Origin of the sequence: Pantoea sp. Nvir (genome assembly GCF_009829915.1) — a bacterium.
In the GTDB taxonomy this organism is placed as follows: Bacteria; Pseudomonadota; Gammaproteobacteria; order Enterobacterales; family Enterobacteriaceae; genus Pantoea.
Window position 1 is genome coordinate 1 of the sequence record NZ_SZZW01000002.1, and the last position, 115,343, is coordinate 115,343.

Genomic DNA, 115,343 nt, shown 5'->3' on the forward strand with positions numbered 1-115,343 from the left:
CAAAGCCTGGAAACTTCACGTAGGCGCTGGGGAAAACTGGCATATGCTAGTTGAATGGACATTGAAGAAAGGAATTAACGGTCTTGAAAACCTTGCACTGATCCCTGGCATGACAGGCAGTGCGCCTTTGAAGGTAGGTTTTTATCTTTTCCCATTCTTCTGTTGTGTTAATTTGATGCACCTACTACTGCTCAGTATGCTAGTGTATAGTAATAAAGTATCAGACAATTCGACTAATAAGACGGTCAACACGAATACGGCGCATTCGGCGGATTAATTTACGCACCTTAACTGGATAATCGGCGATACTTTCCAGTTCACCAAAATTTTTCATCACTTGAGTATGGTTACGAATTAACATCAATTCTTTTTCGCGTTGCTCTGCTAGTTGTTGAAGTGGATCGTGGATTAAAACCGCATTCTCTAGATCAAGATACCAAGCGCGTAAATTAAGATTATTACCCGTAATGAGTGTCCATTCTTTGTCCACCCAGATACCTTTAAGGTGATAACTGTTGTCACCATCCTTCCATATGCGCACTGCCAACTGTTTATTATCTACATAATATTGCAGGCGACTGAGGAAACGGCGTAAATTTATTTCATACAAATAAGGAAGCGTGCCTATAACCTTAAAAGGTTTGTCTGGTGGAATATAGAAATCATTTGTAGTCTTATCTCCTACAATTATCTCCACTTCTTTGCCTTTACGTAAGAGATGGATAATTCTACGCACCAGGATAGCTGGTAAATTAAAATAAGGAGTACAGATCGTCAGTTTTTTTTCAGTGCACGGCATCAAATGAAAAATAGTTTTATTCAGTAGATTATGCTTGCCTAGGCCAACCAACGGTGTGACCGTAAGTTCTCCATTATGACCGTTGCCAACAAATTGATAATTAAACCTACGTAGTGTCTGCCGGAATTGACGAGTTACATTTTTAACCTGAGAAGCAGAAGAACGCTCTATCTGATCAAGACGATTCACAGCTTTTGACTGTTTGAAATTTATATTAATCCACTCATACATGGTATCAACTAGCTGTAAATTACGAATAAGCTGGTAGCGATCATAACGATATTTATCGTGTTGATGTAAATAAACATTATTGATATTAGCTCCGCTATATATAAGTGTATCGTCAATAATAAAACCTTTAAGGTGCAGTACACCGAGTACTTCGCGTGTGTTTACTGGAATGCCATAAACTGGAATATTGATATCCGTATGCTGCATTGCAATCTCGCAGTACCAGTCGGCATTAGTAATGCTGTGTGTCGCACCAATTCGTCCTCTTTGAGCCCTATGCCAGTCCACTAAAATGCTAATATCTAGTGTCGGGCGAATGCGCTTTGCCGTATACAGTGCATCCATTACCAGACGTCCGGCATCATCATTTTCCATATAAAGAGCGACGATGCATATACGATATCGTGCAGCTGCAATTTTTTTTAGAAGCGTACAACGAAATTCGGCTGGTGAGTACAGCGTGGACATATCTGCAACGGACTGTGCCAATTTCGGCAATTGTGCAAGATATTTTTGATGCTTATTGTGTTTAAATTTAGATAACATTTAGTACAATTTTTCTCTTTTAATATTTCAAGGTATTGGATCATTAAAGAATAAATTATCATAGTTAATGATGACATCAACTTAATTTAGTTGGGTCTTTTTACTTTTCTTTATTACGCTAATATTTTGAGAGTAAATTACGAGTAGATGATGTTTTCATCGAACTGAACTTCTACGCAAAATTTAGCTTATGCATTATGTGTACTACACTAGATGAATCACTACTCCTCTGATATATGGTGATATAGTTCAGCTGTTTCAGGTAGTCATTGTGTATATAGTAAAAATCATATTCACCAACAGTTACTGTTTTATGCGCCCTTCTTTGATTAGCCCATACTAGTGAAGCAAATTCGGCATCGGAAATCACATAACTTTATGCAGATGATTTTGCTGTCACTTGACTGACTGTCGTCATTCAATAAGCACACTAAAGATTTATTTGTTATAGATTTATTTGTTATAGAATTAGTAAAATCATGTAACAGTGGTTTATCTTCCAGTAGAGATAGCGCAGAAAAAGAATAATTACTTATCTTTTAACATTAATTAGTATAGAGGGGTTAAAGGTGTCATTGAAGTCAATGATTTCCATGACTACGAGAAGAAGAGTTGCAAGTAGCATACAAAATAGATTGTTTTATAAGTTTAATCATTTAATGTAAGTTTAGTCCTATAATGCATTAAGTAATTTTATCTTCGTATTTTCAATGTAGGAGGGAATAAATGTAAGATGAATTTAAAATGTAAGGTTATCTCTCTTCTAGATAAAAATAAGAAATGTTCCCGATCCTAATTTTAGGTAAAAATAAAGTATAGTATAATCCGTCATGTCAGAAGAAATTCATATTTACCTTTAGTCACCACCACAATTCATCAAGAAAATATCTGCTTTAAAGTAAGCAATAATGATTTTATTTTACCTTATATCAATATATTAAATACGTCAAGACAGTACGTACAAACTAAGATTACTTTAGTAATCCTTTAGAAATTTATCCGTCGTCAGTATCGGAAAGAGATGCTTAGTTACGGTAAAAATTATTGTCGTGCGCATTATTTGATTACCAATCAAAAACGATTTTTGAGTCTGGTTTATGCAGTGTGCGTCACGTTATAGTTTCGTGATACGATGGCTCACAGTGCATTATAAATCTCATCATATAGTAAATGGTACAGAATTAGTAAAATTATTTAACACAGAAAATCACGATGGCGTCTGCTTTTTTTAATTAAAAAACAATAGTATTGACATCAGCGATTGGTTATATTTTCTCAAATGCGACAGTTCTGTACTGGCACTAGAAAATCTTAGCACCACGTAAACCTTAAACAGTATTATACGCAGTTTTGTGCATTTCAAAGTAAATAGTCTACTAGTAAATAATATGGTAATATTAGCATCTCATGCAGTGGTAGAGATCTCTGAAAGAATTGATGATTATGTACAGACTACACTATGGTTATTACCTATAGCCATAAAAGGTATATCTTAAAAGTTAAGATGCCGGCAAAGAGAGTATTAGTGTTAAGTAGGAGCATGAAGGTCTCTATGACTGCGAACTTCTCTTCTAGAGAAGTTTGAATCAAATAGCAGTATAGGCCTAACCTATCAGCAAAATAGGTCAGAAGTACGCCAATAACTTATCATTTCATTTAGTTAAAATGAGTTGGGATATACTCTGTATATATTAGCATTGGTAATCTACGTTTGGCAAGTTCGGCTTAAAAGCCTTTTATTTTATTAACCGAGCACAGTATAAGACTAAAACCTTCGAAGAGTTTTCTTCAATAGGAATTCGACTACCCCCCCCTTGTTATGCTTATATAACATATATCCAGTTACCACTGTCTAGCAATTTTTGCTATACACCACCTTTATGGTACTTTTCAGATACTTATGATAAAATATCAATAAATATATAGTATCATCCCGTCATTATCTTAGTTTTTTTAAACCACGGGGAATACCATACTGATATTATGATCCAGCTAGTAGCTAGCTCCTTTTAATGGCACGTACCCTAATCATCATTCTTAAGTTCATCCTTAAGAATTAATAAGTTTTGCACGATGTTATATGTTTATAAAAACAAACAAAATCTCGAATATATCTACCTAGATCTAATGGAGATAAGTAGATACCTACTGCTTATTAAGCAGCTTACAAGATTTCAAACAAAAAGAAAACTTCATATGCAGCTTGCTGTCTAAATAATATCTATAGTACTTATAAATACTTACATCTTTACCAAGATAACTTTAACAGATCTAAAAATAAGATTGGATAACTAGTAAGTAGTTGGTAGTAAATAAATATCACTTATTTAGCAATGAGCTAAAAATTATTTAGTATCACGGGTAGATATGCCTTTTATTAAATGAAACTGCACTTAATACAACGGGTACGTAAGTAATATTCATTTACTTACTTGTAATTTGTCACATCCTCCTCTTAATGTACATACAGCAGTTAAATAGATTTAAATTTATTCCTATTCTGGATCACGTCAATCAGATACATCGCTATTTTTTATTGAGCAAAAAATGTAATTACTTATTATTAAATGATAATAAGTTAGATTAATTAATATAATTAGAAGATAGTATATAAATACTATTTACTGATATTTACAGTATACAATTAAGTAAAAACCTACTGGGTCCTAGCCTACATAGGATTCTCTATATAGTTTTTTCTTTTAAAAAAAGACATACCATCACGATCTAGATAAAATAATAAGATAGAGTCTAGATACAAAAAAAGTCCTGTTCCTCACTATATATATTCTTATTATTAACTAAATATATCCTATCCCCCGTCGATATATTAATGGAGCTGGCGGGAATCGAACCCGCGTCCGAAATCACTACATCCTCAGTACTACATGCTTATTCCAGTCTTTATATTTGTTCGCCAACAGCGGACGGACACGCCACTGACAAACTAGCCTGATTAATTTTAACGCTTCAACCCCAGGCAGGGCATCGGACGCGATCTCTTTTGATTCTGACCTCTCTTAATCCCCGTCCTAAGAGCAGAGGCTAGGGAGAGAGGGCTCTAAGCAGTTTATCAAGCTGCTAGTGCGTAGTTTTCTTCGTTTGCAACTATTTTTTACGGTTTTTTAGCGAGGCCTACCGTACCTCGGCATGCACTTTGGGTTTTGTAAATTTCGTCGAATCCATAATCAGCCCCCCTACACTCTTGTCTAGAGTAGCAAAAATTTTTAAAACAATCTAGCAATTAACGATTACAATTTTTTATGATACGTTCCTTATCAAGTTTCCACTCCCGTTCTTTAATATTAGCGCGTTTATCGTGCTCTTTCTTACCACGCGCAATGCCGATTTTTAGCTTACACCAAGCATTTTTCCAGTAGAGAGAAAGTGCAACTATGGTGTAACCCTCACGGTTAATGCGGCCGTAGAGCGAGCTCAGCTCTCTCTGATTAAGCAATAACTTGCGATTACGTGTCGGATCGTAAATGATATGTATGGAGGCCATAGCTAACGGATGAAAAGTAGATCCAAATAGATATGCTTCTCCATTACGTAAAAGAATATAACTGTCATTAATGTTAGCTTTACCAGCACGAATCGATTTGACTTCCCATCCTTGTAGCACTAATCCCGCTTCAAATTCTTCTTCAATGAAATATTCATAACGGGCGCGTTTGTTGAGCGTAGCAGTAAAAGAACTGGGTTTATGTACTCTTTTATTTGTCATAGTAATAAGAATTACACATCATTAAAGTAACTATTGCACCCATTTTCCAGGACGAGTACTAAAAGGTTGTCATCTTAGCACACAGTAATACACATAAGGTAGAAACGTTTTTTAGTCGTTGAAAATGCTAAAATCATAAATCATAATTGTTCTATGATGGAAAAGGAGCTACTACAGCTTTGATTAGCCGTTATAATCTGGTGCGGTTCAGCTCGCAGATACTGTACCAACTAATCAATAATATGGATTACTATTCACAGGGTTTGCCGTATTGTACAAATAGATGTGTACTGCAGTTAACTAAAAGGTAAATAACTGCATCCGTAGAGATATCTAAAGCAGGCATAAGTATAAAAATTCTAGTATGCGCAACAAACTTACTAATAACCAGCACATCCACATACAACTAGTCGACGGCTCTTTCCGTAAACTCAATCGTAGATGGCAGTTCATCTTGTCGGACAATAATAACTATAAGTTTTAATGAAGTGTTGAATTTGAGTGCATGAATATGCTAGTAAAAATAGCATTTGATGGTATTTTAAAAAAAATTAGCTCTAGTCTGCTTAAAACATTTACTCAACGTGCCAAAGAGGTTTCAAGTGCCTAAGATTGCAGTTGAAGTGGTTTTTGCGTTGCCGAAAAAGCAGTATCGGGAAGTAGTGATGTTGGAAGCTCATAGCACCGTCGAGCAAGCTATTCAAGCTTCGAACATACTTGATCTTTGCCGATATATCAATCTCAATTGTAATAAAGTTGGCATCTTCAGCCAACTAGTGAGGCTAGATCATAAGCTGCAGGAGGGCGATCGAGTGGAAATATATCGTCCGTTGACTGCTGATCCAAACGAGCTACGTCGGCAACGTGCTAAGCGTGCAACAATAAGAAAGGATGGTACCTAAAAAGAATATACAGAATATAAAAGACTACCTTACTTCTTTAGGTGTTAGGTGATTCATCAATTTTTATATAATCTTGATTGTGAATTTTACTTAACAGGCCGTTACTGTCGAAGGTTAGCGTTAGAGTCTGCTGTTTAACACTTTTATGACCTGGTTCTCGACGGAACACATAATACCACACGTTGCCACCAAATGGGTCGCGCATCATTGGCATCCCGAGCACATAGGCGACCTGCTGCTCTGTCATACCATTATGGATTTTAGCTACCTCATCAGCAATCAAATAGTTACCTTGGTTAATATCTATATGGTAACCCACTCGTTCAAGGAACGAGCATCCAGTGGTTATCATTAATAACAAAATTGCTGTGGCGTTCAATATGTTACGACGCATCTTTGCATTCCTTTTTTGGAATAAAACGTCCTTTCTTAATTTTTTTTGTAAGATTGAGTTTCAAACTCTGCGCCTATACCATTTTTTCAGGATAACAGATCCAGAAAAAAATTAAAGGCTCATAACCATAGTGGAAAATTCCTTTATGAAGGAGATTGTAAGAAACTTCATTATTACTCTCTAGCAGAACCGCCTACTACCTCCAAAAACTCGTATACTTTTCTAGCTTCCTTTTATAAGTTTAGCCATCGTATCATAGGGTTTTTTACTAAAAATATAACGGGTACAACTAGCTATTTGCGGTCACTGTGTTACATAAATTCCCTGCGTCTATTCATCTAGCTAATAAACAAAGGAAGCTAATAACAGCAGCTGTAACTGTTAAGAGCACTAATACCAAGTTTTATTTTTAATAAGTAAAACTCTAATAGGTAAAGCAATACACGAAAATTTTACCACTTATGACTGAATCCTTTTCTTATCAGGTAATTTACTTACTCATTAATGCAACATTAAAACAAGCATGTGACATTGAAAATGAATAATGCATAATGATTGCCCAAGCTCTAAAAGTGCTGTCTGATGGTGCTTTATCACTAGCGTCTGTAGGCTCTCTTTATTATTTTCCTACTGAAATAATAACTAATTTGTTTTTGCCAAAAATTGCTGATATATATCTGTAAGTCTTTCTATCGCGATATGGTCGCTTATGAACTCACTAATTCGATATAGTTTGTTCCAGACTCCGTTCATTAAGGCGAACAAGATTGAGACAGTCAACTTAATGACTCAGTTCATCGTGTGTTTCACTGAGGTAGATTTTACCCCTTTTTAGCATATGTAGTACGCTGTTTATCATTTAGTCCAGTATTACGATATATAATATTCTTACCATTTGACATGTATTTTACAGCATTCTATGCTATTTGATGTTTCGCTGTTACAAACTAATATATCCCCTATTGCTTCTTAAAAAGAGCGTGCTTTTGAATTAGTAGCTAATCGAAACACGTATCTACTACAGCGATATTATGGTGATATTGATTAATTAAACCGCATAACTGACCTTTGATGTTAGTAACTTATCGTAGCAAATATGCATTTGTATTATTATTGTATAATAAAACCAATTTTCTTCCAGCAGCAGTATTCTAAAAATTTTAGCTTAAAATAAGTATAGCGATCAGTACGGTGAGTGCCATGAATGCAGTATCATCTTGACTTCATCGCGATTGCCGAGGCATAGCCTATATGTTAATAGTGTCTATAACAATAGATTCATCGGCACCGATTTTACAGTTTTTCTCTGACATGCTGCGTTGAACATCACAGTAAATCCAATGAACATTAAAAAAATCACTGATCGCTAGTATAGAGTCACCTACCTAAAAAAAAGTACATGTTACTTCATGTAGTATGAATGCATGTTTACCTGATAAAGAGGGCATATTAAAATAATTTTTTCGACCACCCTAATTTAGAATTTAGAGTATTAAAATAAATGTATTTTTTTGGATGAACTAAGTTAAGGTATTTGTTACTGCGACGAATTAATACATTTTCCTCTTCCTGAATAGGAAGGATAATTTGACTGTCGCAATTAACCTCTAAATTACTGCACCCCGAAGAAAACCTTAACAGAATAGTACTGCTGCTATTGATCACTAGCGGACGTGCTGAGAGTGTATGTGGAAACATGGGAACTATTGCGATGGCGTCAAGTGATGGTGTTAGAATAGGACCACCAGCCGATAAAGAATAAGCTGTGGAGCCAGTTGGAGTAGAGATAATAAGCCCATCAGAACGTTGCGAAAAAGCAAAAATCTCATCTATGTATACTTCGAATTCAATCATATGTGCTACTTTACCAGGATGTAATACTACCTCGTTGATGGCAAGACCAGTGCGAGACTTACATGCTTTTTTATAGACTTGCGCTTCCAGTAAAAAACGGCTTTCAATGAAATAATGTCCTTGCAGAACATCATTGAGTTGCTGCTGCGCATTGTCTGGATCAAGATCAGTGAGAAAACCTAGATTGCCGCGGTTAATACCGATCACTTTAATATCATAATGTGCTAGTACACGCGCTGCTCCTAGCATGTTACCATCGCCACCAACCACTACGGCAAGGTCGGCCTGTTGTCCAATTTCTTCCAGTGTGCCGGTTTGCACATCGTGGAGGTTGAGTTTTTCAGCTATCTGTTTTTCAAGAATAACTTGATAACCACTGGATGTTAGCCAGCGCCAGAGTATCTCATGTGTAGTGAGAGTAGTAGTAGAGCCACGCGGATGGCCTATAATACCAATACAGTTGAAATGTTTGTTCATTGTGATGGATGTTTCCTCGTAAGCGAAACCAAAAGGGGAATATTATTAGTTCTCTTGAAACCTTTAAACTGATCCCCATAATAAGCGGACTAACGAGATGAATGTGCAATAAAACGCGGAGAAATTCATGAGCACTCAAGAACACAATACCCTGAACGAGCGAGTCTCAGACGAAATTCAACAGGAACATCATCAATATCAGGAAACGGAGACAACGGCTGAGGTGGACCCGCGTGATGAGCATATTATTCAACTGGAAGCTGAGCTAAAACAATCTCAGTCGGATATGCGTGATGCCCAACTACGCGCACAGGCGGAAATCGAAAATATTCGTCGTCGAACTGAAATGGATATTGAAAAGGCGCATAAATTTGCTTTAGAAAGGTTCTCTAATGAATTACTGCCAGTGATTGATAGTCTTGAGCGTGCTTTAGAAGTCTCAGATAAAGAAAATTCAGCTTTGGTGTCGATGGTTGAAGGGATTGAACTTACCCTTAAATCGTTGCTCGATGCTGTACGTAAATTCGGCGTCGAGGTTGTTGGAGAAACTAACGTACCGTTTAATCCGAAAATTCATCAGGCAATGTCCGTCATAGAATCGGGTGAAAATGAGCCAAATCATGTGATGATGGTAATGCAACGCGGTTATACTTTGAATGGGCGCTTGCTACGCCCGGCTATGGTTGTAGTCTCAAAGGCTAAAAGTTAAATTTCTCTTAACAAGAGAAAATCAGATAGCAGTGCATGACGCTGCTATCTGATTTTCTGCTCATTAACTCATTAATTGAGGTATCCAATTAATTGGAATTTGTCCAGACTTAATAAGTAGTGCATTAGCATGCGCGAAATGTCCACAGCCAAAAAAACCACGATGTGCTGAGAGAGGCGACGGATGAGTTGCTTTCAATATGTGATGACGCTTAAAATCTATAATACTACCTTTCTTTTGAGCACGAGATCCCCATAGCAAAAATATAATTCCTTCTCGATGCTTATTGATAGCAGCGAGAACTTCATCGGTGAAATTATCCCAACCAAAGTGTGCATGAGAATTCGCTTTACCTGCTTCAACGGTCAGAACTGTATTTAGTAGTAACACACCTTGTCTCGTCCAGCTTTCTAGAAAACCATGCTGCGGTCGTTTAAAATTGGGAAATTCCTGTTCCAGCTCTTTGTACACATTTTGTAAGGAAGGTGGAATGGGCACTCCTGGCAAAACAGAGAATGCTAAGCCATGTGCTTGATTTGGGCCGTGATAGGGGTCTTGTCCAAGTATTACGACCTTGATTTCGCCTAATTCAGTCAGGCGAAATGCATTAAAGACATCCTTTTGCTGTGGATACACCACCATGCCAGTAGCTCGTGCATTAGCCACGAGCTTTAGCAATTTAATGAAGTAGGGTTTTTCTTTTTCTTCAGCCAGCACATCGTGCCAAGTCAGTTTATCCGTCATAGTTTTCTCCCTTTAAGTTAGTCCCGTTAAATTAACGGTTCGCCGCGCTGGATCGAAAACATTATACACCTTAGTATTTGGGATTTTGTGGAGGGTGTTAACAAGTTTTTTACAGAGTAAAAAATTAATTAGCTTAATAAGACAATTTTATATAAACCTAAATTATTTATTATTAGTTGTCACATCAATCCTTGAATAACTTGCCAATATTTTTAGTGTTACTGCAAAATTTTTCCGTTAAGATTTTACGTAGATATTATATATTTTGTGTATCTGTAGTGCTCTTTATACGCATTACTAAATTTAGTGCATCAATAAGTAGCAACTTTATTAATTACGTTTAATTTCACTATTTTCCCTTCCAGAAAGTTGGCACTGATGCCGATTCTATAGCTATGTAACTATTAAATAAGTACAGATATATGTGCTTAAATACATACATAGGCAGCATGTGATATAAGGAGCTTTATCGACTATGCCAGAAACTTATTTTTAGCTCAACACATGTGAAGTTAGCTAATATTTCTTCTAGTATTTTATTTTGATAACGGCTGATAAGACTTCCAATACTACTAAATAATTTAGTGGCCGTTCGTAACAATCTTTTATTACTTTACTTTATTTTCCAGTTAGCGTAATTGGTAAGAGTGTAAGTTACTTATGAATACTGTTAATTACTAGTTCATGAGTAGTCATCAGAAGCTAAAATACACAGCGTTTAGATTTTTTATATGTGGCGATGATAATAACAGTAATTCCCGTCATTGAGATTACTCCTAGGCTAACGCAACCTACATTGCTCCTATTGGTATAACGAGCAGGATGACATAGAGTTCTATTTGATAAAATACGTTCGTAGTATTCTTAGGTTACCCTAAGTTAGGCACTAACTATATCTATATTATAAACACAATATCTACCCACACTAGTCACTAGTAATGATAGCAATGCGCATGCATATCGATGTAGACGATCACTAATATACTCCCGTCAAGAAAAAAAATTGCTCTCACCACTAAGTTAGCTCAGTAGATCAAGTACTGTTTGGCGTTTCTTCTAGTATATTTTACCTCTTTATATAAGATGGTGGTATTAATATCGTTGGCTGTGCCTCAGAAAGACTACCAGGATAGTCGCGAATAAAATGCAGTCCGCGGCTTTCCTTGCGTGCCTGCGCGCATCGCACCATCAGTCCTGCTACTTGAGTTAAATTTCGCTGTTCTAGCAGGTTATTTGAGATACGAGATGTGGAGTAGTAATCATCGATCTTCTGCTGTAGCAGATTGATACTGCATAATGCGCGCTCCAGTTGCTGCGTGGTCCGCACAATACCGACACAGTCCCACATAAGAGGTCGTAATTCGTGCCAATTTTCCTGGATCAATGTGCACTGATCTGCATCCTCAAAGCAGCCTTCATTCCATATTGGTAATGCGTTAACTGCTTTTATGTATGGCAATACTTGGATCAGATCTTCGGAAGCTGACCAACCGTAAACTATGCACTCCAACAGCGAATTTGATGCCATGCGGTTAGCACCATGTAACCCAGTGTAGCTTACTTCACCGATTGCATAGAGCCCGTCGACGTCTGTACGTCCGTGCGTATCTACCATTACCCCACCACAAGTATAGTGTGCTGCCGGCACGATGGGAATGCGATCTCGTGTCAGATCAAAACCAAAAAATAGTAGCTTTTCATAGATGGTTGGGAAGTGGGTATGCACTAATGCCGGTGGTTGATGGCTGATATCTAGATAAAGGTAATCAATATTAAGTCGCTTCATCTCATGATCAATGACACGTGCCACAATATCCCGTGGAGCCAGTTCGGCGCGTACATCAAATTCATGCATAAAACGTGTGCCGTCTGGCCGTAATAGCCATGCACCTTCACCACGTAAGGCCTCTGTCAAAAGAAAGTTGCGTGCGTTAGGATGAAATAGTGAGGTAGGATGAAACTGATTAAACTCTAAATTAGCTACGCGACAGCCGACACGCCAAGCCATGGCAATTCCATCACCTGATGCAACGTCTGGGTTAGTAGTGTACTGATATACTTTTGCTGCCCCGCCAGTTGCTAACACTACCGCGCGGGCACTGCAGGTTTCCACCCGTTTAAGATTTTCGTTCCAGATCCAAGCACCAGTCACACGTCGTGGGCCGCTTAAGCCTAAGCTATCAGACAGAATTAAATCAATCGCATTCACATGCTCAATTATATGAATACCCGCATTATTCAAAGCTTGGTTAACCAGAGTAGTCTCGATGGCGCGACCTGTGGCATCAGCGCTGTGTAAAATGCGCCGGTGGCTATGGCCGCTTTCGCGTGTCAGATGATAGCACAGATTCTCTTTATTTCTTGGGTCTCGGTCAAAAGCGACGCCACGGTCGATAAGCCATTGCACGCAGTGACGTGCATTACTGGCTACAAAAGAGACTACATCATACTCGCATAACCCTGCACCGACTTTCAGTGTATCGTTCACATGTGATTCAACATTATCAGTTTCATCGAATACAGCAGCAATACCTCCTTGTGCATAGAAGGTAGACCCTTCATGAACTTGAGTTTTGCTCAGTACAATAACGTCATGATGCGTTGCTAACCGCAAAGCCAGTGATAGACCCGCCGCACCGCTGCCAATAATTAAAACATCACACTGATAATCTGGGGAGATAAAAGATGTCATAATTTCATTTATTAAATAAAGTATAGGGTGGAAGGAGAATAAATTTTTAAGGAAGACCTGTGAAGGATTTTAATGATCATCTATTGAGGTTCAGAGAAAGAAAAAGTGGTGAAATGTAAATAAAACTGTGAATAATTCTCGATTAGCAAATCTAGTTTTTTTGTATAAAAAATTGGTTTTAAATAATTTTAAAGTTGAATTAACTTCTTTATAGGGTACTGTACCCGCGATTCTGCGGTAATAACTCCAGCATGGATTACACTGTTATTGAAAATGGAAAACAAACTATAGTTTTGTGATCTGTTCTAATCAGGACGTGAAGTAAGTTTTTTCTGCACTATCAGACTCCAGGTGCGTTGTTCGCTCAAAATCATAAAGACGTGCTGGCAGCTCCTTTACTAATTTTTTAAAAAATTTAGGGAGACATTTACCTCGGATGGGTGAGCAGTTAACGGATCAGATTCTCGTAGAACGAGTGCAGAAAGGAAATAAGAATTCATTTAATTTACTGGTAATTCGTTACCAGAATAAAGTAGCAAATTTGGTTGCTCGTTATGTCCCTTCGAGAGATGTCCCTGATGTTGTTCAAGAATCCTTTCTTAAAGCATATCGAGCGCTGGAATTTTTCCGAGGCGACAGCTCATTCTACACTTGGCTTTACCGTATAGTAGTAAATACTGCAAAAAATTATTTAGTCGCTCAAGGACGTCGTCCACCACCTAGTGATGTAGATACGATTGATGCGGAAAAGTTAGATGGTGCAAATGCGCTAAAAGAAATTTCGAACCCTGAGAACTTAATATTGTCAGATGAGTTGAAGCAAATTGTCTTTCATAGCATTGAGACACTTCCTGAAGATTTACGCATAGCGGTTATACTCAGGGAGTTGGACGGACTAAGTTACGAAGAGATTGCTGCTATTATGGGTTGCCCGGTCGGTACAGTGCGTTCGCGTATATTCCGTGCACGGGAAGCTATTGATCATAAAGTTCAATCTTTTATACAACTTCAATAATAGTAGAGGCTACTAAGTGATAAAGGCGACTATTCGAAGGGTACTAAGGAATGCAGAAAGAAAAATTATCCGCTTAATGGATGCTGAAGTGTTCGACGATACCCTTTTGTTAGCTATCTTTCATGATACGGAACTCTTACAACGCTGGAGGATCTATCATCTTACTCGCGACACTATTAACACCATTAGTGGTGATGTATAGTCAAGTTGCTTGATTTGATATCTCTACACGCATCGCAGCAGCACTCGATTAGCAATCAGAGATTAGTAGTATTACCATGTTTGCTCCCAATGTTCAGTACGAACACGACAGTATTGAAAAATGCCTTTTTAGTGTCAACCTCATTGGTTAACTCCACTGGCTCTGCTTGGCATTACTGAATGTATGTTCCTAATAATAATTTTTCGCGTGCATTACAACCGCCCGAGTGGCGGTTCCGCTAAGCGATCTGATTCGGTGGTGTTTAATAATGCGTTAACAATGATGAATAAAGTCTCACAGGCTAGTTTAGATGCATTATCCGATTTATCGGAAGCCAATAGTGAGCTTCAGCAGCAGATACATAAAGCTATTGCTGTACCGCAATACTGCAGACTTATGAACTGTAGCGTCTCTGTATTCCAGTCCCCTACAATTCGAAAATAATTCAACGCATCCAACAAAAACAGACATTCTCAAAATTAATCATTAGATATTAAATAGCAATTATGAAGCACTTTTGATAAACTGATAAATCGCTGCTAATTGAATAGGTGTAATGATTAAGCCTGTTAATATCAATAGTTTATCATCGGTCACTTCATATAATCCCCTTATAATTCTAGTATACAAAAACTATGTATTTATGCTTTTGCATGATAAAATTTTTAAACTAACATAGTGAAAAAATACTGTGAAGTGAATTTTTCTTGCCATATTAACTAGTTACATTGTGGGTATGTGTTTATTTAAGGTCACAACTGATGATAAAAGAGTGGGCCACAGTAGTGGCATGGCATAATGGCATTGCTACAGTACATATGGGAGCGAAAACTGCTTGTAACGGTTGCTCGGCGTACCACGCTTGTGGTGGCTATACTCTTAACAATCTGGGGTCTAAAGACACGCACGCCGTGACAATCGTTAGTTCAATGCCTCTGAAACCTGGTCAGCGTATTGAGCTAGGAACTAAAGAGAACAGTTTGATAGGAGCAACGCTGTTGGTCTATGTTATGCCGCTGTTAGGGCTGCTCCTACTAGCCGGTCTTTCACAGTCGCTGTTTCACAGCGATATGGCAGCGGTATACGGTGCATTGCTCGGTGGCAGTGGTGGCTTTATAATTGCTAAAAGTATATCCCTGAAAGTAGGTAATCTCGCAGCTTTCCAACCGATTATTCTGAGGGTTGTTTTTCCATCTGATGTTCTACGAGTGGAAAAGGAAAACTAATCTTTTGCCAGCGCACGACACAAGTGGCCTTTTACAGTTTGTAACTTATCAAAATTATTGTGGTTCTGCAACTTTCCGTTCTTTATATACGTTATATACGTGACTTTAAGAGTGTACAATGAGCTATTGATAATAATCTTTATAGGATCGCAGTTTAAAAAACGATCTTGAAAAATTTTCTTGTGCTCAGGTTTTTAATTATTTTCTAAGTGAAGATTATTCATATAAATGAACCATATAAGAAATTTCTCTATCATTGCCCATATAGATCATGGCAAATCGACGCTCTCAGATCGTTTGATCCAAATTTGTGGAGGCGTGCCCGATCGCGAGATGTCGGCACAGATGCTCGATTCTATGGACCTAGAACGCGAACGCGGGATTACCATTAAGGCACAGAGCGTTACGTTGGCTTACAAAGCGCAAGATGGCAAAACTTACCAGCTTAATTTTATTGACACTCCAGGGCACGTCGACTTCTCATATGAAGTATCCCGTTCTCTAGCAGCTTGCGAAGGCGCCCTGCTTGTGATAGATGCGGGACAAGGTGTAGAAGCGCAGACCTTAGCAACCTGCTATACCGCGATTGAGATGGATCTAGAAGTTGTACCAATACTCAATAAAATTGATCTACCAGCCGCAGATCCTGAGCGTGTGGCTCGGGAGATTGAAGATATCATAGGCATTAGCGCTACTGATGCAGTGCGTTGCTCAGCGAAAACTGGCATAGGTGTACACGACGTGCTGGAACGTTTAGTACGTGATATTCCGCATCCGAAGGGAAAACCAGACGCACCGCTGCAGGCACTGATAATTGATTCCTGGTTTGATAACTACGTGGGAGTAGTATTGCTGATTCGTGTAAAAAATGGTACCTTGCAAAAAGGAGATAAAATCAAAGTAATGAGCACTGGTCAGGTCTACCATGTTGATCGTTTAGGTATTTTTGCTCTGATGCAGGTTGACTGCGCTAAACTATACTGCGGCGAGGTAGGCTGGTTGGTATGTGCTATTAAAGATATTCTCGGAGCACCGGTGGGAGATACTTTGACCTTAGTGCGCAATCCGGCTAAGAAAGCTCTACCAGGCTTCAAAAAAGTAAAGCCGCAAGTTTATGCCGGACTCTTCCCAGTCAGCTCTGATGATTATGAAGCCTTCCGTGACGCACTTGCTAAGCTAAGTCTCAATGACGCTTCGCTTTTTTACGAGCCTGAAAGCTCTACTGTACTCGGCTTTGGCTTCCGCTGTGGTTTCCTTGGCTTACTACATATGGAAATTATACAGGAACGTCTGGAACGTGAATATGATCTCGAGCTGATCAAAACGGCACCGAACGTGGTGTATGAAGTGGCGACTACTGGTGGCGAAATTATTTATGTCGACAGCCCATCAAAACTGCCGGTAACACATAATATTAAAGCGTTACGTGAACCCATCGCCGAATGTCATATACTTGTGCCACAGGAGTACCTCGGCAATGTTATTACGCTTTGTGTCGAGAAACGTGGTGTTCAGACTGGTATAGTCTACCACGGTAAACAGGTGACTCTGACTTATAATATTCCAATGGCGGAAGTGGTCCTTGATTTTTTTGATCGACTGAAATCAACATCACACGGCTATGCCTCTCTTGATTACAATTTCAAATGTTTTCAAAGTGCTGATATGGTGCGTATTGACGTGCTAATCAATTCAGAACGCGTCGACGCACTTGCTTTGGTCACTCATCGCGACCATTCTCAGTATCGTAGCCGCTGCCTAGTAGAAAAAATGAAAGATTTGATCCCACGTCAACAGTTCGATATTGCAATTCAAGCGGTTATTGGCAACCACGTTATTGCTCGATCAACCGTCAAACAACTGCGTAAAAATGTACTCGCTAAATGTTACGGTGGTGACGTCAGCCGTAAGAAAAAATTATTAAAGAAGCAGAAGGCAGGAAAGAAGCGCATGAAGCAAGTAGGTAGCGTTGAACTGCCGCAGGAGGCCTTCCTTGCCATTCTGCATGTCGGTAAGGACAGCAAATAAGGAGTACCAATGGTTAATATGTTTGCCCTCTTTTTAGGGATAACCACACTGGCTACTGGCGTTATCTGGTGTGTCGATCGCTTTAATATCTTTAATAGTAAAAAAGGTTCAAGTAAAGCCAGTGGTCAGATAGGTTGGTGGTTAGAGACCGTTGCATCGTTTTTCCCAGTGCTATCCATAGTGTTTATCGTGCGCTCATTTCTCTATGAGCCTTTTCAGATACCGTCAGGATCTATGATGCCGACTTTGCTCATTGGCGACTTTATTTTAGTGGATAAATTCTCTTACGGGATTAAAAATCCTATTACACAAACAAAGTTAATCTCAACTGGTTATCCTCAGCGCGGGGATGTTGCTGTTTTCAAATATCCCAAGGATCCGAGCCTCGATTATATTAAGCGGATTATTGGTCTGCCTGGCGATAAAATAGTCTACAATCCTTATAACAAGATGCTAACCGTTACTCCAAATGGCGCTACAGTTCAAGGAGGCGCCGGTGTAGCACTGCCAATTATCTATACTCACATTGAGCCAAGCAGCTTTATTCAGATATTCAGTAGCTCTGATAAAAATAGTTTTTATAAAGTAACACAAGGCGAAAATAAGCAAGGTGGACTGCGTCTTGACATCCGTAGAGAGACAATAGGTAATGTAACACACGAAATTTTATTGGTGGACAAAGCACAGAGCCAGGCCAGCGCGTATTATCAGCAGCCTGGACAGCAGCAGGCTAGTTGGATCGTACCACAGGGGCAATATTTTATGATGGGCGATAACCGTGATAACAGTTATGACAGCCGATATTGGGGTTTTGTATCAGAGCGTAATTTAGTCGGCAAGGCGGTCGCTATTTGGATGAGCCTTGACAAGCAGGAAGATCAGTGGCTGGCAAGGATTCGCCTTGGTCGTATCGGCGCTATTCACTGATGCATCAAATTCAAATTAAACAGCTGGCTCTCCGTATAGGAAAGGGCCACTGCATACGAAGCAGAGTACCTCAAAGGCTATATCTTTATTTTGTATGAAGAATTACAAGGGTACAAAAAATTGGAATCGCATGAATACCACCCTGATCAATAAACTTCAGTATAAACTACGTTATACTTTCATTCATCCAGAACTCTTACAACAAGTATTAACGCATCGTAGTTCTAGTAGTAATCACAATGAGCGCCTTGAATTTCTAGGAGATTCTATCCTTAGTTATGTAATTGCCAATTCGCTTTATCATCGGTTTCCTTGCGTAGATGAAGGAGATATGAGCCGCATGCGAGCAACTTTAGTACGCGGCGATACACTGGCAGAAATGGCGCGCGAGTTTGATCTAGGGAAATGTCTACGTTTAGGTCCGGGTGAATTGAAAAACGGAGGATTTCGCCGAGAATCTATTCTAGCCGACACAATAGAAGCATTGATTGGCGGCATCTTCCTTGACAGCAATATTCAGACGGTAGAAAAATTGATACTTAATTGGTATCAGACTCGCCTCGATCAAATTAGACCGGGTGACAAACAAAAAGATCCAAAAACCCGCTTACAGGAGTATTTACAGGGGCGTCATCTTCCTCTACCCTCCTATCTGGTAGTACAAGTACGCGGTGAAGCTCATGATCAAGAATTCACCATTCACTGTCAAGTGAGTGGCATGGTTGATCCGGTAGTAGGCATAGGTTCCAGCCGCCGCAAAGCAGAACAAGCTGCCGCAGAGCAGGCATTAATTCATTTAAGTCCTGAATAGATAGTAACATTACGGCTCTTGGACAGGCACTAAATAAATTAGGATTCAAATGAGCAAGCAGAGTCTTTACTGCGGTTTTGTCGCAATTGTTGGCCGACCCAACGTCGGAAAGTCTACCTTACTGAACCGGCTGCTAGGACAGAAGGTATCTATAACTTCGCATAAGCCGCAAACTACTCGTCACTGTATTCTTGGTATCCATACCGAAAACAAGTATCAGGTAGTCTATATTGATACACCAGGTATGCATATGAAAGAGAAGAGAGCCATTAATCGCCTGATGAACCGTGCTGCCAATAGCTCTATAGGCAATGTCGATTTAGTGCTCTTAATTGTGGAAGGTACAGTCTGGACTCCGAATGAAGATATGGTTATTCACAAGCTGCGTGAGAACAAAGAAGTACCTGTTCTACTAGTTATCAATAAGGTTGATAATATTCCAGATAAAAGCATCCTGCTGCCGCACTTGTATTTTCTAAGCCAGCGGATGGATTTTTTAGATATTGTACCGATTTCTGCAGAAAATGGGAGAAACGTCGATACAATTGCAGGAATTGTGCGTAAACATTTACCGAAGGCGGATCATCACTTTACTGAAGATTACGTTAGCGACCGCTCGAAGCGTTTTATGGCGTCAGAGATCATACGCGAGAAACTAATACGTTTCCTTGGTGCTGAACTGCCATATTCTGTAACGGTTGAAATCGAACAATTTGTGACTGATAAGCTTGGTCGCTACAATATTAACGGTGTTATATTTGTGGAGAGTGAAGGTCAAAAGAAAATTGTAATTGGCAGTAAAGGTAATAAAATTAAGACGATGGGTATAGAAGCGCGCAAAAACATGGAAGAAATATTTAAATCTAAGGTGCATCTTGAGCTATGGGTCAAAGTGAAATACAGCCAGGCTAATAATGAACATGCGTTGCGTAGTTTTAGTTATATAGAGAATGTGTGATCAATGTATAGAGGGATGGTAACTATCTTTCTATTGCGTAGCCGATTCTTTTTTGGACTTGTGTGACTTCTGATATCCTAAACCATGGTAGTAAAGTTAGAACTTTTAGTGCAGTTAGAACAACAATCTGCTTTTCTGCGTTCATTTTGTCAATGACCTGCTGTAGCTCATGCTAAAGGAATAGAAATGTCTTTTTTTCAAAACTCTTTTTAATTATTTCAACTACCTGCAAATGTTAGGTTCGGCTAATAATTCTTCTGAATGGGTGCGGCACTGTTTAGAGCTAGTGTTATGGGAAAATTTAATCTATGATGCTGAATTTATTAAGTTCATTGATAGTAGTGTGCATATCATCGACAACATGACTTACCAGATATCGCGAATAAAATATCATTAGCTGGGTAGCTTGAATCAGCACCTTTTAAGTAGCCGTTAATATTGCATTTTCTGTGCGAACGTAGTGTACTTGGTGCTGATACTCCGTATGCGGTAAAGCGCTTTACCTGTATTCATCTTGAATCCCTATTTAGATGTTAAAGTGTTAAACAAATATTTATCTTTTTCCTAGTTTGCGATGAATAGTAAACTAAGTGCGCCTGGTAAATAGCGCTGTGCCTGGTGTATAGATATAAAGTACATTCTGATTTTAAGATAAGATATTATCTAATTTTAACTTGAGGAGATTCATGGCGGAATTATTGTTAGGGGTTAATATTGATCATATCGCCACGGTACGTAATGCGCGCGGTACTCAATATCCCGATCCGGTACAGGCGGCCTTTATAGCAGAGCAGGCGGGTGCTGATACTATCACTGTACATCTGCGCGAGGATCGCCGTCATATTACTGCTCGTGACATACGTATTATGCATGAGACTCTTCAAACACGGATGAACTTGGAGATGGCAGTTACTGAAGAAATGGTTGGTATTGCCTGCGATATTAAGCCTGACTTTGTCTGTCTAGTACCTGAAAAGCGCGAGGAAGTAACGACTGAAGGTGGTCTAGATGTAGCGGGTCAGCAAGATAAAATAAAAGCTGTAGTTAAGGAGCTGAGCGACGTGGGTATTCAGGTATCGTTGTTTATTGACCCTGATTATTATCAGATTGAGGCAGCATTCGCCAGTGGCGCACCATACATTGAAATTCATACCGGCGCTTATGCCAATGTACAAAAAGGGTTTGCACGCAATACCGAGTTAGCACGTATTAGTAAAGCGGTGGCCTTTGCCGTTAGCTTAAAACTCAAGGTTAACGCTGGACATGGTCTTACTTATCATAATGTAAAACCTATTGCCATGCTGCCGGAGATACACGAGTTGAATATTGGCCATAGTATTATCAGTCGTGCACTCTTTAGCGGTCTTGCTAATGCGATCAAAGATATGAAGTTGCTCATTCGGGAAGTGCGTTGTTAATGGCTATTCTAGGGCTAGGTACTGACCTCGTTGAAATCAAGCGTATCACAGGTATAATAGAGCGTTCTGGCGATTGTTTGGCGCGTCGCGTGCTGAGTGAAACCGAATGGCAGCAATATCAGTGTCATCAATGGCCTGTACGTTTTTTGGCTAAACGTTTTGCTGTTAAGGAAGCAGCGGCGAAGGCCTTTGGTACTGGGATTCGCGGCGGGCTAGCGTTTAATCAATTTGAAGTATATGGAAAAGCGTTGGGCAAACCTGAGCTGCGCTTTTTCCAGCATGCCCGAGAAGTAGCAGAAAAACTAGGTGTTAGGCAAGCACATGTCACCATGGCAGATGAACGTTACTATGCCTATGCAACGGTCCTTCTTGAAAGCTAATATTTTTTAGTAAATGAAATTGTTGCTATTGCAACACGTAATCTAGTGAGATATTAGATTAATAATAATGTGGCTCTTTGTAGATTAAAAAATTATCGTAGTGGTGAACGTATTGAATACAGCGGCTTATTTAATCTTATAAATTGTCATGACAAGTGTTGTCGATTAAGTGCCTACAATCTCGGTTAATACACTCACTACAATCAATAGTACTACGCGAATGGTTGTCCCTGAAGTATATAGATGATAAATAGAGGGAGGCGCTATGCGTGTATTTTGTTTTCTCTTATTACAATGATGCTAAATAAAGCTCTTAGTAGCAGTGGACCTATTAGGTGTGTGAGGTCGGTGCACCACAGTACTTCGCACTAATAATGAAGTATTAGGACGCTCTTTATTCGCTTCCATAAAAGATTTTTTTGATAGCTAAAGCTTACGGATTTACAGCGATGAGAACGTGAATGTGCTCTTACTAAAACAATGTTACTGTAATATGTAAAGATAGAAATTAAATACAATATTCAAATCACCTTGATTATGACCGCCCTTTAAAATAGCAGTTATTAAATAATAAAGCGGTGTCTGATCACTACTAATTAGTAGGAGTAAGTGTGGCGAATACAATGAATCCAGAAATTGGATTAACGAACGGAAATCAGGAGCGCGTGGTTTTTTTTGACTTAGATGGTACATTACACCAGCAGAACATGTTTGGAATGTTCATTCGTTATTTGCTATGGCGCCAACCTATTAATTTATTTCTTGTAACACCTTTGCTACCGATAGTCTGTCTAGGTTTGTTAATTAAAGGTCGCGCGGCATGTTGGCCAATGAGCCTACTGCTTTGGTCCATTACCTTTGGTCATTCGGAGAACACACTCTTACGACGTGAAATAGCGTTTGTACAATGGTTTCGTAAGCGTATTGTTGTGTTTCCGGCGGTACATCAGCGTCTGATAAAGTACCTGAGCAGTAATGATACCGCCGTATGGCTGATTACCGGTTCACCGCAATCGCTAGTGGAGCAAGTATATTACGATTCAAATTTCTTGCCTTGTGTCAATCTAATCGCTAGTCAGATGCGGCGTGGTTTTGGCGGACGTGTTTTAACCATGCGCTGTCTCGGTTATGAAAAGGTGGCACAACTGAAAAAGAAGATAGGTACGCCACTGCAACTTTACAGCGGATACAGCGACAGCAAGCAGGATAACCCGATGCTTTTGCACTGTCAGTATCGCTGGCGTATTACGCCGCGTGGTGAGTTCCAGCTACTGGATAAAGTTTAAATTTTGTAAATCACAGCTCACCGGGATAGCTGTAAATTTTCTTTCGCTGTTGTCGGAAGTATGAATCTGCATGAATCAATATCAAGACGAATACTGGATACGCTATGCACTACGGCTAGCGCATCGCGCATGGAAACAAGGTGAAGTGCCAGTCGGGGCAGTGCTTGTGCAGGGTATTCAAGTAATCGGTGAAGGTTGGAACCAGTCTATTAGTCAGCATGACCCAACCGCACATGCTGAAATTATAGCACTGCGTCAAGGAGGGAGGTTTCTAGAAAATTACCGTCTGCTTGATACCACTCTTTACGTTACTCTAGAGCCTTGCTTTATGTGTGCTGGCGCTATGGTACATGGCCGTATTACACGACTAGTTTATGGTGCCAGTGATGAGAAAACTACTGCATCAAGGTCGCTGATTGATGTACTTAGCCATTTCGGTACGAATCATCAGGTAGTAGTAGCATCTGGTGTACTAGAGGAAGCATGTGCGATGATGCTGAGAGACTTTTTCCGCATACGTCGCAAGCAAAAAAAAACGCTGTGGCAAGCACGTCACGGTAGTAATTTGTGTGGTTACCCACGCTGCTAACACTTCACGCTCATATATGGACTTAATTACATTCTCCATCTATATCCACAGGATACCTACTATATATAGATAATATATATAGATAATATATATAGATAATAGGAATTACTATATTTATAGATTAGTCGTTCTATGCCAATGAACGAGCAGGAGACGATTATCATAGGGACTATATCCTTCCATGTCACTTGCTCCTATTTATGTTACGTCGATGGTGTACTGTGGTAACCGTACTAAACTAGCACGAAAGTAAGTGTTAAATAAGCTTATTGCTAATGTTATTGGAACCTGAGTCTACCGTCGACTTTCATAGGCTAAGGGGCAAAGTTAACTCAGATAAATTGGGATATTATTATATTTATATTAAGCCCCCTTTAATAAGGAAAGAAAAGATAGTCTAATCAATTAGACTGCAACTGATTTTTGTAGATCACTCTAATCCTTCGGAAGGTCTTTTTAATCAGTTCATATATAGCTGTTCAGCCAATGGGTAAAAAGTTTTACTATTGCTTAATTCATAACTATGGTATTTGATGGTACAATAATTTAAAAGGGGGCTGATTGGTACGAATATACAGCACTATTAGGGATTTTATATTATATAAAATATTTTCCTTAGAGGTAGAATAGATATTGTTTTGAACGGTAACCAGAAGGAACTTCTCGCATCTTAGTTACTAAGATCAACTTATATATACATCAAAATTCAGCATTTAGCTCAATCACGAGATGAAAAGATATACGCTAATAATTTTATCAGGCGTAGTATGTCTTTATAATATTATTATTTTTTCTTATGGTTATCCCTCTTTTAGAGGATGGATCAGCGTTCTAATAAGAGATTAGATAATGGAAATTATGCGTGGTTCGCCTGCACTATCGGCATTTCGTATGAACAAACTGATGAACCGCTTTAAGGATGCTAAGCTACCAGTACGTAAGATTTACGCTGAATATGTCCATTTTGCCGATATTAGGGCACCGCTGAACTCTGATGAAGAAGCTCGCTTACAGCGCCTACTGAAATACGGTCCTGCTCTCACCAAACATATTCCACGAGGCTTTCTTTTACTCGTTACGCCACGTCCCGGCACTATTTCTCCCTGGTCCTCTAAGGCAACTAATATTGCACACAACTGTGATTTGCAGAAGGTGTATCGTTTGGAGCGTGGTTTGGCGTTCTATGTGCAGATGCCGCAACTGAATGAAACACAGTGGCAGATGCTGGCGTCGCTGTTGCATGATCGCATGATAGAAGTAGTTTTTAGCGATCTTATGCACGCTGAAGTGCTGTTTTCCACACATCATGCACCGCAGCCTATGAGAAGCATTAATCTACTTAGCGGTGGAATTCACGCACTTAAGGAAGCTAGCTGTACGATGTCCTTAGCTTTGACAGAGGATGAAATAAACTATCTATTGGATTTTTTTCAAAATCTGGGACGTAATCCGAACGATATTGAACTATACATGTTTGCGCAGGCTAACTCCGAACACTGCCGTCATAAAATTTTTAACGCCGATTGGATTATCAATGGAAAAAAGCAGCCAAAGTCGCTGTTTAAAATGATCAAGAATACTTTCGAGTGTACGTTAGATTATGTGATGTCAGCGTATAAAGATAATACTGCAGTCATGGAAGGTTCAGCGGTAGGTCGCTTCTTCGCTAATGCGCAAAAAGGCGAATATGAATATTATCAGGAAGCGACGCATATTTTAATGAAAGTTGAAACTCATAACCATCCAACCGCTATTTCTCCTTGGCCGGGCGCAGCGACTGGATGTGGTGGAGAAATTCGTGATGAAGGAGCAACAGGGCGCGGTGCACAGCCAAAAGCTGGTTTGGTCGGCTTTTCGGTATCGAATCTACGTATTCCAGGGTTTGAACAGCCTTGGGAAGAGGACTTCGGTAGACCGGAACACCTCTTTAGTGCGCTGGATATAATGATTGAAGGACCACTAGGCAGCGCGTCATTTAATAACGAGTTTGGTAGACCATTGTTGAATGGGTATTTCCGTACCTATGAAGAGCATGTCAATAGTCATAACGGCTTTGAGTTACGAGGCTACCATAAACCAATTATGCTTGCAGGCGGCATCGGTAGTATCCGTACCAATCATGTGCAGAAAGGAGAAATTAGCATCGGAGCTAAGTTAATTGTATTAGGTGGTCCGGCGATGAGTATCGGTTTAGGCGGTAGTACAGCCTCTTCCGTGGTATCAGGCCAGTCAGATACTGATATCGACTTCGCTTCTGTACAGCGCGATAATCCGGAAATGGAACGTCGCTGTCAGGAAGTGATCAACCGCTGTTGGCAAATGGGAGAAGAAAACCCAATTTTGTTTATCCATGATGTAGGTGCTGGTGGTCTTTCTAACGCTATACCTGAGTTAGTAAGGGACGGTGGCAGGGGTGGTCGGTTTAACCTACGCGATATTCTCATTGATGATCCAGGCATGAGCCCGCTAGCAATATGGTGTAACGAGTCTCAGGAACGCTATGTACTGGCAATTGCACCAGAGAAACTAGCGCAGTTTGACAGTTTCTGTCAGCGTGAGCGTGCGCCTTATTCAATTGTCGGCGAAGCTATTGCAGAGCAGCATCTGAGCCTATACGACAGCTACTTTAATAATAATCCTATCGATATACCGCTAGACATGTTGCTAGATAAAACGCCGAAGATGACGCGTAATGTAATGATGCAACATGCAAAAGGTAAGGCGCTGTTGTGTGACGACATTACTCTCATAGATGCAGTCAACCGCGTGCTGCATCTTCCAAGTGTGGCGGAAAAAACTTTTCTAATAACTATCGGCGACCGTACCGTAACCGGTATGGTAGCGCGTGACCAGATGGTTGGTCCGTGGCAAATTCCGGTTGCGAACTGTGCAGTGACTACTGCCAGTTTCGATAGCTATTATGGTGAAGCTTTTGCGATAGGAGAACGTGCACCTGTTGCACTGCTCGATTTTGCTGCCTCTAGTCGCTTGGCTGTAGGTGAAGCGCTAACTAACTTGGCAGCAACGCAAATCGGAGATCTCAAGCGCGTCAAACTCTCAGCTAATTGGATGGCTGCTGCAGGTCATCCAGGCGAAGACTCTGGTCTTTACGAGGCGGTAAAAGCTGTAGGTGAGGAACTTTGTCCTGCTCTAGGAATCACTATACCCGTAGGTAAGGATTCTATGTCTATGAAAACGCAATGGAAGCATGGAGTTAAGCAGAGAGAAATGATAGCGCCTCTATCACTGGTTATCACTGCTTTCACGCGTGTAGAAGACGTACGCCGTACGGTAACACCTCAGCTGAAGCCCAATAACAAGAATTTGTTGTTGCTAATCGATCTTGGAGAAGGAGCCAATGCATTAGGAGCGACGGCATTCTCGCAAATCTATCGACAGCTAGGCGATAAGCCAGCTGATGTTCGTGATACACAGCAGTTAGCGAGTTTCTTCAAAGCTATTCAGACACTGGTCTTACAGAGAAAACTACTGGCTTATCACGATCGTTCTGATGGTGGACTGTTAGTAACGTTGGCAGAAATGGCGTTTGCCGGCCACTGCGGCATTGACGTAGATATTGCTAAGCTGGGCAACGATGTGTTGGCCATACTTTTTACCGAAGAGCTGGGCGCTGTAATCCAGATTAAAATAGAAGATCTATACATCGTTGAGAACATCCTAGCAGATTATGGTTTGGCAAGTTGCTGTCATGTGCTAGGTCGCGCACAGATTGGAAACTGTTTCGTGATCCGCACTGGAGATAACACGATCTACAGTGAAAGCTGTACGATACTACGTACTTGGTGGGGGGAAACAAGTTGGCAGATGCAGCGCTTACGCGATAACCCTATTTACGCTGATCAGGAGCATGAATTTCGTAAAGATTATAATGATCCAGGATTAAACGTGCACTTGACTTTTAATCCTACAGAAGATGTGGCTGCACCGATGATCGCTACTGGTGTACGTCCGCGTGTGGCGGTATTACGAGAGCAGGGTGTCAACTCACATGTTGAAATGGCAGCAGCATTTCATCGCGCTGGATTCACATCTGTCGATGTTCATATGAGTGATCTTCTAGTGGGACGCCATAGCTTGAGTGAGTTCCAGGTACTAGTGGCGTGCGGTGGTTTCTCTTATGGTGACGTCCTGGGAGCGGGTGAGGGCTGGGCAAAATCTATTCTGTTCAATAATAGAATACGCCACGAATTTGAAAGTTTCTTTCATAATTCACAAACGTTAGCGCTTGGTGTTTGTAATGGTTGTCAGATGATGTCAAATTTAAACGAGTTAATCCCTGGTAGTGATCTCTGGCCACGGTTTGTGCGCAACCAATCTGAACGCTTTGAAGCACGTTTTAGCTTGGTCGAGGTAGCATCTAGCCCATCTCTATTATTGGATGGAATGAGCGGTTCGCATATACCGATCGCAGTTTCGCACGGCGAAGGTTTTGTCGAGGTACGTAATAGCGAGCACCTGAGTGCATTAGAGGTCACAAATCTAGTGGCACTACGCTTTATTGATAACTACGGCAAAGTTACGGAAACTTACCCTGCTAATCCAAACGGTTCACCTAACGGGATTACTGCAGTCACGAACGAAAGCGGATGTGTCACTATCATGATGCCACATCCGGAACGTGTTTTCCGCACTGTAAGCAACTCTTGGCATCCGTCGGATTGGGGCGAGGATAGTCCATGGATGCGTATTTTTCGTAACGCGCGCAAACAACTAGGATAGTGACACATCTCTTTTAATATCAAAAAAAAGACAGAAAGGTTTTTTTCTGATTGTTGAGTAACGTACCCATTATCATAGTTTATCTTTTTTATAAAGAAAGATACTTGGCTGACTCATAATTGAGTACTTGACTCAATATGAGTCCACTGAATGGGTGGTATACTTTCTTTTATTTTCTAGTGAGGAACATGCACCAGAATGTAGTGGTGGTATAGTTAGTATTGTGTACTAGGCGATGATGAAATAATCAATTTCACTCTGCCAAAATTGGAATAGGGTTACCGTTATTCATTCATAATGAATACTGTTTTTTTACGCTTAGGTTATATCTTATCTTCTTGTATTACAGGTACAGGTCGTAGTGTCCAAAATGAGGACATTCCATGGCTGGTAAGTGTTAATATATTTATCTTAATTCTAAAATTAATAAGAATTACCTCTCGATCAGCTTATTTTTAAATAAGCTTTGCTTGGTAGTAGCTATACTACTAGTAAGATATGGATCAACAAAGTCGCTATAAGCGTAATTCAGTGAATGAAATATACGGTATTTAAAATCTAGTTTTGCTTAAAATGATCTATTAATGATCTAATTATGCAGTGTTAAAAAACAATATGTACTTAAGTACTCAGGAAGATGAATAGATGCTTTTTGTAAGCAGACGGATTTTGTCAAATGATTAAAGGTAACGCATTTGTAGATAGGAAGTAGATACTTAAAGTATTAAATCCAATGTTATATAAAACAGATTAATGCAATCTCCTTATGCCTTCTGCTTTAAAGAAGGCATGAGTTGTTTTTAAATACCATTTTATCAGATGGCAAATTTATTAGGCTAGGCGTATAAAACATATACCAAAAATGGGGCGTATTAATATGGTAGATAGATTGTATCTTGATGTGAACTATGATGTGCTATTCATCAATTACTGAAGATTTTTTTTGATGACAGCTTTGAGGGATTGGCATATTCTCAGTCAAATCTTTACCGCGGGTTGAATAGTGTAATATTTAAAAAATCGTAATGTACACATTAAATGAATATATTAGTAAGCATTCATCTTTCAAGTTATGTAGTTCTCTTCTTGTCTTCAACAGATTTCCACTAATAATGGTGTGTTAACTTTACCTACAATAGAATTGTAGGCTGTTACTGTTACATCGCTAAAACTAGCCAAAATAGTATGTTCTAGGAACAGAGCTGTATATTAGTGACAGTTGTTTTTTTAATTTTAAAACATTTGTATTTCATGGTGCTGTAATAAGCAGCATCTCCCACAGCGTAGACTTTTATGATGATTTCTAAGCTTATTCTAGTGATAAAGAGCATTATGAATGTCATATGGTAACAATGAATTATGCAATCAACACAAGAATTTCCTATCAGGAATAGAGTATCTTTTAACTACATTCCGCTCACTATTGAACATCGCTGCTTGTAAATAACTAGAAAATTTCTCTGGCCAATTAAATTTTGGCCTTTTAAAAAGGTACTTTACAAACTGTATAGTACCATAAAGAAATCGTGGTGACACTGCAATCTAAAAAAATATAACAATCCTTTACCAGTGCCTTATCATTTGCGTGTAGTTTAGAACTGGTGCTACCGGCACTTAGCAAAACGGTTTAAACTATGATTTTTTTTATTCTAGTAAGCAGCATAGTTCACACTACTGTCCATAAAGTGAGCTAAATTAGGAGATGCCAAATGTTGAAGAGTGCAATGAATATTGCAGACTATGATGCCGAGTTGTGGCAAGCAATGCAGCAAGAAAAAGTCCGTCAGGAAGAACATATTGAACTCATCGCTTCAGAAAACTACACTAGTCCACGTGTAATGCAGGCTCAAGGCTCGCAGTTCACCAACAAATATGCAGAAGGATATCCAGGAAAACGCTACTACGGCGGTTGTGAATATGTTGATGTTATTGAACAACTTGCGATTGATCGAGCTAAAAAGTTGTTCGGTGCAGATTACGCTAATGTACAGCCACACTCTGGTTCTCAAGCCAACTTTGCTGTCTATATGGCACTGTTACAGCCAGGAGAAACCATCCTAGGAATGAATTTATCTCATGGTGGTCATCTAACTCATGGGTCACCGGTAAACCTCTCTGGTAAACTCTATAACGTTGTGCCTTATGGCATCGATAAGAGCGGTAAAATTAATTATAATGAATTAGAGAAATTGGCGAAAAAGTATCAGCCTAAAATGATTGTAGGCGGCTTTTCAGCTTATTCTGGCATTTGTGATTGGCAAAAAATGCGTAAAATAGCCGACAGTGTCGGTTCTTATTTATTTGTCGACATGGCGCATATAGCTGGGCTAGTAGCTGCTGACGTTTACCCAAGCCCAGTGCCACATGCACACATCGTTACTTCAACAACACATAAAACTCTGGCCGGTCCTCGTGGAGGATTGATTTTGGCGAAAGGAGGTAACGAAGATTTTTACAAGAAAATAAATGCTGCTGTCTTCCCCGGCGGACAGGGCGGTCCGTTGATGCATGTGATAGCAGGCAAAGCTGTGGCATTCAAAGAGGCCATGGAACCGGAGTTCACGGTATACCAGCAGCAGGTTGCTAAAAACTCTAAAGCGATGGTTAAAGTGTTAATTGAACGAGGTTATAGTATTGTGTCAGGCAGCACTAATAATCACTTATTTCTAATTGATTTGATCAATAAAAAACTGACTGGTAAGGAAGCAGATGCCGCGCTAGGTCGCGCTAATATCACCGTTAACAAAAACAGCGTTCCGAATGATCCAAAAAGTCCTTTTGTGACTTCCGGTATCCGTATTGGCACACCCGCGGTTACCCGTCGTGGCTTTAAAGAGGCGGAAGTATGCGAGCTAGCTAGCTGGATTGCAGATGTACTGGATAATGTCAATGACACAGTAACCATCGAGCGTACTAAGCAGAAAGTGTTAAAAATTTGTGCTCGTCTGCCAGTTTACGCATAAGCGGTAATTTTTTTCTAAATTATAATAGAATGATTTAATTGTTCTTTTTTATTGCCGTATTTCCAAGTACATTGGCACGCAATAACGTTAAGGGACGTATATTGCTGGAGGGGAAATGGCAATTAGCTCAGCGAAGTGGCTCGGTATCAGCTATTTTACTTACTTTTTTTGTTACGGTATCTACTTACCTTTTTGGGGTTTTTGGTTAAAAAGTACCGGCCTTGATGCTGAAAAAATCGGCCTACTTCTCGGTTGCGGCATGGTAGCACGTTTTGCAGGCAGTTTGTTGATTGCGTCTCGGATGCAACACCCAACACAATTGATAATTGTTTTGCGGTGGTTGGCATTGATGACTTGTTTATTTGCCGGAGGTTATTGGATTGGGCAACAGTGGCTATGGCTGCTATTAGTAATGGTAGGCTTTAACCTCTTCTTCTCACCATTAGTTCCGCTCAGCGATGCGTTAGCTGCTATCTGGAATCAGCAAATTGGTCTAAAATATGGTCCAGTACGGCTATGGGGATCTTTGGCATTCGTGATCAGTTCGGTGTTGACCGGGCTATTGGTGAATTATTGGTCATCACAAGCGATTCTGACTCTACTATCTGTAGGCGTAATAGTCATGCTGGTTGGTATGTTATTATCGCCACTTATTAAACCACAGGATGAGGTAAAACAAGTCACAACGACGTACGGTGCTTGGCAGGTTTGGCCTAGGCTTTTGCGCGAAAAGAACGTATGGCACTTTATGCTGTGTATCATGATGATGCAAGGTGCTCACGCTGCTTATTACGGATTTAGCGCTATTTGGTGGCAGCAGAGCGGTTACTCTGCTTCAGTGGTGGGCTATCTATGGTCTCTTGGGGTAGTGGCGGAGGTATTAATTTTTGCTTCAAGTGATCGTTTATTCCAATATTGGAGCGCCCGAGATCTATTATTACTCTCTGGGATTTGCGCTCTAGCGCGCTGGGTAGTTCTAGGAGCTACAACTGTACTGCCTTGGCTGATTGTCGCACAGATTTTACATTGCGGCAGTTTCACGGTCTGCCATTTAGCGGCAATGCGCTTTATTTCCGCTCACAGCAGTACGGATGTGATCCAACTACAGTCGCTGTATTCAGCGCTAGGCATGGGTGGTGGACTAGCGCTAATGACCATAGTCTGCGGAGTCCTTTATACGTATTTGCAGGGACACCTTTTCTGGGCTATGGCCTTAGTGGTATTACCCGCACTTTTTTTACGCCCGCGCACCTTTTAGCCTTAACAGCGTCAAAATTCACAATGCTGCTAATACTAGTAATTTTCATACTTATTCGTTTTTGTCACCATTCAATCAATGAATGGTAACGATTAATGAATAAAGCAGTACGGGGGGTGGATTGACAGATTATTAGTATTATTTAGTCGCCTCGTTAAGAGTCACCATAGATATTTAAGATATCTGTCGGTAGCAGAGAGATATTGTGTCTTAATACAGATATTTTTTAATTATAAATAATTTTTTTTAAAAACAGTCAGTGAATATTTCCTGATCTTATTATCTTTGCATGTATTTTAACAGTTAAAATAGATTAGTGATCTTTGTGGTGAAATGCAACTTTCTCGTCTAGGCTGAATAACAATATTCAGATGTTATTTTTTCTGAAAAATATTGGTTATTCAAGGTTGTCTATTGTGAGGAGAACCATTATGCATCAAACTCGGGTTGATAATAGTACAACAGAAACCATAGCGGAAACGTACGCTGGATTAGCGGTGAGACGTATTTCTTGGAGTGCGATCTTTGCAGGCGTAATTAGTGTGCTCATTGTACATATTTTACTTACCTTGCTTGGTACCGCGATTGGGGCGGCCACAGTTGATCCGCAGCAAGAACAAAATCCACTACAACATCTTGGCACCGGAGCTCTGATCTGGACCGGACTAAGTATGTTAATTTCTATGGCAGTGGGTAGCTATTTAGCGGGATGTTTAGCACAGCGGCAAGGTGCTCTACATGGTTTACTCATGTTCGGAGTCAGCACTTTGTTAACTATCTGGTTGACAGTTTCTTTGGCGAGTAATTTAATCGGAGGCGCATTTAATATTATTGGTACAGGTTTCCAAGCAATCGGTAGTAGTATTTCTACAGCTGTACCAATGGTGACTAATTATGCAAAACAAAAGTTGTACGACAATAATATAAATCTTGATAACCTGCAACATGAATTGACTACCATGCTACATCAAACAGGTACATCGGAATTACAGCAAGAAAATGTACAGCAGAGTATAGGTAATGAAAAAAATAATAAGGAAAATAACTCAAAAAACGCTGATAACGATATTACGAGTTGGGTGCGTGGAGTACTGAATCTTCATTCCGATACTTTGCAGGTAGTGAATCGCGATGCACTAAAAAACATTATTAAAGCGCATACTAGTAAAAGCGATCAGGAAGTAGAAAAGATCGTCAATCAAACTGAACAGAGCTATCAGCAAGCGGTACAGCAGTATCGACAGCTGAAACAGCAGGCAGAGCAAAAAGCGCGTGAAGCAGCACAACAGGCAGCGGAGGTAACTGCAAAGGCAAGTTGGTATATCTTCTTTATGCTGTTGATTGAAGCAGTGTTAGCGGCGGTCATGGGACGTATTGGTCTTCGTACTCAATATTGTGTTAGTTTCTTGAGTCACGAACGACGCTAAAAAATGAGAAAGTCGATACAAGATATCTAAAATGATGAAAAAGCTAAGATGCGCGTGAGAGGTGAATATAAAACAAAGGTATTTTTATACCATGGAAGGAAGCTCGGATCAAATGATAAGGAGTGATTTGAGCGGTTTTATGCTTGATTCTTTTCTGCGGCATCTTAGCATTTATTTATTTAAGTACGTATCCTTGTCCTTCTGTCCTTTTCTCATAATTAGAGTTTAAGTCTCTCACTTAGCTCATCGCGTATGCTGAAAAGCATCGATTTGACTACACGCGGGTTGCCTGCTACGATGTTACCGGAACTTATAAAATCATGACCACCGGTAAAATCTGTCACAAGACCACCTGCTTCACGTACTAGTAGTTCACCAGCAGTAAAATTCCATGGCTTTAAGGCAATTTCAAAATAACCATCTGTGCGACCTGCGGCAACATATGCTAGATCTAGCGCGGCTGATCCACTATATCGAAAATCCGCATATTGCATAAATAATTTAGCTAACGCATTTATATAAGCCGGAGCGTGCTGCTTAGATTTACATGGAAACCCCGTTGACAGGATGGCGCCTACTAAATTACGTGTAGTACTTCCGCGCAGACGGTAACCGTTAAGTTGTGTGCCTTGGCCTCTAACCGCGGTAAAAAGTTCATTACGCATCGGATCGTAAACGACTGCTACTGTAGTGTGTCCTTTAGTGCGAACTGCAATAGAAACGGAGAAATGCGGGAGACGTTTGATAAAATTAATAGTCCCATCCAGTGGGTCTATTATCCATTGAATGTCCTTATCCTCTCCTGCTATTTTGCCACTTTCTTTAGAAAAGATAGAGTGTTGTGGGTAAGATTTTTGAATTACTTCAATAATCAGCCGCTCTGAATCTCGGTCAATATTGTTAATGCTTTTTTGGCTGGTTTCAACCGAGCCTGGAATTTCATAATTTCTGGCAATGAAGTTTCCTGCCTTGCGTGCAGCGCGCACGGCAATGTTGAGCATGGGATGCATGGTCTATCTCTTACAAATATTAAAGAACGCTAAAAAACGGCGCGCAGTGTAGCAGTGCATGCTTTAAATGTCTCGACTTATGTTAGCATAAGACCCATCTTTCTCTCACTAATGCTAATGTATGCTACAGAACATTCGGATCGTGCTAGTGGAAACCTCTCATACCGGTAACATAGGTGCGGTAGCTCGTGCTATGAAAACTATGGGTTTAAGTAAATTTTATCTAGTTAATCCATTGGTAAAACCTGATTCAAGGGCAATGTCGCTAGCGGCAGGGGCTAGTGACATACTCAATGATGTAAACATCGTTCAGTCTTTTAACGATGCTATTGAGGACTGTAGTCTAGTAATCGGTACTAGCAACCGTTCACGTTCGCTACCTTGGCCAAGTTTAGACGCACGCGAATGTGGTGTGAAAAGTGTAGAAGAATGTCAAAACGGGCGAATTGCTCTGGTATTTGGCCGTGAACGGATAGGTCTGACCAATAAAGAGTTACAACAGTGTCACTATCAAGTCGCAATTCAAGCTAATTCAGAGTACAGCTCGCTTAATCTGGCAATGGCTGTACAAATCATTGCCTACGAAGTTCGTATGGCGTGGTTAAAAGAGCAGAAAAAAGCACAGTGCTCTGTGCCGGTTCATGTCAAATCGTCTTACCCATCGGTAAAAGATTTGGAACTCTTCTATCAGCACCTGGAGCAAATCCTTCTTCATAGCGGTTTTATTCGTAAAGGTAATCCAGGAAAAGTGATGAGCAAGCTGCGCCGCCTCTATGCACGAGCTCGTCCGGAACGTGATGAGCTGAATATTCTGCGTGGGATGCTTGCCTCATTTGAGGATACTAAATAAGTAATTGAGTAGAATACTCAACTAATAGTTGAATAACATATTCAGCAATAGAGGATTTCAGTTATCTGTTATTTTGTTATTAACTCTTTGATAATAGGACTCTATTAAATTAAGAGAAGTATCATGTTATGAGACTGACATTAAACGGATGTTACGCCGTTACTGCTATGTTGCACATTGCCTTGTATTCTCATGAAGGACCTGTTTCGCTGGCTGCTATTTCCGAGCATCAACATCTCTTTCGCTTTCCTGTGTAGATCAGTTAGTTAAGCAGTTACGTAAGCATGGATTGGTGATTAAAGTACGTAGCCATGGTGGGGTCTACCTGTTAAGCGAAAAGTCTGGTTCCGTTGCGGTGAATGAAGTTATTACCACAGTCAATGAATCAGTTGATGATACTAAATGCCGGGGTGAAAAAGGATGCCAATCTGGGACACTTTTCCTAACACATGTTTTGTGGTGTGATTTCACCGTGTGTATTAGCGAGGTTTTAAACAACATTACAGTCGCTGAATTAGTGAATAATCAGCAGATCCTGTATGTAGCCTACCGTTAAAAATCCCAGAAAAATGATCATTTTTAAAACAAGCACTTTCAGAAAATTCACGTTAACATTAGTGCTTACTAATCCTAGACTCGGCTCTGATATTAACACATTCAGGATCGAATCTATATGACTTATATTTTTATTTCATAGAGCTTTAGCATAATGAAACTACCTATTTACCTTGATTATGCAGCAACAACGCCAGTCGATTCGCGTGTAGCTAATAAAATGATGCAGTTCCTGACATTAGACGGTACCTTTGGTAATCCTGCTTCACGTTCGCACCGTTTTGGCTGGCAAGCAGAAGAAGCGGTCGATATCGCACGCAATCAAGTGGCTCAATTGGTTAATGCCGATCCACGTGAAATTATCTTCACTTCCGGCACTACTGAATCTGATAACCTCGCTCTAAAAGGAACTGCGTACGCAAAGCGAAAATACGGCAACCATATTATCACTAGCCAGACTGAACATAAAGCAGTACTTGATAGCTGTAAACAACTAGAAAAAGAAGGTTTTATAGTTACTTATCTAGCACCATCGGCTAATGGTGTTATTACGCTGGATACCGTCCATGACGCGTTGTGTAACGACACAATACTTGTATCTCTAATGCATGTTAATAATGAAATTGGTGTGATTCAGGATATATCTGGTATCGGTGAACTTTGTCGCGTGCGTGATATTTTATTCCACGTCGATGCTGCACAAAGCATCGGTAAATTGTCAATCGATCTAAGCAAACTAAAGATCGATCTGATGTCTTTTTCCGCTCATAAGATCTACGGCCCGAAAGGGATCGGCGCGCTTTATGTACGCCGTAATCCAAAAGTACAAATTGATGCTCAGATACATGGCGGCGGTCACGAGAGATGCATGCGAGCCGGTACTTTACCAGTGCATCAAATTGTCGGTATGGGTGAAGCTTTCCGTATTGCTAAAGAAGTGAGCAAAAAAGAGGCAGCATGGTTAGCAATGCTACGTGCAAAGCTATGGCACGGGCTAAGTGCGCTGGATGGAGTACAGATTAACGGTGACCTTACCCGAAGTGTGCCCAATATTCTCAATGTTAGTTTTGCTGGAACTGACGGAGAAGAGCTTCTAATGGCATTAAAAGATCTGGCACTCTCCTCTGGTTCGGCGTGCACTTCTGCGAGTGTGGAACCCTCTTACGTATTGCGTGCTATTGGGTTAGATGACACAGTGGCGCATAGTTCACTACGTTTTTCATTGGGCCGTTTTACCACTGAAGAAGAGATTGAATACGCTATTGCGCTAGTAAGAAAGATGGTGACCAAGCTTCGTATGTCTGTGTCTGATTCATGTTAATCCCTACACTATATTAAATAGGTAAAAAAATAAAAAAAAGATGCACATCACTCATCTAATAAAAAACAACCTTTTTAAAACTATTATCTTAACTAGTAATTAATATGCTGCACACGTCCATCTGGAGCGCGGTGTTACACTTTTATGCGTTTTATCATGGTGATGCGCAACTGTGCATTCATAGCAATAAGCATCTGATGATTTACAACGATGGCATTCATTGTCTTCTCTGTACCGCGTGCTTGGTATGTGCTGCGCGCGTTTATGGTGGAACAAGTGAAGTGTCCATCCTAGTCTGCGGTTTTTAGGGCTAGAAAATTGTCTGCATACTGCTATCAACTTTGCTATTCACCCTGCTAAAAGATAAGTTTGGAAGATATTCGATAATATATATGTGAAGTATCTATAATCAATATGACATTTATCAGTCATAAGGATGGTACTCCAAGTCATTGATGTACAGGTGGTGAAACGTTTTAAAGCTGGAGTATATGAACCGTCTCTAAGACTACATCGTGGTCATATTCTATGTGGCTGCCACGGACCATGGTAAGGTTTAGTGGTTAATAGAAACAAAATCACATGGTACATTATATGTCATCTTTGCAAAAGTTGGCGTGAATCTGAAAGAGACGGTAGTAAAGTGTGCTGCAGATTAAGCGTAAACGTAATAGCCACAGCAATGATTATAGAGTTGAAAGGATCCGGAGTCGTGAACATCACACTTTATGACAGTTCATGAAGAGAATATAGAGTAGAATTATCTACTTCTCAAGAAGCAAAAGGTGCGGTGAGTGACTCTATCAAATCCAGATAATATGCACATTGCTTGTAAAACCGAAGGGAACAATACACCTGACCTACAAAGGTTTTTACCTAAAAATTTATAAACAGCCACTCTTCTCTTAGTCGTGAAGATAGGAACGGATATCCCAAGATAATGCAATTATGCTATTGCTCAGAAGTTGGTAGCATTTCTATATTAATATATGATTTATACATATTATACAAACAAGTATAATGAGTCAATTATACAGTTGAGGAACATCATGTAACAAAAACAGCGAGGGTATGCTATCTGTCATACACTTGAGGTAATGCTATAAAAGTATAGATTTTTACTTTATTTTTTAGACGTGCAGTCTTGAGTAATATGGTATAGTGCTTTACCATGCCAGACTAAATCTAGCTTGACAAGCCTGAATTGTAGTGGACTATAGCTAAGACTGTGACTACAGTCAGCGCGCTAAAGTAAATCATAAACTGCAACAAGTCATTTAGTGGATTATCCGTTTAACAGTGAATACCGCGCGGTCTGAGTGTCGTACTATTAGTGTACTTGGAACATTTGCTAATAGCTAAGAGGGGGGGCTAGTCAATGGCTACTAGCGATAAAAACTATACCAACATCGCTAAAATTAGGCGACGAATTTATCACCATATCGCTTATAGTGTTAGCGATGTACATTAAGATAATGTATTAAGTTTTATGGTGATGTTGCTATATGGCATGAATAGATCATGTTTAATCTGAATGCGTTTCCAAGAGTATTTTTTATTGGTTTTTAAATTGTACTTCAATTGTACTTTATTAGTAAAGTACACGGTGACAAGAGCAGTATATAGCTCGGGATTTATAGATAACGATACCCGTCATTTCTATAGTAATGGATAAAACAGGTAAGTTGATTATACCTCCTTGTATTCGTAAATGTTAATAATAAACATATTTACCGTATTTGCTTAGTTGCAACACCCTGACAAATATTAATAATTTATAATTATCCATATAATGGGGCAATAGAACATAAGCAAATACTTGTCTATATCCACATAACTGGCGCGTTTTTACCAGAAGCATGTTCCCAGTTTTTTTGAATACTAGAAACAGAGGTCAAGATGGCAATCGAATATACCTTTTCCATCATTAAACCAAACGCTGTTGCTAAAAATTTAATTGGTGCCATCTATGGCCGTTTTGAGAGCGCAGGTTTTCAAATCATTGGTACTAAAATGCTTCAAATGAACAAGACTCAGGCTGAAGGTTTCTACGCTGAGCACCAAGGTAAGCCATTCTTCAATGTCTTAATTGAGTTCATGACATCCGGTCCCGTTGTCGCATCTGTGTTAGCAGGGAAAAACTGCGTTCAGCGTTATCGTGACTTGATGGGCGCAACTAATCCAGCAAATGCACTAGCTGGTACTTTGCGCGCTGATTACTCTGACAGCTACACCGAAAATGCTACTCACGGCTCTGATTCTGCTGAGTCTGCCTCTCGTGAAATTGCCTATTTCTTCAGTAAAAATGAGATATGCCCACGTACACGCTGACGACTGCTACAGGGTGTCCTTTATAAATTTTCGTAAAATATTGTTTTCTAACATTTCATTACAGCTATTAGACAATGTCGCATCTTCGGTAGTCTTAGCTCAAAGCTTAGAAAATGTTTTCTTCTCCGTCCTTAAATTAGCGGTCTAAGGTGTAATAACAAAACCAGAGAAAATTATGTTCGAACAGATGGTGAGACCATTGTCCACTTTTCCCGTGTTAGATACCCAAATAAGTAAAAAAATTAATCTACTGGATCTTACCCGTCAGCAGATGCGTAAATTCTTTATCTCCATGGGAGAAAAACAGTTTCGTGCAGATCAGGTGATGAAGTGGATATACCGTCACTTCTGCCGTGATTTCAAGAAGATGACCAATCTTAATAAAGTATTACGCGATAAATTGTGCCAATATTCTGAAATTAGTGTACCGGAAATAGTGGAAGAGATGCATTCTAGAGACGGCACCATCAAGTGGATGATCCGTGTCGGCGATCAGTCAGTAGAGACGGTTTATATTCCTGAGGACGATCGTGCTACGATTTGCGTCTCGTCACAAGTCGGTTGTGCTTTGGAGTGTAAATTTTGCTCAACGGGACAGCAAGGCTTTAATCGTAATTTACGCGTCTCTGAGATCATTGGACAAGTATGGTGTGCAGCAAAAATTATTCGTGACACTAAAGTATTGGATCAGCGTCCCATCACTAATGTGGTAATGATGGGTATGGGAGAACCGTTGCTTAATCTAAACAACGTTGTAGCAGCTATGGAAATCATGTTAGATGAGTTTGGTTTCGGGTTCTCAAAACGCCGCGTCACGCTTTCCACATCAGGAGTTGTACCAGCTCTAGATAAGCTGGGCGATATGATCGACGTTGTGCTAGCGATTTCGCTACATGCACCGAATGATAAACTACGCACTGATATCATGCCGATTAATAAGAAATACAATATCCAAACGTGCCTTGTTGCAGTGAAACGCTATTTGGCTAAATCAAATGCCAATAAAGGTCGGGTCACAATTGAATATGTGATGCTGGATAACGTTAACGACAGCACCGAGGATGCCCATGAGCTAGCAGCTCTACTGAAGAATACTCCAAGCAAAATTAATTTGATTCCATGGAATCCTTTCCCGGGAGCACCTTATGGACGTAGCTCCAATAGTCGTGTAGACCGCTTTGCTAAGATATTGATAGAATATGGTTTTACCACTATTGTACGTAAAACTCGTGGTGATGATATTGATGCGGCCTGCGGTCAGCTCATTGGCGATGTTGTTAATATTACCAAACGTAATATGCGTAAAAAATGGTGAGCGAACTCATGTCGCATACAGATTGTGCATCTTCATCTCTCAAGAGAGAAATAATGTTAAAAGATGATCAGACAACTCACTGAGTTAGAGTGTCGTAATCAAGTGTGTCCATTATTCCCTACATTTAGGTATGAATAAATGCACGAAGAGTATCAACCGTTGAAGAACGTGATGGATATATCGTGGGCGAGACTCTCAAATCTTATGTTTAGTGGGGAATTATCTAGATCATTGTTATATTCAGGTAGATGACACACTAGACGAGTCAGTGAAACTGAGTCGAGTGCTTAATTACGAATCCCGTGAAGAAAGTGCATAGCTTGATACAGCGCAAAAAATCACATTTGTACAATTCGGAGCATAATTTTGGTTTTTAATAGAGCTTTATATTTATAGAAAATTTCTATCTGCTAAGGCTCGTCGTTTAAAGTTAAAATATGTTTTGTGCGGGAAAGGAAAATCTGCTGATGCCATATGTTATGACTACTGATAGTTGGTGCGAAATTTCCATAATCGATACAATACTAGCGTTATTTAGCTAATGAATATTGAAATTACTCAAGACAATTCTGTAGTAAATTCCACAGGCGAGCGTCTGCGTTTGGCTCGTGAGAAAATGGGACTGACGCAGCAAAATGTAGCTGAGCGCCTGTGTTTGAAAATTTCGACCATACGAGATATAGAAGAAAACAAATCACCTGCTGATCTAGCTGCAACTTTTTTGCGTGGATATATTCGTTCTTATGCGCGTCTTGTTCACATTTCTGAAGAGGAACTGCTACCTATGATGGCGAAACAACCAGCACGCACCGTGAAAATCGAGCCTATGCAGAATCTCTCATTTGGGAAGTGTAATAAAAAACGTGAAGGCTGGCTGATGATTTTCACTTGGCTGTTGCTATTAATGGTAGTTAGCCTAACTTGCGTGTGGTGGTGGCAAAATCACAAAGCTTCCCAAGCCGATCTGGTATCCATGGTCGATCAAAGCAGCAGTAGTAGAAAAAACAGTCAGTCAATCCCGCTTACTCTCGATGGTAGTGGCAATAGTACTAGAGATAACATAGCAAAGTCTTTAAAGCAGAATAAAATAAAAGATGTAGTGGTGCCAACTGCAACATCAGCGACTAACATTATCGCCCCGTCTATCAATCAAGCTCTAGTTGACAATGCGGCAAATACGCCATTAACCGGTCACCAACTGCTCACTAATGCTCACACTATCATTGATACAGATATCGATTATAATCACGTTGTGATGGGTTTTAAAGCCGATTGCTGGGTAGAGGTTATTGATGCCACCAGTAAGAAACTATTTAGCGGAATGCAACGTAATGGTGATAGACTCAATCTTTCTGGAATTGCACCTTATCGCCTGATAATTGGTGTACCCTCAGCAGTACAGATTCAATATCAGAAAAAAATGGTTAATTTAAGTCGTTTTGTTCAGAAAAAACAGGTTGCTCGCCTGACACTAGGTGTGCAATGAGCTGTGTAGTGACTCAGAGTAATTGTGGAGAAAGAAAATGTATAATAAAGCACCTATCGTCCGTCGTAAATCATCCCGAATTTATGTCGGTAAGGTGCCTATCGGTGACGGAGCACCTATCTCCGTTCAGTCCATGACCAATACCCGTACAACAGATGTAGACGCTACTGTTAATCAAATCAAAGAGCTTGACCGCGTCGGCGTCGATATTGTTCGTGTCTCTGTACCAACGTTGGATGCAGCTGAAGCTTTGAAGCTAATTAAGCAGCGCGTGAATGTGCCACTAGTCGCGGACATTCACTTTGATTATCGTATCGCGCTGAAGGTTGCCGAGTATGGTGTGGATTGCTTACGTATTAATCCAGGCAATATTGGCAAAAACGAACGTATTCGCCAGGTAGTAGATTGTGCGCGTGATAAAAATATTCCAATACGTATTGGCATTAATGCCGGTTCGCTAGAAAGAGATCTTCAGAAAAAATATGGCGAGCCGACGCCACAAGCTCTGCTAGAATCAGCGATGCGCCATATCGATCATCTTGATCGCCTTAATTTTAACTCATTCAAGGTGAGTGTGAAAGCTTCAGATATTTTTCTTGCTATCGAATCTTACCGCCTAATGGCTAAGCAGATTGATCAGCCACTGCATGTTGGTATTACTGAAGCGGGAAGCATGCGTGCCGGTGCGGTCAAATCGGCAATTGGTATTGGCCTGCTACTTTCAGAAGGCATCGGCGATACGTTACGTATTTCACTGGCGGCTCATCCCATAGAAGAGGTAAAGGTTGGATTTGATATTCTGAGGTCCATGCGTATCCGTTCACGAGGCATTAATTTTATCGCTTGTCCAACTTGCTCACGTCAGGAATTTGATGTGATTGATACAGTGAACATACTTGAGCAGCGTCTTGAAGATATCAAGACGTCGATGGACGTATCCATTATAGGTTGTGTTGTTAACGGCCCAGGTGAAGCCATGATGGCGACGCTGGGAGTAACTGGTGGCAATAAGAAAAGTGGTTTTTATGAAGACGGTATGCGTCAGCATATTCGTCTCGATAACAAGGATATGATCAACCAGCTAGAGGCACTCATTCGGGCTAAAGTAGCTATGCTAGATAAGAGCCGTTGTATAGAAATTCAGAAACTAGGAAAATAATTTCCGTTTTACATCGAGCAGATTTTTTAATGAACCGGTGCGGTTTTATCATAAAAACTTTATAATTTAAAAAGAAAATTTATTTATAATAAGAAAGAGATTGTAATTTGGCGACGCATATTCAAGCGGTACGCGGTATGAACGACTACCTACCAACGGATACATCTGTTTGGCAACAGATTGAAGACACTCTCAAGCAGGTATTAGCCAGCTATGGTTACAGAGAAATCCGCATACCGATCGTGGAGAAGACTTCATTGTTTAAACGCGCCATCGGCGAGGTGACCGATGTGGTTGAAAAGGAGATGTACACCTTTGATAGCCGCAAAGGTGAAAGCTTAACACTGCGTCCGGAAGGCACATCAGGATGTGTGAGAGCCGGTATACAACATGGACTCCTCTATAATCAAGAACAGCGTCTGTGGTATACTGGACCGATGTTTCGATATGAACGTCCGCAGAAGGGACGTTATCGCCAGTTCCATCAGATAGGTGCTGAAGTTTTTGGCCTGAAGGGCCCTGACGTTGATGCTGAGCTCATTATGCTGACTGCGAGATGGTGGAAAGCATTAGGTATCGCTGATTTCGTTCGGCTGGAACTCAACTCCATCGGTTCTCTGAAAGCGCGAGCAAATTACCGGGAAGCCTTGGTAGCGTTTCTTGAGCAGCACAAAGAGATGCTCGACAAAGATTGCAAGCGCCGTATGTACAGTAACCCAATGCGAGTGCTGGACAGTAAAAATCCTGACGTGCAGGTGCTTCTTAACTACATACCGCAGTTAATAGATCATCTTGATGATGAATCACGTGAACATTTCCAGGGACTATGTTCCCTATTGGATGATGCTGGAATCACTTATACTGTGAACCAGCGTTTAGTACGCGGCTTAGACTACTATAATCGCACTGTCTTTGAATGGGTCACTGAAAGCCTTGGTGCGCATGCTACAGTGTGCGGCGGTGGCCGTTATGATGGTCTGGTCGAGCAGTTAGGAGGTTGCGCTACGCCAGCTGTAGGATTTGCCGTAGGCATGGAGCGTCTGATATTGTTAGTTCAGGCAGTGAATCCTGCATTTAAAGCTATGCAAATTATTGATGCGTATGTCATTGCTTCAGGGCAAGACGTTCAATCAGCAGCCATGCAGTTGGCAGAAAAACTGCGTAATGAAATGCCAGAAATAAAATTAATGACTAATTTTGGCGGTGGGCACTTTAAGAAACAGTTCATTCGTGCTAACAAGTGGGGGGCTCGTGCCGTGCTGGTTGTTGGTGAAGACGAAGTTAAATCAGGTCATGTAGTTATTAAAGATCTACATAGTGGTGACCAGCAAACGCTGGTGCAAACGGAGGCTGTTGCCGCGTTGCGCACACTATTACAATAAGAAATGGGGACGGCATTAACTAGAAAAAAAGGAGAGAGAGTATGGGGGACTTTATAATAATGAAAAACAATGTATAAGGTACATTACTTTTTTACCAATAACAGTAAAATTCTAGCAGTAAGTGTGATTATTGGCATTGCTACGGCATTTGGTTCGTGCCACTATTGGCATAGCCATAAAGAAGGGTTGTTAAAAATAGTTTCATCACAGTATCAGAAATTAACTGCTGATATGAAAGCTAACCCGCTTACAACGCTAAATGCCGCAGTAAAATTTGCCAGTGAAAATAGCAATACCTATGGTATGCTAGCAGCGCTAGAAGCAGCGAAACAATATGTAGAAGCTAATCAACTTGAAAAAGCAACTTCCTTGCTGGGGAATAGCCTGAAAAATACCACAGATCCTAATTTGCAGGCGATTATTAGTGTGCGTTTGGCGCGTATTCAACAACAACAAAAGCAGTCAGACACAGTTCTTAGAACACTGGATACTATCAAGGGTGATGGTTGGGAAGCCATTGTGGAAGATATTCGTGGCGAAGCGCTATTAAGTAAAGGCGATACGCAAGGGGCTCGCGATGCATGGAGTAAAGGAATCAAGTCAGATGACTATCCAATGCTGAGACGAACAATGCAAATGAAAATAAATAACTTAAGATAAGTTAACAAGGGATAGTGTATGGAGTTACGCAACTATTTAGTGCTACCACTAATTTTGACCACATTACTCAGCGGTTGTTCGCTATTTAATTATGAAGAAGATGTAATAAAAATGTCCCCCTTACCAAAGGTGGAAAACCAGGTTCATCTTCAAAAGGTGTGGAAGTCTTCAGTCGGTAAAGGTGTTGGAGATTTTTATTCTAAATTACATCCGGCATGGCTAGGCAATTCCGTATTTGCGGCTGATCGGTTCGGCATAGTGAAATCACTGGATACGTTCAGCGGGAAAGAAAAATGGAGAATCGATCTTTCTGAGAAAACCGGTTTTTTCTCAAAAAATATTTCCGCTCTACTCTCTGGTGGCATTACGGTCGCAGGTGATCATATTTATATTAGCAGTGAGCGCGGTCGGGTTTTCTCTCTAAATAGTAGTGATGGTAGCATTGTATGGCAAACACAGTTAAATAGTGAGGCGCTGTCGTGTCCAGTAGTTAGCGACGGTTTTGTACTAATTCATACCAGTAATGGCGCACTACATGGGTTAGATCAGAACACTGGCAAAGAAAAGTGGGATTTGAATCTTGATGTTCCTTTAACTCTATCTCTACGTGGTGAATCCACGCCAGCAACAGCTTTTGGTGGTGCGATTGTTGGTGGTGATAATGGCCGAGTCACCGCAGTGATGATAAAGCGGGGGCAAATAATCTGGCAGCAGTTAGTTTCCTTACCCGGTGGAACCACTGAAATTGATCGTCTAAACGATATCGACTCAACACCGGTGATTGTCGGTAATGTTGTCTATGCATTAGGTTACAAGAATGTCATGACAGCTCTAGATCTACGTTCTGGAGAAATTCTGTGGAAGCGTAAAATTGGCGGTGTAAGAGATATAGTCGTTGATCATGGTAACATTTATCTAGTAGATAAAGAGGATCGCGTTATAGCTCTTACTGCTGACGGGGGTGCTACTATCTGGTCTCAGAACGCTCTAATGTATCGTGCTTTGACGTCGCCAATATTGTTCAACGGTTGGTTGATTGTTGGTGACAGTGAAGGCTATTTACATGGGATCAATACTATAGACGGTCACTTTATAACGCAGAAAAAATTGGGTAGTAAAGGCTTTCAGAGTGACTTTGTTGTTGCCGACGATAAGCTAATAATTCAATCTAAAGACGGAGATATTTACGCGCTTAAAAAGCATTTATAATTTGGTATTTACGGTCAATCTTTTGACTTAAAGTTTCTTTAAAAGTCATGCAAAATTCAGTTTTGGTTAGTAGGATATTTTTGTGGTTTCCCCACCCGAATTCAATGGTTAAAATTGTTATGATAAGGCTATTAGGGAGGTTATTTTTTATTGAGGTACTGCTAATATGATACCTGTGGTCGTGCTAGTTGGGCGTCCTAATGTGGGAAAATCCACGCTGTTTAACTGTTTAACTCGTACCCGTGATGCGCTGGTAGCTAACTCTCCTGGATTGACTCGTGATCGTAAATATGGTTACGCTAAAGTAGAAGGGCATGAATTTATTGTTATTGATACCGGCGGTATCAGTAACGCTAAAGAGGAGAGTGTCGAATCAAGGACTATTAAACAATCGCTGTTGGCTATTGATGAAGCCGATGTAGTGCTTTTTATATTAGACGCGCGCGTGGGCCTGATGCCAGAGGATCAGCAGATTGCCTGCCATATCCGTTCACGTCAGAAACCGACCTTCCTGGTAGCAAATAAAACCGATATACTCGATTCTCATTCCATGATCACTGATTTTTATTCACTAGGCCTTGGTGATATATATTCTATCGCTGCTTCTCACGGTCGCGGTATTACCAGCTTCCTGGAGACCGTTTTGTTACCGTGGATGAATAAATTAAATCCGCACAAACTGATTAAAAAGGGTACAAAGCAATCTTATCGGATGGTTCTTGAGGTAGATAAAAATGGTGAACTCCCGGAAGATGAAGCAGAATTTGACGCTACTATTTTACCAATCAAACTGGCTATCGTCGGACGTCCTAATGTGGGAAAATCTACGCTAATCAACCGTATTCTTGGCGAAGATCGCGTGGTAGTTTACGAGATGCCAGGTACTACACGTGACAGCATTTACATTCCAATGGAATGTGACGGCCGCGAATATATTGTTATTGACACCGCTGGTGTACGTAGACGTGGTAAAATTACCGATACAATTGAGAAATTTTCGGTTATTAAAACTTTACAAGCAATTAAAGACGCTAATGTTGTCATGCTAGTCATTGATGCACGGCAAGGAATTTCCGATCAGGATCTGTCGTTACTTAGTTTTATACTTAACAGTGGTCGTTCGCTAGTTATTGTGGTGAACAAATGTGATGGCCTGACACAAGCGATTAAGGAGAAGGTCAAGAAAACGCTGGACTATCGTTTGGGATTCATGAATTTTGCATATATCCATTTTATCTCTGCTTTGTATGGTAACGGTGTTAGCGGTCTTTTTAAATCTGCAAATGTAGCTTATGATTGTTCAATTAAACGGGTTAATACCTCGATGCTTACGCGCATTATGCATATGGCGACTGAAAATTACCAGCCGCCGATCATTCGCGGTCGCCGCGTGAAGATGAAATATGCCCATGCTGGCGGTTATAATCCCCCTGTCGTAGTTATTCATGGTAATCAGGTGCAGGATCTGCCGGATTCCTACAAGCGTTATCTAATAAACTATTATCGTCGTTCTCTTAACTTGATGGGTACGCCAATCCGGATTTTTTTTAAAGAGAGCGATAACCCGTTTGCTGATAGGCGTAATCTGTTAACGCCAACACAGAAGCGTAAGCGTAAGCGCTTTATCTTGCATTTGAAGAAAAATAAACGTTGTTATTAATATCTCAAGGGATAAGAAGATTTCTTTTTATGTGGTCCTGTACCAGAGTAGACTACTCTAGAGTTTTTATGAATTCGGAATGTTTCTCCTGACTGAACTCTTTAATCGTGCCCAACACGGTCTTCTTAGTGGGCGGTGTTGGGCACGATTAATCGCCTAATATTTTTTAAAAGGGTGATGCTAGGACGTGGGATTGGTATATCTCGTTTGGTGATGTGCCATGCTTGGCAATTGCTAACGCAGAAGATGTTTTGTAGTAGCGATAATAACTTTCAGCATTTTACTGTATGGAGAGAGGGTGAATGGAATCAAATATTTCACAATTTATTATTGATACTACTTCGCTCCATGATAAATATCACACCATCTTTGGGTGAATTAATCATTCCAACATTATGCACAATAGAGGATAATACTTTTGTGTATTTAACTTTCTTAAAATATTTAAGACCTCGCAACGAGGGATTCTGATAGCGTAGCATGTCAGCGCCATTTGAGCAAGTGATGATATCTACTTGGCTAGGCAAATGGAATAGACATGGTTTCGTTAATAAGTTAATAGTCGCTGCTTAGCTCATAAGGTGTAATAATGATAGATACTGACCGCTTCTTAGTCGTATGGAGCCCGAAGGGTAACCATACGGTTCTTATTAAAGAAGCAGAACACGTTACAGCATATAATAAAGGTTATTAAGGGAATTCACGTCTCCTCCACTTAATTATATATAATTATATATATCACATCTTCTATAAGCTACCGCCACGTGGTGTTCACACGTCAGTCTATAAAATATAATTATAGATCTAGAGAAGTATAACCTAGATAAAATGTCAAATTAGACAATAAATTCATCGAAGTAACATATTCTATAGAGTAGAATTAACATTCTTTTAAAATTAATTGTGGAGGTTACCGATTATAGCATGTACAATACTACAGCAATATTTTATCTGCTCTTACTTACCCCAGCTTGAGATATTGCCATGCTAAAAATCACTAAAGAAGCCCTTACTTTTGACGATGTTTTGCTTGTTCCTGCGTATTCTATTGTTCTACCTAACACGGCAGAACTCAGCACTCAGCTGACAAAAAACATTCGTCTAAATATTCCTATTCTCTCAGCCGCAATGGATACTGTGACGGAAGCAAGTCTAGCCATTGCACTTGCGCAGGAAGGCGGTTTGGGTTTTATTCATAAGAATATGTCTATTGAACGTCAAGCCGAAGAAGTATGCAGAGTGAAAAAGCATGAAAGCGGTGTAGTAATTGGACCGCAAACCGTATTGCCCACCACGACACTAACGGAAGTCAAAGTGCTAACTGAGCGTAACGGATTTGCTGGTTATCCTGTAGTTAATGAAAAGAATAAATTGATCGGCATAATTACTGGTCGAGATGTGCGCTTTGTCACTGACCTTACACAGCCGGTAACAGCAGTTATGACACCTAAAGAGCGTCTAGTAACGGTAAAAGAGGGTGAATCACGTGACGTTGTACTGCAAAAAATGCATGAAAAACGCGTTGAGAAAGCACTAGTAGTAGACGACAGTTTCCATTTACTAGGTATGATCACTGTTAAGGATTTCCAGAAAGCCGAACGTAAACCCAATGCTTGCAAAGATACACAGGGTCGTCTACGCGTCGGCGCTGCAGTTGGTATAGGTACAGGATACAAAGCGCGTATTAAAGTACTGATAGCTGCAGGTGTAGACGTTCTACTGATTGACTCCTCGCATGGACATTCAGAAAGGGTACTACAGTGTATTCGCGAAATCCGCGAAAAGTATCCTGATCTTGATATCATCGGAGGTAACGTTGCAACCGGCGCGGGCGCACAGGCTTTAGTAAAAGCGGGCGTGAGCGCTGTGAAAGTCGGTATTGGCCCTGGGTCTATCTGCACTACCCGTATCGTGACAGGCGTAGGTATTCCACAGCTTACTGCTATATCCGATTCTGTTGAAGTGCTAGAAGGAACTGGAATTTCAGTTATCGCCGATGGTGGCATCCGTTTCTCCGGAGATATTGCTAAAGCTCTTGCTGCTGGTGCGTCAGCTGTGATGGTTGGTTCTATGCTAGCTGGTACGGAAGAGTCTCCTGGCGAAATCGAACTTTATCAGGGTCGCGCTTTTAAAGCGTATCGCGGTATGGGCTCGTTGGGCGCAATGTCTAAAGGTTCTTCTGATCGTTATTTTCAAAACAATAACACTACTGAAAAACTGGTACCGGAAGGTATTGAAGGGCGTGTGGCTTATAAAGGCCGTCTGAAAGAGATCATTTATCAACAAATGGGCGGATTGCGCTCATGTATGGGTTTAACCGGTTGCGCGACTATTGACGACTTGCGCACTAAAACAGAGTTTATACGTATCAGTGGTGCGAGTATTAATGAAAGTCATGTACATGATGTGATTATTACTAAAGAGCCCCCAAACTACCGGATGGGATCCTAAATTTTGTAATATTTATCTTCCTGTTTAATCTAAGGCGCTATTAGTGTTAGCATTGAGTTGTTGCTTGTCTTGGGAAAACCTCAATGAAAACGGAAAATGTCCATAAGCATAGAATTCTGATTCTCGATTTTGGTTCTCAATATACGCAATTAGTTGCGAGACGTATACGTGAGTTCGGTGTGTACTGCGAACTATGGGTATGGAATGTTACTGAAGAACAGATCCGCCATTTTAATCCGAAAGGCATCATTCTTTCCGGTGGACCTCAAAGCACCACTGAACTCAATAGCCCACGCGCGCCAGAATATGTTTTTAATGCAGGCGTGCCAGTACTTGGCATATGCTACGGTATGCAGACCATGGCAATACAGCTAGGTGGTAAAGTAGAATACTCTAATGAACGTGAGTTCGGCTATGCGCAGGTAGAAGTAAAAATACAGAGCGCATTAATTCGTGATATCGAAGACTCTATCAGCGCTATGGGTAACCCATTGCTCGATGTGTGGATGAGCCACAGTGATAAAGTGATTTCTATGCCTTCCAATTTTATCACCGTTGCTAGTACCAAAAATTGTCCTTTTGCTATTTTCTCTAATGAAGAGAAACGTTTTTACGGTGTTCAATTCCATCCGGAAGTGACACACACAAAGCAGGGGCTACGAATGTTAGAGCGTTTTGTGCTCGATATCTGTGAATGTAAAACGCTATGGAAGCCAGTAAGAATTATTGAGGACGTAGTTGCTCGTATTGCTGAGCACGTAGGAAACGATAGAGTAATTCTTGGCCTCTCTGGTGGAGTCGATTCTTCTGTTACTGCAATGTTACTGCATCGTGCGATTGGCGACCGACTGACCTGCGTGTTTATCGATAACGGTTTATTACGCTTAAACGAAGCTGAGCAGGTAATAGGGATGTTTGGTGATGACTTCGGTCTTAACGTTGTTCATGTTACTGCTGAGACGCGTTTTTTCGACGCGCTATTAGGTGAACATGATCCCGAAGCTAAGCGCAAAATCATTGGTCGTGTCTTTGTTGAAGTCTTTGAAGAAGAAGCCAGCAAGCTTACCAATGTAAAATGGTTGGCACAGGGTACTATCTATCCAGACGTGATCGAATCCGCTGCATCTGCTACTGTTACCCACAACAAAACACATGTCATTAAATCGCACCACAATGTAGGGGGATTACCGAAAGATATGAAGCTAGGTGTGGTTGAGCCACTGAGGGAACTGTTCAAGGATGAAGTACGTAAGATTGGTTTAGAACTTGACCTGCCATACGATATGCTCTACCGTCATCCATTTCCAGGCCCTGGTCTTGGTGTACGAGTGTTGGGCGAAGTGAAGAAAGAGTACTGTGACCTATTGCGCCGAGCCGATGCAATTTTTATTGAAGAGCTACTTAGAGCGGATCTCTATGACAAAGTAAGCCAGGCATTCACCATTTTTTTACCGGTACGTTCAGTCGGTATAATGGGCGACACTCGTAAATATGAGTGGGTTGTTTCATTGCGTGCGGTAGAAACTGTTGATTTTATGACTGCGCATTGGGCCTATCTACCATATGATTTCCTCGGACATGTATCTAATCGCATTATCAATGAAGTTAACGGAATCTCCCGCGTAGTATATGATATTAGCGGCAAACCACCAGCAACAATTGAGTGGGAATAATAATTTTTTTTTTGCACTCTGGTGATGAGCGGATGGACATCTATTGACAATTTAATTGTAGGAGTGTCTAACAATAGCCCTTCTTTATATCAGATAGCAGACTTTAAAAAATAACAGAGCAAGATTGTTCTAGATATAGCCTATCAGGAAAAGCCTAACGTATTACATTCCAGTAGTAATCAGCAGCACTGATTAGATTTTGGTGTATTATCTTTATTAATAAGATTTAAAACTAAGATAGGGTAAAGATCTATGCAATTAAATAAAACAATAAACCTAATCAGTAAGCATTCTGGTCAACAAATGAATTTTGTACACTTTCTATCAGCGCAACTAATCATTGCTAAATGCTAAACGAGTAGATTATATTAGCTTTCTATCATTTTTACCATAAAATTAAGGAATAATATTCCCACTAATCCTTGTGAAGCATGATTAGTGTGTTGTGAAGGGCCAAAAAGCATAAATACTAGAAAAACTGCAGATTCAAATTATCGGGCTCAGCTTGAATATGAGTTATGCGCGCACAGGGAGGTCGTCTTCTCGAAGTATACGATTCTACAGAAGTTAGAATAGTAAGCGGTCACGTTAAACCCTTAGTTGAGCTCGAAAAATCTTTCATCATCAGTTCACGTTAACTGCGGAAGTAGAACTCTGACTTGTCAAGCTTCTTCTAGCATCAGCTTCCAGCCAGTGACTTCTCTCCAGTATACTTGCTCATTTTCAAGGTCACTCTGTACTAGATTATTCTTATTGAAATATCCAGCTGGGAAAGTCAATGTCCAGTGTCCGTTATCAGTAGTCAGCTTCAGTGAATCAGGGCGTGTAGTGGCTTGACGTTGGTTATTGAGCAGAGTACCTAGACGTAGTAGGAACAGAAGAGGCAAGATCTGTTTTTTCTTGTATAGGGTAAAGTGTGGCAGCTCATCGAGCTTGATAGTTTTACGATGGAAGCGCACTAATGCCGCTAGCAACATTTGCTGCTCTTGATTAAAGCCTGGCATGCTGGTGTTTTGTAAAATATAAGCGGAATGACGCTGTATTCCACTATGGTTAATAGTTAGTCCTACTTCATGTAGTATTGTTGCCCACTTCAGAAGAGATGACAACTGCAGGCTTGACAATTTAGGATTCTGATGGCGCCACTGTAGATAAAGTTTCTCCGTGGTTTCTAGCACGCGGCGTGCCTGATCAATATCGATTGCATAATGGGTTGCTAGGCTTTGAGCCGTGCGATTGCGAATATCCTGATGCTGGAATCGGCCCCCTATCTCGTATAGCACTCCTTCACGTAACGCACTATCCGACAGGCGCAGCTCATGGATTACTAGTGCGTCGAATACACCGCATATAATTGCCAGACCTGGTACAAACACAGATTTACGTTCTTCGGATAAGCCAGGTAAGCTCAGCGAGCTAAAGGATTTATATTTTATCACCTTGCTATAGAGCAGCTCTAACCTCTCAGGAGTAATCCTTTTCTCTTTCTCGCCCATCGACACTAGCACTTCGCATACCGTTTTTATGGTGGCTGAAGCACCAAGCGCATATCGCCAACCGTGCAGACGATACTGCCATGCAAGTTTTTCCAGATTTTGTGTTGCTGCTAGGCGTGCGCGCCGGAAATTGTTACAGCTGATCTCTCCATTGGGAAAATAGAGCTGTGAGAAACTGAAACATCCCATGCAAAAGCTTGCAACCAGCTGTGGTTCGAAATTTTCACCAATTACTAATTCTGTTGAACCACCGCCGATGTCTATTACCAGCTTGCGGCCCTTTTCTGATTGCGTATGCTCTACTCCCATAAAAATTAGTCGTGCCTCTTCACAGCCGGAAATAACCTTAATAGAGTAGGGGATGATTTCTGCCGCGCGTTGCAAAAATTCTTCTACATTGATAGCTTGACGTAACGTATGGGTGCCAACGATTGTCACATTACTACTGCTAATACCCTGCAAACGTTCAGCAAATAGCGCCAAGCATTTCAGACCACGTTCCATTGCTTCTTTACTGAGAAAATTTTTGTTATCTAGACCATCCGCTAGATGTACTCGCTGTTTCAGACGGCTAAGCACCTGCATAGAGCCGTTAACAACACGAGCGATGACCATATGAAAGCTATTTGAACCGAGATCTATTACTGCAAATTCTTGCGGTTTCGGTCTATTTTTATGAAAAATTAGCATAGCCTACTCAGGCTGTTCCAGTTTCTGGATATAATCGTAAATTGCCAATTGAGAACGAACCTTATGACTATTGCCGCGTACGACATAGCGATTCCCCAACTCTTTATCAACAATACGTGCCTTCACAGTATCTCTAAAGAGAATTGTGATAATGTTCATAATACGTTGTTTTATGCGCTCATCGAGAATTAACACGGCCACCTCTATACGATAATCAATATTACGTGTCATCCAATCAGCAGATGAAAGAAAGACTTTTCTATCACCGCTATTTTCAAAAATATAGACGCGATCGTGCTCAAGATAGCGATCAACAATACTGATCACACGTATATTTTCACTAATTCCTGGTACCTCAGGAATTAGTGAACACATACTGCGCACTAGAAGATTAACTTTTACACCAGCGCTAGATGCGATGTAGAGTCTGTCAACCAAATCTTTATCCACTAGGTTATTCATTTTCAGTATAATACCAGACGGCAGACCCTGTTGTGCATTGGAAATTTCGGCATCGACTAGCTGATAAAGCAGCTGGCGCGAATTTTGCGGTGACACCATCAAATATTTAAAGTTTACCGGCCGATAAGGATTTTCAATAAAGTTAAATACCCTACGGACTTCGTCAGTAATGCGCGAGTCAGCGGTTAGTAAAGAATAATCAGTATAGAGGCATGCGGTTTTTTCGTTAAAATTGCCAGTACCAATATGAGCATAACGGACTACTTCATCTCCTTCTAGGCGCGAAATAAGGAACAACTTAGCATGAATTTTTAAGCCTGGTGCAGAGAAAATAACGTGTACACCTGCTTCTATCAATCGTTTAGCCCAAAGAATATTAGCTTCTTCGTCAAAACGTGCCTGAAGTTCCACCACCACGGTGACTTTTTTGCCATTATATGCAGCGTGCATCATCGCATCCATAATGCACGAATCTTTTGCCACGCGGTAGATATTGATTTTAATCGCTAGCACACTAGGGTCGAACGAGGCCTGATGCAGTATCTCAAGCACATGCTTAAAGGTGTGATAAGGGTAATATAGAAGGATATCGCGATCGCGAATGGCTTCGAATCCGTTGCGAAAGCTATCAAAGCCAATGTGGGGAATTTGTGGCAGGGAATGGTCAATGAGATTGCTTTTACTGACATATGGAAAGTTGATAAAATCTTTAAAATTATGGTAGCGACCGCCCGGTACAATTGAGTCGTAGTTTGAGATGGTAAGCTTATTGCACAGCAATGCCACCATGGTGTCTGGCATATCTCGCTGATAGACGAAACGTACCGGCTCAGAGGTCAGGCGCTGTTTCAAGCTAGAGGACATCAGCTCTAAAAGACTCGATTCTATCTCTGTTACCAGATCGTACTCTGCATCGCGTGTCATCTTCATTGAATAGGCGTTTAATACATCGTAATCAAAGAATCCTTTAAAAACATCATTAAGACAATAACGTAATATGTTATCTAGTATAATCATAGTATTTCGCCTTCTAGGCGATTCAGAAGGCAAATTCACGAAACGTGGAACTTTATCAATTGGGATTTCCAGCAGAGCATAGCGTGTATCGTCGGCCTGAATGATTTCTACCACAAGATACGTATAATCATCTTTTAGAAATTCAGCAAGATCCGTATCATGATTGATAAGAATCGGTGTGATGTGGTGGCGTAGATCGCGCTTGAAATAATGGCGTAGCCACACTTGTTGATTAGGTGAAAGCTGACATTCATTGATCAAAAATATCTGGTTACGCGCCAGCTCTAACAGCAACTCGTTATAGAGTCCATTAAACTCCTGCTCGGATTTTACCACGCGCTGCTGTATCTTTGTGAGCAGATAGTTTGATTCGCTAAGTGAACCCTTCTTTTCACTAATTAGTATGCGTCGCTTCAGATCAGCAAAACTAACTTTATAGAATTCGTCAAGATTATTGGAGTAAATACCTAAAAACCGCATCCGCTCAATTAGCGGATTACTTTTATCCGCTGCCTCTTGCAAAACACGCTCGTTAAAAGATAACCAGCTTAATTCTTTTTCTATATACGGCTTTTTCCTTGACACATTCTGACTCCATATCGTGATCCTGTTTACAGAAACTAGAGAACTAGTTGCCGACATAATTAGGTAAGGATATGGCAAGCGTGTTCCACTTTAATATTTAAATAGTTATCCGATCATTATCTGTAGTTAACAGCCAAGTTTAAAATCGTTATTCTTAAGAAGCACTAGGCCTAAATTATATTACCGTTAACTTGAATAATGTTCTGCTATTTATTGCCTGTTTTATTTAGCATGATCTAATCTAGTCCAACTGAGCAGCAATGGCGGGTTTAGGTTGACATTATTATCATTGCCATACCAATTACTTTTTACTATCTCTCCCAGGATATTCACTCTACTTTAGTGTACCCTAATCATAAGATAATGTGCGTTATTTTTATTCATCAGGAAGTATATAAGTACGCTGATTTTCCCACAAGATTTCCTCTACCTTGCCTTACTAAGGAGTACTAGTAGAATTGAATGAAACATACCACCTGTTTCTTCATCTAGAAACAGGTGCACTGAATATTATATAACTATCCATGTGTAGGTAACATGAACTAATCGTAAAGTCACTTCAGGCAAGTCCTATACTTTCTTTGGGGTTCGCCTGACAAAAAAAAGTCCTAGACCTGTTACTTACGCGCGTAACCCTGTGGTGGCAGTAGCTTATTATCCAACCAGGCTTTACCTTCACGCATTGTTAAACGTCCTTCGATGAACCAGCTGAGTACTAACGGATATATCGCATGCTCCTGATGTTTTACGCGTACAGCGATTGCTTTTTCGTCATCACTAGGAAATATAGGGACTTTGGCTTGGAATACGATAGGACCTTCATCCAATTTATTTGTTACGAAATGCACGGAAGTACCGTGTTCAGTATCACCGTTTTTCAGTGCTTGACGATGAGTATGTAGACCGGGATATTTTGGTAAAAGAGAAGGATGAATATTTAATAAACGATCCTGATAGTGAGAGACGAAGGCGCTGCTTAGAATGAGCATATAGCCAGCCAACACTACTAAATCCGGAGTGTACGCTTCAATCATCTTAATTAATTGTAGATCAAAAGATTCCCGATCAGAAAAATCGCTGACCGATAGCACATGCGTTGGTACACCAGCCGCGCGTGCGCGTGACAACCCGTAAGCATTGGCTTTGTTACTAAAAACCGCAGAGACACTGCCTTTAATCCGTCTACTTTCACAAGCTTCTAAAATAGATTGTAGGTTACTTCCGTTACCAGAAATCAGTATAACCATCTTCTTCATTTTTCAATGACCACGCATTCTTCCGTATATGAAGTTTTAATCACGCCAATTTTCCAAGCTTTCTCGCCTGCAGCTTGCATTAGATCGATTGCTTTATTAACTTCGGTAGCTTTCAACGCGATTATCATACCTACACCACAGTTAAACGTACGGTACATTTCATGACGGCTAATGTTACCTATTTTTTGCAACCAGCTAAATACAGCAGGCCATTCCCAACTTTGCTCGTTAATTATCGCTTGTGTGTTATCTGGTAGCACTCGCGGAATGTTCTCCCAGAATCCACCACCTGTTAGATGTACGATCGCATGTACTTCGACGTGCTCAATCAGGTTAAGAATATTTTTCACGTAGATGCGAGTTGGTTCCAGTAGATGATCCACTAGAGTCTTTCCATCTAGCAGATTGATCATTGGATTAGTCTGGCTTTTTTGAAGGATTTTGCGAACTAGTGAATAACCGTTAGAGTGTGGCCCACTAGAACCTAGTGCAATCAGTGCGTCTCCGTCCTGCACTTTAGAACCGTCAATAATTTTGGATTTCTCAACTACTCCTACACAGAAACCGGCTATGTCGTAATCATGACCATGATATATTCCTGGCATTTCGGCAGTTTCACCGCCTACCAACGCACAGTTAGATTGCAAACAACCTGCAGCAATACCAGTAATGACAGACGATGCAGTCTCAACGTCCAGCTTACCAGTAGCATAATAGTCAAGGAAAAATAGTGGCTGCGCACCTTGAACTACTAAATCGTTGACACACATGGCGACCAAATCGACACCAATAGAGTTATGGCTTTTGAGATCCATTGCCAAACGCAGCTTAGTTCCTACACCATCAGTGACTAAGACTAGCACCGGCTCACGATATTTTGTCGGCAGTTCACACATGGCGCCGAAATCACCCAATTTACCCATCACTTCCGGGAGTCGTGTCTTTTGTGCTATTTCTTTAATACGGTTAACCAGAGCATTACTAGCATCAATATCTACACCGGCATCTTTATAGCTGAGAAAATTCTTGTCGGTCACTGCCGAATCCTCACTTGATTGCAGTTAATGGTTAATAACAAGTGCAGCAATTTAACAGCTTAGTCAAGCGGTTGCGCGTCCTATTACAAATGACAAATTACAATTTAAAAATCTTTATTAATCCAGGGACCGGGATTTTATCTTTTACTTTAAGCAAAAAATATAGCATGTTTGTAAAAAGGTGTATAATTCCGCGATTTTTTAGATAAACTTTTTCTTGGATAACACCAATGAAGATCGTGGAAGTCAAACACCCGCTAGTTAGACATAAAATAGGTTTGATGCGTAAGCATAATATTAGTGCACAATGTTTCCGTGAGTTGGCCTCAGAAGTCGGTAGCCTACTCACTTATGAAGCTACCGCTGACCTGAAAACAGAACGCATAACCATCGAAGGCTGGAGCGGCTCGGTGGAAATTGATAAAATTAAAGGTAAAAAAATCACTGTAGTGCCAATTTTACGCGCTGGTTTATGCATGATGGAGGGAGTACTCGAACATGTGCCAAATGCGCGTATCAGTGTAGTGGGAGTTTACCGAGCCGAGAATACTTTAAAGCCGGTACCGTACTTCCAGAAACTAGTTTCAAACATCAAAGAAAGCTTAGCTCTTGTAGTAGACCCGATGTTGGCAACGGGAGGATCCATGGTTACCACTATTGATTTACTGAAAAAAGCGGGCTGCACTAGAATTAAGGTATTAGTTTTGGTTGCCGCCCCTGAGGGAATTGCTGTACTGGAAAAGGCTCATTCGGATGTAGAGCTCTACACTGCATCAGTCGATCGTGGAATCAATGAAAAAGGTTATATTATTCCAGGTTTTGGAGATGCTGGAGACAAAATGTTTGGTACTAAATAATCGAAGAAGCTGGCTGAAGATTCATATTGTTTAGAGAACAACACTCTATTTTTCAAAGAGTAAAAACACTATTTTTCTGTAAAAGTCAATTACTCTGTGCTTCTTTCAATTCCAAATTTATCTTTATCTCACCTGGTAGGACAGTTGTTAACATCGTATTATAAGCTAAAGATAGCTTTATCCTTTTCAATATATTTTTGAACTATGCTTTGATAAAAATGACAATTAATGAATTAAAGTGATGTTATTAAAGGCGATGATAGTTATGAAAGGTTATCGAACTAGCAATAGCTGGCGTAGTCGCAAAAAAATAGTTGGTTCTTTTTTCCATTAGTATGTAATAACATTACTATTACCAGACTAATAGTGGCATTAGTAATAAGTTGGTCGCAAAAGTTTTTCAGTACAGTTCTGTTTTGTAAACTCTCCTTTCCTCCTCTTAATACCAATTAAAGAAAAAACAGACAGTATAGCATATGCGTTATTGTGCTTACTATATCAAGTATTCAAAAAAAGCAAAAAATCGGTTGGTGGTGTTTAAGGACATCTTAGTCCAAGGTATGAGCCACTTTATGATGCTATCCACATATCCAATATCAACTTGTCACTCAAATCAAAATAAAGGTTTTGTATAATAAAATGATCATTATCATATTTACTTAGTTGCCTAGTTTTTTTATACTGGAGTAGCTGGGAACTCCATATTGGTATCTTAATAGTAAGTTTTGATAAGATAAGGGCCGTAGCTCCTAAATCTTATATAAGCAAGGACTCCGTATAATCGTCGTAAGGTACAAATTATAGTAGATGGCTATTGTTTCATCTGTTCTCTTTGAGGTTCTTCTGAATATATTGGCGCAATTGTAATTGTCACTTTACCCTACCAGGTGATAAAACTTTTGCCAGCTTCTGGCCGGGGGAAAGAACATCACTTATTTCTGCTATCAAAGACTCCCTTAGTCAGGAACGTAGTAGCTATCTCTATTTCTTGTCACGAGAAGAAGGTCGTGGTCGAGGTTATCTGTTACGCGCGGCCTGCACTGAGTATCGGCACACGGTGAAGCGTCAGGCTATGTGACCTTTGATAAAGGTACTTTGATAAACGTAAAGTAGTTTGTGCCTGGTGTACTTGATGGTATGGAAAATCTTGCATTAGTTTTTATCGATAATATTGAATGCATCTCCGGAGAAACAGCATGGGAGATGATGATTTTCGACCTCTACAATCTAATGTTGGAAGCGGGTAAAACACGATTATTAATCACCAGTAATCGCCACCGCAACAACTTAATCTTAATTTGCCAGATTTAGCGTCGCGTCTTGATTGGGGTCAAATCTATCATATCTGCAGCCACTAACAGACGAAGATAAGCTACGGGTATTACAGTTGTTGCGGGCGTGTATGAGGTGAGTTTAATGACCTGAGGATGTAGGGCGTTTTCTGCTGAATCGTCTTGATCGAGAAATGCGCACTCTGTTTGAGACCTTGCCTCTCCTTAATAAGGCCTCTATTAGCGCGCAGTGCAAATTAACTATTCCCTTTGTTAAGAATATTCTCGGTCTTTAGAATTTTTCTAGTTCTTAAGCTTAACGCCGTACTGTATGTTTTTAATATCGCATAATTTTACAGTACTTAATGAAGTACGAATTATGATAACTACTGTCCCCATATAGGAAGTATTTATCTTTTAGTACTTAGTAATATTGAAAATTTTTCAACATTTTTCGTAGATGTAGATGGGCAATACTCTCGTTATACTTTTGAAAAATTTTCTGCATCTTTCGTAGTTGGTCGATGCGTTCGTCATAACGAAATTGCTTTAAGCTGTCAACGTTTACCATTGTGCTAGCGTTGCTCAATAAAGCAATTGCCTCCTCTAAATTGCCTTTCAGTGCCAATATTTCAGCGTGCGCCGAAAGTTGTTCATCATTTAACTCCTCCATACCCAATGCTTGCGATAGCATATCCCAGCCCTTTAAATCATTTGGATACAACCAAGTGTAGTGGTTAAGGATACGGCAGGCCTTAGCAGGTTGCTTAGCTGCAAGATAAGCACGAGTTAAATTAAGTTGTAGAGTAGGACTATTTTTCGATGCACCCAAATCTTTTATCATCTTAATCGCCTTCTCCGGCTGTTTCAAGCCGAGATATATATCAGTCATGCTATCGAGAAGCCAAACGCTGTCTGGTTTCTTCATCAGTAAAGGCTCAATAACCTTCTTCGCGTTTGCGAAATCATTCTTCTGTAAAAGTTGTATGGCCCTGCCGTATTGTGCAGCCTGTTGTTCACGGCTATTGCCATGTTCATATTTCTCCAGAACCTCTTCGATTAATTGATGGGAGTTGGTGTTAGGAGCAATAATTAGTATACGTACTTTTGCCATATAGTAATCCTGCGAGGACTGCACTACTACTGCACGCATCTGATTAGCGCGGTTGCGCATGTCCGCTAAGCGATTATCTGGTAGAGGATGAGTAAGTAGAATTTCTAATGGTTTCGAAGAGAAAAGACTTTTATCAACTAACTTCTGTAAAAAATCTGGCATGGCCTGAGGATCAAAACCGGCACGTTGCAATACTTGAATGCCGATGCGGTCAGCCTCTTTTTCATTACTCTGCGTAAAACTGAGCGTTTCTTGCTGCGTGCTTGCTAACGCTCCAGTCAACGCCGCCATACCCATTTGCGGATTAGCCATTGCGAGTAAAATCGAACCTAGTGTGCTGGCCCAAGTGAGAGGAGCTTTGTGCTTTTGCTCCTCAATTGCGCGCGCTAGATGACGTTGGGTGACATGAGAAATTTCGTGTGCCATTACCGATGCCAGCTGGCTTTCATTATCAGTAAAACGGAATAGTGAGCTATGTAGTATTACGTTGCCACCGAATAAGGTGAATGCGTTAAGATCATCGCTCATGACTAAAAAGAAATGGAAGGGTGTTTTTACTGAGTATGCATGCGTCACCAATCGCTGACCAAGAGAATTAATATACTGAACCAGCAAGGGATCATGGATAAGTGGTGCACTAAAACGCATTTTTCTAACGTAATAATCTCCCATCTGTATTTCCTCTTTGATAGAGAGAGTTGCACCCGCTGTAGTGCCTATGTCAGGCAAGGAGTCGCTGATGTCGTCAGCCCATGAGGCAGAATGAGGTATTAGCAAAAGTGTGGGAATTAATGTAGCAAGTAGCGTTTTTTTCAACTTGTTTAACATGCCTAGATCCTGTAGAAAAACCCTGAGGCTGGGGAATAAATTTTGTTTTCAAAGTATAAAAGGTATAAAATTTGTTATACTGATATGATATCAAGGTCAAGAGAAATAAAACATCAGTACTATCATAAATACTCCCCACTAGTATTTTACAGCAGAACATTAAATATTGATTAAAGGATAATTTTTATTTAATAAAAAACTTATTTATTTAACAGAGTCTACTTGAATAATTACGTATTTTATAATAGCTAAGAAAAGCTTAGTTGCTTAACTCATAATTTAGTATCTAGGTAAGTTCATAGATATGTTAATTAATTTTAACAAAATGAATATCGAATATTTTTCTTTTTTAGATAAAAAATACAAAAAAAACTTAACAAAAATATCTAAATCAATAAATAGTTTATTTAAAACGATTTTTAATCTAGAAAATATAAATGAATAGTATGCCATATATAATAATTATTATCATATAATTTATTTAAAAAATACTTTGTATTAATTCTTAAAATTTTTATTAATCTCATGCTGCACCAAGTGTTTATGATAGTGATCAGTTACCTATTATAGGTAAATTAATAATTATATATCATCTAGATAACTATTTGTCTGACTTAATTTTAAGTAAATCCCCATTATAATTAATGGTGGTTTCGATATTTCATTAAAGAGTAAAAAATAATTTTTAAAATTTAAATAGACCGTGCCTTTTTAAGGCAAACTGTTTTAAAAGCCATGGTAAAATTTACTACTTCAATATGACATTATTTAAATTTGTTCAATGTTCCTAGCCTAAGCAATTTTTTAAAAAAAGCGTAGTCTATGCATATACCAATTTAAGATTGGATAGGCAATTTTTCATAATTTATATAGTATCTATAGTATTTCAAGATTAACTAGAGCGTCACTCCTACTGTTTAATATATTCTAGCGAGACTCGCAATATAGCATGCTACTTCTTTTGTTAGAAGTTCAAAAAAAGAAAATTTAAGGCTACAAAGGATCGATCGTACCATCACACCTTATGTCACTAGTGCAAATTATCCCCAAAGATAAAAAATATTGTAAAATATTTCAGGATGGACTCATCTTTTACTGACAGTTACGTTATGCTGACTTAGCTGCTCTTCAAAATATGGCAGCATTTCATGCTGCTTAATATAGTTGTTCTGTCTATTATGAATAGATTATCCCTAATGCCTCTTAGCTACCATACTACGACAACTAAAATTTTACAAACTGGCATTTCCTCCAAAGCATGCAAAACATTATATGGGCAGCAGGTAATTCATTACAATACTGTTATGATTAGAAATTTTAAAGTCCTTGAAAACCTTCTCAATTATCCCATTCTGGTCTACTAAAAAACTGATACGGTAGATGCCGTTATAACGCTTTCCCATAAAAGATTTTTCCCCCCAGACACCAAATGCGGTGCAGACTTGATGATCTTCATCAGAGAGAAGTGTAAAGTTCAGCGACTCTTTTTCAGAGAAACGTAACAATTTTTCTGGTTTGTCAGTACTTATGCCTAGTACATATACATTGGCTTTCTTCAATTTATCCATATTGTCGCGCAGACCACAGGCCTGAGTAGTACAGCCAGGCGTCATGGCTTTCGGGTAGAAATATACCAGGACACGCTGTCCACGGAAGTCGGTTAAATTTACACGTTCACCATACTGGTTGAGCAAGCTAAATTTCGGTGCCGCATCACTGGCTTTCAGTGGATTCATAAGACTGCACTCCATTTTGTGCTGTAAGCAACGCCTCATGTTGAACAGTGCTAGGAGGAAAGTTGCTCAAAAGGTATTTCACTAAAAAAGCCTGTAATACAGAACTATAAATCAGCAGTATAGTAAAGAACGCCCTGTCTGCAGCTTAAAGTTAGCCTGTAGTAGACAGAATCGTTATTATCCATACCTTAAAATTTAACATGTCTTTAGTATTAAATGCGTGTTACTTAGTATCTAAGTATCTGAGTAAAATAAGATGGGATTAGCTAATGAGTTTTAGTGATAATTCGTTTCGTGACAATGAGCATCTCTGATATCTCTCTAGTTTAGCCCTTTTAACATCAGTGTGAATTTGATAGTTGAGCGCAATAGCGACAGATTGTACTTTCCTATTTATTTTCTAATAACTATGAAGTACACATAACAAAACTCTGAAAAACACAGGAGTAGTATAGCGTACTTGCTTTTCAGCAGAAGTAAAACATACCATGGAGCACTTTTTTGTCAAGGGGATCGCCAATGTTTACGGGAAGTATTGTTGCACTAGTTACGCCAATGGATGATAAAGGTAATATCTGCCGTACGAGTCTAAAAAAACTAATTGATTATCATATTACTAGCGGCACCGCAGCAATTGTCTCTGTCGGTACCACCGGTGAATCTGCTACCCTGAGCCATGAAGAGCATAGCTACGTAGTGATGCTAACTCTCGAAATGGCGGACGGACGTATTCCAGTGATTGCTGGAACTGGCGCAAATGCCACCGCAGAAGGTATCTCTCTCACTAAACGTTTTGAAAATAGCGGTGTAGTTGGCTGTCTAACCGTAACGCCTTACTACAATCGACCGACGCAGGAAGGATTATACCTGCATTTTAAAGCTATTGCGGAAAGCACGGATTTGCCGCAAATGTTGTACAATGTTCCTTTACGTACCGGGTGTGACATGTTGCCGGAAACAGTCGCGCGCCTTGCTGAAATCAAAAATATCATCGGCATTAAAGAGGCAACCGGTAATTTATTACGAGTTAGTCAAATTCAGGCACTAGTCGACGAAGTATTCATTATAGTAAGTGGTGACGACGCCAGTGCGCTCGCACTCATGCAACTAGGTGGCAAAGGAGTAATTTCTGTAACGGCCAATATTGCAGCTCGTGAAATGGCAAAGCTTTGTACATTAGTGCAGCAGGGAAGCATTTCCGAGGCACGTCGCCTGAATCAGCGTCTCATGCATTTGCATCAAATGCTTTTCTGTGAACCTAATCCCATACCGGTTAAATGGGCTGCGAAACGGCTAGGATTAATCGCGAGCAGCACGTTACGTCTGCCGATGACGCAACTAAGTTCGGCAGCCATACTGAAAGTTGAGCAGGCGTTAATCAAATCGGGGTTACTATAATTTATGAGGGGTTAATGAGTCATTCTGTAAAACGTTCAACCATTGCAAATATTTTGTTGTTATCTACTGTAATACAGTTGATAGCTTGTTCAAGCAAGCATCTCTATAAGATTGAGATTAATGATAATGAATCTTATTTACAGAGTAGTAGACTACGCAATCTGAATACTCCTTCTGGTATGATACTGCCGGTAGAACATGATGATTACGACGTACCATATGCAACCACTAGCGGCAAGATCGGTATACAGCTTGATATTAGTCCACCGGTTCAACCGTTAGTAATCATAAAAGACAGCAAGGTGCAATCGAATGGCAATGCTGGTAGGATAATATTAGGAAATGAATGCAGTTTAATGTGGGCTGATGTGACGCAACTCTTTCACTCTTATAACTTTCCAATTTTAGATCTCAATAATAAGGAGCAGAGACTGACTACCGATTGGATATCATGGTGGAATTATCACCAAAAAAATAATAAATATAATGGACGCTATCAAGTCAGCATGCAATTACTAGGTGATCAGCGGGCACTGGCAGTGCGTCTAATTGAGTTGCAGCAGAATGGCAAAGTTATAACTTCACCGGTGTTAATTGCACGTTATACTATTCAAATATTGAATGAGATCAGTGCTGGTCTAGATAAAGTTGATATTGCTAATAGAAATATGGCTGAAGGTCGCACTCCAGGACACATCGATGTACAAAACAGGATGGACAAAGCTAACTTACCTATACTTGTCCTACGCGCGCCTTTTAATATCGTCTGGAAACGTTTACCCCAAGCTATGAAGCTTATTGGTATGGAAGTAACCAAAAGCAACTTTTCGCATGGCATTATGCATATTACCTATAAATCACCTGGAAGTAGTGTGTGGAAGGATTTTGGTACGAAGAATCCTCACTTATTAAATGGCAATTATAAAATTCATATCAGCGATCTAGATAATCGGAGTAGCTTACAATTTGTTGATTCTAAAAACCATGTGATTACATCTGCGCAGAACTCTGCGTTGGGAGCCGTGTTCCAAGTAGTACTTAATAAATAAATTTCTTTACGACTCGCTAGAGATTCTCCAGCATTTTTTCCCTCTGGCTGTAATAACATATGGTAAACTAAATGATTTTTATTGCAGTAATCTTGCTGCAATAAAATATCCGAAATTTTTAATTCTGGAGTTAACAAAAATGCGAAAGCGAGCTGAGTTGTATCGCGGTAAAGCGAAAACTGTATATAGCACCGATGATCCGGATCTACTGGTACTTGAATTCCGTAACGACACGTCAGTACACAATGGAGCCCGAATTGAGCAGTTTGAACGCAAAGGAATGGTGAACAATCATTTCAACTATTTTTTTATGACTAAACTACAGGAAGCAGGTATCCCGACTCATATTGAAGAACTGCTCTCCAAAAAAGAAGTATTAGTGAAAAAATTGGAGATGGTGCCGATAGAGTGTGTAGTGCGTAACCGAGCAGCAGGATCCCTAGTAAAACGTCTAGGTATAAAAGAAGGTATAATCCTCAATCCTCCGCTGTTCGATTTATTCCTTAAAAAGGATGTACAACATGATCCGATGGTGAATGAATCTTACTGTGAAACTTTCGGCTGGGTTAGCAAAGAGAATCTGATGCGTATGCAGGAGCTGACTTACAAAGCCAATAATGTAATGAGTAAAATCTTTGATAATGCGGGGTTAATCTTAGTAGATTTCAAGCTTGAGTTCGGTTTATTTAAAAACGTAGTTATGTTGGGCGACGAGTTCTCTCCAGACGGTGCTCGTCTGTGGGACAAGCAGACGATGAATAAGATGGATAAAGATCGTTTCCGTCAGGGACTTGGGGGCTTGATTGAAGCTTATGAAGAAGTGGCATATCGCGTAGGTATTAAATTTTGCTGAGTGTCTTTTTTGGAAAACAAACACGAATTCTAATAGTTAACTCTATAGAATAGAAAATCAAGAAACGTTCAAAGGCTAACTGAACGCAGAGGATAATAGATCAGTCAGCCGCTAGGAATATATGCTGATATTACTGATTAGATGCTGCAAACAATCGTTCCCTCTCTATTATTAGAATAGCCAGCGATAATTCGTACTCTATATTAAAATTTAGAGTGGCTCGTTTGTAAATGTCTATAAGTGTATTTGCTGTTGTTGCCGTTTATTTGTGTTACACGTTCACTAGCAGCTTACGTCTTACTTTGTCGTTGTAGGTGCTAAATGTGCCAAACTTTAAGTTAACTTAACTTTCTGTATCTCTGATACCTAACGCCGCTACTGACCATTACAGCATGGATCTGTATGTTAAGTATTTTAGATCAGATACGGTTTATTGTCTGGGTGTCATCTGGCAAAGATATGATGATATTATAGATTACTATTTTTTGTTAGAGAGTCGTCTTTCTCATCCTCCTCCTTATTGTTAAGATCATGGTACAATGGCAGATGAGGTTTATTTTCTCTGTATTTTTTATGGTTGATTTGTTTTAGGGATCTGTAACCATTCATTATTACACCAACTGGTAACAGAACTATGATAATCCACCAGTGATCTTTAATAAATTCTATCTTTCTGCTCCTATTAATCGTTTTTAGGCGATTAGCTGCTCCATAATGCGCTGATATATGCAACTTAGTGTTTGCAAATCAGTTGCTTTTACGCACTCATTTATTTTATGAATGGTAGCATTAACTGGCCCCAACTCAACTACCTGTGCTCCCATGAGTGCAATAAAACGCCCGTCAGAAGTGCCTCCTGTAGTCAGGAGCTGTGGCTTAACTGTATGATTATAGTATGATACCGCTTGCATTGTGGCGTCAACTAGTTTACCATGCGCAGTTAGGAACGGTTGGCCTGAGACGGTATACTTTAGAGTATACCGCAGTTGATAACTATCTAATAAGGCCATTACACGATCCTTGATTATCTGAGTAGTCAATTCGGTACTGAAGCGGAAATTGAATTGCACGAAACATTCACCTGGGATAACGTTGTGACTGCCGGTACCGGCTTGCATATTGGCAATCTGCATACTCGTCGGTGGAAAAAACTCATTACCGTGATCCCATTCTGTGAAAATGAGCTTATTGAGCGCCGGTATGGCGCTATGCACCGGATTTTCCGCCAGATGTGGATAGGCGACATGGCCCTGTACACCATGAATGTTAAGATTAATCGTCATGGATCCACGGCGACCATTTTTCACTACATCACCCAGTACTTCAGTGCTGGATGGTTCGCCGATTAGGCAATAGTCAATACGCTCATTGCGTGCCATGAGACGTTCTACCACTCTGACTGTTCCATTTTGCGCACTTGCCTCTTCATCAGAGGTGATTAAAAAAGCTAGACGACCTTTGTGCATAGGGTGTACAGCCACAAATCGCTCTGCCGCTACCACCATTGCCGCGAGTGATCCTTTCATATCTGCCGCACCGCGACCAAACAACATACTATCACGAATAGTCGGTTCGAAAGGTGGATTAATCCAGAGGCGTAGATTGCCTGGTGGCACTACGTCAGTATGACCGGCAAATGCTAGAGTTTCTCCCTGACCACGCGTCGCCCAGAAGTTTAGAGTATCGCTTATTTGCATTAGTTCTACGCTAAAACCAATCTCTTTCAAACGATCAATTAATAGCGCCTGACAACCTGCATCATCTGGGCTCAGCGAGCGTCGCCGAATAAGCTGCTGTGCCAGTTTAATAACCGGACAGAACATATATAATGACTTCTCCTAAATACACACGCAGCTGATGCTTGTGGTAAGCGTGCCACAAGCATCAGAAGAAATTTAGCGCTTCCTCTAAATCAGCAATAGCGTCAACCGTAGCTTCTAGCGGCCTATGCTAAATGTTCTCATAGGGAGGCTAGTCGATAAACTAGAAAGCAGTACATTGTCTAACTTGCTAGTACAAGACTCATAGAATGAATAGTTAGATATTTGCTGCATTTTTTATGGTGTCTAAATTTTTTATATCTTACATAGACTACTATTCTAGTAACAAAGTTCCCTCTACTTATAAAAAGTAGAACAGTCTATCATCAATAGCCAACAAGGTCATTAGATATGGGTACCAATACTACCTGGTAGATTCAATCTCTTTTTTTGACTAGGTCTATTCCCTGATAATCATGATATTTTCCCATCAATACGCTATGTAAGTAAATATCTGTGTATTACACTAACCATGCTCTTAACATTCTTACATATGGAAATTAAAAATGGAATTGACTAGCGTTTATAGTGCAAGAATACTTAAAATCCTAACACTTTTACCGGAAAAGACTTTTTATTTCTGATGAAAATCGATTTTTGTAGCGGTATTTACTTAGAATGATCTGCATAATATACATTATAATAATTCTAATTATCTTCACGATCTTGCCGTTCACCAATTAATTAATAATTATAAATATGCTGTAATGCTTAGAAATATTAAATCTTTTAGGATGGTAGTGAAAACATACAGCTTCTTTCGCTATTTAAAATTAATTGATATTTTGCAGAAGAATGAGGACACCATACAAAAGTTTTTGTATACGATAATGGGATTTATATGATATTCATTTTTTAGCACCGCTAAAATGTATTCAGATTCTAACTAACTTTTAGAGTTACTTTAAAAAAGTAAATTCTACCTTTCCAACACCACTATCGATTTGTCAGAGCTGGTTATTACTATTAAAAGTTTAAAATTATATTGGTGCTTTGCTTGTTCTACGTTTCAATAGTGTACAAGTATTCGGTAGAGAAAAATAAAATAGGATAGTAGGTGAAATCACTTAATGTTGGATTAACAATATTTAGCAGAATTTCCTATGCCTTCGTCAAAATCCTAAGGTATGGGCATAATCCACTGCTAAGTTCTCGGTTTGAGAATTAGAGTGGTCTCAGACTATATAGCACGGCTCTGCTTGTAATACCCAACGCACTTTTCTATTTTTGCAGGCTTACTAGCTTTCCCATAGGTGGTTTTTATGCAATAAAATGGTTTATTACAAAAGACTTTGCGTCTTTGCCTGTATATTTTGGTTCGTTTAAGCATACTAGGTGGTGTATTGGCACTGTCATAATTTTCCATGCCATTTTACCTGTAATTTACAGGCAGCCTAATTAGGGTAACTATCTAATCTCTCTCATGGCGATGGCGTGTGTAGTCTTTTGTAATCTTTTTGCTCGCCATGATTAATGGTTAGGATAAAAATGCTATGAAATCTACTAAAAAAACCGCAGCTGAAATTAGTGTTGCGAAAAGACGCTGGCTAGATTCACATGACACTGGCTACCAAAAAGCAATGAATAATCGTCATGTTCAGATGATAGCTATTGGTGGCGCAATCGGCACTGGTCTCTTTCTTGGAGCAGGAGGACGTCTACAGGCGGCAGGACCAGCCTTGGCACTTATCTATTTGATTTGTGGTATTTTCTCTTTTTTTATTCTACGTGCTTTGGGAGAATTAGTACTACACCGCCCATCGAGCGGTAGTTTCGTTTCTTATGCTCGTGAGTTCTTGGGAGAAAAAGCAGCATACGTAGCTGGATGGATGTATTTTGTAAACTGGGCGATGACTGGTATCGTCGATATCACCGCTGTAGCCCTCTATATGCACTATTGGGGCGTGTTCAGTGATATACCGCAGTGGGTCTTCGCGCTAGGAGCACTAGCGGTTATAGGTACCATGAACATGATCGGTGTAAGGTGGTTTGCAGAGATGGAATTTTGGTTTGCGCTGATTAAAGTACTAGCTATCATTGTTTTCTTAATAGTTGGTGTAGTGTTTCTTATCACTGGCAAATCACTTGATGGAAATGCTACCGGCTTCTACTTAATTACTGACAACGGCGGGTTCTTTCCGCATGGCCTACTTCCCGCACTAGTTCTGGTACAGGGTGTAGTATTTGCTTTTGCCTCTATCGAACTTGTAGGAATCGCTGCGGGTGAGTGTAAAGATCCGACAACTATGCTACCGAAAGCAATTAATAGTGTAATCTGGCGTATCGGTCTCTTTTATGTTGGTTCTGTAATCTTGCTAGTATTACTTCTACCGTGGAACGCCTATCAAGCGGAACAGAGCCCGTTTGTGACTTTCTTTTCAAAGCTAGAGGTGCCTTACGTTGGCAGTATTATGAATATTGTGGTGTTGAGCGCGGCGCTTTCTAGCCTTAACTCCGGTCTCTACTCTACCGGTCGTATTCTGCGCTCTATGGCAATGGGTGGTTCTGCTCCGAAATTCATGTTAAAAATGAACAACCAGCAAGTACCATACGCAGGTATTCTTGTTACTATCGCAGTCTATGTAGTAGGAGTAGTACTGAACTATTACGTGCCTTTACAGGTATTTGAGATCGTATTGAACGTCGCATCGCTGGGAATTATCGCTTCCTGGTGCTTTATCGTAATTTGTCAAATACGGCTACGTAAAGCAATTAAAGAGGGCAAAGTAGATGACGTTAGCTTCAAGCTTCCAGGTGCACCGGTCACTTCTTGGTTGACACTGCTATTTTTGCTGAGTGTTCTGGTGCTGATGGCGTTAGATTACCCGAACGGTACCTACACAATTTCTGCCATTCCTGTTCTTGCAGTACTGCTAGTATTGGGATGGTTCGGTGTGCATAGACGCGTACATGCTATTGAGCAGAAAGAGAGTGATAATTTATATGATAATAAATCTCGGGAAGTGGTAGACGAAGCCGCGCGTTCAGAAAGTCCGTGCCCATGAATGAAAGAAGATTATATCCTCATACTTACTTACGAGGTGTTAGAAATATGGACTGATAAATTTAATTGAAGTAGAAGTGGTATTAATAATAAAAACAGTAATTTCTCTGGATTGTTAGAACCTGCTTTCCCTTTTTAAGGCTTTTCATTAAACTTTTATCGGAAAGTAGTAATACTTTTTAGTGAATCTACTAATTATCATTCAGTATATACAGTTAGTGTAAATTCACACTTCGTATTGGACAGAGAAGAACAAAGAACAAAATACACTTGCCGCGATCGTGATCTTTATACGCAGTTCAGTACATATGAGTTCGGTAGTGTGTGCTCATATATAGAACTTTAATGAGATAAATCAAAAGAGAAGAGTGCCTTTCCCCGCCCAACCAACCAGGAAGGCACTGAATTCTACTATGATTTAAGTAACGACCTTGCTTGATTTACAATGTTTTCGATTGTGAATCCAAAGGCAGAAAAAAGTGTTCCCGCTGGTGCGGATTCACCAAAGGTGTTCATGCCTACGATCTTTCCATCTATGCCGACATATTTAAACCAATAGTCAGAAATACCTGCTTCCACCGCTACACGCACGCGCACTGTTGAAGGGAGCACAGATTCACGGTAGGCAATATCCTGCTTGTCGAATACATCGGTACTCGGTAGTGATACTACACGTACTTTGTATCCATCGAAGCTCAGCTTTGATGCGGCTCCTAAAGTGATTTCTACTTCTGATCCGGTGGCGATGAGGATTATATCTGGCGTACTATTGCTGTCCCTTAGCACGTAGCCACCGCGCGCGATGTTCAATAACTGTTCAGGAGTGCGTTTTTGTTGCGGTAGGTTTTGACGAGATAGAATCAACGCAGTTGGACCGTCATGCCGCTCAATTGCCGCTTTCCAGGCTACAGCAGTCTCGACCTGATCGCAAGGACGCCAAGTGCTAAAATTTGGTGTTAGACGTAAACTTGCGAGTTGTTCTACCGGCTGGTGTGTAGGGCCATCCTCACCTAGACCAATAGAATCATGGGTATAGATCATAATCTGACGTAACTTCATCAATGCAGCCATACGCACAGCGTTACGCGCATACTCTACAAAAATCAGAAAAGTCGCTGTGTAGGGCAAGAAACCACCATGGTTACAAATACCGTTAGCGATAGCCGTCATACCGAACTCACGCACCCCGTAGTGTATATAGTTGCCCGCTAGATGATCTTTTATTGACTTAGAGCCGGACCATATAGTAAGGTTGCTCGGTGCAAGATCTGCTGAACCTCCTAGCAATTCGGGCAGAAGCGACCCAAAATATTCTATCGTATTTTGTGACGCCTTACGGCTGGCAATATTTTGCGGATTATTTTGTAGTTTAGTAATAATTTTGTAAGTGTCACTCTCCCAAGTTACCGGAACTTCTCCTTTAATACGACGTTCGAATTCATTTGCCAGATCCGGATATACTTTCTTATAAGATGCTAGTTTCTCATTCCATGAGTGCTCACGTTCAATGCCTACTGCTGTGGCGTCCCACTGATTATAGATCTCTTGTGGAATCTTGAACGGCGGTGAGTGCCAACTTAATTCTTCACGCGCCAGCGCCACTTCTTCATCACCTAACGCTGCGCCGTGAGATTCTTCAGTACCAGCTTTATTGGGCGATCCAAACCCGATAACGGTACGACAGATAATAAGTGATGGTTTATCTGTAACGCTTTGTGCTTCTTCGATTGCTCGGCTGATTGCCTTACTGTTATGTCCATCAATCTCACCTAAAACATGCCAGTTATAAGCTTCAAAACGCCTATAGGTGTCTTCGGTAAACCATCCTTTTATTTCACCGTCAATTGATATACCGTTATAGTCATAAAAGCCGATTAGTTTGCCAAGACCTAGCGTACCTGCTAAAGAACAGACCTCATGAGAAATACCCTCCATAAGACAACCATCGCCCATAAAAACGTAAGTGAAATGATTGACGATATCATACCCCCCTGGACGATTGAACTGTGCACCCAATGTGCGTTCGGCGATGGCTAAACCTACAGCATTGGCAAGTCCTTGTCCTAGAGGGCCGGTAGTCGTTTCTACGCCCGGGGTACATCCTATCTCGGGATGACCTGGAGTTTTCGAGTGAAATTGCCGAAAATTTTTCAACTCTTCCATGGGTAGATTATAGCCAGTGAGGTGTAATAGGCTATAAAGAAGCATCGAACCATGGCCATTTGAGAGGATGAAGCGATCGCGATCAAACCACTCCGGGTTCGTGGGATTGTGTTTTAGGTAATCGCGCCATAGCACTTCAGCGATATCCGCCATACCCATCGGCATGCCTGGGTGACCAGAATTTGCTTTTTGTATTGCATCCATACTTAACGCGCGAATCGCGTTTGCCAATTCTCTGCGTGATAACATGAGGCTCTTCCTTTATTTTGTACAGCAGTGCGGACAGGCTATGTCGCACAATGAAATTAAACAAGTAAAAACTATAAGCTCGACATTAGCATGTGCTCAAGTTTCTGCTGATCGACAGCGAACTGGCGAATTCCTTCGGAAAGTTTTTCTACTGCCATCGGATCTTGATTATGCTCCCAGCGAAATGCGGCTTCAGAGAGTGGTGCAGGTTGGTAGAAGCCTTCAGTAGAAGGTTTAAGATTACGTTCGATTGGTTCACTTCTACTCTGTAGTTGTTCTAGAAGATGAGGGGAGATAGTCAAACGGTCACAACCTGATAATGCTAGAATCTGCTCAACTTTACGGAAGCTGGCACCCATAATGATTGTGTTGTAACGGTGCTTTTTGTAGTAATGGTAGATACGGTGCACTGATTTTATACCTGGATCTTCATCTGCTACATAGGGTTCAAGAAGCAATTTGCGGTTATTATACCAGTCATATATACGTCCAACAAAGGGCGAAATTAGGAATACGCCTGCTTCTGCACAGGCACGAGCTTGAGCAAAGGAGAAGAGTAAAGTCATATTACAGTGAATGTCATTCTTTTCTAACTCTTCGGCTGCTTTTATTCCTTCCCAGGTCGAGGCAAGCTTGATGAGGATACGTGAACGATCGATACCATGTTCTTCATATAGACGAACTAGTTTTTCTGCTTTAGTTACACACATTCCACGATCGAAAGAAAAGCGTGCATCTACTTCAGTGGAAACACGGCCCGGTATGTTTTTTAAAATCTCTATACCGAGATTAATAGCCACTTTATCGCTAGCGTTGATGATTTTCGTTTTTTTGTTGCCGCCTTGTTTTTTTGCATAATCGATGGCATCTTTAATGAGATGTTGATAGCTTTCAAGACAGGCTGCATTTAAAATTAAAGAGGGATTAGTAGTGGCGTCTTCAGGACGATATTTGCGAACAGATTCAATATCGCCGCTGTCTGCGACAACTGTCGTAAACTGTTTTAATGCTTCTAGCTGGTTCATCTTTTAACTCCTTGATAAGCAGTTATTTTAATGCTAAAAATTTTGTTATGCAACACAGTATCTTAGGCATTTGCTGATGAAAAGACTCTAGATATTCTTATGAGTTAAACTCATCAGGGTCCTTCATGGTGAATGTAACATGATGTTAAATAGAGGAATATATACCAAAATATCAGCGGTCAGCTCTTGAGAGAAAGTAGCGCATCACAGATAATTAGCAGAATAGGCAGGTTCTTTGAGATTACTCGTGCATTACGCACTATTATTTCGAAATGCGAAAATCTTTTTATCATGACAAATCCAATTTTCTTTTTATTGAAATTTTATAATGTAGGTGTACACATTATTCTTTAGGACTTAAAATAGTGAGTTACTGCAATTGTAAACCCAAGGATGCGGTGCGGTTGAAAGTATAGAGTTACTCATAGACCTTAGATGGTTGTATCTGAAAGCCAATCACGTACTGGTAAAAATTCACGAGTTAGCACAGCTTCCGGTGAGTTTGGATCTGGATGATAATTGTATTCCCAGCGCACTATAGGTGGTATCGACATAAGAATGGATTCTGTGCGTCCACCAGTCTGCAAGCCAAACAAAGTACCGCGATCCCATACCAAATTAAATTCTACATAGCGACCACGCCGGTAAAGTTGAAATTGACGTTCGCGATTGCTCCATGATAGTTCTTTTCTACGTTCAACTATCGGTATATAACCATCAAGAAAACCGTTGCCCACTGCCTGCATAAAGCGGAAGCTAGTTTGGAAATCAGGTACATTGAGATCATCAAAAAATAAGCCACCAATGCCACGCTGCTCATCGCGGTGTTTAAGATAAAAGTATTCGTCGCACCATTTCTTATAACGCGGATAAATCTCCTCACCAAACGGCTGGCAGAGATTAAAAGCAGTCTGATGCCAATGTACCGCATCTTTCTTAAAGCCGTAATAAGGTGTCAGATCAAAGCCACCTCCAAACCACCATACTGGTTCAGCACCTGGCTTTTTTGCGACAAAAAAGCGCATGTTCGCATGGCTAGTCGGTACGTAAGGGTTACGAGGATGGATTACCAAAGATACGCCCATCGCCTCGAAGCATCGTCCCGCTAGCTCAGGTCGGTGTGCCGTTGCTGAAACAGGCATGTGGTCTCCATGCACGTGCGAAAAATTAATACCTGCTTGCTCAAATACTACACCGTTTCGTAGAACTCGGCTGAGACCACCGCCCCCTAAACGTTGCCAGCTATCTTCGACAAAGTGTACGCTACCGTCAATAGCTTCTAGTTGTTTACAAATCTTCTCTTGTAAGTGTAGCAGACAGACTTTAACGCAGGAAACATCAAGCATTACATTAAACTCATTATAAAATTTTAAAGAGGGCATAACTGAGTATCACGGCGATGATTTTGATCAAAATAATGGGTATCATTGATTTTGTCCACCGTGTTTCATTAAACAGTTAAAATATCATGCTAAATTTTGACACTGTAACTACTACTACTGTATTGGGGGGGAATAAATAAAAGAAAGCTATTAATATGAATTAATACTAACAAAGTTACACCATGCTAGTAACGATCCTGACGTGTTAATTACACAGACTGAACCGATTGATAGTGAGAAGCCTTTTAACATTACAAAAGGCTCACCTATCACTGTCAACAGGCAGTGGAAAAGTGAATATGTTATCTTTAATTGCCATTAACATATATCTAGAAGCGTAATTATATTGGAGTAGATACTTAACATGGTTGAATAAATTAAAGGAACTTTATGAAATCGGTCAAGCATCATCTTTTATAAACCGTACTGTCTCACACAGATGCAAGTTACAGAAACTGCATAGTTTATTCTACGACCGCAAGTTATTGTGATGAACTGTAGTTTTTTAGTCTCGTTAAAGTGTAAACCATTCAGGATCACTTATATCATTTTCGAATTTGAAATCATCGAACAATATATAAAACATCTACTGCTCTTTGTAAAGTTATAAATAAACTGTTTAAACGGCTTGTTTTCTCAGGATACCTAATGACTAAAAGAACGATGGGGAATATCGTTGGCAGCATCATCTTGTCACTTAATATTGTGTGTACGACTAGTGCTACCGAACTGCTAAATAGCTCATACGATGTGTCGCGTGAACTATTTATTGCCTTGAATGCGCCATTTCAAAAAGAGTGGAATGCCAGCCATCCAGATGACAAACTTTCCATCAGAATGTCACATTCTGGCTCCTCAAAACAGGCTTTGGCGATCCTGCAAGGGCTACGTGCTGATGTGGTTACTTATGACCAGATGACTGATGTTCAGGTGCTACATGATAAAGGAAACTTTATTTCAGCTGACTGGAAGAGGCGTTTGCCTAATAACAGCTCACCCTTCTATTCCACCATGGCGTTTCTGGTACGTAAGGGCAATCCAAAACACATCTACGACTGGGCCGATTTAGAATGCGATGGTGTAAAACTGGTTTTCCCTAATCCGAAAACCTCCGGTAATGGCCGTTACACTTGGTTAGCGGCTTGGGGAGCAACCAGTAAAGCTAACGGTAGTGACGATGCGAAAACTCGTGCCTTTATGACAAAGATCCTAAAGAATGTTGAGGTATTCGATACTGGGGGACGTGGCTCCACTACAACATTTGCCGAGCGCGGACTGGGCGATGTTCTAATTAGTTTTGAATCTGAAATGAATAACATTCGCAATCAATACGGCAAAGAGGCTTATGAAGTAGTGGTGCCAAAAATTGATATTCTTGCAGAATTCCCTGTGGCTTGGGTAGATAAAAATATCGAGCGTAACAATACTGTTGAGGCAGCGAAATCCTATCTTAACTATCTCTACACACCACTGGCACAGCACATCATTACTGATTTCTATTATCGTGTGAGTAATCCACAGATGATGAGCAAGCAGAAAGATCGTTTTCCGGAAACGCAGTTGTTCCGCGTAGAAGAACTCTTTGGGGACTGGGATAGTGTGATGAAAACGCACTTTGCCAGCGGAGGTGAATTGGATCAACTGTTATTAGCGGGGCATTGATAATGTTTAAGTTCAGTCAGAAACGCGTACTGCCTGGATTTGGGCTTAGCTTAGGCACTAGTCTGCTATTTGCCTGTTTAATTCTTCTGCTACCGATTAGCGCTCTACTAATGCAGTTATCGCAGATGACACTAGTACAATATTGGAAAGTTATTAGCAACACACAACTGGTGGCTGCCTATAAGGTCACGCTTTTATCTGCAGGTGTTGCATCACTGTTTAATGCAGTATTCGGCATGATTATAGCGTGGATGCTTGCGCGTTATCGTTTTCCCGGCCGTAAATTGCTTGATGGACTTGTAGATCTGCCATTCGCCTTACCTACGGCGGTGGCAGGTTTAACGCTAGCAAATCTGTTTTCGATAAACGGTTGGTACGGTCAGTGGCTCTATAATGCGTTCGGTATTAAAGTTTCCTATACCTGGCTTGGCATCGCTATCGCTATGGCTTTTACTAGCATACCTTTTGTCGTACGTACAGTTCAACCAGTCCTGGAAGATCTTGGTCCTGAGTATGAAGAGGCAGCGAACACACTGGGAGCAACACCATGGCAAAGCTTCCACCGTGTAGTATTACCAGAAGTAGCGCCTGCACTATTAGCAGGAACGGCTCTTTCCTTTACCCGTAGCATTGGCGAGTTTGGTGCGGTGATCTTTATTGCAGGTAATATCGCGTGGAAAACCGAGGTGATCTCACTGATGATTTTCGTGCGGTTACAGGAATTTGATTATCCGGCTGCCAGCGCCATTGCATCAATAATCCTCGCTACCTCGCTAGTATTATTGTTTATGATTAATAAGTTTCAAACCCGTTTCGGCCGTCGATTGGGAAGTTACTAATGTTCTATTTTTCAAAGGTTAATGTTGCTTATCAACAGAGCAACTGGAGTAAATGGCTTCTGATTACACTCGGTCTGCTAGTGTCATTGTTACTACTAGTGGTGCCGATGACCTCTATTTTTTACGAAGCTCTAAAATATGGGCTTAATATCACATTCCAGAACCTTGCTGACAGAGACATGTTACATGCCATATGGCTGACGGTACTAATGGCACTGCTCACTGTTCCTATCAATTTGATATTCGGCACCCTACTAGCTTGGCTAGTGACACATTTTAACTTTCCTGGGCGCTCTCTGTTGCTAACGTTGTTCGATATTCCATTCGCGGTGTCCCCGATCGTGGCTGGTCTAATGTATCTGCTCTTCTGGGGAGTGAACGGTCCAGCGGGTAGCTGGCTTGATAAATACAACATTCAAGTAATATTTGCTTGGCCTGGTATGGTACTAGCGACTGTGTTCGTTACCTGTCCCTTTATGGTGCGAGAGCTAGTACCCGTAATGTTAAGTCAGGGCAACTATGAAGATGAAGCTGCAGCGCTGCTTGGCGCATCTGGTTGGCAAATGTTCCGTCTTGTGACGTTACCCAATATTCGCTGGGCAATACTTTACGGTGTGATACTGACTAATATGCGCACTCTTGGTGAGTTTGGTGCAGTGTCGGTAGTATCGGGATCGATTCGTGGTGAAACTTATACTGTACCGCTTCAAGTTGAATTATTACATCAGGATTACAATACGGTGGGAGCTTTTACTGCGGCTGCGATTTTGACGCTGATGGCAATTGTGATGCTTTTTCTGAAAAGCGTATTGCAGTGGCGTTTAGAGAAATAGCATCACATCTGTAATAGGAGGTAAATTATGAGTATTGAGATTGAACAGATTAACAAAGCTTTTGACCGCACACCGGTGTTAAATAATATTTCTTTAAATATTCCTTCTGGAAAGATGATGGCATTGCTCGGACCGTCCGGTTCTGGGAAAACGACGCTCTTACGCATTATTGCTGGATTGGAATACCAAAATAGCGGTCAGATTCGCTTTCATAATAAAGATGTCAGTATGCTGCATGCTCGCGATCGTCAGGTAGGCTTTGTATTCCAGCACTATGCGCTGTTTCGTCATATGACGGTATTTAACAATATCGCCTTTAGCTTAACAGTAATGCCTCGCCGAGATCGTCCATCCGCTGCTGAAATCAAAAAACGCGTTACTTACCTATTGGGGATAGTGCAGCTAGAAAATATTGCGAACCGCTTTCCGTCTTCGTTGTCCGGTGGTCAGAAACAACGAGTAGCGCTGGCGCGCGCACTGGCAGTAGAGCCACAGATTTTGCTACTTGATGAGCCATTCGGTGCATTGGACGCGCAGGTACGTAAAGAGCTACGTCGATGGCTTCGTCAACTACATGAAGAGCTGCAGTTTACCAGTGTGTTTGTAACTCATGACCAAGAAGAGGCGATGGAAGTTGCTGATCAAGTGGTAGTTATGAACCAAGGCAACATTGAACAGATCGGTACACCGGATGAAGTATGGCGTGATCCTGCTACTCGTTTTGTACTAGAATTCCTCGGAGAAGTAAACCGTTTTAAAGGAGAAATTCATGGATCGCAATTTCATGTAGGGGCACACCACTGGCCGTTGAGCTACACTCCAGTACATCAGGGTACAGTCGATCTTTTCCTTCGTCCGTGGGAAGTGGATGTGTCACTTCAAAGTAACCTAGAAACACCTTTATTAGTGCAGATTCTAGAAGTGAGTCCGCGTGGCCATTTTTGGCAGTTAGTGGTCCAGCCGCAAGGATGGCAGAGTAACCCCTTCTTGTTAGTATTCAACAATGAAGAAATTAAACCAGCACGAGGCAAATATCTCTTCGTAGGATTACAGCAGGCGCGCCTATACCAAGGTAAGATGCCTCTAAGCGCTGTTTCTTTTGAGGGGAGCGATTGATACATACCTTTCATACATGTACAGTAGTAGGTGAAACTTTATCTCCTTCCTTCCCCTTGTTACTTACTTTTGTTCGCCGGGAAATACACTTGAATACTTTGTAAAATATTATCGGTAATATGGTAATAACTAAATTCCATTGTCTGATTTCCATAAATAGCAGGAAATCTACTTCAAGTCAGAAAACAAAATCCGGTCAAGTCCGTTAAAGATCGTGCAATTTGGTCGATAAGCTATATAGTCGTCTGACTAACGACCAGAGACAATACTGATATTGCCAGAGCGATAAGAGCCGTACTGAAATTTTATATATCGTGTTTGCTGATGTTTTAAGAACATAAGTCAAGGAGGTAGTAGGATGATATGGTGCCCTTGCGTGTACGGGATTGGTCTGTTAAGGTGAGGAGAACGAGTCATGGAAGGGAAGGTGCGTATAGTGAACGTTTTTTGAATCTCAGCCTCAGATTGTTTAAGGAATTTCCACCTAATTTATCTGTGATTAGTGCGACAAACTGCTTCTTACTTATATGATTTTTTTGGCATCATTTGAAGTTTAATCTACAAGGAATACTTCAAACCTACCATTTCCTACGGTGGATCAGAGCACAATATAGATAATAAGTAAAGAAATTATTTCTGAATATAATAAAGAGATATTCCTATGTGTAATTCACAAGTACCACGCTTTTTACAAAAAGCGTTAAACTCAGATAATATTAACTAGCATTAAAATTAAAGGGTATCTTCTAGATAACATACCTTTATTAGATTGCTAAGTGAAAGATTGATCAATATGAGGGATTAGACGTAGTTTAATAGAGTCTCCTTATTAAAAATAAAACACTGGTCTACTGTTAAAAATTTTTTAAAAAGAACTGAATAATCTTCTAGATTACTGAGTTATTTACTGGTTCACAATATTATCTCACCAGATTATATAGATATTGGGAGGAGTGCTTAACAATTTTATTTTTGTCGATAATCTAGTAATAGAAACTTCCCAATTCTGAAGTGTCCACGGAAGTTTTTAAATTAGTATTTCATAGAGCAAAGTTCAAGATATCATTATGCCTTAGAATAGAGAAATCTTAGTTAAAGACCACTTTATGAAAATACACATACCGTATTATATATCTTATCTTAAGCAGATATTAATATTTATAGGTTAATTTAGGTACTAAAGATTATCGCTGCTAGGTAGAATTTAACGGAAATGACACATTAAGCTGTGCAAGTTTATTTTATCATTTCTAACAGTGATCTCATATGTTTCAATTCGACTCAATTGCTTTATTCAGTGGTAGTAATAATAGAATGTACTATAAATTATGATCCGCAGCATAGACCTTGCTCTCTAAGTTGATGTAATATACATCTCACAGTAAACAACAAACAACGCCGGGTTAAGTAGTTGCATTGCTGGAAAGAGATTTGCTCTTATGTACAGTGTTTCTACTGCATGGTTGTCTCCTCTAAGCATTAATAATAAAAATAATGCTACATTCTACTTATAGTGCTCAGTAAGAGCACAGGTATACTAGATTTCATTCTTTTGTATGCATTAAATTACCTCTGCCTACTCCTCTATAGGGATATTATTTAAGCTAGTATTTAGTGCAAATACATGCTATCCACGCAGTTTTCACCTGAAATTTCAGATAGACACGCACGCCTAACAGTCTGCTCATCTGGCATAACGAAGTTATAATACTAACGTAACCATGCATACATGGTCTGTGGTTTCCTTGGTGAAGAACGATTTAGTTTTCAGCTTATATATACCTTATTCATTTAATTCTATGATATATGAGTGTCTGTATAAAAGAAGTCACTCTCGGTAGCTTCTCTCTTAACTAAAACTTTACTTCTTGATGCGGATCACGGTGGTTTCGCCAAGAGTAACCTGACCAGAAAATTTAATCAATTCTTTGATTTCATCCATGTTAGAGATTACTACAGGTGTCAAAGTTGATTTTGCTTTTTCTTCGAGAAACGGTAGATTAAACTCAATTACAACGTCTCCTCTTTTGACCTTTTGTCCCTCTTCAGCGATGCGTTTAAAACCTATGCCTTTGAGTTCAACCGTATCAATACCGAAGTGTACAAACAATTCGATACCATTGTCAGACTCGATTGAAAACGCATGGTTAGTTTCGAAAATTCTGCCGATGATACCATCAACCGGTGCAACCATTTTGCTGCCAGTTGGCTTAATAGCGATGCCGTCGCCAACGATCTTCTCAGCAAACACAACATCTGGTACCTCTTCAATGCCTACGATGTTACCTGACAGAGGTGCAACGATATTAATCGTTCCAGATGTGCTTTCTGATTTTTTACCAAAAAGCTTGTCAAGCAAACCCATCTTCTTCTCCTAAACAGTATTATTGGGCTATCGTGTCGTAGATTAGAAAATTGTTTTCTCTTTAATGAATTTATTCACCAAGTTCATTAAATCTTCCGCTGTAGCTTGAGACAGAGCCTGTTCTACTAAAGATTTCGCGTCTTCGAAATTTACATTGCGAATGATTTTTTTAATTATTGGAATTGAAATTGTACTCATACTGAATTCATCCAATCCCATACCTAGTAACAATAGTGTAGCACGTTCATCACCGGCTAACTCACCGCACATGCCAGTCCACTTTCCTTCATTATGAGATGCGTCGATAACATACTTAATTAACCTAAGAACTGATGGTGTCATTGGATTATAGAGATGAGAAATAAAATTATTACCACGATCTACAGCAAGAGTATACTGCGTTAGGTCATTTGTCCCAATACTGAAGAAATCCACTTCTTTTGCTAGGTCTTGAGCCATTACGACCGAGGCAGGTGTTTCTACCATAATGCCGACTTCGATGGTTTCGTCAAAAGCTTTGTCTTCTTCACGTAGTTGCATTTTCATGATTTCCAACTCGGCTTTTAGGGTGCGTACCTCTTCCACAGAGATAATCATCGGAAACATGATGCGCAGTTTGGCAAAGGCGGAAGTACGTAAAATTGCGCGCAGTTGAGCATGCAGGAGATCTTTACGATCTAGGGCAATACGAATAGCGCGCCAGCCTAGAAAGGGGTTCTCTTCCTTTGGTAAATTCATATAGGGTAGGCATTTGTCACCACCAATATCCATAGTACGGACAGTCACTGCCTGAGATCCTATTGCCTCAGCCACAGCTTTATAAGCCTGGAACTGTTCTTGCTCAGTCGGCAGAGAATCACGGTACATAAACAGGAACTCGGTACGGTAAAGACCAATGCCTTCCGCTCCGTTATTCTTAGCGCTTGTAATTTCATGCACGGTTCCAATATTTGCACAAACTTTAACTTGATGTCCATCCAACGTGATCGCCGGTAGATATTTGAAATTAGCGAGCTCATGTTTTTCATTCAAATATTCTTCCAGAATCACTTTTAACTCTTCTTGCTCACTATCTGACGGATTAACGTAGATTTTATTATTAATGCCATCCAGAATTAGGAAGTCGCCATTTTCTACTGTTGTTGTAATGTTGCCGACACCAACAATGGACGGTAGCTCCAGCGAGCGTGCCATAATTGCAGTGTGTGAAGTGCTGCTACCAAGATCAGTGATAAAGCCCCGCACTTTTTTTAGGTTCAGCTGAGCGATCTCCGATGTTGTTAAATCTTTAGCAACTATGATAGATTCTTCCTGAATATCGCTTAGGTCAATAATATGTAGCCCTAAAATGTTTTGCAACAGACGTTTACCTATATCGCGTACGTCAGAAGAGCGTTCTTTAAGATATTCGTCTTCCAACTGTTCTAGAGCTTTTACTTGACTATCAATCACATAATAAACGGCAGTGTCCGCCGTAGTGTGTTTTTTTTTGATTAAATCGACAATCTCTTGTTCTAGTTCTTCGTCTTCTAACAAGATAATATAGCCATCTAAAATCTTTAATTTTTCTTCGTCAAATGTCTCTCTTGACTTTACTTTAATAGCCTCTAGCTGTTGTACTGTCTGAGCACGAGCATTAAGAAATCGTTTTACTTCCTGATCGACCTGCTCATTAGAAATCTTTTTGTAGTTGATTACAATTTCATCCTCAGTCAACAGCAGGGTCTTGCCACAAGCAATACCTGGTGATGCTACAATGCCGGAGATCATAATGTTACCTTTTAATCAAGATGACTCTTTGACCTGATGTGTTACTATTAACGCGGACACACCGGTTGCGATCAAAATTTTTGCACTTAATATTGGCAAACAAGTCGGTGTACTGCAAAAGTGAAATGTATTACTCCAGTACAGCCATTAATTTAACAAGATGCTTGATAGCATGTTGTTCATCTTCTCCCTCTGCAGAGAGGGTTACAATTGTGCCATGAGTTAAGCCCAATTTCTGCAGCTTAAAAAGACTTTTAGCATTGGCAGACTGGCCGTTAGAAGTTATGGTGATTTCTGACTGAAATGTTTTCGCCTCTTTAACAAACTGCGCGGCAGGACGAGTATGGAGACCGTTAGGAGCGGTGATGATAACTTCCTGTTGGAACATTTTATTTCCCCAACATTATTAGGTTTGATGTTATGGACTTAAATTCTAGTCTTACGCTAAAACTTTAGCTTGTAATAGGTATATGGGTAGCATAACACTTACTAATAAATGTGATTTAATGAGTACATCATTACAATAAATAGGCAAAATTCATATCTCTAGCTTTAGAAGCTGCTCATAATGCTGCAATTAGCTAAATTGCCAAATACGTAAAATTAATTTAATTTGATTTATTCCAAACCTGGCTTGATTCCAAGTGTTAAAAAATCTAGCGACTTTAACTACTGGAGAGAAATGATCAACATTCATTGAAACGGTACTGAAAATAAGATATGTTACACAAAATAGCACCAAGATAGGTGCTATTTTAAGTTTTCTAGCAGCAAATATTACTGTTGTGTTTCTTTTTTGGTGAAAAGGTCGGCAAACAGAGCTGTACTAAGGTAGCGTTCGCCAGAAGATGGTAGAATCACCACGATATTCTTATTGGCAAAGGTATCGTCTTCCCTTAGCTTCAGCGCTGCCGAAACGGCTGCACCAGAAGATATACCTGCTAGAATACCTTCCTCTTCCATTAACTTACGTGCGGTGCTGATGGCGTCTTCGTCGGTGATGGAGACCACACGATCTACTAAATTCAGGTCTAGGTTGCCGGGAATAAATCCAGCACCGATCCCTTGAATCTTGTGCGGACCCGGTTTTATTTCTTTGCCTGCAAGTACTTGAGCAATGACCGAAGAAGCAGTAGGCTCCACTGCTACAGTAATAAGATCTTTCTTTCCTTTTGTATGCTTAATGTAGCGCGAAACACCAGTTAACGTACCTCCAGTACCAACGCCTGCAATAAAAACATCCACCGTACCGTCAGTATCTTCCCAGATTTCCGGACCGGTAGTTTTCTCATGAATTTCGGGGTTGGCCGGATTATTAAACTGATTAAGCAGCACATACTTGTTTGGATCGCTATCAACAATTTCTTCAGCTTTAGCAATGGCGCCTTTCATTCCTTTAGGCCCTTCGGTTAGTACTAGATCTGCGCCTAGGGCTTTTAGTAACTTACGACGCTCAACTGACATGGTTTGCGGCATGGTTAGCGTCAGCTTATAGCCACGTGCGGCAGCAACATATGCCAGTGCAATGCCAGTATTACCGCTGGTCGGTTCGACTAATTCAACACCGCATTTTAAAATGTGGCGCTTTTCTGCGTCCCAAATCATATTAGCACCGATACGGCATTTAACACTAAAGCTCGGATTGCGGGACTCAACCTTTACTAAAATATAGCCTTTACCAATACGGTTCAGCCGAACTAGCGGTGTATGACCAATTGTCAAAGAGTTATCTTCATAGATTCTATTCATATCCCTTCCTTAACTATATGAAATATTAGAAACTCTTAAAGCATACCCTTTCTATCTACACGTGGAAGGAAAGAAAAAGTATATTTATATATCTCTATGCAATATGCTGCGCCGGAAACTGCATCAGCAGTTTTGTTAAAAATTAACTTAGCTTAAATGGGAGTCAATTAGCTAATATAGTAATTGGACCATCTAACTATCAGGTCACCACATACACCATCATCTCTATATAAGAGATCCTTGCCAAGTAAAAAACATGAATCATGTGTTAAGTAAAATTAATAGTGCACCAAATACTACTGTTAGACCTTTAATGCCCAAGCAGTACCAATGAGTATTGGTCGTAAGCTGATTTTTATAGTGATTGAAGTGAAAATGTAAGCATAAGACAGTACTGCGATTTTAGGTGCTAAACAGGCACCGTGGCGCTAGTAAGAAGAACCATCTGTTTAAAACTAGAAACAAAAAGAACAAAATAGCAAAAAACCAACTTTGTATTACAGAAACCTGTAACATACTATAATCTATAGTATGTTACTTATAGTATATATTTCAATATGTTCAGCTAGCTTTTTTTCTGGTAGGCAATTATATTCGTTAGTCTCTAGTCATCATTACTCGAAGCTGTGTAGCCGGTAGTTTAAAGAGTGATTTGTCATTAAAACAACTACTACATGAGTTGCATGTTCCAATGAACAAGGCAATAAGGAAATAAGGAAATAAGGAAATAAGGAAATAAGGAAATAAGGAAATAAAGAGTTAGATAAATATGATATGTCATGTGTACCAACAGAATAACACTGAATGTTTAGGGAGGAAGATAACCAGCTTCCAGTTTTCTTTAGTAAAATGCACACCATTATAAATTGAGAAAATGTGCTATAGATGAGATGAAATCAACAACAAACTTGGAGAAATTATTTTTTTTCTATCGAAAAACTTTGCCCATACTTGCGCTTGTTTAGTAGATAGATCAAGATAGTTAGAAAATAAAATTTTCCATAGTGGAAATTTGTTAGAACAATTAGATGATGTAATTATGCAGAATTTACGTCTTATACTAATTATTATTGGAGCGGTAGCTATTATAGCAGTTCTTCTTCATGGGTTATGGACCCGCCGTAAAGAGCGCACGATAGCGATGTATTATGATCTCCCATATAAACGGTTTAACCAGCACAATGATGAAGAAACTGTTCTCGATAACAGAGAGAATACGAACGAGCTGTACGTAAACTACAAAAGAGCGCCTCAAGAACCGCGATTTAGTGGTTTCTACGACGATCTAGAAGAGGAAGATAATGTACCTGTATTGAGCGTAGCATCAGAAACACCGTGTCAGCAGCCTATTAATAATAAATCTACTCATCACGAGTATAAGTCTGCAGAATGTACAGGTCTGTTGAAAGAAACTGTGGTGGTAATTCATGTAGCCGCTCATACCGACAGCATGTTGAACGGTAAAGAACTGTTACAGAGTATTCTTCAAGCTGGCTTCCAATATGGTGAAATGAATATTTTTCATCGTCATCTTAGCCTAACGGGTAGTGGCCCTGTGTTATTTAGCTTAGCTAATATGGTAAAACCTGGCTCGTTTAATCTGAATGAGATGTCCGATTTTGCTACTCCAGGTGTTTCTATTTTTATGAGAGTGCCTTCCTATGGCGATATGAATCAGAAATTCAAACTAATGCTGCAATCTGCACAACGTATTGCGGCCGATGTGGGCGGTTTAGTGCTTGACGATAAGCGTTGCATAATGACACCGCAGAAGCTAGAAATTTATAAGAACTATATTAGTAAGGCCATTGATGCTAGAAAATAATCAGAGACATTAATCCTTAATTACAATCCCCACTCTTGCCTGTCCAGTTTTTTATTTGATGGGGCATTATGAAATCTATTCAGAAACATATTATAGAATTGCGTAACATGTTACGACATCATGAATATCTTTATCATGTTATGGACAATCCTAAAATTCCCGACTCTAAATATGACCTCCTAATGAGTGAACTCCGAGCGTTAGAAGAGAAGTACCCAAATTTTGTCACTCTAGATTCACCGACCCAGCGTGTTGGTGCTACGCCTCTGAGGTCGTTTGAACAAGTACACCATGAAGTACCTATGCTCTCTCTGGAGAATACTTTTAATGAAGCTGGTTTTTTTGCTTTTAACAAACGCGTGCAGGAGCGCGTAAAAAATAAAGACAATGTTAATTATTGTTGTGAACTAAAATTAGATGGTCTAGCAGTCAGCCTACTTTATGAACACGGTCTTTTAACACGCGCCGCCACACGCGGCGACGGTACTACAGGTGAAAATATTACTGCTAATGTTCGTACTATTCGCGCAATTCCGTTATGCCTAAAAGGCAATAATTATCCAACTCGACTTGAGGTACGTGGCGAAGTTTTTATGACGCAGTGCGGTTTCGAAAAATTGAATTCTGAAGCTTATCGCACTAACGGTAAAGTATTTGCTAACCTGCGTAACGCCGCTGCTGGATCGCTACGCCAGCTTGATCCCCGTATTACTGCAAAACGTCCGCTGAATTTTTTCTGTTACGGTTTTGGCTTGATGGAGGGGGGGGAATTACCGAGTAGCCACTATGTGTGTCTGCAGCAGTTCAAGGAATGGGGATTACCAGTAAGCAGTCATATTCGCTTGGTGCATACCACCGAAGAGGTACTAAACTTTTACCGACATGTAGAAAAAGCACGCCCTAAGCTAGGATTTGGTATCGACGGCATAGTGATTAAGGTCGACTTGCGGAAATTGCAAAAGTGCCTTGGTTTTGTGTCATGTGCGCCACGTTGGGCAGTGGCGTTTAAGTTTCCGGCACAAGAGCAGATAACGGTCGTGCGCGATGTAGAATTTCAGGTAGGGAGAACTGGTGCTATTACGCCAGTAGCTCGTTTAGAGCCGGTTCAAATTTCAGGTATTACAGTCAGCAATGCCACTCTGCATAACGCTAACGAAATCAAGCGCCTTGGATTGTGTATTGGAGATACAGTTGTGGTCCGACGCGCTGGTGATGTCATCCCTCAGGTGCTAAATGTTATAATTTCGGCTCGCCCAAAGAATGCGCGTGTAGTTACCTTACCGACACACTGTCCGGTATGCGGTTCCGATATTGAACGCATTGATAGCGAAGTAGTATTGCGTTGTACCGGTGGACTTATCTGTAGAGCACAGAAAAAAAAAGCTCTGAAGCACTTTGTTTCGCGTCGGACCATGAATATTGATGGATTGGGAGATAAAATCATTGACCAGCTAGTGGAGAAAGAGTACGTCAGAACGCCTGCCGATCTATTCCGTCTTACACTTGCAAAGTTGCTCGAATTGGATCGCATGGGACTGAAGTCAGCACAAAACGTAGTAAATTCACTTGAAAAAGCTAAGTCCACTACTCTAGCACGTTTCCTATATGCACTTGGTATTCGTAAAGTAGGCGCGGTTACTGCTGATAACCTAGCAAACCACTTTGGTGATTTACAAAAAGTTATGGATGCAGATCTTGATGATCTAATTGCAGTTAAAGATGTTGGTATCATTGTTTCAATGCATGTACGTAATTTCATGAAAGAAGAGAGTAACCGTGAGATTATTCGCCAAATGGTCGAAGAATGCGGCGTATATTGGCAGCAGATCAAAGCAATAAATATAGAGGAAATCAATAATTCCTTTGTTGGTAAAACTATAGTACTGACCGGTACGTTAACGAAACTGACACGTGATGAAGCCAAAGAACGCCTCATTGCGCTAGGAGCAAAAATTAGCGTAAACCTCTCAAAAAAGACTTCTTTAGTAATTGCTGGTAAGGCAGCTGGATCTACACTGGAGAAGGCACAAAAGCTGGGTATTGAAGTTATCGACGAAGCTAAAATGCTCCTCTTATTGGGAGCATAACATGCGGATGGGGGTAAGTCGTATTTGGTTAAAAGTATTAATATGGTAATAAAATTTGGTAAATGTAAAAATTGGATGATTATTTATCTGTCAGATCCTCTATCTGTTATATGTACTAATTTACGATTAAAGGGGAAATTCCCTTCCACCTGATTCTCGGCGCACCGACACTTATGACATTACCCATCACAATATCGATTATCTTAAAGGGTTTAGTAAAATTCCTTAAATCAAGCTCGCTTCTGCCTACAGGATTGTGTTATGTTTTCGAGATTTAATCATTGCCTTTTTCACATCCTGTGTTTGTTTTTTCATATAGCTGATGATAGTACTGAGCGATAAAAGAACAGACCATTAACTGAATTTGATGGAAAATCATCAGCGGTAGTAAAACAATTCCGACTACGTTGGCCGGAAACAAAATGTTTGCTAGCGGCACACCGTTCGCTAAGCTTTTTTTTGATCCACAAAAAAGCACGACAATCTCGTCAGCACGGCCAAATCCTAAAAAGCGAGAAACGCAAATATTAATTGCTAATACCATAGCGAGTAATATAAAACAGCCTGCTACAATCCATAGCAGTGTGTTAGTGCTAACTTGATGCCAGATACCATTGGCCACTGCTTCGCTGAAGACAGAGTAAACCACTAGTAGAATTGACATCTGGTCAATTCTACTAATTAGACTGTGATTTTTCTCTACCCATATGGCAATCCAGCGACGAGCAAGGTGACCTATTAAAAAAGGCACTAGCAGTTGAAGCAAAATTTTACCGAATTGTTCAAATACATTGATAGACATACTATTGTGCATGTCCATTACAATATTCACTAAAAGTGGGGAAATAAAGATACTTAGCAAACTGGATGCAGAGGCGCTACAGACCGCTGCCGCTACGTTGCCACCTGCCAAAGAGGTAAAAGCAATGGCAGACTGTACGGTTGCAGGCAAAATACATAGGTAGATAAACCCAGCATAAATCTCAGCACTGATATTTACCGGATGCCACCAGACAAGTAACAGCCCCAAAATCGGGAAAAGTAAAAAGGTACTCAACATAATCCACAAATGGAGACGCCAATGACTACTGCCCGCGATGATTTTTTCGTATGATAATTTCGCGCCGTGCATGAAAAAAAGTAGAGCAATAGCAGCTATAGTGAGGTATTCAAAAATGTTAACAACAATACCTTTTGCAGGTAAAAATGTAGCCAGCACAATAACACTAACAAGCTTAACCACCATCGGATCGAATCTTATAAATCTCATTCTAATATCCGTTTAAAATAAAATTATGAGATTATTTGAACCTATTTTTTTAGTTAAGTCAAAGAGACTATACTGATATCTGCTTCACCTTAATTAAAGGTGAAGTATTCATGATTACAGCTATGCATTTACCTTCCTCAATCCGTTTTTTCCTATTCCTGTTATGTATAACTGGAACAGTTAGTTGGTTTCAAGCTACTGCATTTTTGATTCTGATAATGTATACATTGATATCTAAGCTTATTTCTTACAATTAGCTGATGAAATTCTGTCGTTTTGCATACTAAAAAAGTATTCAGTACGAACGTAATTAAGTATCTTAATCTAGTGGGTCGTGCAGGATTCGAACCTGCGACCAATTGATTAAAAGTCAACTGCTCTACCAACTGAGCTAACGACCCAAACTGGTGGGCTATTCTGTTACTAACCGCGGAACATTTTAATTATTAAGATGTTTGTGGGTGATGACGGTCTCGAACCGCCGACCCCCTCCTTGTAAGGGAGATGCTCTACCAACTGAGCTAATCACCCCCGCTGTCTAGCCTTGTTATTATAGAGATAATATAAAGGGAGTCAACGCTTTTTAGAACTAAAATATGTGTTCAATATAAAATTCAGTAACACTAGCATCTTGGATGAAAGATGCTAGTGTTACTGAATAAACGTGCGGCTTCAAGCCGCACGTTTATTCAAATGTGGATGCGTAATATTGAATATAATATGTACACTGTTTTTTCGTCCAGCCCGTTTTTCATTACTTAGATAGATAATACTTGCATAAAAAAATATATTAAGGCACTGCTGAATGAAAATTAAAACTCGCTTCGCACCCAGCCCTACGGGCTATTTGCATGTTGGCGGTGCACGTACCGCGTTGTATTCTTGGCTCTATGCGCGCCATAAACAAGGCACATTTGTTCTGCGTATCGAAGATACTGATCCGGAACGTTCTACGTCGGAGGCCATTGAAGCAATTATGGATGGCATGAATTGGCTCAATCTAGACTGGGACGAGGGTCCATACTATCAATCTAAACGTTTAGAACGCTACAATTCAGTCATTGAGACAATGCTAGATGTAGGTACTGCTTATAGGTGTTACTGTTCTAAACAGCGTTTGGAAAATTTGCGTGCAACTCAAATGGCCAAAGGTGAAAAACCGCGCTACGACGGGAATTGTCACGATAGCCATGCGCATCATACAACAGATGAGCCTCATGTAGTACGCTTTCGTAATCCGTGTAAAGGCTCAGTCATCTTTAATGATCAGATCCGTGGTTCGATTGAGTTCAGTAATCAAGAGTTAGATGATCTTATTATTCGTCGGACTGATGGTTCGCCGACTTATAACTTTTGCGTTATCGTTGACGACTGGGATATGGGTATCACCCATGTTATTCGTGGTGAAGATCATATTAACAACACGCCGCGCCAGATTAATCTCCTTAAGGCGATTGGTGCACAGGTGATACCGGTCTACGCGCACGTTCCGATGATTTTAGCAGACGATGGGAAAAAGCTATCCAAACGTCATGGAGCGGTGGGCATCATGCAATATCGCGACGAAGGCTACCTTCCGGAAGCATTACTTAATTATTTGGTACGTCTGGGGTGGTCCCATGGTAATCAGGAGATTTTCTCAATTCTAGATATGAAGAATTTGTTTACTTTAGACGCCGTTAACAAGTCTGCTAGTACCTTTAATACTGAAAAATTACTATGGTTGAATCATCACTATATTAACAACCTGCCGTCAAAATATGTAGCGACTCATCTGCAATGGCATATTAAACAGCAAAATATCGACACACATACTGGACCGGAATTGGCAAAATTAGTTAAGTTGTTAGGAAAACGCTGCAAGACTTTGAAAGAAATGGCTTATTCTTCTCGTTATTTTTATGAAGAGTTTAATGAATACGATGCAGATGCGTCGAAAAAACACTTGCGTCCGATTTCGCGTAAGTCACTGGAATTAGTGCGTGACAAGTTAGCCACCCTTATCAGCTGGACAGCGGAAAATATTCATTATGTGATTCAAAGCACGGCGGATGAGCTAAATGTTGGGATTGGCAAAGTCGGAATGCCTTTGCGCGTTGCTGTCACTGGCACGGGTAAGTCTCCTGGATTGGATGTTACCATCGAAGTAATCGGGCGTAGTCGAAGTGTGGCACGCATTGATAAAGCTCTGGCATTTATCGCTAAGGGTGAAACGCACGTCTAATAGAAAAAACAGAGGTATTAACTCTGGAATTTATAACAAAGATTTCATCAAGTACATCTTTTGGGTAAACGTTAAACAGACCTCTAAAATAACTAGCCAACGATTATATCCGATCAATAGCACTTTTTATCTTTGATATTGACACATACATAGTATGGTTTTATATTATACTGCTAATAGTGTCCTATTAGCAGCTTTCAGGCTGGGGTTATAGCTCAGTTGGGAGAGCGCTTGCATGGCATGCAAGAGGTCAGCGGTTCGATCCCGCTTAGCTCCATCATTTTACAAATTTAAATTTCCTGAGTGCATTACAAAATTAATGAATTATTTTTTTTATTTTGAGTGAAAATAGGAGGGTCTAAGAACACTTCTCTTCTTCATTTTGAATGGTTGATAAGTTTTGATGGTAAATTACTATGTAATTTTATAAATACAAGAACATATACAAAATTAAAAATTGTGCTTGTGCTCAACGTTTAGCAAGATATTCTATGTATATGTGTTATTAGATAATGTGTAGTGTCTGTAGGATAAAGCTGTGTATAACAGTTTACGCCTGAATTATTGAGATAATTTTATTTATCACGATCTATATATTCATAGATATATTACTTATAATCAGATAATCAGTTCGGGGAACTGAGGTTAGAATGGCCTTGCTTATTTTTTAGCGAGTTATTTTTACTAAAAAATTATAGCAATTGCTATAATTTATAGCAAAATATATTATTAGTGCATTTTTATTTATCGCGATCAGACTATAAGCTGGCATGGTTAACGCGAGTTCAGACAGACGGGTGAAGCATTATGTTTGAGGGTTATACCGCTGAGCGTGCTGCTCGTGGAACTAGAAAAATTAAGCTTGCGTTGTTAGGTCCGGCTTTTATCGCTGCTATCGGCTATATAGATCCGGGGAACTTCGCCACTAATATTCAGGCCGGTTCTGCTTACGGTTATAAATTGTTGTGGGTCGTAATCTGGGCTAATGTTATGGCTATGGTCATTCAGCTTATGTCAGCTAAACTTGGCATTGCGACCGGAAAAAACCTTGCTGAACATATTCGCGATCGCTTCCCACGTCCAGCAGTCTGGTTTTACTGGGTCCAGGCGGAAATCATCGCTATGGCTACTGATCTAGCGGAATTTATCGGCGCTGCACTTGGTTTTAAGCTATTATTCAATGTTTCTTTATTGCAGGGCGCTATCTTGACGGGTGTTGCAACCTTCCTTATTTTGATGCTGCAATGCCGTGGTCAAAAACCACTAGAGTTAGTGATAGGCAGTCTGTTGCTTTTCGTGGCAGCAGCTTACGTTGTAGAGTTATTCTTTTTGCGACCGAAGGTGGACGAGTTAGTGGTTGGTATGGCGATACCTACACTTCCGACATCAGATGCAGTGTTTCTTGCGGCCGGAGTGATGGGCGCAACTATTATGCCGCATGTCATCTATTTGCATTCAGCATTGACGCAGGTAGGTTCTGGCGCCAGCAAAAGTGAGCGCTATTCATCAACCAAACTTGATGTAGCGATTGCTATGACGATTGCAGGTCTTGTTAATTTGATAATGATGGCGACTGCCGCCGCAGCATTTCATTTTAGCGGACACAGCACTATTGTTGAGCTTGATCAGGCCTACTTGATGTTAGCCCCGTTACTTGGTCATGCAGTGGCGGTGTTCAGTTTGAGCCTAGTGGCTGCAGGACTCTCTTCTACAGTAGTAGGAACTCTAGCGGGTCAGGTAGTAATGCAGGGCTTCATTAGCTTCTATATTCCAATCTGGGTGCGCCGAGTTGTTACCATGTTGCCTTCGTTTATAGTTATCATAGCTGGCTGGGATCCGACACGCATTTTACTGATGAGCCAAGTAGTACTTAGCTTTGGCATTACGCTAGCTCTAGTACCGCTGCTGTCGTTTACATGCAACCCCGAGATTATGGGTAAGATGGTTAATTCGCGCTTTATGCAAAACATCGGTCGCGCCATTGTGGGACTAGTTATAGCACTCAATGCTTATCTGCTGGTTGGTGAAGCATTCATGCTATAAATAATGTTCTGTTCTACTCAAGTTGGTGGGGTTTTTATAGTGATGATAGTAGCAGCGCTACGTTTATATTTTGTTATCGGAAAGATACGTAAATTGCAAAATTATCATATCTTTACTTTTTATTCTAGTTTCTAGTGATTTAAAAATTCTTCAGGGCATTTTACAAACAGCTAATCGTTTATTGTCCTTCTACAAGCAGTCAAAATGTAACAGATACCCTAAATCGTAATGGATTAGGTAGTATATAGGAAACATTTTCCGTGTTGTCTTTAATATTGAGCGTCATAATGGTATTTGTAGACTGATTTTAGTTATGGTGTTTGTCCAGATGTAAAGAAAATATATACTTTTGCTCGGTGAGAGTCATATTTTTGTTATTCTATAATTACTTAGAGAGTTTGAAAAAAGGGAGATGGTGCAATTTTATGTAGAAGAAAGAAACGTTGTTGTTTAAATTGATCATGTTGTTGCTATCTTGATATAGGGATAGTCCTACCGGTTATCTAATACTTGTGTTGACCATGGTAAAAATAGCGGTAAGGCTTCTTGGCAAACCTCTTATTAATATGCTAAATTCGTTTTATGCAAGAACAGTGCATCGCTTTGCCTGATGGATGAATACTTGATAAGCAAAAAATAAGAGTATATCCGTAATTATGGCACAGCGTACAGTAAGGGAAAGAATCAGGATCTGACTCTAGGGGACTGTTGCACTGGTGAAGCAGATTATCCTCATTACCAGCGAACTACTACATAGTTGTTGATCATTTAATTTACACACACATGCACAAAAGAGCATTTCTCCCAGCATGTGTTCAACTGGAATGATGATGATTGCACTATGTTGCACTAAACATACAAGTCATACTAGTCGCATAGCGATGACGAAAGAAGAGCGCTTGCTATAGTTATTTCGAAAAGAAATGCTTGTTTTAGCATGATTTAACGAAAAAAGTCAGATGGTTACCGCTATTTAAGCAACTTTTACACAGGTTAGTTCTTTGCATACTGTCTTTGATGCTTACCTTTTATTGTTGCGAGCGTTGTTGTTTTACCATCAGACTTTTATATTGTCCTGCATCTTAGATGACCCTAAGCGGAGCAACAAAAGAATGACAAACTACGCCCTGGTCGGAGATGTCGGTGGCACCAATGCGCGACTCGCCCTATGTGAGGTAGAAACCGGCAGTATCTCCCACACTAAAACATTTTTAACTTCAGATTATGATAGCCTTGAAGCTGTCATCCGTTACTATCTTGGTGAGCAAAAGTCAGAAGTCAAAGACGGCTGCATCGCTATTGCTTCTCCTATAACAGAAGATTGGGTCGACATGACTAACCATGAATGGGCATTTTCTACTAGAAAAATGAAAACTACCATGGGATTCAATCATCTTGAAATAATTAACGATTTTACTGCAGTTTCCATGGCGATTCCAATGCTGAAAACCGAGAATGTTATTCAATTTGGCGGTAGTGAGCCTATGAAAGATAAACCCATCGCTATTTATGGAGCAGGCACAGGACTAGGTGTTAGCCATCTAATTCATGTGGACAAGCGTTGGATTAGTTTACCTGGTGAGGGAGGGCACATAGATTTCGCTGCTACTAGCAACGAAGAGAATTCGATACTAGAAGTACTACGCGCTGAAATGGGTCACGTCTCAGCAGAACGCGTACTCTCGGGCGCTGGATTAGTGAACATCTATCGAGCTATTGTAAAAACAGACAAACGCGTACCAGAAAACCTTAAGCCTAAAGATGTCTCTGAGAGAGCGCTAGCCGAGAGCTGCATTGACTGCCGTCGTGCACTATCGCTCTTTTGCGTGATGATGGGACGTTTCGGCGGCAACCTGGCACTGAATCTTGGCACTTTCGGAGGTGTCTATATTGCTGGTGGGATTGTACCTCGCTTTCTTGAGTTCTTTAAATCTTCTGGCTTCCGCGCCGCCTTTGAAGATAAAGGGCGCTTCCGTGACTACGTTTCCCGAATTCCAGTCTATATGGTTATTCACGACCAGTTAGGCCTACTTGGAGCTGGTGCACATTTACGACAGCAGTTGGGAAGTATTCTATGATGTTTAGGACCTTTAATCCATCTAATAAATGGTTACTTATGGATAGACCGAAGAACGAAGTCTCCGATGTTGTGGATGACATAGGCGAATCGAGCAGGGATGCTTTTTGACGATTCTTTAATCGATGTATCTTACCTACACTTATACCTTACTTTTTGCGTAAATGCACCCACTGTTTTCTTTTAAAGACATTAAGTATTTTACTAAACTTTAGTAAAAATATAAATAGATAAAAGTACAATATTTTCTAATATTAACTGACTGCAGCTAAGTAGCCATAAGCTTTTTCATGCTTTTTTCTATAATCTTACTCAATATCCATTGATCTCCTATTTGCTTAACTCAAAGGGATATGATGCTTGGCGATATTAATAGTATAATGTTTTGTTTAACATAAATAATGCTGATGCAATCATTCTAAACTTATGATATACAGCGATTAATTTTGCTAAATACAGTTGTATATATCTTGTGTATATATAAGTAAGGAAGTAGTACTGATTTTTTTTATTTCATAGTATGTTCCTCTATTTATGTTGGGAAATTAGAAATACCGTATCCATATATCATGGTGTTACGTGCTGAATAAGGAGAAAATATCTGAGAATATTTTATATTCTTTAATAGAAATTTCTGTGGATAAATTTTTATTTATCCAGATACTTCATCATCTATTTTTTAAAAAATAATTAATGGTTTGTTATCTCCGGAACAGCCTCGCTGCTAGTTAAGAACCTTTTAGTAGGCACTTCTTGTTTAACAAAAAAGGATAAAATTTGTTATCTTTTAGTGATCCTTAAGGGGAGGTGTTTATTCTTGATAAGAGTAAAAATTTAAAATTTACTAAAAATTAAAAACACATTTTAGGCAAAACATTAACATTTTTTTCATGGTAGCCCGTAGTATGCATAATTATATCAGTATGTTAGAGAGATTCTTTCCCTCTTTTTTGTGATTTTTTGTGATAAAGAAACTTAAATCTCATACATCTAATATTATTTTTAATGCTTGCTTTAAATACTGTAGTAATATATCTCCTCTTCTGGAAGAAATTATGCAGTTGAAAAGAGTCTTGATTACTGCTGGGACTACAAACAATGATTCTCCTCATACTGCTTATTTACATAGTAGGGATAGTAGGGATTTATAAGATATATTGCTGATCATAAAGCTATGATTCAAAAGTAGAAAATACGCTTTGAATAAAAAATCACACTGTACTGACGTTATACTAAAATAAAAAACAAGTGTATCAAAAGTTGTCCTGATTCTTATTTTTATACACAGATCTTACTGTTAATACAATAGGTACTCTTAAAATGAGTACCTATGTGTTAAACTAACATAAAGTTCGCTTAAGAGTATTTTTAGGAGAAAAGGAGTCTTTTTAGAAACCAAAGTACATCTGAATAAGGCGCATTTCTTAACAATGAGATGTTAATAAAGATGACGTCCCCTACAGGAATCGAACCTGTAACTAGCCATTAGGAAGGGCTTATTATATCCATTTAACTAAGGGGACTGAAAATATATTCATACTAACAGTCGTTCTATTATATGGTATCGCTATTACTTGCAAAAAATCAATCTTGTTAATTTCTATTTTTCTTTTTATTTCTTTATGTTTCGTAGGCATTCTTCTTCGTTTATTTGTAATATGCGTACTTATATTAAGTACAGATTTGTTTACAAAATTGAGTACATAAAATATATAAGAATATTGAGACTGAGCGACACTAAAGACAGACTAAGCATACAAATTATCTCAACACGCTCTGCCTCTTTCTATTATGATTTCAATAATATAAAACGATAAATCTGTGTGCATCTGTACTACTGTGACAAGCTACCCGACTAGCGTTTCTTTTAGAGAAAATAATTTTAATTTTTGAAGAAATACCACCTTGTATACAAAATGATTAGATAAAAAATTATCTTTCGTACAAGAATAGTAATTTACGTCACACAAGATTTTTTACATTTGTAGTAAAATAGATATACAGATTTAACCTCCAACTTAAAACAACAGATTTTTCTATAGCCTTCTGGCTTCTCCAGTTACGTCATGTTCTTCACCCCCCCCTCAGACTAAGCTTTCCCTGCCACAGTTTAATTCAATATTTTATATGCGTAACTCAATTACTCTAAACAATTCCTCTAGTTTCTGTGACGTATCTATTACGTATGTAGGCGGAAGTGAAATTTTTTTTAAATAATCTTGCTCTGTAATATACGATTATTTAGATTAAAATTTTAACAAAATACTAGCGCGTTCTAGCGATGAGCAAGGCTATAATGCATACTTGAGGTTGCGATTTTGTACGTATGTCTGTTACCTCATGCTTAATACCTACCCACCAGTAGCAATTATTTTATACTATTACACGTATGACTATACTAGAAATCATTCCGACGGAAAGGTAAGTACTACTGTATAATTTAAACAAACAAAAATGTCACCGTTGAGCAGAGTGATGTATATTTTTACTTCTGATGTGTTTATCAGGGCTCATTGGGCATTAATGACTTATTGAGCTAATTTCTATGTATGTATGCATATATAATAAGTGATAGCAACTCTATGATGCCGAAGTATATGATACTGACATAGAATTAACTTCATTAAGTACTTATTTCTCATACCGACCACGCAAGACCATAAGGAGGCAACTGTTTTGAATGTAGAAGAATAGTAACACCCTCATGATAGCCATTAGCACATGGCTGGGAAGAGTAATCAACAACAGCTCTGAAGTGGTATTTTAATTTCTTAAAACTCACAGGAAGATAACGATGGCTTACCGCCTGACCAGCTTTATCTTGGCAAGTGGCATCATAGTTGGATGCGCCAGCAACAAACCCAATAGTGAGGCACTTGCACAGCGCAGTGATCTGCTCGAAACTTTTAATCGTGTAATGTTCATTTTCAACTATAATGTGCTGGATCCATATGTAATGCGTCCTATCGCTGTAGCTTGGCGCGACTATATGCCAATGCCGGTGCGTACCGGGCTAAGTAATTTTCTTGGCAACTTAGAAGAACCGGCTAGTGCTGTAAACTCAGTTTTAGTAGGGGATCCACGCCAGGCAGTTATTCATTTTACCCGTTTCTTTTTAAATTCACTCTTAGGTCTAGGCGGTTTTATAGACGTTGCGAGAAAAGTGCACTTAGATCTAGCACGTGAAATACCGCACCGCTTCGGTAGTACTCTCGGTTATTATGGTATAGGCTATGGACCGTATATTGAGCTGCCACTTTACGGTGGTTTCACTATTCGTCAAGATGGAGGTTACTATGTAGATACATTCTATCCAGTGCTGATTTGGTTGACGTGGCCTCTGTCTATCATTAAATGGACTATTGAAGGAGTGGAAATGCGAGCTCGTTTACTCGAGTCAGATGAATTTCTGAAACAGCATTCTGATCCATACATTTTTATCCGCAATGCCTATTTTCAGCATTATAATTTTTTAGCGAAGAGAGGCCACCTTAGCTCTGAAGAAAACCCAAATGCCAGTGCTATTCAAGACTATCTAAAAAATATCGATTCGCAATAATAATGAATGGGAATAGCCATTGGATACTAGCTAATTTTTGTTAAATGGGGTGCTGAGTACAATACATTAATCATTTTTAAAGAAAAAAACTATTTATGACTGTTTACTTCACTTTAAATTAACCAAATCTCTGGCTCAATCGAGGTGAGCAAGACGAGGTTCTTCGAGTGATCAGGCCCATAGGAAGTCCTAATATAGATATTTGGTTAATGCGATTAATAGCGAGAACGCATCAGTATCTCTACCATAACTTTATCATCTCAGGTCTTATATAATCTGTCTGATTTATAATGGATAGAAGAGAGTATCGACAGATCAAATGGCACGGAACCTTTCTACAAATAGCTTATTTTCTTAAACAAGAAGTTACTGATCCTCAATATATTGAGATGCACTAAAAAATTTAATATCAGAAAAAACTTGGGGGTTCGCATTGGGCGATATTGACAAAAAAATAATAGCGGTACTTTTATGCAAGTTTTTATCATGCGTCATGGTGATGCTTCTGTTGAAGCAGCTAGCGATTCACGTCGACCTCTGACTCCTTGCGGTTATAAGCAGTCACGCCAGATGGCATATTGGCTCCGCGGTCAGACAGTGGAAATTGAACGTGTACTGGTCAGTCCCTATCTTCGCGCACAGCAGACATTGACTGCAGTACGCGAAGCGCTCAGTCTACCTGAAGGGCAAGATATTTTGCCTGAGTTATCACCTGGCGGTGATCCTTGCTTGGTTGCTTACTACTTGCAAATACTAGGAAATCAGGGAGTAAAATCAGCGATTGTAATTTCACATTTACCGCTGGTTAGTTATTTGGTTTCTAAACTGTGCTTGCAGGAATTACCTCCGATGTTCGCTACCTCGGATGTTGCTTGCGTGGATTTCGATCCCGTTTACTCTGAAGGCAAGCTTTTGTGGCGGACTGGTCCTTCCAAATTAATGCAAGCTATATAATCTATAGATCTTTGAGTCGTTCCCTGTTCATCGTCCTGATTTTTATCAGGAGTATTTTATCCATTAAACGCGAATAATTGTCTAAAAGATGCAATAGTAGATGACATCACCTTACTGCTTGATTCGATAATTATCAGATTTTTAATCTAACAGCACTGAATTTTCTTTGGCTTTATGACACACTGTTAGCCAATTGATTAATTGGCCTGCGGAGGGCTGCGTGGACAAAATTTTCATCGAGGAGGCAATAAATGAATTGCAAACTATTAAGGATATGGTGCGTTGGGCGGTTAGCCGCTTTTCCGCAGCCGAGATCTGCTATGGTCATGGCACTGATAATCCATGGGATGAAGCCGTGCAGCTAATTATGCCTACTCTTTGGCTACCCCTAGATATTCCAGAAAAAATGCACAATGCCCGTCTGCTTGCCAGTGAGCGTCATCGAATTGTTGAATACGTAATACGCCGTGTTAACGAACGGATTCCAGTAGCATATTTAACTAATAAAGCCTGGTTCTGTGATTATGAATTCTACGTTGATAAACGAGTTCTAGTACCGCGTTCTCCGATCGGTGAGCTAATTAAGAACCGTTTTGCAGGTCTGATAGACGAAGAACCACGTTATATCCTCGATATGTGCACTGGTAGTGGCTGCATTGCTATCGCTTGCGCTTATGCGTTCCCTGAAGCGGAAGTCGATGCGGTAGATATTTCCATTGAAGCATTAGCCGTTGCTGAGAAGAACATCGAAGAGCACAGCTTAATCCATCATGTTACTCCAATTTGCTCTGATTTATTCCACGAGTTGCAGCCAGTAAAGTATGATCTGATGATTGCTAACCCACCCTATGTGGATTTAGAGGATATGGCAGTTCTGCCGAATGAGTATCGTCATGAGCCAGAACTAGGTCTAGTGGCAGGCATCGACGGTTTGAAACTAGTGCGTCGAATTCTTGCTTGCGCACCGAACTATCTAAGCAAAAATGGAGTACTAATCTGCGAAGTGGGCAATAATATGGTACATATGATTAAACAGTATTCTGACGTGCCTTTTACTTGGTTGGAGTTTAAGAACGGAGGTGACGGTGTCTTTATGCTAATGCGTCAGCAAATTGTCGACGCACAACATCACTTCTCTATTTATAGAGATTGAAAAAATGCTTCATCACGAGGAATCACCATGGCTGGAAATAGCATAGGACAATTTTTTCGCGTAACCACATTTGGTGAGTCGCATGGTGTTGCTCTGGGCTGCATCGTAGATGGTGTCCCCCCCAACATTCCACTGACAGAAGCCGATATCCAACATGATCTCAACCGTCGTCGCCCTGGTAAATCGCGTTATACCACACAGCGCCGTGAACTAGATCAAGTAAAAATATTGTCTGGTGTATTTGAGGGCATTACTACCGGTACATCTATTGGCCTATTAATTGAAAATACTGACCAACGCTCACAAGATTACAGTGCCATCAAAGATCTTTTTCGACCCGGTCACGCAGATTATACCTACGAAAAGAAATACGGCTTGCGCGACTATCGCGGCGGAGGCCGCTCGTCTGCGCGTGAGACCGCAATGCGCGTCGCCGCTGGTGCTGTTGCTAAAAAATATCTGAAAATGAAGCACGGTATCGTTATTTGCGGCTATTTAGCCCAGATCGGCAACGTAGTATGTGAGCTAAAGGACTGGAATATAGTCGAAGAAAATCCATTTTTTTGTCCAGATGCAAACAAGCTGGAAGCACTGGAAGAACTGATACGTGCCCTAAAGAAAGAGGGTGACTCTATTGGTGCAAAGGTCACTGTGATGGCGAAAAACGTGCCTCCTGGCCTAGGAGAACCGGTTTTTGATCGTCTCGATTCTGATCTGGCGCATGCGCTGATGAGCATCAACGCGGTGAAAGGGGTGGAGATCGGTGACGGTTTTTCAGTGGTAACCCAACGCGGCAGCGAACATCGTGATGAAATCTGCGCGAGCGGTTTTCAAAGCAACCATGCAGGTGGTATTATCGGTGGCATCAGCAGTGGCCAGACCATTAGTGCTAATCTAGCAATGAAGCCGACTTCTAGCATCCTCGTACCAGGTAAAACGATGACTCGAGATGGCGAGGAAGTCAAGGTGATAACAAAAGGACGCCATGATCCCTGTGTAGGCATCCGTGCAGTACCGATTGCAGAAGCGATGATGGCTATCGTGCTGATGGACCATCTGCTACGCCAGCGTGCGCAGAACGCGGACGTTAATAGTACATTATCTTGTTGGTAATTCCATGGGGCGTCTATTTATTACCATAATAGTGCTGTTGAACAGCATTTCAAGCTTTGCCAAACCGCCGTGGCAGTGTATTCAGCATCCTATATCGGGTGTTCCACAATCTATTATTGGTTCTTTCTCTAACGGCTGTATTATTGACTCACAGGTGCCGCTGCTCCGTAACCCTAATTTTCGGGCATCCCCACCTAAAAATTTTTATTCAACGGTTAAGCACATAGGTGTACAATTTACAGATTAGAAATGTACTAATTAGAGATTTAGGCATAGCGATAGGTGGTTCGTCTCTTAAGTAGTGATGAAACTAGCCATCAGATCGGAATTACCTAAGATGCGCTGGAGAGTGCGCCAGATGTCTAAAACTCAACCACTTGATTTAAGATTTGAGATGCTAAAATTATTGTAGCCTGCTACTGACTACTAGAGATTGGTACTGTGCTCAAACGAGCAGCGAAAGATAATATAGCTGGTTACGCAAAACATCCTATTGTTCCGTTACTTGCATATGTATGTACAGCTTACGCTGTACAGTCGGTAGTGGTGTTAGCTGCAAAAAAAGATCAGGAGTTTGTAACCTAGATGGTTAGTAGTACTATTATCCTTAGTCGCGATGAGAGTTCTAGTTATTTTTATTTTCCATGTATGGTTATTACACAGCATAATACTACTGTACTAAACTATTTACTGCCTTTTCCGAGTTCCTTCCCGTTCGTATCCTATCCCTGTGAGGATCACTAATGCCTTTCTTTGGCGATAAGGATTGCGCACCGCGTTGTATTTATAATACAACTCTTAGTGTGTAATGGTTTCTACAAAGTTTTTTAAGTCAAGTACAGGTTTCTTCATGCTCAGTTTTATTATCTATTCCCACGGGAATAGATTTTTTAAATTTTTATATGGCATATCGAGTAATTATTCGTGAGGGAAGTGCATATCTCTAAGCGCCGTAGATATAAATTAACCCACCTAATAGTTGGATTAACTTCTATGATTCAAATTATTTTTTTCCTTTCGGTAGATTTCTTATGCAATAGCGAGCAGGTCTGCGTATAACCAATTTTTATGCAACCTTCTTAGCGCGTTTCTCATCTTGCAGAGTGGAGTCCGTCATCGTTTAAAGTAATGCTTGAAAGATAGGTACAGCATCATAAAGGTGAGAGGAGAAACGTGCTAGCACTATCTTGCTAGTTGATTAAACGATAAAATCTCTAGCTATATTGCTTATTTTATTTCAGTAATATCGCCTATAGTGGCAATTAGACTTAGCACATGTACAGGTGTATCACAAAGTATCCTTACGTTAGTCCCAAAAATTTTTGTAGTGTATCATTTTGAAATCCATTTTTTGCAACCTATGCAATGCAAAGAACTGGCCGTAATGGGTAATGTAAGTAGTGATGAAAATCATAAGTGGAGAATAAGCTACGCTGCCATTGCATTTATTGATTCTAAGAATCAATTTGTTTATCCTTAATAATAAAGAGATTAAGTGTGTACCATTGAGTTCAACTTCATTGTAAATAGGTGCCATCTAACAACGGCGTAACATATCTTTTTTATATTCAATTATTATTGAAAATGAGACCTTATGAAAGGAGAAGGTACAGAAGTGCTCCAATGTTCACTTCGGGTAAAGCAAATACTTTCATAGCAAAAGTTCATTCTGCAGATAATCACGTAATTTTAGCGACTAGATTCACATGATTCAAATTTACAAAAGGAAATAGCTAATCAGACTTGTTCGGCGTACAAGTGTAAGCTAAAGTGCACGCCAATCCAAAAGTAAGCGTAACGAGGAAACCTGAATGAAACGTGCAGTGATTACTGGCTTGGGGATAATTTCTAGCATTGGAAATAACCAGCAGGAAGTGTTAGCCTCTTTGCATAAAGGATGTTCTGGAGTCACTTTCTCTCAGGAATTAAAAGATTCCGGTATGCGTAGTCACGTATGGGGTAATATTAAGCTTGATACTACTGGCCTTATCGATCGTAAAATCGTGCGTTTCATGAGTGACGCTTCTATCTATGCTTATCTCTCCATGAAAGAAGCAGTTAAAGATGCCGGCTTAATTGAACGTCATTATCAAAGCAACCCACGTGTAGGTTTGATCGCCGGTTCAGGTGGCGGTTCTCCTCGCTTTCAGGTTTTCGGAGCCGATGCTATGCGCAGCGCTCGCGGCTTAAAAGCGGTCGGTCCTTATGTTGTGACTAAAGCGATGGCGTCCGGAGTTTCCGCATGCCTCGCAACACCGTTCAAAATCCATGGCGTTAATTACTCTATCAGCTCTGCCTGTGCAAGTTCCGCGCACTGCATCGGAAACGCTGTTGAGCAAATACAGTTAGATAAACAAGACATTGTTTTTGCTGGTGGTGGTGAGGAGCTCTGTTGGGAGATGGCGTGCGAATTTGATGCCATGGGTGCGCTCTCCACTAAATACAATGCGTTGCCGGAAAAAGCGTCGCGTACTTATGACAAAGGGCGTGATGGCTTCGTAATCGCTGGAGGTGGCGGTATAGTCGTGGTTGAAGAGCTAGAGCATGCGTTGAAGCGCGGTGCACGTATCTATGCAGAAATTATTGGCTATGGCGCTACATCGGATGGTGCAGATATGGCTTCTCCATCTGGTGAAGGAGCGGTACGCTGCATGAAAATAGCAATGAAGAATGTCAATACACCAATTAACTATCTTAACAGCCATGGTACTTCAACACTAGTAGGTGACGTAAAAGAGCTATGTGCTATTCGTGAGGTATTTGGCGATAACACCCCCGCTATCTCTTCGACTAAAGCGATGACCGGCCATTCACTCGGCGCAGCTGGTGTTCAAGAAGCGATCTATACGCTGCTAATGTTAAAGCACAGCTTTATCGCACCAAGTATTAATATAAAATCGCTGGATCCAGCTGCGGAAGGGATGAATATTATCACCCAAACTACTAAAAAAGTTCTAACTACTGTGATGTCTAATAGCTTTGGTTTCGGTGGTACTAACGCCACGTTAATAATGCGTAAATATTGCGCATGAGCCTAATTACCTTTTAATAATGCTCTTTTCTTTAACATCATACGATCTTCTTGCCAGTTTTATCCACTTAAGTCGTACTTTAACGACTTTTTATCCCATAAGCCTTTATGTAAAAGCCTTCATATTCCCACCAACGTGGTATGTCGCTTGTTATACACAGTAGAGCATGCATGCCTAAGTACATAATTTTCCTAAAACGTGGGTTGTTATGCTTAATTGTAATCCCATGCATAATAGCAGCACTGCGAATTGCTCTTTACAAACGGTTACGTCTTATACTTGTGCTATCTACTTTCTATAGAAGCGGCCTGGGGATAATAAACAACTTTCATCTCATGTGTATGTAGGGCTTGTGTTTTTACCACAGAGATTACCTTAGCACGGTTCTAACATTAGGAACTTGAATATATTTCAGAGTGCAGAAAATGGCAGCAACTATTACGTTTTGTGCACGCTATTACTCGATGAGTACAGTACAAAAACGTGTAGGTGATTACGATTGTTAAATCACTGCGTGTGCTCTTTGGTTGAAGAAATGTTCTATGCCATGATAGTTCAACTCAATGATATAATGAACATAGGTAAGGTACTATGAAAATTCTCATCGATAAAAATATTCCCTATGCAAGCGAACTCTTCAGTAAAACAGGAAAAGTGATGTCTGTGCCAGGACGTCATCTCCCTCAAAAGGAATTGAACGATGCAGATAGTCTGATGGTGAGGTCAGTCACGCAAGTTAATGAATCTCTTCTGACCAAGACACCAGTGAAGTTCGTCGGGACTGCCACAGCAGGTACTGATCACATCGATGAGGCTTGGTTGCAACAAGCTGGTATCGCTTTCTCCGCCGCTCCGGGATGTAACTCTATCGCTGTAGTAGAGTATGTCTTTTCCGCGCTGCTTTTTTTGGCAGAACGCGATGGCTTTGAACTACGTGAGCGCACTGTCGGTATCGTTGGTGTGGGTAACGTTGGTAGACTACTGCACACACGGTTGGACGCTTGGGGATTAAAAACCCTGTTATGCGATCCGCCACGTGTCGTTCTTGGCGAAAAAGGAGATTTCCGGTCACTCGCCGATTTGGTAGCTGAAGCAGATATCCTTACTTTTCATACACCATTGTTTAAAGAAGGGCCTTATAAAAGTTGGCATCTTGCTAATGCAGGGTTGCTAAATACACTAAAGCCTAATACTATTCTGATCAATACCTGTCGCGGCCCAGTAGTAGATAATATCGCTCTATTAGAAGTGCTGAAAATGCGAACAGATCTAAGCGTAGTGCTAGATGTCTGGGAGTTGGAACCAGAACTATCGCTTGAATTGTTAAATAATGTTGACCTCGCTACTGCACACATTGCTGGCTATACTCTAGAAGGTAAAGCACGCGGCACAACACAGATATTTGAAGCTTGGTGCGATTTTCTTGGTCAACCGCAGTCGGTACAACTTAGTGAGCTACTGCCCACACCGACTTTCAGTAAAGTGATACTCAATGGTACGCTCGATCAAGAAATACTAAAACGTCTAACACATTTGGTATACGATGTACGCCGCGATGACGCATCATTACGTAGAGTTGCAGCAATACCTGGCGAGTTCGATCGACTGCGTCAGGAATATCCGGAGCGGCGTGAATGGTCTTCACTGGAAGTAATCTGTAATAACATAGAAACGGCGAGTATGCTCGATGCACTCGGGTTTCGCATATGTTTAAATAATACTTAACTCTACTTTTTATACTTTTTAGCCTTATGAAGGATAGCAGATAATTTTTTTGGCAAATGAACAGTGTATACACCTGTATTTTGTTTTTATCTTTCTTTAGAAAGAGAATATCTCACAGATAATAAAAGTAACATTATATTACTGGATACAGCCAATTCTACAGTTGCTCCGTGATCCAGCTCAACAATTTTCCCTTTGTTATAAACATCACAATCACTACTATTCTAAGCATTATCGCACCCGTACTCTAGTTATCTAATAGTCTCTATAAATAGACTATTAGATAACCACCCAAACATAGATTGGTAATACATTTGACTAACGAAAAGGTAAGATTTTGTTGCATTTGGAACGACTACGGTATGCCAGGATACTACTATATTCTAGTCGGCGGTAGTATGCTGATAGATATAAAAATCTTTAAGAAAATATTAAAAGGATTATTGCCACTAATGTTAGAAGATCAGACGCGCAAATTTGCACTAGGAATCGAGTATGATGGTAGCCGTTACTCCGGATGGCAACGTCAGAAGGAATCCTGTAGTATACAGGAGAAGGTGGAAAAGGCACTCTCGACAGTAGCAAACCATGAAGTACATGTATTTTGTGCTGGTCGTACAGACGCAGGCGTCCATTGCACTGGCCAGGTGGTTCATTTTGAAACTACATCGCAGCGCGCTGAATGTGCTTGGACTTTGGGTGTAAATGCTAACTTACCGGAATATATCTCAGTACGCTGGGTGAAAGAAGTACCAAACGAGTTTCACGCACGCTTCAGCGCGATAGCGCGTCGCTATCGCTACCTGATTTATAACCAGCAGCTGCGCCCTGCGATCTTTAGCCACGGTGTAACGCACTTTTGTTATCCTCTCGATGAAGAGAAAATGCACAGTGCTGGACAGTGTCTTCTAGGCGAAAACGATTTCACTTCTTTTCGCGCATTAAATTGCCAGTCACGCACTCCGTGGCGTAATGTAATGCATCTTAATGTTATACGACAGGGCGCTTTTGTTATTTTAGATATTAAGGCTAATGCTTTTGTCCATCGTATGGTGCGTAATATCGTCGGTAGCTTGATGGAGGTTGGTTGCGGTAAGCAACCGGAAAACTGGATTAGGACTTTGTTAGAGGCAAAAAATCGTATGCTGGCGGCAGCGACTGCCAGAGCGGCAGGCCTCTATTTAGTAGGGGTGTATTACCCATCATATTTTGCTTTACCTAAACCTTCAGTGGGTCCTTTGTTCCTAGAGGATTAGTTAGATGTTAGATAGCGATATTTGGAAAAAATTATTTAATTTTTGTTTCATTTATTTTGTGTATCAAAACGTATTTAGATGATCTATTGACTTAATGCGGCCTTTAGATCTGCGTAATTTTATTTTTTACGTAGATCTTATAAGATTCATCTGTCGTATTGCTTTATTTCATGTTTTACAGAGGAAAAGTGCTTCCTGTTTATAGTGTTAATTACTATATTACTAGGTAATATATAGATTGTTACATCGTCTACTTTGTTTGGTGCGGAGCTTGTCAGCAATATGAATGACTACACTTCCCATTGAAATTAATTTCAATATGTTATACGGATTGATGGACATTGCCATCTTCCATCTTCCATTCGTCGCCGGGATAAATGGCATATATCCTATCACCACTTTGCATCGTCGCTTTGCTCTGGTTAACTTTGCTGGCTTACCAAGATAGGTATTGTCATTCTTCTACACCTATTATATTTTCATTGATCTACCGTTAATGTAAGAAAGTCTTGAGCTTCTACTCTTTAGGCGTACTGTAGTTTCAGTGCTACTTAGCATAATTGCAGCAATCTTGCAAACATAACTGCGATTAGGCCAAAATAGCACAAAAATTTGTAACTGTTTTAGTTACAATGAGCGTAAAACAGATTTTTCTCCATAGTCTGGATTGGTTGTGGTTTAATAAATAGATATCACATATTTGCCTCCGCAATTTTTAGTAGTACATAATAAGATAATTCTAGAATTAGACTAAGTTAGTTTTAAAAAAAGGTTTCACATGAGCTGGATTGAACGCATTCTTAACAAAAGCAACGCAACACCAGCACGTCGTGCCAATATTCCGCAAGGAGTTTGGACTAAGTGTAATAGCTGTGGTCAAGTGCTGTACCGCGCTGAGCTAGAGCGTAATCTTGAGGTATGTCCTAATTGCGACCATCACATGCGGATGCATGCCCGTAAGCGTCTTAATAGCTTGCTCGATCCGGGCACACTAAGTGAGTTAGGCAGCGAACTAGAGCCAAAGGATATCCTAAAATTTCGCGATTCTTATAAGTATAAAGATCGTCTTACTGCTGCGCAGAAAGAAACTAATGAGAAAGACGCACTGGTAGTGATGAAAGGACAGTTACACGGCATACCTGTTGTTGCAGCCGCATTTGAGTTCTCTTTTATGGGCGGTTCCATGGGCTCTGTGGTAGGTGCACGTTTTGTTCGCGCAGTTGAGCAGACTTTGGAAGATAGCTGTCCTCTGATCTGCTTCTCTGCCAGCGGTGGAGCACGTATGCAAGAAGCATTAATGTCGCTGATGCAAATGGCGAAAACTAGTGCCGCATTGGCTAAAATGCAGAAGCGTGGTATACCCTATATTTCCGTACTCACTGATCCAACAATGGGAGGAGTCTCTGCTAGCTTCGCGATGCTAGGCGACCTGAATGTTGCTGAGCCGAAGGCTCTGATTGGTTTTGCAGGCCCGCGCATTATCGAGCAGACGGTGCGCGAAAAACTGCCACCAGGATTCCAACGTAGCGAATTTTTGATTGAGAAAGGAGCGATCGACATGATCATTCGTCGCCCGGAAATGCGATATAAACTAGCCAGTCTAATAGCGAAGATTATTCATCTTCCTATCCCAATGCGCGATGGTGCTCAAATTGGACCTGTACCTGATTCCGGTTAAAAGCTGTTAAAAGCGACAAATGAATATTCTCTCCGTTCCTAAAGCCACATCTCCTTTATCCGAGTGGCTTTATTATTTTGAGAACTTGCACTCGCAGAGTATTAAACTGGAACTTGATCGCATTTATTACGTTGCTAAGTCCCTCAACCTACTGAGGCCCGCACCTTTTGTATTTACCGTCGCTGGTACTAATGGTAAAGGTACCACCTGTCGTACTTTAGAAATACTGTTGATGGGGGCAGGCTATCGTGTTGGAGTCTACAGTTCTCCGCATCTAGTGCGTTATACTGAAAGAGTACGCGTACAGGGAAAAGAACTTAATGAGGGGATGCATAGCGCTAGCTTTGCGAAAATCG

General features: G+C 40.2%; 77 protein-coding genes, 4 tRNA genes, 1 other RNA gene and 3 pseudogenes (1 of these 85 running past the window's edge). 58 read left to right on the forward strand and 27 right to left on the reverse strand.

Annotated features, from left to right (window positions below; genetic code table 11):
- Positions 1-145 (forward strand): annotated as a pseudogene (locus FD729_RS01920) (UDP-N-acetylenolpyruvoylglucosamine reductase); the annotation flags it as partial.
- Between the two features lie 75 nt (positions 146-220).
- Here FD729_RS01920 and pssA read toward each other — a convergent pair.
- The 3 genes from pssA to smpB form a co-directional block, all read right to left on the reverse strand.
- Complete coding sequence (gene pssA, locus FD729_RS01925; protein ID WP_159931613.1) at positions 221-1,576, reverse strand: CDP-diacylglycerol--serine O-phosphatidyltransferase; 1,356 nt, start codon at positions 1,574-1,576, stop codon at positions 221-223.
- Between the two features lie 2,831 nt (positions 1,577-4,407).
- Positions 4,408-4,772, reverse strand: a transfer-messenger RNA (tmRNA) gene (ssrA, locus tag FD729_RS01930).
- A 48-nt stretch (positions 4,773-4,820) separates the two neighbouring features.
- Complete coding sequence (gene smpB, locus FD729_RS01935; RefSeq protein WP_159931614.1) at positions 4,821-5,303, reverse strand: SsrA-binding protein SmpB; 483 nt, start codon at positions 5,301-5,303, stop codon at positions 4,821-4,823.
- Between the two features lie 602 nt (positions 5,304-5,905).
- Here smpB and FD729_RS01940 point away from each other — a divergent pair.
- Complete coding sequence (locus FD729_RS01940) at positions 5,906-6,205, forward strand: RnfH family protein (RefSeq protein WP_159931615.1); 300 nt, start codon at positions 5,906-5,908, stop codon at positions 6,203-6,205.
- A 37-nt stretch (positions 6,206-6,242) separates the two neighbouring features.
- Here FD729_RS01940 and bamE read toward each other — a convergent pair whose 3' ends face one another.
- Positions 6,243-6,599, reverse strand: coding sequence for an outer membrane protein assembly factor BamE (gene bamE / locus FD729_RS01945; RefSeq protein WP_159931616.1), 357 nt, complete (start codon positions 6,597-6,599; stop codon positions 6,243-6,245).
- Between the two features lie 1,449 nt (positions 6,600-8,048).
- A complete protein-coding gene (nadK, locus tag FD729_RS01950; RefSeq protein ID WP_159931617.1) occupies positions 8,049-8,930 on the reverse strand; it encodes an NAD(+) kinase in 882 nt (293 codons plus the stop codon).
- 127 nt (positions 8,931-9,057) lie between these two features.
- Between nadK and grpE the strand changes: the two genes are divergently transcribed.
- Positions 9,058-9,639 (forward strand): nucleotide exchange factor GrpE, encoded by a 582-nt coding sequence (gene grpE / locus FD729_RS01955; protein WP_159931618.1) that lies wholly within the window; start codon positions 9,058-9,060, stop codon positions 9,637-9,639.
- A 63-nt stretch (positions 9,640-9,702) separates the two neighbouring features.
- Here grpE and ung read toward each other — a convergent pair whose 3' ends face one another.
- Both ung and nadB read right to left on the reverse strand, forming a co-directional pair.
- A complete protein-coding gene (gene ung, locus FD729_RS01960) occupies positions 9,703-10,383 on the reverse strand; it encodes a uracil-DNA glycosylase (RefSeq protein WP_159931619.1) in 681 nt (226 codons plus the stop codon).
- Positions 10,384-11,449: 1,066 nt separating this feature from the next.
- On the reverse strand, positions 11,450-13,075 hold the full coding sequence (gene nadB / locus FD729_RS01965; RefSeq protein ID WP_159931620.1) for an L-aspartate oxidase: 1,626 nt from the start codon (positions 13,073-13,075) through the stop codon (positions 11,450-11,452).
- A gap of 436 nt (positions 13,076-13,511) precedes the next feature.
- Here nadB and rpoE point away from each other — a divergent pair, with 436 nt between their 5' ends.
- From rpoE to FD729_RS02045, 16 genes are all read left to right on the forward strand, one after another.
- On the forward strand, positions 13,512-14,090 hold the full coding sequence (rpoE, locus tag FD729_RS01970; protein WP_159931621.1) for an RNA polymerase sigma factor RpoE: 579 nt from the start codon (positions 13,512-13,514) through the stop codon (positions 14,088-14,090).
- 76 nt (positions 14,091-14,166) lie between these two features.
- Positions 14,167-14,292 (forward strand): RseA family anti-sigma factor, encoded by a 126-nt coding sequence (locus FD729_RS05375; protein ID WP_370461862.1) that lies wholly within the window; start codon positions 14,167-14,169, stop codon positions 14,290-14,292.
- A gap of 183 nt (positions 14,293-14,475) precedes the next feature.
- Positions 14,476-14,736, forward strand: a complete 261-nt coding sequence (locus tag FD729_RS01980; protein WP_159931623.1) for a hypothetical protein — start codon at positions 14,476-14,478, stop codon at positions 14,734-14,736.
- Positions 14,737-15,053: 317 nt separating this feature from the next.
- Entirely contained in the window at positions 15,054-15,518 is a 465-nt protein-coding gene (gene rseC / locus FD729_RS01985) for a SoxR-reducing system protein RseC (RefSeq protein ID WP_159931624.1), read from the forward strand.
- Positions 15,519-15,746: 228 nt separating this feature from the next.
- Positions 15,747-17,546, forward strand: a complete 1,800-nt coding sequence (gene lepA / locus FD729_RS01990) for a translation elongation factor 4 (protein WP_159931625.1) — start codon at positions 15,747-15,749, stop codon at positions 17,544-17,546.
- A 9-nt stretch (positions 17,547-17,555) separates the two neighbouring features.
- Complete coding sequence (lepB, locus tag FD729_RS01995; protein WP_159931626.1) at positions 17,556-18,473, forward strand: signal peptidase I; 918 nt, start codon at positions 17,556-17,558, stop codon at positions 18,471-18,473.
- A gap of 130 nt (positions 18,474-18,603) precedes the next feature.
- Positions 18,604-19,284 carry a ribonuclease III gene (gene rnc / locus FD729_RS02000; RefSeq protein ID WP_159931784.1) on the forward strand — a complete coding sequence of 227 codons (681 nt, stop codon included), beginning with the start codon at positions 18,604-18,606 and terminating at the stop codon, positions 19,282-19,284.
- 49 nt (positions 19,285-19,333) lie between these two features.
- Positions 19,334-20,242 carry a GTPase Era gene (gene era / locus FD729_RS02005; protein ID WP_159931627.1) on the forward strand — a complete coding sequence of 303 codons (909 nt, stop codon included), beginning with the start codon at positions 19,334-19,336 and terminating at the stop codon, positions 20,240-20,242.
- A gap of 686 nt (positions 20,243-20,928) precedes the next feature.
- Positions 20,929-21,660 (forward strand): pyridoxine 5'-phosphate synthase, encoded by a 732-nt coding sequence (gene pdxJ, locus FD729_RS02010; protein WP_159931628.1) that lies wholly within the window; start codon positions 20,929-20,931, stop codon positions 21,658-21,660.
- Entirely contained in the window at positions 21,660-22,040 is a 381-nt protein-coding gene (gene acpS / locus FD729_RS02015) for a holo-ACP synthase (RefSeq protein ID WP_159931629.1), read from the forward strand. Before pdxJ ends, acpS begins: the two co-directional genes overlap by 1 nt.
- Positions 22,041-22,663: 623 nt before the next feature.
- The gene (yfhb, locus tag FD729_RS02020; RefSeq protein WP_159931785.1) at positions 22,664-23,326 is read left to right on the forward strand and encodes a phosphatidylglycerophosphatase C; all 663 of its coding nucleotides are present in this window, start codon (positions 22,664-22,666) and stop codon (positions 23,324-23,326) included.
- 70 nt (positions 23,327-23,396) lie between these two features.
- Complete coding sequence (gene tadA / locus FD729_RS02025) at positions 23,397-23,915, forward strand: tRNA adenosine(34) deaminase TadA (protein ID WP_159931630.1); 519 nt, start codon at positions 23,397-23,399, stop codon at positions 23,913-23,915.
- Between the two features lie 846 nt (positions 23,916-24,761).
- Positions 24,762-28,655 carry a phosphoribosylformylglycinamidine synthase gene (purL, locus tag FD729_RS02030; protein WP_159931786.1) on the forward strand — a complete coding sequence of 1,298 codons (3,894 nt, stop codon included), beginning with the start codon at positions 24,762-24,764 and terminating at the stop codon, positions 28,653-28,655.
- Between the two features lie 1,709 nt (positions 28,656-30,364).
- Positions 30,365-31,618, forward strand: coding sequence for a serine hydroxymethyltransferase (glyA, locus tag FD729_RS02035; protein ID WP_159931631.1), 1,254 nt, complete (start codon positions 30,365-30,367; stop codon positions 31,616-31,618).
- Positions 31,619-31,733: 115 nt separating this feature from the next.
- Positions 31,734-32,876, forward strand: a complete 1,143-nt coding sequence (locus tag FD729_RS02040) for a 3-phenylpropionate MFS transporter (RefSeq protein WP_159931632.1) — start codon at positions 31,734-31,736, stop codon at positions 32,874-32,876.
- A gap of 431 nt (positions 32,877-33,307) precedes the next feature.
- Positions 33,308-34,303 carry a hypothetical protein gene (locus FD729_RS02045; RefSeq protein WP_159931633.1) on the forward strand — a complete coding sequence of 332 codons (996 nt, stop codon included), beginning with the start codon at positions 33,308-33,310 and terminating at the stop codon, positions 34,301-34,303.
- Between the two features lie 218 nt (positions 34,304-34,521).
- On the opposite strand, the gene suhB is transcribed toward FD729_RS02045, so the two are convergent.
- Positions 34,522-35,313 carry an inositol-1-monophosphatase gene (suhB, locus tag FD729_RS02050; RefSeq protein WP_159931634.1) on the reverse strand — a complete coding sequence of 264 codons (792 nt, stop codon included), beginning with the start codon at positions 35,311-35,313 and terminating at the stop codon, positions 34,522-34,524.
- A gap of 121 nt (positions 35,314-35,434) precedes the next feature.
- Between suhB and trmJ the strand changes: the two genes are divergently transcribed.
- The 13 genes and pseudogenes from trmJ (at position 35,435) to guaA (ending at position 53,365) form a co-directional block, all read left to right on the forward strand.
- Positions 35,435-36,163, forward strand: a complete 729-nt coding sequence (trmJ, locus tag FD729_RS02055) for a tRNA (cytosine(32)/uridine(32)-2'-O)-methyltransferase TrmJ (protein WP_159931635.1) — start codon at positions 35,435-35,437, stop codon at positions 36,161-36,163.
- Positions 36,164-36,291: 128 nt separating this feature from the next.
- A pseudogene (locus tag FD729_RS05380) lies at positions 36,292-36,716 on the forward strand (Rrf2 family transcriptional regulator); the annotation flags it as partial.
- 156 nt (positions 36,717-36,872) lie between these two features.
- Complete coding sequence (locus FD729_RS02065; protein WP_159931636.1) at positions 36,873-38,039, forward strand: IscS subfamily cysteine desulfurase; 1,167 nt, start codon at positions 36,873-36,875, stop codon at positions 38,037-38,039.
- A 1,899-nt stretch (positions 38,040-39,938) separates the two neighbouring features.
- Positions 39,939-40,370 (forward strand): nucleoside-diphosphate kinase, encoded by a 432-nt coding sequence (gene ndk, locus FD729_RS02070; protein ID WP_159931637.1) that lies wholly within the window; start codon positions 39,939-39,941, stop codon positions 40,368-40,370.
- Between the two features lie 175 nt (positions 40,371-40,545).
- Entirely contained in the window at positions 40,546-41,685 is a 1,140-nt protein-coding gene (locus FD729_RS02075) for a bifunctional tRNA (adenosine(37)-C2)-methyltransferase TrmG/ribosomal RNA large subunit methyltransferase RlmN (RefSeq protein ID WP_159931638.1), read from the forward strand.
- 541 nt (positions 41,686-42,226) lie between these two features.
- Positions 42,227-43,171, forward strand: a complete 945-nt coding sequence (gene rodZ, locus FD729_RS02080) for a cytoskeleton protein RodZ (RefSeq protein ID WP_159931639.1) — start codon at positions 42,227-42,229, stop codon at positions 43,169-43,171.
- A gap of 37 nt (positions 43,172-43,208) precedes the next feature.
- Positions 43,209-44,330, forward strand: coding sequence for a flavodoxin-dependent (E)-4-hydroxy-3-methylbut-2-enyl-diphosphate synthase (gene ispG / locus FD729_RS02085; protein ID WP_159931640.1), 1,122 nt, complete (start codon positions 43,209-43,211; stop codon positions 44,328-44,330).
- Between the two features lie 107 nt (positions 44,331-44,437).
- Positions 44,438-45,712 carry a histidine--tRNA ligase gene (hisS, locus tag FD729_RS02090; RefSeq protein WP_159931641.1) on the forward strand — a complete coding sequence of 425 codons (1,275 nt, stop codon included), beginning with the start codon at positions 44,438-44,440 and terminating at the stop codon, positions 45,710-45,712.
- 69 nt (positions 45,713-45,781) lie between these two features.
- Positions 45,782-46,372, forward strand: a complete 591-nt coding sequence (locus FD729_RS02095) for a tetratricopeptide repeat protein (RefSeq protein ID WP_159931642.1) — start codon at positions 45,782-45,784, stop codon at positions 46,370-46,372.
- 18 nt (positions 46,373-46,390) lie between these two features.
- Positions 46,391-47,581, forward strand: a complete 1,191-nt coding sequence (gene bamB, locus FD729_RS02100; RefSeq protein ID WP_159931643.1) for an outer membrane protein assembly factor BamB — start codon at positions 46,391-46,393, stop codon at positions 47,579-47,581.
- Between the two features lie 166 nt (positions 47,582-47,747).
- The gene (gene der, locus FD729_RS02105) at positions 47,748-49,241 is read left to right on the forward strand and encodes a ribosome biogenesis GTPase Der (RefSeq protein ID WP_159931644.1); all 1,494 of its coding nucleotides are present in this window, start codon (positions 47,748-47,750) and stop codon (positions 49,239-49,241) included.
- 984 nt (positions 49,242-50,225) lie between these two features.
- Positions 50,226-51,692, forward strand: a complete 1,467-nt coding sequence (gene guaB, locus FD729_RS02110; protein WP_159931645.1) for an IMP dehydrogenase — start codon at positions 50,226-50,228, stop codon at positions 51,690-51,692.
- 83 nt (positions 51,693-51,775) lie between these two features.
- Positions 51,776-53,365: a glutamine-hydrolyzing GMP synthase gene (gene guaA, locus FD729_RS02115; protein WP_159931646.1), complete on the forward strand. Its 1,590-nt coding sequence runs from the start codon at positions 51,776-51,778 to the stop codon at positions 53,363-53,365.
- Between the two features lie 662 nt (positions 53,366-54,027).
- On the opposite strand, the gene ppx is transcribed toward guaA, so the two are convergent.
- From ppx to purM, 4 genes are all read right to left on the reverse strand, one after another.
- Positions 54,028-55,551 (reverse strand): exopolyphosphatase, encoded by a 1,524-nt coding sequence (gene ppx / locus FD729_RS02120; RefSeq protein WP_159931647.1) that lies wholly within the window; start codon positions 55,549-55,551, stop codon positions 54,028-54,030.
- A gap of 3 nt (positions 55,552-55,554) precedes the next feature.
- Entirely contained in the window at positions 55,555-57,615 is a 2,061-nt protein-coding gene (ppk1, locus tag FD729_RS02125) for a polyphosphate kinase 1 (protein WP_159931648.1), read from the reverse strand.
- A 617-nt stretch (positions 57,616-58,232) separates the two neighbouring features.
- On the reverse strand, positions 58,233-58,871 hold the full coding sequence (gene purN / locus FD729_RS02130) for a phosphoribosylglycinamide formyltransferase (protein ID WP_159931649.1): 639 nt from the start codon (positions 58,869-58,871) through the stop codon (positions 58,233-58,235).
- The gene (purM, locus tag FD729_RS02135; RefSeq protein ID WP_159931650.1) at positions 58,868-59,908 is read right to left on the reverse strand and encodes a phosphoribosylformylglycinamidine cyclo-ligase; all 1,041 of its coding nucleotides are present in this window, start codon (positions 59,906-59,908) and stop codon (positions 58,868-58,870) included. The genes purN and purM overlap by 4 nt, the downstream gene beginning before the upstream one ends.
- Positions 59,909-60,138: 230 nt before the next feature.
- Between purM and upp the strand changes: the two genes are divergently transcribed.
- Together upp and hda are read left to right on the forward strand one after the other, a co-directional pair.
- Positions 60,139-60,765 (forward strand): uracil phosphoribosyltransferase, encoded by a 627-nt coding sequence (gene upp, locus FD729_RS02140; protein ID WP_159931651.1) that lies wholly within the window; start codon positions 60,139-60,141, stop codon positions 60,763-60,765.
- A gap of 847 nt (positions 60,766-61,612) precedes the next feature.
- Positions 61,613-62,332 (forward strand): annotated as a pseudogene (gene hda / locus FD729_RS02145) (DnaA inactivator Hda).
- Positions 62,333-62,460: 128 nt separating this feature from the next.
- On the opposite strand, the gene FD729_RS02150 reads toward hda, so the two are convergent.
- Complete coding sequence (locus FD729_RS02150; RefSeq protein ID WP_159931652.1) at positions 62,461-63,978, reverse strand: M48 family metalloprotease; 1,518 nt, start codon at positions 63,976-63,978, stop codon at positions 62,461-62,463.
- Between the two features lie 1,268 nt (positions 63,979-65,246).
- Complete coding sequence (gene bcp / locus FD729_RS02155) at positions 65,247-65,714, reverse strand: thioredoxin-dependent thiol peroxidase (protein ID WP_159931653.1); 468 nt, start codon at positions 65,712-65,714, stop codon at positions 65,247-65,249.
- Between the two features lie 519 nt (positions 65,715-66,233).
- Here bcp and dapA point away from each other — a divergent pair.
- The 3 genes from dapA to purC all read left to right on the forward strand — a co-directional run bounded on the left by dapA (position 66,234) and on the right by purC (position 69,014).
- Positions 66,234-67,112, forward strand: a complete 879-nt coding sequence (dapA, locus tag FD729_RS02160; RefSeq protein ID WP_159931654.1) for a 4-hydroxy-tetrahydrodipicolinate synthase — start codon at positions 66,234-66,236, stop codon at positions 67,110-67,112.
- Between the two features lie 14 nt (positions 67,113-67,126).
- Positions 67,127-68,161, forward strand: a complete 1,035-nt coding sequence (gene bamC / locus FD729_RS02165; protein ID WP_159931655.1) for an outer membrane protein assembly factor BamC — start codon at positions 67,127-67,129, stop codon at positions 68,159-68,161.
- 139 nt (positions 68,162-68,300) lie between these two features.
- A complete protein-coding gene (gene purC, locus FD729_RS02170) occupies positions 68,301-69,014 on the forward strand; it encodes a phosphoribosylaminoimidazolesuccinocarboxamide synthase (RefSeq protein WP_159931656.1) in 714 nt (237 codons plus the stop codon).
- Positions 69,015-69,482: 468 nt separating this feature from the next.
- On the opposite strand, the gene FD729_RS05350 is transcribed toward purC, so the two are convergent.
- Complete coding sequence (locus tag FD729_RS05350) at positions 69,483-69,746, reverse strand: YpfN family protein (RefSeq protein WP_255456214.1); 264 nt, start codon at positions 69,744-69,746, stop codon at positions 69,483-69,485.
- Entirely contained in the window at positions 69,707-70,837 is a 1,131-nt protein-coding gene (gene dapE, locus FD729_RS02180; protein WP_159931657.1) for a succinyl-diaminopimelate desuccinylase, read from the reverse strand. The genes FD729_RS05350 and dapE overlap by 40 nt, the downstream gene beginning before the upstream one ends.
- 1,490 nt (positions 70,838-72,327) lie before the next feature.
- Here dapE and ansP point away from each other — a divergent pair.
- Entirely contained in the window at positions 72,328-73,839 is a 1,512-nt protein-coding gene (gene ansP, locus FD729_RS02185) for an L-asparagine permease (RefSeq protein ID WP_159931658.1), read from the forward strand.
- A 410-nt stretch (positions 73,840-74,249) separates the two neighbouring features.
- Here ansP and tkt read toward each other — a convergent pair whose 3' ends face one another.
- From tkt to hemF, 3 genes are all read right to left on the reverse strand, one after another.
- Positions 74,250-76,250, reverse strand: a complete 2,001-nt coding sequence (tkt, locus tag FD729_RS02190) for a transketolase (protein WP_159931659.1) — start codon at positions 76,248-76,250, stop codon at positions 74,250-74,252.
- Positions 76,251-76,321: 71 nt separating this feature from the next.
- On the reverse strand, positions 76,322-77,275 hold the full coding sequence (gene tal / locus FD729_RS02195; protein ID WP_159931660.1) for a transaldolase: 954 nt from the start codon (positions 77,273-77,275) through the stop codon (positions 76,322-76,324).
- Between the two features lie 431 nt (positions 77,276-77,706).
- Positions 77,707-78,621 carry an oxygen-dependent coproporphyrinogen oxidase gene (hemF, locus tag FD729_RS02200; protein ID WP_159931661.1) on the reverse strand — a complete coding sequence of 305 codons (915 nt, stop codon included), beginning with the start codon at positions 78,619-78,621 and terminating at the stop codon, positions 77,707-77,709.
- Between the two features lie 684 nt (positions 78,622-79,305).
- Between hemF and cysP the strand changes: the two genes are divergently transcribed.
- From cysP to cysA, 4 genes are read left to right on the forward strand one after another with little or no spacing between them, the layout of a single operon-like run.
- Positions 79,306-80,319: a thiosulfate ABC transporter substrate-binding protein CysP gene (cysP, locus tag FD729_RS02205; protein ID WP_159931662.1), complete on the forward strand. Its 1,014-nt coding sequence runs from the start codon at positions 79,306-79,308 to the stop codon at positions 80,317-80,319.
- Positions 80,320-80,321: 2 nt separating this feature from the next.
- On the forward strand, positions 80,322-81,158 hold the full coding sequence (gene cysT / locus FD729_RS02210) for a sulfate/thiosulfate ABC transporter permease CysT (protein WP_159931663.1): 837 nt from the start codon (positions 80,322-80,324) through the stop codon (positions 81,156-81,158).
- Positions 81,158-81,991 carry a sulfate/thiosulfate ABC transporter permease CysW gene (gene cysW / locus FD729_RS02215; RefSeq protein ID WP_159931664.1) on the forward strand — a complete coding sequence of 278 codons (834 nt, stop codon included), beginning with the start codon at positions 81,158-81,160 and terminating at the stop codon, positions 81,989-81,991. The genes cysT and cysW overlap by 1 nt, the downstream gene beginning before the upstream one ends.
- Before the next feature lie 27 nt (positions 81,992-82,018).
- A complete protein-coding gene (gene cysA, locus FD729_RS02220; protein WP_159931665.1) occupies positions 82,019-83,107 on the forward strand; it encodes a sulfate/thiosulfate ABC transporter ATP-binding protein CysA in 1,089 nt (362 codons plus the stop codon).
- A gap of 1,861 nt (positions 83,108-84,968) precedes the next feature.
- Here cysA and crr read toward each other — a convergent pair.
- From crr to cysK, 4 genes are all read right to left on the reverse strand, one after another.
- On the reverse strand, positions 84,969-85,472 hold the full coding sequence (crr, locus tag FD729_RS02225) for a PTS glucose transporter subunit IIA (protein ID WP_159931666.1): 504 nt from the start codon (positions 85,470-85,472) through the stop codon (positions 84,969-84,971).
- Positions 85,473-85,514: 42 nt separating this feature from the next.
- Positions 85,515-87,242 carry a phosphoenolpyruvate-protein phosphotransferase PtsI gene (ptsI, locus tag FD729_RS02230; protein WP_159931667.1) on the reverse strand — a complete coding sequence of 576 codons (1,728 nt, stop codon included), beginning with the start codon at positions 87,240-87,242 and terminating at the stop codon, positions 85,515-85,517.
- A gap of 130 nt (positions 87,243-87,372) precedes the next feature.
- Entirely contained in the window at positions 87,373-87,630 is a 258-nt protein-coding gene (ptsH, locus tag FD729_RS02235) for a phosphocarrier protein Hpr (RefSeq protein ID WP_159931668.1), read from the reverse strand.
- Positions 87,631-88,019: 389 nt separating this feature from the next.
- Positions 88,020-88,991, reverse strand: coding sequence for a cysteine synthase A (cysK, locus tag FD729_RS02240; protein ID WP_159931669.1), 972 nt, complete (start codon positions 88,989-88,991; stop codon positions 88,020-88,022).
- 1,036 nt (positions 88,992-90,027) lie between these two features.
- Here cysK and zipA point away from each other — a divergent pair.
- Positions 90,028-90,816: a cell division protein ZipA gene (zipA, locus tag FD729_RS02245; RefSeq protein WP_236421731.1), complete on the forward strand. Its 789-nt coding sequence runs from the start codon at positions 90,028-90,030 to the stop codon at positions 90,814-90,816.
- 68 nt (positions 90,817-90,884) lie between these two features.
- A complete protein-coding gene (ligA, locus tag FD729_RS02250) occupies positions 90,885-92,903 on the forward strand; it encodes an NAD-dependent DNA ligase LigA (RefSeq protein WP_159931671.1) in 2,019 nt (672 codons plus the stop codon).
- A 274-nt stretch (positions 92,904-93,177) separates the two neighbouring features.
- Here ligA and FD729_RS02255 read toward each other — a convergent pair whose 3' ends face one another.
- The 3 genes from FD729_RS02255 to FD729_RS02265 form a co-directional block, all read right to left on the reverse strand.
- Positions 93,178-94,173 (reverse strand): bile acid:sodium symporter family protein, encoded by a 996-nt coding sequence (locus FD729_RS02255; protein ID WP_159931672.1) that lies wholly within the window; start codon positions 94,171-94,173, stop codon positions 93,178-93,180.
- A 328-nt stretch (positions 94,174-94,501) separates the two neighbouring features.
- Positions 94,502-94,574 (reverse strand) — tRNA-Lys (locus FD729_RS02260).
- A gap of 57 nt (positions 94,575-94,631) precedes the next feature.
- Positions 94,632-94,704: transfer RNA gene (locus FD729_RS02265), tRNA-Val, on the reverse strand.
- A gap of 274 nt (positions 94,705-94,978) precedes the next feature.
- On the opposite strand from FD729_RS02265, the gene gltX reads away from it, so the two are divergent.
- From gltX to glk, 4 genes are all read left to right on the forward strand, one after another.
- Positions 94,979-96,397 (forward strand): glutamate--tRNA ligase, encoded by a 1,419-nt coding sequence (gene gltX, locus FD729_RS02270; protein WP_159931673.1) that lies wholly within the window; start codon positions 94,979-94,981, stop codon positions 96,395-96,397.
- A gap of 204 nt (positions 96,398-96,601) precedes the next feature.
- Positions 96,602-96,674: transfer RNA gene (locus tag FD729_RS02275), tRNA-Ala, on the forward strand.
- A gap of 530 nt (positions 96,675-97,204) precedes the next feature.
- On the forward strand, positions 97,205-98,440 hold the full coding sequence (locus FD729_RS02280) for an Nramp family divalent metal transporter (RefSeq protein ID WP_159931674.1): 1,236 nt from the start codon (positions 97,205-97,207) through the stop codon (positions 98,438-98,440).
- A gap of 1,112 nt (positions 98,441-99,552) precedes the next feature.
- Positions 99,553-100,518, forward strand: coding sequence for a glucokinase (gene glk / locus FD729_RS02285; RefSeq protein WP_159931675.1), 966 nt, complete (start codon positions 99,553-99,555; stop codon positions 100,516-100,518).
- 1,450 nt (positions 100,519-101,968) lie between these two features.
- On the opposite strand, the gene FD729_RS02290 is transcribed toward glk, so the two are convergent.
- A tRNA-Arg gene (locus FD729_RS02290) sits at positions 101,969-102,040 on the reverse strand.
- Between the two features lie 1,271 nt (positions 102,041-103,311).
- Between FD729_RS02290 and mlaA the strand changes: the two genes are divergently transcribed.
- The 10 genes from mlaA to folC all read left to right on the forward strand — a co-directional run.
- Positions 103,312-104,076 carry a phospholipid-binding lipoprotein MlaA gene (gene mlaA, locus FD729_RS02295; protein WP_159931676.1) on the forward strand — a complete coding sequence of 255 codons (765 nt, stop codon included), beginning with the start codon at positions 103,312-103,314 and terminating at the stop codon, positions 104,074-104,076.
- A gap of 471 nt (positions 104,077-104,547) precedes the next feature.
- Positions 104,548-105,030, forward strand: a complete 483-nt coding sequence (gene sixA / locus FD729_RS02300) for a phosphohistidine phosphatase SixA (RefSeq protein WP_159931677.1) — start codon at positions 104,548-104,550, stop codon at positions 105,028-105,030.
- A 220-nt stretch (positions 105,031-105,250) separates the two neighbouring features.
- On the forward strand, positions 105,251-106,183 hold the full coding sequence (gene prmB / locus FD729_RS02305) for a 50S ribosomal protein L3 N(5)-glutamine methyltransferase (protein ID WP_159931678.1): 933 nt from the start codon (positions 105,251-105,253) through the stop codon (positions 106,181-106,183).
- 27 nt (positions 106,184-106,210) lie between these two features.
- Positions 106,211-107,296 (forward strand): chorismate synthase, encoded by a 1,086-nt coding sequence (aroC, locus tag FD729_RS02310; RefSeq protein WP_159931679.1) that lies wholly within the window; start codon positions 106,211-106,213, stop codon positions 107,294-107,296.
- 4 nt (positions 107,297-107,300) lie between these two features.
- Positions 107,301-107,543, forward strand: coding sequence for a hypothetical protein (locus FD729_RS02315; protein ID WP_159931680.1), 243 nt, complete (start codon positions 107,301-107,303; stop codon positions 107,541-107,543).
- 1,564 nt (positions 107,544-109,107) lie between these two features.
- Complete coding sequence (gene fabB, locus FD729_RS02320) at positions 109,108-110,328, forward strand: beta-ketoacyl-ACP synthase I (protein WP_159931681.1); 1,221 nt, start codon at positions 109,108-109,110, stop codon at positions 110,326-110,328.
- 591 nt (positions 110,329-110,919) lie between these two features.
- On the forward strand, positions 110,920-112,053 hold the full coding sequence (pdxB, locus tag FD729_RS02325; protein ID WP_159931682.1) for a 4-phosphoerythronate dehydrogenase PdxB: 1,134 nt from the start codon (positions 110,920-110,922) through the stop codon (positions 112,051-112,053).
- Positions 112,054-112,505: 452 nt separating this feature from the next.
- Entirely contained in the window at positions 112,506-113,309 is an 804-nt protein-coding gene (gene truA, locus FD729_RS02330) for a tRNA pseudouridine(38-40) synthase TruA (RefSeq protein WP_159931788.1), read from the forward strand.
- 778 nt (positions 113,310-114,087) lie between these two features.
- Complete coding sequence (gene accD, locus FD729_RS02335) at positions 114,088-114,987, forward strand: acetyl-CoA carboxylase, carboxyltransferase subunit beta (protein ID WP_159931683.1); 900 nt, start codon at positions 114,088-114,090, stop codon at positions 114,985-114,987.
- A gap of 19 nt (positions 114,988-115,006) precedes the next feature.
- Positions 115,007-115,343, forward strand: partial view of a bifunctional tetrahydrofolate synthase/dihydrofolate synthase gene (folC, locus tag FD729_RS02340; protein ID WP_159931684.1) — the 5' portion only. It continues 944 nt past the right edge of the window; only the first 337 of its 1,281 coding nucleotides appear in the window; the start codon lies at positions 115,007-115,009; its stop codon lies off the right edge, out of view.

What these genes read in the sequence shown, in the direction of transcription:
- tkt (WP_159931659.1), bottom strand. Translation starts at nt 76,250, where the DNA reads ATGTTATCACGCAGAGAATTGGCAAACGCGATTCGCGCGTTAAGTATG.
- cysA (WP_159931665.1), top strand. Translation starts at nt 82,019, where the DNA reads ATGAGTATTGAGATTGAACAGATTAACAAAGCTTTTGACCGCACACCG.
- ung (WP_159931619.1), bottom strand. Translation starts at nt 10,383, where the DNA reads ATGACGGATAAACTGACTTGGCACGATGTGCTGGCTGAAGAAAAAGAA.
- dapA (WP_159931654.1), top strand. Translation starts at nt 66,234, where the DNA reads ATGTTTACGGGAAGTATTGTTGCACTAGTTACGCCAATGGATGATAAA.
- mlaA (WP_159931676.1), top strand. Translation starts at nt 103,312, where the DNA reads ATGGCTTACCGCCTGACCAGCTTTATCTTGGCAAGTGGCATCATAGTT.
- ansP (WP_159931658.1), top strand. Translation starts at nt 72,328, where the DNA reads ATGAAATCTACTAAAAAAACCGCAGCTGAAATTAGTGTTGCGAAAAGA.
- cysP (WP_159931662.1), top strand. Translation starts at nt 79,306, where the DNA reads ATGACTAAAAGAACGATGGGGAATATCGTTGGCAGCATCATCTTGTCA.
- nadK (WP_159931617.1), bottom strand. Translation starts at nt 8,930, where the DNA reads ATGAACAAACATTTCAACTGTATTGGTATTATAGGCCATCCGCGTGGC.
- ptsH (WP_159931668.1), bottom strand. Translation starts at nt 87,630, where the DNA reads ATGTTCCAACAGGAAGTTATCATCACCGCTCCTAACGGTCTCCATACT.
- nadB (WP_159931620.1), bottom strand. Translation starts at nt 13,075, where the DNA reads ATGACATCTTTTATCTCCCCAGATTATCAGTGTGATGTTTTAATTATT.
- FD729_RS02065 (WP_159931636.1), top strand. Translation starts at nt 36,873, where the DNA reads ATGAAACTACCTATTTACCTTGATTATGCAGCAACAACGCCAGTCGAT.
- era (WP_159931627.1), top strand. Translation starts at nt 19,334, where the DNA reads ATGAGCAAGCAGAGTCTTTACTGCGGTTTTGTCGCAATTGTTGGCCGA.
- trmJ (WP_159931635.1), top strand. Translation starts at nt 35,435, where the DNA reads ATGCTACAGAACATTCGGATCGTGCTAGTGGAAACCTCTCATACCGGT.
- pssA (WP_159931613.1), bottom strand. Translation starts at nt 1,576, where the DNA reads ATGTTATCTAAATTTAAACACAATAAGCATCAAAAATATCTTGCACAA.
- FD729_RS02280 (WP_159931674.1), top strand. Translation starts at nt 97,205, where the DNA reads ATGTTTGAGGGTTATACCGCTGAGCGTGCTGCTCGTGGAACTAGAAAA.
- glyA (WP_159931631.1), top strand. Translation starts at nt 30,365, where the DNA reads ATGTTGAAGAGTGCAATGAATATTGCAGACTATGATGCCGAGTTGTGG.
- lepA (WP_159931625.1), top strand. Translation starts at nt 15,747, where the DNA reads ATGAACCATATAAGAAATTTCTCTATCATTGCCCATATAGATCATGGC.
- tadA (WP_159931630.1), top strand. Translation starts at nt 23,397, where the DNA reads ATGAATCAATATCAAGACGAATACTGGATACGCTATGCACTACGGCTA.
- tal (WP_159931660.1), bottom strand. Translation starts at nt 77,275, where the DNA reads ATGAACCAGCTAGAAGCATTAAAACAGTTTACGACAGTTGTCGCAGAC.
- rnc (WP_159931784.1), top strand. Translation starts at nt 18,604, where the DNA reads ATGAATACCACCCTGATCAATAAACTTCAGTATAAACTACGTTATACT.
- ppx (WP_159931647.1), bottom strand. Translation starts at nt 55,551, where the DNA reads ATGCTAATTTTTCATAAAAATAGACCGAAACCGCAAGAATTTGCAGTA.
- bcp (WP_159931653.1), bottom strand. Translation starts at nt 65,714, where the DNA reads ATGAATCCACTGAAAGCCAGTGATGCGGCACCGAAATTTAGCTTGCTC.
- ptsI (WP_159931667.1), bottom strand. Translation starts at nt 87,242, where the DNA reads ATGATCTCCGGCATTGTAGCATCACCAGGTATTGCTTGTGGCAAGACC.
- ndk (WP_159931637.1), top strand. Translation starts at nt 39,939, where the DNA reads ATGGCAATCGAATATACCTTTTCCATCATTAAACCAAACGCTGTTGCT.
- bamE (WP_159931616.1), bottom strand. Translation starts at nt 6,599, where the DNA reads ATGCGTCGTAACATATTGAACGCCACAGCAATTTTGTTATTAATGATA.
- yfhb (WP_159931785.1), top strand. Translation starts at nt 22,664, where the DNA reads ATGAATCCAGAAATTGGATTAACGAACGGAAATCAGGAGCGCGTGGTT.
- FD729_RS01980 (WP_159931623.1), top strand. Translation starts at nt 14,476, where the DNA reads ATGTTCCTAATAATAATTTTTCGCGTGCATTACAACCGCCCGAGTGGC.
- purN (WP_159931649.1), bottom strand. Translation starts at nt 58,871, where the DNA reads ATGAAGAAGATGGTTATACTGATTTCTGGTAACGGAAGTAACCTACAA.
- rseC (WP_159931624.1), top strand. Translation starts at nt 15,054, where the DNA reads ATGATAAAAGAGTGGGCCACAGTAGTGGCATGGCATAATGGCATTGCT.
- FD729_RS05375 (WP_370461862.1), top strand. Translation starts at nt 14,167, where the DNA reads ATGGATGCTGAAGTGTTCGACGATACCCTTTTGTTAGCTATCTTTCAT.
- acpS (WP_159931629.1), top strand. Translation starts at nt 21,660, where the DNA reads ATGGCTATTCTAGGGCTAGGTACTGACCTCGTTGAAATCAAGCGTATC.
- smpB (WP_159931614.1), bottom strand. Translation starts at nt 5,303, where the DNA reads ATGACAAATAAAAGAGTACATAAACCCAGTTCTTTTACTGCTACGCTC.
- guaB (WP_159931645.1), top strand. Translation starts at nt 50,226, where the DNA reads ATGCTAAAAATCACTAAAGAAGCCCTTACTTTTGACGATGTTTTGCTT.
- FD729_RS02095 (WP_159931642.1), top strand. Translation starts at nt 45,782, where the DNA reads ATGTATAAGGTACATTACTTTTTTACCAATAACAGTAAAATTCTAGCA.
- pdxB (WP_159931682.1), top strand. Translation starts at nt 110,920, where the DNA reads ATGAAAATTCTCATCGATAAAAATATTCCCTATGCAAGCGAACTCTTC.
- upp (WP_159931651.1), top strand. Translation starts at nt 60,139, where the DNA reads ATGAAGATCGTGGAAGTCAAACACCCGCTAGTTAGACATAAAATAGGT.
- suhB (WP_159931634.1), bottom strand. Translation starts at nt 35,313, where the DNA reads ATGCATCCCATGCTCAACATTGCCGTGCGCGCTGCACGCAAGGCAGGA.
- hemF (WP_159931661.1), bottom strand. Translation starts at nt 78,621, where the DNA reads ATGCTTGATGTTTCCTGCGTTAAAGTCTGTCTGCTACACTTACAAGAG.
- FD729_RS02255 (WP_159931672.1), bottom strand. Translation starts at nt 94,173, where the DNA reads ATGAGATTTATAAGATTCGATCCGATGGTGGTTAAGCTTGTTAGTGTT.
- FD729_RS02150 (WP_159931652.1), bottom strand. Translation starts at nt 63,978, where the DNA reads ATGTTAAACAAGTTGAAAAAAACGCTACTTGCTACATTAATTCCCACA.
- dapE (WP_159931657.1), bottom strand. Translation starts at nt 70,837, where the DNA reads ATGTTCTGTCCGGTTATTAAACTGGCACAGCAGCTTATTCGGCGACGC.
- FD729_RS02045 (WP_159931633.1), top strand. Translation starts at nt 33,308, where the DNA reads ATGCATCAAACTCGGGTTGATAATAGTACAACAGAAACCATAGCGGAA.
- guaA (WP_159931646.1), top strand. Translation starts at nt 51,776, where the DNA reads ATGAAAACGGAAAATGTCCATAAGCATAGAATTCTGATTCTCGATTTT.
- rpoE (WP_159931621.1), top strand. Translation starts at nt 13,512, where the DNA reads ATGGGTGAGCAGTTAACGGATCAGATTCTCGTAGAACGAGTGCAGAAA.
- crr (WP_159931666.1), bottom strand. Translation starts at nt 85,472, where the DNA reads ATGGGTTTGCTTGACAAGCTTTTTGGTAAAAAATCAGAAAGCACATCT.
- bamB (WP_159931643.1), top strand. Translation starts at nt 46,391, where the DNA reads ATGGAGTTACGCAACTATTTAGTGCTACCACTAATTTTGACCACATTA.
- glk (WP_159931675.1), top strand. Translation starts at nt 99,553, where the DNA reads ATGACAAACTACGCCCTGGTCGGAGATGTCGGTGGCACCAATGCGCGA.
- FD729_RS02075 (WP_159931638.1), top strand. Translation starts at nt 40,546, where the DNA reads ATGTTCGAACAGATGGTGAGACCATTGTCCACTTTTCCCGTGTTAGAT.
- FD729_RS02315 (WP_159931680.1), top strand. Translation starts at nt 107,301, where the DNA reads ATGGGGCGTCTATTTATTACCATAATAGTGCTGTTGAACAGCATTTCA.
- sixA (WP_159931677.1), top strand. Translation starts at nt 104,548, where the DNA reads ATGCAAGTTTTTATCATGCGTCATGGTGATGCTTCTGTTGAAGCAGCT.
- lepB (WP_159931626.1), top strand. Translation starts at nt 17,556, where the DNA reads ATGGTTAATATGTTTGCCCTCTTTTTAGGGATAACCACACTGGCTACT.
- cysT (WP_159931663.1), top strand. Translation starts at nt 80,322, where the DNA reads ATGTTTAAGTTCAGTCAGAAACGCGTACTGCCTGGATTTGGGCTTAGC.
- truA (WP_159931788.1), top strand. Translation starts at nt 112,506, where the DNA reads ATGTTAGAAGATCAGACGCGCAAATTTGCACTAGGAATCGAGTATGAT.
- cysK (WP_159931669.1), bottom strand. Translation starts at nt 88,991, where the DNA reads ATGAATAGAATCTATGAAGATAACTCTTTGACAATTGGTCATACACCG.
- ispG (WP_159931640.1), top strand. Translation starts at nt 43,209, where the DNA reads ATGTATAATAAAGCACCTATCGTCCGTCGTAAATCATCCCGAATTTAT.
- accD (WP_159931683.1), top strand. Translation starts at nt 114,088, where the DNA reads ATGAGCTGGATTGAACGCATTCTTAACAAAAGCAACGCAACACCAGCA.
- bamC (WP_159931655.1), top strand. Translation starts at nt 67,127, where the DNA reads ATGAGTCATTCTGTAAAACGTTCAACCATTGCAAATATTTTGTTGTTA.
- aroC (WP_159931679.1), top strand. Translation starts at nt 106,211, where the DNA reads ATGGCTGGAAATAGCATAGGACAATTTTTTCGCGTAACCACATTTGGT.
- purC (WP_159931656.1), top strand. Translation starts at nt 68,301, where the DNA reads ATGCGAAAGCGAGCTGAGTTGTATCGCGGTAAAGCGAAAACTGTATAT.
- gltX (WP_159931673.1), top strand. Translation starts at nt 94,979, where the DNA reads ATGAAAATTAAAACTCGCTTCGCACCCAGCCCTACGGGCTATTTGCAT.
- fabB (WP_159931681.1), top strand. Translation starts at nt 109,108, where the DNA reads ATGAAACGTGCAGTGATTACTGGCTTGGGGATAATTTCTAGCATTGGA.
- grpE (WP_159931618.1), top strand. Translation starts at nt 9,058, where the DNA reads ATGAGCACTCAAGAACACAATACCCTGAACGAGCGAGTCTCAGACGAA.
- der (WP_159931644.1), top strand. Translation starts at nt 47,748, where the DNA reads ATGATACCTGTGGTCGTGCTAGTTGGGCGTCCTAATGTGGGAAAATCC.
- cysW (WP_159931664.1), top strand. Translation starts at nt 81,158, where the DNA reads ATGTTCTATTTTTCAAAGGTTAATGTTGCTTATCAACAGAGCAACTGG.
- pdxJ (WP_159931628.1), top strand. Translation starts at nt 20,929, where the DNA reads ATGGCGGAATTATTGTTAGGGGTTAATATTGATCATATCGCCACGGTA.
- FD729_RS02040 (WP_159931632.1), top strand. Translation starts at nt 31,734, where the DNA reads ATGGCAATTAGCTCAGCGAAGTGGCTCGGTATCAGCTATTTTACTTAC.
- rodZ (WP_159931639.1), top strand. Translation starts at nt 42,227, where the DNA reads ATGAATATTGAAATTACTCAAGACAATTCTGTAGTAAATTCCACAGGC.
- ligA (WP_159931671.1), top strand. Translation starts at nt 90,885, where the DNA reads ATGAAATCTATTCAGAAACATATTATAGAATTGCGTAACATGTTACGA.